Source organism: Pseudomonas sp. o96-267 (genome assembly GCF_003935465.1).
Classification (GTDB): domain Bacteria; phylum Pseudomonadota; class Gammaproteobacteria; order Pseudomonadales; family Pseudomonadaceae; genus Aquipseudomonas; species Aquipseudomonas sediminis.
In genome coordinates this window covers 1-88,786 of record NZ_RHQP01000022.1, presented here as the reverse complement: position 1 = coordinate 88,786, position 88,786 = coordinate 1, and the positions used below count along the sequence as shown (strand labels likewise).

The 88,786-nt window shown below is 62.2% G+C and carries 85 protein-coding genes, 1 tRNA gene and 2 pseudogenes; 59 read left to right on the top strand and 29 right to left on the bottom strand.

The genetic code is table 11. The features are described 5' to 3' along the window. The first annotated feature begins 77 nt into the window (after positions 1 to 77). From EGJ86_RS16015 to EGJ86_RS16005, 3 genes are all read left to right on the top strand, one after another. Complete coding sequence (locus EGJ86_RS16015; protein ID WP_125835795.1) at positions 78 to 716, top strand: LysR substrate-binding domain-containing protein; 639 nt, start codon at positions 78 to 80, stop codon at positions 714 to 716. Between the two features lie 62 nt (positions 717 to 778). Continuing rightward, complete coding sequence (locus tag EGJ86_RS16010) at positions 779 to 4,213, top strand: AAA family ATPase (RefSeq protein WP_125835794.1); 3,435 nt, start codon at positions 779 to 781, stop codon at positions 4,211 to 4,213. A 2-nt stretch (positions 4,214 to 4,215) separates the two neighbouring features. Beyond that, entirely contained in the window at positions 4,216 to 4,758 is a 543-nt protein-coding gene (locus tag EGJ86_RS16005; RefSeq protein WP_125835793.1) for an isochorismatase family protein, read from the top strand. Positions 4,759 to 4,863: 105 nt separating this feature from the next. On the opposite strand, the gene EGJ86_RS16000 is transcribed toward EGJ86_RS16005, so the two are convergent. Continuing rightward, positions 4,864 to 5,652 (bottom strand): ABC transporter substrate-binding protein, encoded by a 789-nt coding sequence (locus tag EGJ86_RS16000; protein WP_125835792.1) that lies wholly within the window; start codon positions 5,650 to 5,652, stop codon positions 4,864 to 4,866. Positions 5,653 to 5,908: 256 nt separating this feature from the next. Between EGJ86_RS16000 and EGJ86_RS25105 the strand changes: the two genes are divergently transcribed. The 3 genes from EGJ86_RS25105 (at position 5,909) to EGJ86_RS15990 (ending at position 8,022) form a co-directional block, all read left to right on the top strand. Next, positions 5,909 to 6,109, top strand: a complete 201-nt coding sequence (locus tag EGJ86_RS25105) for a hypothetical protein (RefSeq protein WP_177432860.1) — start codon at positions 5,909 to 5,911, stop codon at positions 6,107 to 6,109. An 18-nt stretch (positions 6,110 to 6,127) separates the two neighbouring features. Continuing rightward, entirely contained in the window at positions 6,128 to 6,682 is a 555-nt protein-coding gene (locus tag EGJ86_RS15995) for a hypothetical protein (protein WP_177432858.1), read from the top strand. Between the two features lie 95 nt (positions 6,683 to 6,777). Beyond that, a complete protein-coding gene (locus EGJ86_RS15990) occupies positions 6,778 to 8,022 on the top strand; it encodes an SLC13 family permease (RefSeq protein ID WP_125835791.1) in 1,245 nt (414 codons plus the stop codon). 146 nt (positions 8,023 to 8,168) lie between these two features. Here the strand turns inward: EGJ86_RS15990 and rlmF are convergent, their stop codons facing one another. From rlmF to EGJ86_RS15945, 9 genes are all read right to left on the bottom strand, one after another. Beyond that, positions 8,169 to 9,170, bottom strand: a complete 1,002-nt coding sequence (rlmF, locus tag EGJ86_RS15985) for a 23S rRNA (adenine(1618)-N(6))-methyltransferase RlmF (protein WP_125835790.1) — start codon at positions 9,168 to 9,170, stop codon at positions 8,169 to 8,171. A 159-nt stretch (positions 9,171 to 9,329) separates the two neighbouring features. Further along, positions 9,330 to 11,159 (bottom strand): SLC13 family permease, encoded by a 1,830-nt coding sequence (locus tag EGJ86_RS15980; RefSeq protein WP_125835789.1) that lies wholly within the window; start codon positions 11,157 to 11,159, stop codon positions 9,330 to 9,332. A 30-nt stretch (positions 11,160 to 11,189) separates the two neighbouring features. After that, on the bottom strand, positions 11,190 to 11,486 hold the full coding sequence (locus EGJ86_RS15975) for a helix-turn-helix domain-containing protein (protein ID WP_099526583.1): 297 nt from the start codon (positions 11,484 to 11,486) through the stop codon (positions 11,190 to 11,192). A 180-nt stretch (positions 11,487 to 11,666) separates the two neighbouring features. Beyond that, positions 11,667 to 13,043 (bottom strand): sodium:proton antiporter NhaD, encoded by a 1,377-nt coding sequence (gene nhaD, locus EGJ86_RS15970; RefSeq protein ID WP_125835788.1) that lies wholly within the window; start codon positions 13,041 to 13,043, stop codon positions 11,667 to 11,669. A 188-nt stretch (positions 13,044 to 13,231) separates the two neighbouring features. Further along, a complete protein-coding gene (nhaC, locus tag EGJ86_RS15965; RefSeq protein WP_125835787.1) occupies positions 13,232 to 14,662 on the bottom strand; it encodes a Na+/H+ antiporter NhaC in 1,431 nt (476 codons plus the stop codon). A 138-nt stretch (positions 14,663 to 14,800) separates the two neighbouring features. Next, complete coding sequence (locus EGJ86_RS15960; protein ID WP_125835786.1) at positions 14,801 to 17,632, bottom strand: valine--tRNA ligase; 2,832 nt, start codon at positions 17,630 to 17,632, stop codon at positions 14,801 to 14,803. A 177-nt stretch (positions 17,633 to 17,809) separates the two neighbouring features. Then, the gene (locus tag EGJ86_RS15955) at positions 17,810 to 18,238 is read right to left on the bottom strand and encodes a DNA polymerase III subunit chi (RefSeq protein WP_125835785.1); all 429 of its coding nucleotides are present in this window, start codon (positions 18,236 to 18,238) and stop codon (positions 17,810 to 17,812) included. Positions 18,239 to 18,298: 60 nt separating this feature from the next. Continuing rightward, a complete protein-coding gene (locus EGJ86_RS15950) occupies positions 18,299 to 18,718 on the bottom strand; it encodes a DNA polymerase III subunit chi (protein WP_003459656.1) in 420 nt (139 codons plus the stop codon). Between the two features lie 137 nt (positions 18,719 to 18,855). Further along, on the bottom strand, positions 18,856 to 20,343 hold the full coding sequence (locus EGJ86_RS15945) for a leucyl aminopeptidase (protein WP_125835784.1): 1,488 nt from the start codon (positions 20,341 to 20,343) through the stop codon (positions 18,856 to 18,858). 143 nt (positions 20,344 to 20,486) lie between these two features. On the opposite strand from EGJ86_RS15945, the gene lptF reads away from it, so the two are divergent. Together lptF and lptG are read left to right on the top strand one after the other, a co-directional pair. Next, complete coding sequence (gene lptF, locus EGJ86_RS15940) at positions 20,487 to 21,611, top strand: LPS export ABC transporter permease LptF (protein WP_125835783.1); 1,125 nt, start codon at positions 20,487 to 20,489, stop codon at positions 21,609 to 21,611. After that, positions 21,604 to 22,668 carry an LPS export ABC transporter permease LptG gene (lptG, locus tag EGJ86_RS15935; RefSeq protein ID WP_125835782.1) on the top strand — a complete coding sequence of 355 codons (1,065 nt, stop codon included), beginning with the start codon at positions 21,604 to 21,606 and terminating at the stop codon, positions 22,666 to 22,668. Before lptF ends, lptG begins: the two co-directional genes overlap by 8 nt. Before the next feature lie 60 nt (positions 22,669 to 22,728). Here lptG and EGJ86_RS15930 read toward each other — a convergent pair whose 3' ends face one another. From EGJ86_RS15930 to EGJ86_RS15920, 3 genes are all read right to left on the bottom strand, one after another. Further along, the gene (locus EGJ86_RS15930) at positions 22,729 to 23,226 is read right to left on the bottom strand and encodes an RDD family protein (protein ID WP_106734595.1); all 498 of its coding nucleotides are present in this window, start codon (positions 23,224 to 23,226) and stop codon (positions 22,729 to 22,731) included. Between the two features lie 179 nt (positions 23,227 to 23,405). Next, entirely contained in the window at positions 23,406 to 23,618 is a 213-nt protein-coding gene (locus EGJ86_RS15925) for a cold-shock protein (RefSeq protein ID WP_003459665.1), read from the bottom strand. Between the two features lie 335 nt (positions 23,619 to 23,953). After that, positions 23,954 to 24,038: transfer RNA gene (locus EGJ86_RS15920), tRNA-Leu, on the bottom strand. Positions 24,039 to 24,243: 205 nt separating this feature from the next. On the opposite strand from EGJ86_RS15920, the gene EGJ86_RS15915 reads away from it, so the two are divergent. The 7 genes from EGJ86_RS15915 to EGJ86_RS15885 all read left to right on the top strand — a co-directional run bounded on the left by EGJ86_RS15915 (position 24,244) and on the right by EGJ86_RS15885 (position 31,252). Then, positions 24,244 to 25,017 (top strand): ABC transporter substrate-binding protein, encoded by a 774-nt coding sequence (locus EGJ86_RS15915; RefSeq protein ID WP_256672458.1) that lies wholly within the window; start codon positions 24,244 to 24,246, stop codon positions 25,015 to 25,017. A gap of 34 nt (positions 25,018 to 25,051) precedes the next feature. Further along, positions 25,052 to 26,095 carry a tRNA preQ1(34) S-adenosylmethionine ribosyltransferase-isomerase QueA gene (queA, locus tag EGJ86_RS15910; protein WP_125835780.1) on the top strand — a complete coding sequence of 348 codons (1,044 nt, stop codon included), beginning with the start codon at positions 25,052 to 25,054 and terminating at the stop codon, positions 26,093 to 26,095. Between the two features lie 20 nt (positions 26,096 to 26,115). Beyond that, entirely contained in the window at positions 26,116 to 27,231 is a 1,116-nt protein-coding gene (tgt, locus tag EGJ86_RS15905) for a tRNA guanosine(34) transglycosylase Tgt (RefSeq protein ID WP_125835797.1), read from the top strand. 40 nt (positions 27,232 to 27,271) lie between these two features. Then, entirely contained in the window at positions 27,272 to 27,601 is a 330-nt protein-coding gene (gene yajC / locus EGJ86_RS15900; protein ID WP_037001935.1) for a preprotein translocase subunit YajC, read from the top strand. A gap of 194 nt (positions 27,602 to 27,795) precedes the next feature. Beyond that, positions 27,796 to 29,664 carry a protein translocase subunit SecD gene (gene secD, locus EGJ86_RS15895; protein WP_106734644.1) on the top strand — a complete coding sequence of 623 codons (1,869 nt, stop codon included), beginning with the start codon at positions 27,796 to 27,798 and terminating at the stop codon, positions 29,662 to 29,664. Between the two features lie 9 nt (positions 29,665 to 29,673). After that, a complete protein-coding gene (secF, locus tag EGJ86_RS15890; protein ID WP_125835779.1) occupies positions 29,674 to 30,591 on the top strand; it encodes a protein translocase subunit SecF in 918 nt (305 codons plus the stop codon). 118 nt (positions 30,592 to 30,709) lie between these two features. Beyond that, positions 30,710 to 31,252, top strand: coding sequence for a glycine zipper 2TM domain-containing protein (locus tag EGJ86_RS15885; RefSeq protein ID WP_037001940.1), 543 nt, complete (start codon positions 30,710 to 30,712; stop codon positions 31,250 to 31,252). A 58-nt stretch (positions 31,253 to 31,310) separates the two neighbouring features. Here the strand turns inward: EGJ86_RS15885 and suhB are convergent, their stop codons facing one another. Further along, positions 31,311 to 32,126 carry an inositol-phosphate phosphatase gene (suhB, locus tag EGJ86_RS15880; RefSeq protein ID WP_079782978.1) on the bottom strand — a complete coding sequence of 272 codons (816 nt, stop codon included), beginning with the start codon at positions 32,124 to 32,126 and terminating at the stop codon, positions 31,311 to 31,313. Positions 32,127 to 32,270: 144 nt separating this feature from the next. On the opposite strand from suhB, the gene trmJ reads away from it, so the two are divergent. The 22 genes from trmJ (at position 32,271) to EGJ86_RS15770 (ending at position 51,478) form a co-directional block, all read left to right on the top strand. Next, on the top strand, positions 32,271 to 33,050 hold the full coding sequence (gene trmJ / locus EGJ86_RS15875; protein ID WP_177429690.1) for a tRNA (cytosine(32)/uridine(32)-2'-O)-methyltransferase TrmJ: 780 nt from the start codon (positions 32,271 to 32,273) through the stop codon (positions 33,048 to 33,050). After that, positions 33,043 to 33,822 (top strand): serine O-acetyltransferase, encoded by a 780-nt coding sequence (gene cysE, locus EGJ86_RS15870; protein ID WP_125835778.1) that lies wholly within the window; start codon positions 33,043 to 33,045, stop codon positions 33,820 to 33,822. The genes trmJ and cysE overlap by 8 nt, the downstream gene beginning before the upstream one ends. Positions 33,823 to 33,958: 136 nt before the next feature. Next, a complete protein-coding gene (iscR, locus tag EGJ86_RS15865) occupies positions 33,959 to 34,450 on the top strand; it encodes a Fe-S cluster assembly transcriptional regulator IscR (protein WP_075749285.1) in 492 nt (163 codons plus the stop codon). 30 nt (positions 34,451 to 34,480) lie between these two features. Beyond that, the gene (locus EGJ86_RS15860) at positions 34,481 to 35,695 is read left to right on the top strand and encodes an IscS subfamily cysteine desulfurase (RefSeq protein ID WP_099526567.1); all 1,215 of its coding nucleotides are present in this window, start codon (positions 34,481 to 34,483) and stop codon (positions 35,693 to 35,695) included. A gap of 74 nt (positions 35,696 to 35,769) precedes the next feature. Further along, positions 35,770 to 36,156, top strand: coding sequence for a Fe-S cluster assembly scaffold IscU (iscU, locus tag EGJ86_RS15855; protein ID WP_017362576.1), 387 nt, complete (start codon positions 35,770 to 35,772; stop codon positions 36,154 to 36,156). Positions 36,157 to 36,169: 13 nt separating this feature from the next. Continuing rightward, positions 36,170 to 36,493 (top strand): iron-sulfur cluster assembly protein IscA, encoded by a 324-nt coding sequence (gene iscA, locus EGJ86_RS15850; protein WP_090336089.1) that lies wholly within the window; start codon positions 36,170 to 36,172, stop codon positions 36,491 to 36,493. Between the two features lie 9 nt (positions 36,494 to 36,502). Continuing rightward, positions 36,503 to 37,024 (top strand): co-chaperone HscB, encoded by a 522-nt coding sequence (gene hscB / locus EGJ86_RS15845; protein WP_106734649.1) that lies wholly within the window; start codon positions 36,503 to 36,505, stop codon positions 37,022 to 37,024. 45 nt (positions 37,025 to 37,069) lie between these two features. Next, on the top strand, positions 37,070 to 38,935 hold the full coding sequence (gene hscA, locus EGJ86_RS15840; RefSeq protein WP_125835777.1) for a Fe-S protein assembly chaperone HscA: 1,866 nt from the start codon (positions 37,070 to 37,072) through the stop codon (positions 38,933 to 38,935). Positions 38,936 to 38,938: 3 nt separating this feature from the next. Continuing rightward, positions 38,939 to 39,280: an ISC system 2Fe-2S type ferredoxin gene (gene fdx, locus EGJ86_RS15835; protein ID WP_090336096.1), complete on the top strand. Its 342-nt coding sequence runs from the start codon at positions 38,939 to 38,941 to the stop codon at positions 39,278 to 39,280. Between the two features lie 106 nt (positions 39,281 to 39,386). Further along, a complete protein-coding gene (gene iscX, locus EGJ86_RS15830) occupies positions 39,387 to 39,587 on the top strand; it encodes a Fe-S cluster assembly protein IscX (protein ID WP_037001993.1) in 201 nt (66 codons plus the stop codon). Positions 39,588 to 39,688: 101 nt separating this feature from the next. Then, a complete protein-coding gene (ndk, locus tag EGJ86_RS15825; protein ID WP_003459696.1) occupies positions 39,689 to 40,120 on the top strand; it encodes a nucleoside-diphosphate kinase in 432 nt (143 codons plus the stop codon). A 26-nt stretch (positions 40,121 to 40,146) separates the two neighbouring features. After that, positions 40,147 to 41,295, top strand: a complete 1,149-nt coding sequence (gene rlmN / locus EGJ86_RS15820) for a 23S rRNA (adenine(2503)-C(2))-methyltransferase RlmN (RefSeq protein ID WP_125835776.1) — start codon at positions 40,147 to 40,149, stop codon at positions 41,293 to 41,295. Positions 41,296 to 41,308: 13 nt separating this feature from the next. Continuing rightward, positions 41,309 to 42,070, top strand: coding sequence for a type IV pilus biogenesis/stability protein PilW (pilW, locus tag EGJ86_RS15815; protein WP_125835775.1), 762 nt, complete (start codon positions 41,309 to 41,311; stop codon positions 42,068 to 42,070). Continuing rightward, positions 42,067 to 43,050 carry a RodZ family helix-turn-helix domain-containing protein gene (locus EGJ86_RS15810; RefSeq protein WP_125835774.1) on the top strand — a complete coding sequence of 328 codons (984 nt, stop codon included), beginning with the start codon at positions 42,067 to 42,069 and terminating at the stop codon, positions 43,048 to 43,050. Before pilW ends, EGJ86_RS15810 begins: the two co-directional genes overlap by 4 nt. 3 nt (positions 43,051 to 43,053) lie before the next feature. Next, on the top strand, positions 43,054 to 44,166 hold the full coding sequence (ispG, locus tag EGJ86_RS15805) for a flavodoxin-dependent (E)-4-hydroxy-3-methylbut-2-enyl-diphosphate synthase (RefSeq protein WP_125835773.1): 1,113 nt from the start codon (positions 43,054 to 43,056) through the stop codon (positions 44,164 to 44,166). 20 nt (positions 44,167 to 44,186) lie between these two features. Then, positions 44,187 to 45,473 carry a histidine--tRNA ligase gene (hisS, locus tag EGJ86_RS15800; protein WP_125835772.1) on the top strand — a complete coding sequence of 429 codons (1,287 nt, stop codon included), beginning with the start codon at positions 44,187 to 44,189 and terminating at the stop codon, positions 45,471 to 45,473. 32 nt (positions 45,474 to 45,505) lie between these two features. Continuing rightward, positions 45,506 to 46,144: a tetratricopeptide repeat protein gene (locus EGJ86_RS15795; RefSeq protein ID WP_125835771.1), complete on the top strand. Its 639-nt coding sequence runs from the start codon at positions 45,506 to 45,508 to the stop codon at positions 46,142 to 46,144. Beyond that, positions 46,137 to 47,288 (top strand): outer membrane protein assembly factor BamB, encoded by a 1,152-nt coding sequence (gene bamB / locus EGJ86_RS15790; RefSeq protein ID WP_106734657.1) that lies wholly within the window; start codon positions 46,137 to 46,139, stop codon positions 47,286 to 47,288. Before EGJ86_RS15795 ends, bamB begins: the two co-directional genes overlap by 8 nt. A 97-nt stretch (positions 47,289 to 47,385) precedes the next feature. Beyond that, on the top strand, positions 47,386 to 48,858 hold the full coding sequence (gene der, locus EGJ86_RS15785) for a ribosome biogenesis GTPase Der (RefSeq protein ID WP_090336109.1): 1,473 nt from the start codon (positions 47,386 to 47,388) through the stop codon (positions 48,856 to 48,858). 141 nt (positions 48,859 to 48,999) lie between these two features. Beyond that, positions 49,000 to 50,148 (top strand): pyridoxal phosphate-dependent aminotransferase, encoded by a 1,149-nt coding sequence (locus EGJ86_RS15780; protein ID WP_125835770.1) that lies wholly within the window; start codon positions 49,000 to 49,002, stop codon positions 50,146 to 50,148. Positions 50,149 to 50,222: 74 nt separating this feature from the next. After that, positions 50,223 to 51,005 (top strand): amidohydrolase, encoded by a 783-nt coding sequence (locus EGJ86_RS15775; RefSeq protein ID WP_125835769.1) that lies wholly within the window; start codon positions 50,223 to 50,225, stop codon positions 51,003 to 51,005. Positions 51,006 to 51,022: 17 nt separating this feature from the next. Next, positions 51,023 to 51,478, top strand: coding sequence for a hypothetical protein (locus EGJ86_RS15770; protein WP_125835768.1), 456 nt, complete (start codon positions 51,023 to 51,025; stop codon positions 51,476 to 51,478). A gap of 84 nt (positions 51,479 to 51,562) precedes the next feature. Here EGJ86_RS15770 and leuA read toward each other — a convergent pair whose 3' ends face one another. The 6 genes from leuA to EGJ86_RS15740 all read right to left on the bottom strand — a co-directional run bounded on the left by leuA (position 51,563) and on the right by EGJ86_RS15740 (position 58,804). Next, positions 51,563 to 53,233: a 2-isopropylmalate synthase gene (gene leuA / locus EGJ86_RS15765; RefSeq protein WP_125835767.1), complete on the bottom strand. Its 1,671-nt coding sequence runs from the start codon at positions 53,231 to 53,233 to the stop codon at positions 51,563 to 51,565. 305 nt (positions 53,234 to 53,538) lie between these two features. After that, positions 53,539 to 54,204: a glutathione S-transferase family protein gene (locus tag EGJ86_RS15760; RefSeq protein ID WP_125835766.1), complete on the bottom strand. Its 666-nt coding sequence runs from the start codon at positions 54,202 to 54,204 to the stop codon at positions 53,539 to 53,541. 66 nt (positions 54,205 to 54,270) lie between these two features. Then, positions 54,271 to 55,533, bottom strand: a complete 1,263-nt coding sequence (locus EGJ86_RS15755; RefSeq protein WP_125835765.1) for a mechanosensitive ion channel family protein — start codon at positions 55,531 to 55,533, stop codon at positions 54,271 to 54,273. A 120-nt stretch (positions 55,534 to 55,653) separates the two neighbouring features. Continuing rightward, the gene (locus EGJ86_RS15750; protein WP_125835764.1) at positions 55,654 to 56,496 is read right to left on the bottom strand and encodes a peptidoglycan DD-metalloendopeptidase family protein; all 843 of its coding nucleotides are present in this window, start codon (positions 56,494 to 56,496) and stop codon (positions 55,654 to 55,656) included. 6 nt (positions 56,497 to 56,502) lie between these two features. Further along, on the bottom strand, positions 56,503 to 57,882 hold the full coding sequence (gene xseA / locus EGJ86_RS15745) for an exodeoxyribonuclease VII large subunit (protein ID WP_125835763.1): 1,380 nt from the start codon (positions 57,880 to 57,882) through the stop codon (positions 56,503 to 56,505). Positions 57,883 to 57,925: 43 nt separating this feature from the next. Further along, positions 57,926 to 58,804, bottom strand: a complete 879-nt coding sequence (locus EGJ86_RS15740) for a LysR family transcriptional regulator (protein ID WP_177432856.1) — start codon at positions 58,802 to 58,804, stop codon at positions 57,926 to 57,928. Between the two features lie 88 nt (positions 58,805 to 58,892). On the opposite strand from EGJ86_RS15740, the gene EGJ86_RS15735 reads away from it, so the two are divergent. Together EGJ86_RS15735 and EGJ86_RS15730 are read left to right on the top strand one after the other, a co-directional pair. Then, complete coding sequence (locus EGJ86_RS15735) at positions 58,893 to 59,360, top strand: multidrug/biocide efflux PACE transporter (RefSeq protein ID WP_125835761.1); 468 nt, start codon at positions 58,893 to 58,895, stop codon at positions 59,358 to 59,360. A gap of 56 nt (positions 59,361 to 59,416) precedes the next feature. Then, the gene (locus EGJ86_RS15730; RefSeq protein ID WP_090336124.1) at positions 59,417 to 59,971 is read left to right on the top strand and encodes a sugar ABC transporter ATPase; all 555 of its coding nucleotides are present in this window, start codon (positions 59,417 to 59,419) and stop codon (positions 59,969 to 59,971) included. Positions 59,972 to 60,056: 85 nt separating this feature from the next. Here EGJ86_RS15730 and EGJ86_RS15725 read toward each other — a convergent pair whose 3' ends face one another. Then, positions 60,057 to 62,159: a TonB-dependent siderophore receptor gene (locus EGJ86_RS15725; protein WP_125835760.1), complete on the bottom strand. Its 2,103-nt coding sequence runs from the start codon at positions 62,157 to 62,159 to the stop codon at positions 60,057 to 60,059. A gap of 144 nt (positions 62,160 to 62,303) precedes the next feature. Between EGJ86_RS15725 and guaB the strand changes: the two genes are divergently transcribed. From guaB to EGJ86_RS15700, 5 genes are all read left to right on the top strand, one after another. Next, positions 62,304 to 63,773 carry an IMP dehydrogenase gene (gene guaB, locus EGJ86_RS15720; RefSeq protein WP_106734671.1) on the top strand — a complete coding sequence of 490 codons (1,470 nt, stop codon included), beginning with the start codon at positions 62,304 to 62,306 and terminating at the stop codon, positions 63,771 to 63,773. Positions 63,774 to 63,981: 208 nt separating this feature from the next. Then, the gene (gene guaA / locus EGJ86_RS15715; RefSeq protein WP_125835759.1) at positions 63,982 to 65,559 is read left to right on the top strand and encodes a glutamine-hydrolyzing GMP synthase; all 1,578 of its coding nucleotides are present in this window, start codon (positions 63,982 to 63,984) and stop codon (positions 65,557 to 65,559) included. Between the two features lie 158 nt (positions 65,560 to 65,717). Further along, the gene (locus EGJ86_RS15710) at positions 65,718 to 67,088 is read left to right on the top strand and encodes a multicopper oxidase family protein (RefSeq protein WP_125835758.1); all 1,371 of its coding nucleotides are present in this window, start codon (positions 65,718 to 65,720) and stop codon (positions 67,086 to 67,088) included. Between the two features lie 41 nt (positions 67,089 to 67,129). Continuing rightward, a complete protein-coding gene (gene tadA / locus EGJ86_RS15705) occupies positions 67,130 to 67,606 on the top strand; it encodes a tRNA adenosine(34) deaminase TadA (RefSeq protein WP_125835757.1) in 477 nt (158 codons plus the stop codon). 21 nt (positions 67,607 to 67,627) lie between these two features. Next, positions 67,628 to 68,095, top strand: coding sequence for a hypothetical protein (locus EGJ86_RS15700; protein WP_256672457.1), 468 nt, complete (start codon positions 67,628 to 67,630; stop codon positions 68,093 to 68,095). 4 nt (positions 68,096 to 68,099) lie between these two features. Here EGJ86_RS15700 and mltF read toward each other — a convergent pair whose 3' ends face one another. Continuing rightward, positions 68,100 to 69,566, bottom strand: a complete 1,467-nt coding sequence (mltF, locus tag EGJ86_RS15695; RefSeq protein ID WP_125835756.1) for a membrane-bound lytic murein transglycosylase MltF — start codon at positions 69,564 to 69,566, stop codon at positions 68,100 to 68,102. A 167-nt stretch (positions 69,567 to 69,733) separates the two neighbouring features. Here mltF and purL point away from each other — a divergent pair, with 167 nt between their 5' ends. From purL to EGJ86_RS15680, 3 genes are all read left to right on the top strand, one after another. After that, positions 69,734 to 73,630 carry a phosphoribosylformylglycinamidine synthase gene (purL, locus tag EGJ86_RS15690; protein WP_125835755.1) on the top strand — a complete coding sequence of 1,299 codons (3,897 nt, stop codon included), beginning with the start codon at positions 69,734 to 69,736 and terminating at the stop codon, positions 73,628 to 73,630. Between the two features lie 73 nt (positions 73,631 to 73,703). Next, positions 73,704 to 74,039, top strand: a complete 336-nt coding sequence (locus tag EGJ86_RS25470; RefSeq protein WP_305965127.1) for a CDGSH iron-sulfur domain-containing protein — start codon at positions 73,704 to 73,706, stop codon at positions 74,037 to 74,039. Positions 74,040 to 74,195: 156 nt separating this feature from the next. Beyond that, positions 74,196 to 74,513, top strand: coding sequence for a YqfO family protein (locus EGJ86_RS15680; RefSeq protein WP_099526535.1), 318 nt, complete (start codon positions 74,196 to 74,198; stop codon positions 74,511 to 74,513). A 46-nt stretch (positions 74,514 to 74,559) separates the two neighbouring features. Here EGJ86_RS15680 and EGJ86_RS15675 read toward each other — a convergent pair whose 3' ends face one another. Next, entirely contained in the window at positions 74,560 to 75,063 is a 504-nt protein-coding gene (locus tag EGJ86_RS15675) for a murein L,D-transpeptidase family protein (RefSeq protein ID WP_090336169.1), read from the bottom strand. 18 nt (positions 75,064 to 75,081) lie between these two features. Beyond that, positions 75,082 to 75,636 carry an NUDIX hydrolase gene (locus EGJ86_RS15670; protein ID WP_125835753.1) on the bottom strand — a complete coding sequence of 185 codons (555 nt, stop codon included), beginning with the start codon at positions 75,634 to 75,636 and terminating at the stop codon, positions 75,082 to 75,084. 150 nt (positions 75,637 to 75,786) lie between these two features. Between EGJ86_RS15670 and EGJ86_RS15665 the strand changes: the two genes are divergently transcribed. The 5 genes from EGJ86_RS15665 to EGJ86_RS15645 are packed head-to-tail and all read left to right on the top strand — an operon-like array spanning position 75,787 to position 79,068. Beyond that, the gene (locus tag EGJ86_RS15665; RefSeq protein WP_039964927.1) at positions 75,787 to 76,392 is read left to right on the top strand and encodes a CoA pyrophosphatase; all 606 of its coding nucleotides are present in this window, start codon (positions 75,787 to 75,789) and stop codon (positions 76,390 to 76,392) included. A 21-nt stretch (positions 76,393 to 76,413) separates the two neighbouring features. Further along, positions 76,414 to 76,941 carry a gamma carbonic anhydrase family protein gene (locus EGJ86_RS15660; RefSeq protein WP_106734677.1) on the top strand — a complete coding sequence of 176 codons (528 nt, stop codon included), beginning with the start codon at positions 76,414 to 76,416 and terminating at the stop codon, positions 76,939 to 76,941. After that, positions 76,928 to 77,134, top strand: a complete 207-nt coding sequence (locus tag EGJ86_RS15655) for a DUF1289 domain-containing protein (RefSeq protein WP_106734678.1) — start codon at positions 76,928 to 76,930, stop codon at positions 77,132 to 77,134. Before EGJ86_RS15660 ends, EGJ86_RS15655 begins: the two co-directional genes overlap by 14 nt. 21 nt (positions 77,135 to 77,155) lie before the next feature. Further along, the gene (gene purT / locus EGJ86_RS15650) at positions 77,156 to 78,337 is read left to right on the top strand and encodes a formate-dependent phosphoribosylglycinamide formyltransferase (protein WP_125835752.1); all 1,182 of its coding nucleotides are present in this window, start codon (positions 77,156 to 77,158) and stop codon (positions 78,335 to 78,337) included. Continuing rightward, positions 78,334 to 79,068: an SGNH/GDSL hydrolase family protein gene (locus EGJ86_RS15645; protein WP_125835751.1), complete on the top strand. Its 735-nt coding sequence runs from the start codon at positions 78,334 to 78,336 to the stop codon at positions 79,066 to 79,068. The genes purT and EGJ86_RS15645 overlap by 4 nt, the downstream gene beginning before the upstream one ends. Here EGJ86_RS15645 and EGJ86_RS15640 read toward each other — a convergent pair. Both EGJ86_RS15640 and EGJ86_RS15635 read right to left on the bottom strand, forming a co-directional pair. Beyond that, positions 79,040 to 80,326 carry an HlyC/CorC family transporter gene (locus EGJ86_RS15640; protein WP_125835750.1) on the bottom strand — a complete coding sequence of 429 codons (1,287 nt, stop codon included), beginning with the start codon at positions 80,324 to 80,326 and terminating at the stop codon, positions 79,040 to 79,042. The two genes, EGJ86_RS15645 and EGJ86_RS15640, sit on opposite strands and share 29 nt — an antisense overlap. A 10-nt stretch (positions 80,327 to 80,336) precedes the next feature. Next, a complete protein-coding gene (locus EGJ86_RS15635; protein ID WP_125835749.1) occupies positions 80,337 to 81,137 on the bottom strand; it encodes an inner membrane protein YpjD in 801 nt (266 codons plus the stop codon). A 157-nt stretch (positions 81,138 to 81,294) separates the two neighbouring features. Here EGJ86_RS15635 and ffh point away from each other — a divergent pair, with 157 nt between their 5' ends. The 6 genes from ffh (at position 81,295) to EGJ86_RS15605 (ending at position 85,249) form a co-directional block, all read left to right on the top strand. Next, complete coding sequence (gene ffh, locus EGJ86_RS15630; protein WP_017675134.1) at positions 81,295 to 82,674, top strand: signal recognition particle protein; 1,380 nt, start codon at positions 81,295 to 81,297, stop codon at positions 82,672 to 82,674. A gap of 141 nt (positions 82,675 to 82,815) precedes the next feature. Then, on the top strand, positions 82,816 to 83,067 hold the full coding sequence (rpsP, locus tag EGJ86_RS15625; RefSeq protein WP_003246162.1) for a 30S ribosomal protein S16: 252 nt from the start codon (positions 82,816 to 82,818) through the stop codon (positions 83,065 to 83,067). Positions 83,068 to 83,075: 8 nt separating this feature from the next. Beyond that, the gene (rimM, locus tag EGJ86_RS15620) at positions 83,076 to 83,612 is read left to right on the top strand and encodes a ribosome maturation factor RimM (RefSeq protein WP_003462707.1); all 537 of its coding nucleotides are present in this window, start codon (positions 83,076 to 83,078) and stop codon (positions 83,610 to 83,612) included. A gap of 5 nt (positions 83,613 to 83,617) precedes the next feature. Beyond that, positions 83,618 to 84,361: a tRNA (guanosine(37)-N1)-methyltransferase TrmD gene (gene trmD / locus EGJ86_RS15615; protein ID WP_092377102.1), complete on the top strand. Its 744-nt coding sequence runs from the start codon at positions 83,618 to 83,620 to the stop codon at positions 84,359 to 84,361. A 42-nt stretch (positions 84,362 to 84,403) separates the two neighbouring features. Beyond that, positions 84,404 to 84,754 (top strand): 50S ribosomal protein L19, encoded by a 351-nt coding sequence (rplS, locus tag EGJ86_RS15610; protein WP_045734872.1) that lies wholly within the window; start codon positions 84,404 to 84,406, stop codon positions 84,752 to 84,754. A gap of 81 nt (positions 84,755 to 84,835) precedes the next feature. Next, on the top strand, positions 84,836 to 85,249 hold the full coding sequence (locus tag EGJ86_RS15605; RefSeq protein ID WP_125835748.1) for an acyl-CoA thioesterase: 414 nt from the start codon (positions 84,836 to 84,838) through the stop codon (positions 85,247 to 85,249). A 60-nt stretch (positions 85,250 to 85,309) separates the two neighbouring features. Here the strand turns inward: EGJ86_RS15605 and EGJ86_RS15600 are convergent. Together EGJ86_RS15600 and EGJ86_RS15595 are read right to left on the bottom strand one after the other, a co-directional pair. Continuing rightward, positions 85,310 to 85,659, bottom strand: a pseudogene (locus EGJ86_RS15600) (hypothetical protein); the annotation flags it as partial. A 73-nt stretch (positions 85,660 to 85,732) separates the two neighbouring features. Further along, positions 85,733 to 87,542, bottom strand: a pseudogene (locus EGJ86_RS15595) (cation:proton antiporter). 63 nt (positions 87,543 to 87,605) lie between these two features. On the opposite strand from EGJ86_RS15595, the gene xerD reads away from it, so the two are divergent. Beyond that, positions 87,606 to 88,502, top strand: coding sequence for a site-specific tyrosine recombinase XerD (xerD, locus tag EGJ86_RS15590; protein WP_125835747.1), 897 nt, complete (start codon positions 87,606 to 87,608; stop codon positions 88,500 to 88,502). Positions 88,503 to 88,586: 84 nt separating this feature from the next. On the opposite strand, the gene EGJ86_RS15585 is transcribed toward xerD, so the two are convergent. Beyond that, positions 88,587 to 88,786 (bottom strand): DUF2790 domain-containing protein (locus tag EGJ86_RS15585; protein ID WP_125835746.1); only part of this gene is annotated, 200 nt, incomplete at its 5' end.

Sequence of the window (88,786 nt, the reverse complement as noted above, 5' to 3'; positions counted from 1 at the left end):
GCTTTACGATCAGTTACGAAGACAGGCTGCCGCAGCAGTAACCCAAGCCCCGGTTACACAAAATTCTGCACACCCTCATGTCTGGTCGCTTCGTTCGCATCATGGCGAGTCATACCCTGTCGATCACTTTTCTGCCTGAGCTGCTCGATCGTTTTCAGCAGACTCATGCCGAACTCAATGCGCGTGTGCTGTCTGCCAACATCCACGATGCGGCAGTAGCGTTGACTGAAGGGCGATGCGATTTGATGCTCACCTACAGTCATCCCCAAGCCCCTATCCTGCTTGATCCTGATCGTTTTACTTACCTCTCTCTGGGGGGCGATCTGCTCTTGCCAGTGTGCGCGCCTGATGCACGCGGGCGGCCTTGCTTTGCTCTTCCGGGGCATCCGTCGTTTCCTTTACCCCAGCTCGGTTACTCGGCAGGAACCTTTCTCGGGCGTCTGGAGGAGGTCGCAGTCGAGAGCTTCGGGGAGCGTCTTCACCTCAAGCGCCGACATGAGGCCGACATGGCGATGCATTTGATGGAAATGGCCATTCGAGGGCTTGGGGTTGCCTGGCTGCCTCGTTCTGTCGTGGCGTCTGCCTTGGCCGATGGCAAGCTGGTATGTGCTGCCTCGAGCGAGCGTGGTGTCGCGTTGGATATCCATCTCTATCGATCGAAAGCTAACTTCAATCCAGCGCTGCAGGCTCTTTGGCAAGAACTCAAAAGTCTCTGATCGACTGTCGGAAACGGCTAACGATGCGACAATGACTGCCTTCAACGGCTTATGACCTGTGCATGAAAATCCTCAGCCTGCGCCTCAAGAACCTCAACTCCCTCAAGGGTGAATGGAAGATCGACTTCGCTGCCGAGCCTTTCGCCGGTAGCGGTCTGTTCGCCATCACCGGGCCGACCGGGGCGGGCAAGACCACCTTGCTCGACGCTATCTGCCTGGCGCTGTACCACCGCACGCCGCGTATGAGCACGCTGTCGGCCAGCGGTAATGAGCTGATGACGCGGCACACCGCCGACTGCCTGGCCGAGGTCGAGTTCGAGGTTAAAGGGCAGGGCTACCGCGCCTTCTGGAGCCAGCGCCGCGCGCGGGACAAGGTCGACGGTGCGCTGCAGGCGCCCAAGGTGGAGCTGGCGCGTATCGCCGATGGCGAAATCCTCACCGACAAGATTCGCGAGAAGGAAAGCCTGACTGCCGAGCTGACCGGCCTGGATTTCGAGCGTTTCACCAAGTCCATGCTGCTCGCTCAGGGCGGCTTCGCGGCGTTTCTCGAGGCCAATGCCAACCAGCGCGCCGAACTGCTGGAGGAGCTGACCGGCACCGAGGTCTATGGGCAGATATCCCAGCAGGTTTACGAACGCACCAAGGCCGCCGAACAGGCGCTGGGCCTGCTGAAGAGCCGTGCCCAGGGCATGGAGCTGCTGGACGAGGCGCAGCGTGCCGAATTGCAGGCCGAAGCCGAGCGCCTGGCGCAGGAACAGGCCCCGTTGCAGGCTGAGCAACAAACGCTGCTGGCTGGGCAGCGCTGGCGTGAGGCGCTGCAGCGAGCCGAGCAACAAGCCGGCGAGGCAGCGCGAGGGCTGGAGCAGGCCCAGCAACGTCAGGCTGCTGCGGCCGATGACTTACAGCGTCTGGCCGCCGGTGAGCCGGCAGCGCGTTTACAACCGCTGCACCAGGCCTGGCAGCAGGCGCAGCACGACAGTCAGCAGGCCGAGCGCGGTCTGTTCGCACTGCGTGAGCAGATGCAGATGTGCGCCGAGCGTGAACGGCAGGCGCTGTGGCAGGCCAGCCATCATGCGGGGCACTGGCGTGAGCAGCGGCACGTCGCGTTGACGCAGGCGCAGCACCAGCACGCCGAGGTGCAGGCCTGGCTGAGCGAGCGCAGTTCGCATGCGCGCCTGGGCGAGTTGCTCAGTGGCTGGGACGAGCGCTTCATGCAACGGGCCAAGGCTGAGCAGGCGCTGCAGACAGCGCAAACGCGCCAGAGCGAATCCGCCGTGCAACTGACGACGTTGCAGCGCCAGCGTGACGAGCAGGGTGTGCGTCTGACGACGTTGCAACAGCAGGTGCAGCAAACGCGTGACGCCGAGGGGCAGCAGCAGAGTGCCTTGCAGGCTCTGCTGGGTGATGCCGGTGAGGCAGGCCTACGCCGGGACTGGCAGCGCCTGCAAGCGCGCAGCCGGGTGTTCGACCGCCTGCAGCAATTGGCGCAGAGCCGCGAGGCCTTGGCCGTACAACTGGCCGAGCTGCCACCGCGCCTGGCTGAGCTGCAGCGCCGACAGGCGCACAAGAACACCGAGATCAACGCCCTGCGCGAGCGTTACAAGGCACTCAAGCAGCAGGTCGCTGACAAGGAAAAGCTGCTGGAGCAGGAAAAACGCATTCAGGATCTGGAGGCCTATCGCGCCCGCCTGCAACCGGGCGACGCTTGCCCGCTGTGCGGCTCGCACGAGCATCCGGCGATCAGCCAGTACCAGGCGCTGAACGTCTCCGCCACCGAGCAGGCGCTGGTGCAGTGCCGCAGTGAGTTGGCCGAGCTGGAGAGCCAGGGCGCCAACCTGCGTGATGAGCTGACCCGTCTCGCCGCGCAGATCGAGCAGGTGCAGCAACAACAGGCTCAGGCCGAGGCGCAATTGCTGCCGCTGGATCAGCAATGGCAGCAGCAACTGAGCGAACATGACATCCGCCTGCAGGACGTCGCCGAGCTGACAGGTGTACAACAGCAGCACGAGCAGGAATTGGCTGCGCTCCAGGCGCGCCTGGAAGCAGTGCAGGCACAGCAAACCGAGCTGCAGCGTTTGCGCGAGTTGCGCGAAAGCGCTGAGCGCGAGCAGGCCGATTCCGAGCGGCAGCAGGCAATTCTCAGTCGTGATCTGGACAACACCCAGGCGCGCGTTGCCGAGCAACAGGCGCATCTGAGCGCGCTGCAGACTGAGTTAGCGCAACAGGCCCAGGAACTGCTTGCCAGCCTGCAGGGCTTCGCCAGCGAGCTGCCGGCCGACGGCGCAGGCTGGTTGATGCAGCAGAAAGCCGCCTGGCACGCCTGGCAACAGACGCAGGCGCGTGAGCAGCAGTTGCTCGAACTCACGCGCGAGGCGCAACGACAACTGGACGAAGCTCAGACGCAGGCCGAGCACTGGCAGCAGCGTTGGCAGGACGCAGGTGCGCCGGGCCTGGCGACCCCGGAACCGCCAGCCGATCCGCAGCAGGCCCTGCGTGAATCCGCCGAGCGGTTGGCCGCGACCCTGCGTGAACGCGATGGCCTCGCTGGCAGTGAGCAAGCTCAAGAGGCCTTGCTGGCGCGTGAGCAGCAACGTCTGCAAAGCTGTCAGCAGGCTTGGCAACAGGCGCTGCTGAGCAGCCCCTTCGCCGATCAGGCGGCGTTCGAAGCGGCGCTGTTGAGTGAGGATGAACGCCAGCGTTTGGTGCAACTCAAGGCGGATCTCGAACGTGCGCACACCCAGGCCTCGACCCTGCTGGCGGCGGCTCAGGCCGAGGTGCAGCGCCTCACGGCCGAAGCGCAAACCGCCTTGAGCCTGGAACTGTTGGCCGAGCAGCTCCAGGCAGTGCAGGAACGCTTACGTGCCCTGAGCGAGCGTCAAGGTGAGCTGCGCGCGCAGTTGCAGGCCGACGAGGCGCGGCGCAGTAGCCAGCAGGCCCTGTTCGCCGAAATCAGTGCGCAGGAGAGCGAGCAGCGCCTGTGGCAACAGCTCAACGGCCTGATCGGCTCGGCCGACGGTGCCAAGTTCCGCAAGTTTGCCCAGGGCCTGACCCTCGATCACCTGATCCACCTGGCCAACCGCCAATTGACGCGCCTGCACGGCCGCTACCAACTGGCGCGCAAAGGCAGCGGCGAACTCGAGCTGGAAGTGCGCGACACCTGGCAGGCCGACGTGGCGCGCGATTGCCGCACGCTGTCCGGCGGCGAGAGTTTTCTGGTCAGCCTGGCGCTGGCGTTGGCGTTGTCCGATCTGGTCAGCCACAAGACCAGCATCGACTCGCTGTTCCTCGATGAAGGCTTCGGCACCCTGGACGGCGAGACGCTGGAGGTGGCGCTCGATGCCTTGGACAACCTCAATGCCAGCGGCAAGACCATCGGCGTGATCAGTCACGTCGAGGCGATGAAGGAGCGTATTCCCGTGCAGTTGCGGGTGCACAAGGGCGTCGGCCTCGGTTACAGTCGGCTCGATGCGCGTTTTGCGGTGAAGGAAGGAGCGTAGTGATGCTGATGCGAGCGAAGGATTCCACCCTGTTGGTGATCGATCTGCAGGAGCGGCTGCTGCCGGCCATCGACGGTGGCGCGGCAGTGGTCGAGCAAGCCCCCTGGCTGGTGCAAGTGGCGCAGCGCCTGCGCGTTCCGGTGATCGCCACCGAGCAGTATCCGAAGGGGCTGGGTTATACCGAGCCGGGCCTGCATGAGTTGCTGCCAGGCGATGGCCTGCGGGAGAAGATTCATTTTTCGGCAACCGCCGGGGCTGGGCTGTTCGACTTGCCCGGTGGCGAGCGCAGGCAGTTCGTCGTCTGCGGCACGGAAACCCATGTTTGCGTGCTGCAGACGGTAATGGGCCTGCTGGCGGCCGGGCGTGAGGTATTCGTGGGCGACGAGGCGGTGGGGGCGCGCCGGCCACGCGACAAGGCCTTGGGGCTGGCGCGCATGGAACGTGCCGGCGCGGTGATCGTCTCGCGCGAGATGGTTGCCTTCGAGTGGCTGGAGCAGGCCGGCACCGAGCTGTTCCGCGAGGTCAGCAAGGGCTTTATTCGCTGATCATTGACTGCCCATTTCTGGTTCCCCGCCTTCGCGGGGATGACGACTGTCTGGAGTCCTCGTCATTTCCGCGCAGGCGGGAATCCAGGCGCCACGTTTTTTCGGTTATGGCGCGGCATCTTCCGGCACGGGTTGGTAGTGGCCAGCCTGCAGGTCGTCGAAATACTTTTGGTAACGGCCGTCGTCGCGAAATTGTTGCAGGCGAGCGTTGAAGCGCTCGCGTAGCGCTTCGCTCTGCGCCAGGCGCTTGGGCAGCATCAGGTAACTGAGGTTCACCAGCAGCGGTTTGGGGTGGTGGGTGATGCGCTCGGCCTCGGCGCTGGAGAACTCGTTACGCAGCGCGGCGTAGCCGACGTTGAGCTCCTGCGGATAGAGCACCACGCGCTCCTTGAGCAGCTTCTCGAAGTTCTGCCGGTCGCTGGACACTCGTTCGATGCGCACCTTGCCTTCGGCGAGAAAGGCATCGAATGCCGGCCCGTAGCTGTATTCCAGGCCGCCGCCGAGGGTCATGCCGCTGAGGTCGTCGAAGCGCTGCCAGTCGAACGGTTGGGTTTTCAGGTGGAAGAACACGAACTGTTCGTTGAGCAGCGGGGCGCTGAAGAGAAAGTCGGCCTCACGCTCGGTCTTGTGCATCCATACCGCGGTGGCGTCGAACCGGCCTGCGGCGGCTTCGGCGTAGGCGCGAGGCCAGGGCAGGAAGGTGAATTCGACACGGTAGCCTTCCTCGGCCAGTAGGTCGCGCAGCAGGTGGGCCACTGGCCCCTGGTGTTCGAGTCTGGCTGACAGATAGGGCGGCCATTCGCCGGCGCTGATCCGTAGCAAAGTTGCCTCTGCAGCCCCAAGCGGGCTGCAGCAGAACAGACTAAACAGCACAATCAACAGGCCGTGACGCATCTGTAGTCCTCGACGGCTCGGGCAACAGGATGATGGCACTTTAAGGGTTTTGTCCTGTTGATCCCAGTCATGCCGCTGGCTGCCAGGCAGTGCAATGATCGAAGTCTGGCGTCTGACCTGGTGAGCGCAAACATGCACCAAATTGCTGCAGACGACTCAGGGCGAATATGCCTATGCTTGGAGCAGGACAATAAGTCGGTGACAAACCGCGGATCGAACGCCTGCTCTCAGGCGTTCCGGTGATGGAGTCTGGTTTTTGCACAAAGCGCTGCATTACTGCCTGCTCTGGCTATTGGCCGGCACCTGCTACGGTGCCCAGGCAACCTTGACGTTCTGTCATGAAGATCAGAACGCCTACCCTTGGGTGATGACCGATGGCACAGGCCTCAACCTGGAGCTGCTCAACCTGGTGCAGCAGGCGCTGGCATTGCAGGTGGTGTATGTAGCAGTGCCGTGAAAGCGCTGTCTGTCGGGCATGCAGCAGGGCCTCTATGACGGTGCTTTCGCTGCCAGCGTCAAATCCGAGCGGCTGCAGATGGGCCATTACCCCGCCAATGCCGATGGCCGCCCGGATGCCGCCAGGCGTTTGCACACCTCGCGTTATACCCTGTACCGCCGTATCGGCAGCGCGGTGTCCTGGGACGGCCAGCGTTTCAGCCAGGTGAATGGCCGGGTCGGCTCGCTCAGTGGCTTCTCCATTCGCGATCTGCTGCTGGCGCACGGGCTGGAGGTGGACGAATCGAGTCGTGACCCATTGGCGCTGTTGCAGATGTTGGTGCACGGTCGGGTCGAGGCCGTTGCCTTGCAGACCATGCGCGGCGATTTTGTCTTGCAGGCCAATCCGCAGTTGGCTCAGCGAGTGGAGAAACTGCCGGAGCTGCTCGAGGAAAAGCCCTATTACCTGATGCTGTCCAACGCGCTGTTGGCGCGTGACCCCGAGTTGGCCGAACGAATCTGGGCCGAGGTGCAGCGTCAGCGCGAGTCGCCGGCCTATCTGGGGCGGGTGGCGACTTACATGTCGCGGCCCTGAAACACGCAAAAAACCATGCCGTGGCTATTCCCGCGCGGCACTGGCATGGCTAGAGTCCGCTGCTTCCAACCTGCATCCGTTTGGGTGAATCGCGCATGACCTTCGCTGCCTGGCTGACCCTTGGCCTTTTCGTTCTCACCTACCTGGGCATGGCCGCTGGTGGCGTTCGCGGCCTGCGCATCGACCGCAGCTGGATTGCCTGCTGCGCGGCAGTGCTGTTGCTGGTCAGCGGTGCGCTGAGCATGGAGGATGCGGCCCATCATCTCGACCCCGGCGCGTTGTTGCTGCTGTTGGCGTTGATGCTGATCTCGGCGCAGTTCGATTTTTCCGGGGTGTATGCCTGGCTCAACCGCTACCTGACCGAGCATGCCGAGCGCCCGGCTGTGCTGCTGATGGGCGTGGTGCTACTGGGTGGCTTGCTCTCGGCGGTGCTGGTCAACGATATCGTCGCTTTCGCCCTGACGCCGCTGTTGTGTCGCAGCCTGCAGCTGCGCGGGCGGGAGCCGCGGCCGGTTCTGCTGGCGCTGGCGTTGTCGTGCAACGCCGGCTCGGCGGCGAGCCTGATCGGCAACCCGCAGAACATCCTCATCGGCCAGGCCGGTGGTCTGGATTTCTGGGGGTATGTGGCCGTGGCTGGGCCACCCGCGGTGATCGCGATGGCCATCGTTTATGCGGTGATCTGGTTGCAGTGGCGTCATCGCTGGGGCGAGGCCAGGCCGCTGACCGCGGACGATACGCCGGTCGAGCATATCTACGGCGCGCACAGCTATCTCAAACCGCTGCTGGCCAGCCTCGCGCTGCTGGCGCTGTTCGCCACGGCGCTGCCGCGCGAGCTATCGGCGTTGTTGATCGCTGTGTTGGTGATGGTGTCGCGGCGGGTGGACAGTCGCGACTACGTGAACAAGGTGGACTGGAACCTGCTGTTGCTGTTCGTGGGCTTGTTCCTGGTCAGCGGCGCCGCGCTGCAGTTGCCGCAAATGACGCAGGGAGCCACCTGGCTGGCCGAGCATGGTCTGTTGCCGCAGGGCATGGTGTCACTGGCTACCGCATCGCTGGTGGCGGGTAACCTGATTGGCAACGTGCCCTTCGTGGTGTTGCTGTTGGGCCTGATGCCGGAGTTATCGCATTCGGTGCTGATCGGTCTGGCGATCATGTCGACCCTGGCCGGCAACCTGCTGCTGATCGGCAGTGTGGTCAACCTGATCGTCGCCGAAGGGGCGAAGCGTCAGGGCGTCAGGCTTGGTTTCGTCGATTATACGCGCAGCGGCGTACCGGTGACGCTGCTGAGCATGACGGTGGCCGGGCTGTGGCTGGTGTTGGGTGGCTGGTTGCCCTGGTAACGGCGTGTAGCGGCGTAGAGCGGACTCAGAGCGTAGGGCGGACTCAGGAGCCTAAGCGAACAGTCCGCCATTGGTGATGGTTAGCGAATTGCGGCGGCGTACTGCTGCGCGAACGGACCGCCGCCCGGTATGCCCTACTTGGTAGCTCAGCGCCAACGGTTGTTGCGCCAAGCGCTGCGCTCTTCGGCATTCTTGAACGTCCAGGCCACCAGGCGGCTCTGCTTCTGCCCTTGGGACATACCGAGGATGCGCACCTCAAGCGCGCCTGCCTTGGCCAGCCAGCCCTGTAGCAATTCCACATGGCTGCCTTTGGAGACCAGGCTGCTGAACCACAGCACCTGCTCCGCCACTTGCGCGCTTTCGTTGGCCATGCGCTTGAGAAACGCGGCTTCGCCACCGGGGCACCATAGCTCGGCGGCCTGGCCGCCGAAGTTGAGCACCGGTAGCTTGCGCTTGGGGTCGAGCTTGCCCAGGTTGCGCCACTTGCGCGTGCTGCCACGGGTGGCTTCATCGGCGCTGGCGTGGAAGGGCGGGTTACACAAGGTCAGGTCGACTGGCTCGTTCGTCTGTAGCAGACCGAGAAATACGTGCTCGGTATTGGTCTGCTGGCGCAATTCGATGCCACCCGCCAACTGCGGATTGGCCCTGATGATGGCGCGCGCAGAGGCCAGTGCCGCGTCTGCGATATCTGCCCCGAGAAACTGCCAGCCGTACTCGCAATGGCCGATCAGTGGGTAGATGCAGTTGGCGCCGACGCCAATATCCAGGGCTTGTACCTTTGCGCCGCGGGGAATCTGCCCGTCGTTGTCAGTCGCCAGCAGGTCGGCCAGGTTGTGCAGGTAGTCGGCGCGACCGGGAATCGGCGGGCACAGGTAGCCATCGGGAATGTCCCAGTGGCGGATGCCGTAGTACTGCGTCAGCAGCGCGCGGTTGAACACCTTGACCGCTGCCGGGTTGGCGAAGTCGATGCTTGCATTGCCATAAGGGTTGGTGATGACGAAGTCGCCCAGCTCTGGGCTCGCCTTGATCAGCGCGGGGAAGTCGTAGCGCCCCTGGTGGCGGTTGCGTGGGTGCAGCTCACCCTTGGCCGGCGCAGTTTTCATAGCGGCGGGAGCGGGCTTGCGGGGGCGTTTCGGCGGCTGGGGCATGAACAGGCTTCGGCGATTCGGGGGCGGGATTTTCCCATAGTCGGGCAGGGCTTTGTAGGAGCGCGCTCTGCTCGCGAGTTCGTTGGTCTTCAGCGAACCTGGCTAGCGGCAAAAAGCTTCGCGAGCAGAGCTCGCTCCTACGCTTGGTGATCCCCCGCGTTACAGCGGAAAGAGCAGCGGCACCAGCGCCACGCTGACGATCATCACCAGCAGGGTGAAGGGCACACCGATGCGCACGAAGTCTCCGAAGCGGTATTGGCCAGGGCCGAGCACCAGAGTGTTCACCGGCGAGGAGATCGGCGTCATGAAGGCGGCCGAGGCAGCCAGGGCCACGGTCATGGCGAAGGGCAGCGGCGAAACGCCCAACGCCTGCGCGGTGGCGATGGCCACCGGCGCCATCAGCACCGCCGTGGCGGTGTTGGAGATGAACAGGCCGATCACCGCAGTGAGGGCGAACAGGCAGGCGAGGATCAGTCGTGGCCCGGCATCACCCAGACCGCCGACCAGCCCCTGCACAGCCAACTCGCCGCCGCCGGTCTGCTGCAGCGCCTGGGCGAAGGGCAGCATGCCGACGATGAGGATCAGCGTCGGCCAGTGGATGGCGCGGTAGGCGCTGTCCAGGTCGATGCAGCGAAACGCGCCCATCAGCAGGCAGGCGATCAGTGCGGCCTGTACGTTGGGCACCAGACCGCTGACCATCAGCAGCACCATTACCGCCAGGCTGAGCAATGCGTAGGGCGCCTTGCGCGCAGCCGGTGCCACCTCGGCCACTTCCGCCGGCAGGCTGAGCACCAGGAAATCGCGGCTCAGCCCCTGCAGGCGATGGATGTCACGCCAGGCGCCGGCCACCAGCAGGGTGTCGGAGGCCTTGAGTTTCTCGTCCACCAGCACGCCCTCCAGTGCCTGGCCCTGGCGGCGCAAGCCGACCACGTTGAGTTTGTGCCGCGAGCGAAAGCCCAGCTCCTGAATGGTCTTGCCCGGCAGTTGCGACTCCGGCGGCAACGCCACCTCTGCAAGGCCCAGCTCATGGGCGTGCAGGCTGAAATACGAATGCGGCAGCGGCATGGGTTCCAGCCCCAATGCCTGGTAGCTGCCGAGCAGGCCGATGGTAGGGCTGGCGATATCCACCAGCAGCACGTCGCCCGGCTCCAGCAGGGTATTGCCGCTGGCCATCAGCAACAGGGTGCGCAGGCGCTGGCGGCGCTCGATGGCGATGACGTTGATGCCATGATCACGGCGCAACTGCAGCTCGTTGAGCACCTGATTGGCCAGGGGCGAGTCGGTGCGTACCTGCAGGCGCCGCTCGCGCTCGCTCAGACGATAGCGCTCGGCAAGGTCGGCCAGGGTCAGGCGTGGTGGCTCGGCATTGCCACCTGCTTCGCTGCGTACCAGCCAGCGTCGGGCGATCAGCATGTAGCCGATGCCGAGCACCAGCACTGCCAGGCCGATGGGCGTGAGATCGAAAAAGCCAAAACCATCCAGCCCGGCGCGGCGCAGTTCGGCATGCACCACCAGGTTCGGCGGTGTAGCGACCAGCGTCAGCATTCCGCTGATCAGCCCGGCAAACGCCAGCGGCATCATCAGTCGCGCTGGGGCGATGCGCAGGCGTGCAGCCACCCCCAGCACCACGGGGATGAAGATCGCCACCACGCCGGTGGAACTCATCACCGAACCCAGGCCGGCCACGGCCAGCATCAGCAGAATCAGCAGACGCGTTTCGCTGCTGCCGGCCTTGGTCACCAGCCAGTCACCCAGGCGGTAGGCGATGCCGGTGCGCACCAGGCCGTCGCCGATGATGAACAGCGCGGCGATGAGGATGACGTTGGCGTCGCTGAAACCGGCCAGGGTCTGTTGCAGGTCGAGTACGCCAGTCAGCGGCAGGGCGACCAGCACCAGCAGGGCGACCACGTCCATGCGTGGCTTACCGATGACGAAAAGAGTGACGGCGCCGGCCAGCAGGCCGAGCACCCAGAACAGATCCGGATTCATCGCAGCTCCAAGAGGTGTGGAGCGATTATTTCAGGGATAGCCCAGCGTAGTCTTGATCTGCTGCAGGTTAGCGGCGATCCAACGCTTGTCGATCGGCCCCCAGTCGCGAATCTGGTAGTGACCGGCGTTGTTGCGTTCGCCCTCGTTCTGCTCGAACTGGCAGTCGATATCCAGCTCAGCAAGGGCTGTGAGGGTGTCCTGTGCGGTGCGCCGGGGCATGCCGGTGGCGTCCATCAGTGCCGGCACGCTGACGGCCTGGCCGCTGTCGATCAGCCAGGCCACGTAGAGGCGGCGGTAGAAGCTGGTGCGGGTCTTGCTCGTCTGCATGGTGACTTCCTGTTCGTATCCGAGCGCCTTCGCAGGCTGTTGAAAAACTACCTACGTTGCCATTGCTGCGTTAAAAACAGGCTCAAAATGCTCATTTACAGCTAGTAAACTGCGCTTTCTCGCCTGTTTTTGCCTTGCACTGGCTGCCTCGGCTACGTTTTTCAACGGCCTGCTAGCCAATCAGGCGGCGAACATCAGCATATAGGTGACGGCACCGGCCAGGTAGCCGATGAAGGCCAGGCCGCTGATCTTCTTCAGGTACCAGATGAAGTTGATCTTCTCCATGCCCATGGCGGCCACGCCAGCAGCCGAGCCGATGATCAGGCAGCTGCCGCCGGTACCGGCGCAGTAGGCGAGCATTTCCCAGAAGTTGCCGTTGACCACGAAGTTGCGCAGCCATGGCAGCTCGCTCGCTGCGGCTGCCGCCAGGTTTTCAGGGCTGACCAGTGGATACATCTTCATGGCGCCGGCAACCATCGGCACGTTGTCCACCACGGCCGAGAGCATGCCGATGGAAATGGCGATGCTGTAGATATTGCCCAGGCTGTCCTTGAGCAGGGTCGCCACCTGGATCAGGTGGCCGGCGCTGGACAGCGCGGAAACCGCCAGCAGGATGCCGAGGAAGAACAGCACGCTGGTGATGTCGATACGGCGCAATACGCCCACTACCGACAGCGGGTCCTTCTCTTCGCTGTTCTTGCTGCGGTGGATGATCTCGGTGGTGATCCACAGCAGGCTGAGGCCGAAGAGGATGCCCATGTATGGCGGCAGATGGGTGATGGTCTTGAACACCGGCACGAAGATCAGCGCACCGAGGCCCAGGCAGAACACCAGGTTACGTTCGAAGGGCGTGGTCGGGTCGCGACGGCTCTCGGCGCTTTCCTTGATACGCGGTTCAGCCACTTCACCCTTGAGGCGGAAGCTCATGATCAGCAGCGGCACCAGCAGGCAGATCAGGCTGGGCAGGAACAGCTTGGTGATGATGCCGGTGGCGGTGACCTGATTGCCAATCCACAGCATGGTGGTGGTCACGTCACCAATTGGCGACCAGGCGCCGCCGGCGTTGGCGGCAATGACCACGATGCCGGCGTAGAACCAGCGCTCGTGGCGGTCGGCGATCAGCTTGCGCAGCAGCGAGATCATCACGATGGTGGTGGCCAGGTTGTCCAGCGCAGCGGACAGGAAGAAGGTGATCAACCCCACCAGCCACAGAAGGTGCACGCGCTTGTGGGTGCGGATGCGATCGGTGATGACCTTGAAGCCCTCGTGGGCATCGATCAGCTCGACGATGGTCATGGCGCCCATGAGGAAGAACAGGATCTCGGAGATCTCGCCGAGGTGGTGGCGCAGTTCTTCGACCACGTGATGGGTGTTGGTGCTGGAGCCGGCGGTGCCGGTGCCGAGCATTGGCAGGATGCTATCTGCGCCAAGAACCAGCAGGGTCCAGGCGATCACGGCGGTGAGCAGGGCGGAGGCTGCCTTGTCGATCTTTAACGGGTGCTCAAGTGCAATGCACAGGTAGCCGAGGACGAAGACGAGTGCCATCAACGCATACATGTTCGGAGTTCCGCTCTGATTTTTATTAGTGGGGACGTGCCGGAGGGCTGCTGCCAGGCGGGTGAAGATGCCTGAAACAATTGGAAAAAGGGAAGGTTTTTATAGCGAAAGGAGCAAAAGAGATGAGCGCTTTGCTACTTAATGAGGCGTTCGGGCCGCTGCGCTGGCTGGCCCGAACGGCTGCGAAATCAACCGGCAGTCTGCTGTTTGGGCGGCAGCAGGTAGGCGAGGGCTATGGCCAGCACTGGCATGATCAGGTTGAAGAAGCAGTACGGCAGGTAGCTCAACGTCGCCACGCCCAGCGTCGCGGCCATGTAGGCGCCACAGGTATTCCAGGGCACCCGCACCGAGGTCAGGGTGCCGCCGTCTTCCAGCGCGCGTGACAGGTTGGTTGGCGCCAGGCCGCGTTTTTCGTATTCAGCGCGGTACATGCGCCCTGGCAGCACCAGGGCGATGTACTGATCGGCGGTGATGACGTTGGTGCCGATGGTGGTGGTAATGGTGCTGGCGACCAGGCCGCTGTTGCTGCGCACCAGGCGCAGGGCACTCTGCAGCAGGCGCTGCAGCAGGCCGAGGCGCTCAAGTACGCCGCCGAAGCACATGGCGCAGATGATCAGCCACACCGTGGTGAGCATGCTGGCCATGCCGCCCTTGGACAGCAGGCCATCAAGCTCGGCGTTGCCGCTGGCCGATTCATAACCGGCGAACAGCGCAGTCCATACCGTTTTCAGCGGCGCCAAGGCGCCAGCTTGTGGGACAGTCAGGCGCGCCATCACCTCCGGCTGGAACACCACTGCGAATACCGCACCGAGCAGGGCGGCGAGAAACACCGCTGGGAAAGCTGCCCACTGGCGTACCGCGAGCAGCAGCAGGAAGGCCACGGGCAACAGCAGGTGCCAGCCGAGATTGAACTGTGCCTCCAGCGCGCTGAGCACCTCGGCGATACGGCTGGTGTCATGTTCGGCGCTGGCCTGCTGGCCGAGGGTAAAGAAGATCGCCAGGGCGATCAGCAACGCCGGCACCGTGGTGCGCAACATGTTGCGGATATGTGCGAACAGGTCGGCGCCGGCAGCGGCTGGCGCCAGGTTGGTGGTGTCCGATAGTGGCGACAGCTTGTCGCCGAAGTAGGCGCCGGAAATGATCGCGCCGGCGGTGATCGCCGGGTCCAGCCCCAGGCCTGCTGCCACGCCCATCAGACCGATGCCGAGGGTGCCGGCTACCGTCCACGAGCTGCCGATGGACAGCGCGGTGAGCGCGCAGATCAGGCAACTGGTGAGATAGAAATACTCAGCGCTGATCAGCTTCAGACCCAGCCAGATCATGGTCGGCACCGTGCCGGCGAGAATCCAGGTGCCGATCAGCGCACCGACCGCCAGCAGAATCAGGTTGGCTTTCATCGCCATGTGGATGCCAGCGAGTATGCCTTCTTCGATCTCGGCCCAGCGCAGACCATTTTTCAGGCCGACCAGGCCGGCGACGAAGGCTGCGCTCATCAGCGCGATCTGGTTCGGGCCGCTGGAGGAGGCGTCACCGAACAGGTAAACGGAGAGGCTGAGCAGCACGACGAGCACGCCAATCGGCAGCAAGGCGTCGAGCAGGGAAGGGGAGCGGGCAGTCATGGGTGTTCCGGGAAATCAAACTAACCGTGGGAGGGGCTTCAGCCGCGACTTTGCGGTTAAAGCTCGCGGCTGAAGCCTCTCCCACAAAAAACAAACCCGCGCCGGTTGGGGCGCGGGTCTGTGGGTGTCGCGCGGTGATCAGAGTGCGGCGATCTTGCCGCGCTGCTCGACCATCTTGGCCAGGGCCTGTTCAGCCTCGGCCAGCTTGGCGCGCTCTTTATCGAGCACTTCGGCCGGCGCCTTGGCGACGAAGCCTTGGTTGCTCAGCTTGCCGCCGACGCGCTGCACTTCGCCTTCCAGACGACCGATTTCCTTGTCCAGGCGCGCCAGTTCGGCGTCCTTGTCGATCAGCCCGGCCATCGGTACCAGCACTTCCATCTCGCCGACCAGAGTGGTCGCGGACATCGGCGCTTCTTCACCGGCAGCCAGCACGCGCACTGACTCGAGCTTGGCCAGCTTGCTCAGCAGTGGTTCGAAGTCGGCCAGGCGGCGCAGGTCTTCGGCACTGGCGTTGGCAACGATGATGTCGATGCGTTTGGCCATGGAGATTTTCATTTCGCCACGGATCTGGCGTACGCCCAGCATCAGTTGCTTGACCCACTCGATGTCGCCTTCGGCGGCGGCGTCGATGCGGCTTTCATTGGCCACCGGCCAGGGTTGCAGCATCAGGGTTTCGCCCTGCACGCCGGCCTGGCCCTTGATGCGCTGCCAGATTTCTTCGGTGATGAAGGGCATGAACGGGTGCGCCAGGCGCAGGATCACTTCCAGCACGCGTACCAGGGTGCGGCGGGTGCCGCGCTGGCGCTCGATGGGCGCGTTCTCGTCCCACAGTACCGGCTTGACCAGCTCCAGGTACCAGGCGCAGTACTCGTCCCAGATGAACTCGTACAGGGTTTGCGCCGCCAGGTCGAAGCGGAAGGCGTCGAGGTGGCGGGTCACGTCAGCCTCGGTGCGCTGCAGGGCGGAGATGATCCAGCGATCGACCGGCGACAGTTCGACTGCCTCGCCATTGATGCCGGTGTCCTTGTCATCGGTGTTCTCGATGACGAAGTTGGCGGCGTTCCACAGCTTGTTGCAGAAGTTGCGGTAGCCCTCGACACGGCCCATGTCGAACTTGATGTCGCGACCGGTGGAGGCCAGCGCCAGGTTGGTGAAGCGCAGCGCGTCGGTGCCGTAGGCGGCGATGCCGTCGGGGAATTCGGCGCGGGTCTGCTTGGCGATCTTCTCGGCCAGCTTGGGCTGCATCATGCCGCTGGTGCGCTTGGCCACCAGGGATTCGAGGTCGATGCCGTCGACGATGTCCAGCGGGTCGAGCACGTTGCCCTTGGACTTGGACATCTTCTGACCCTGACCATCGCGCACCAGACCGTGCACATAGACGGTCTTGAACGGAATCTGCCCGGTCAGGTGGGTGGACAGCATGATCATCCGGGCAACCCAGAAGAAGATGATGTCGAAGCCGGTGACCAGCACGTCGGTGGGGTGGAAGGTCTTGAGGAAGTCGGTCTGCTGCGGCCAGCCGAGGGTGGAGAAAGTCCACAGGCCGGAGCTGAACCAGGTGTCGAGCACGTCTTCGTCCTGGCGCAGGTTGGCATCGCCGAGGTTGTGCTTGGCGCGCACTTCCGCCTCGTCGCGACCGACGTAGACGTTGCCGGCATCGTCGTACCAGGCCGGAATGCGGTGGCCCCACCACAGCTGACGGCTGATGCACCAGTCCTGGATGTCACGCATCCAGCTGAAGTACATGTTCTCGTACTGCTTGGGCACGAACTGGATCTCGCCACTCTCGACCACGGCGATGGCTTTTTCGGCCAGCGGCTTGGTGGAGACGTACCATTGGTCGGTCAGCCACGGCTCGATGACGGTGCCGGAACGGTCGCCTTTCGGCACTTTCAGGGCGTGGTCTTCGATCTTCTCCAACAGGCCGGCGGCGTCGAAGGCGGCGACGATCTGCTTGCGTGCGACGAAGCGGTCGAGGCCGGCGTACTCGGCTGGCAGGCTGCCATCGATCTCGGCGTTGACGCTACCGTCGATATTGAACACCTGGGCTTGAGCCAGCACGGCGGCGTTCTTGTCGAAGATGTTGATCAGCGGCAGGTTGTGGCGCTTGCCCACTTCGTAGTCGTTGAAGTCGTGCGCCGGGGTGATTTTCACGCAGCCAGTGCCGAACTCGGGGTCGCAGTAGTCATCGGCGATGATCGGGATGCGGCGGCCCAGCAGCGGCAGTTCGACGAAGCTGCCGATCAACGCCTTGTAGCGCTCGTCTTCCGGGTGCACGGCCACGGCGCTGTCGCCGAGCATGGTTTCCGGGCGGGTGGTGGCGACGATCAGGTAATCATTGCCTTCAGCGGTTTTCTTGCCATCGGCCAGCGGGTAGCGCAGGTTCCACAGCGAGCCTTTCTCGTCGTGGTTTTCCACTTCGAGGTCGGAGATGGCGGTGTGGAACTTGGTGTCCCAGTTGACCAGGCGCTTGCCGCGATAGATCAGGCCGTCTTCATGCAGGCGTACGAAGGCTTCTTTCACGGCCTCGGACAGGCCGTCGTCCATGGTGAAGCGCTCGCGCGACCAGTCCACCGAGCTGCCCAGGCGGCGAATCTGACGGGTGATGGTGCCGCCGGACTGCTCCTTCCATTCCCAGACCTTCTCCAGGAATTTCTCGCGGCCCAGATCGTGGCGGCCAATACCGTCGGCGGCCAGCTGACGCTCGACCACCATCTGCGTGGCGATGCCCGCGTGGTCGGTGCCCGGCTGCCACAGGGTGTTGCGGCCCTGCATGCGGCGGAAGCGGATCAGCGCATCCATGATCGAATTGTTGAAGCCGTGGCCCATGTGCAGGCTGCCGGTGACGTTCGGCGGCGGGATCATGATGGTGTACGGCTCGCCCGAGCCTTGCGGGGCGAAGTAGCCCTTGGCTTCCCAGTTCTGGTACAGGGCGGTTTCAATGGCGTGCGGCTGGTAGGTCTTGTCCATGCGCGGCGGGACCCTTTGACGGCTGATCGGAAAAGCCGACAAGTATACCGCTTCTGAGCACCAAGCCATAAGCCCTGCGCTGTAGGGCAGACCAGCGTTCAGTTTTGTAGGAGCCCCGCCTCGGGGCGAAGCTTTTGCTGTCGGGTGGCAAGCTCTTGCCCCGGGGCGGGGCAGGGATTACTTGCGTGGCGGCAGCAGGCGCGGCAGGCGGGCTTCGAGGCGGCGCTTGAGTTCGGCCTCGATCTGCGGCACGAAATCGTCGATCACGTCCTGCAGGATCAACTGGGCGGCGGCGCGCAACTCGCCATTCAAATGCTGCAGATCGCGGGCGCTGTCATGCAGGCGCGGTTCGATGCGCTCACGCTGGGGGCTTGGCGCCGGCGCTGGCTGCGAGGCTGGTGTCGGTTTGGGCGTCGGCGTTGCATGAAAGGATGGCGGCGGGCCGGGCGGCGCGCTGACGATGTCGGACAGTACCGGAATGCTGTCCGGGTCCAGCGAGTCGATCAGTAGTGGCGGTTCGCTGCCGTTATCGCCCAGCAGCTCGCGAATCGACTCCAGGTCGTGCAGCAACTGAGCAGGTTTCTGTGGGGGCTTGGGGGTGTCCATGGTTATCGGCGCAGCGAGAAAAAGGGCTGGAATGGCTTGTGTTGTGAGCGTGCACGGACACTAAAGTTCGACGCGTTGCGGATCATACCCGCGCTGGCGATAAGTACGGAAATTCTCGCGACAGGCGCTCAGCAACTCGGGCTGTTGATTGACGATCTCGATGATGCGGGAAAAGCGCTCGACATGCGGCGACAGACTGCTGCCTAAGTTGATCAGCACGCCCTGCTCGGTGCTCGGCACTTCGTCGATGCCCAGTACCACGGGTGACAGTGGCGCTTCATGGTGCAGGTCATGGGGTACGAAGCGTTCGGCTTTGAACGTCCACAGCAGTTCGTCGAGTTCACCACACTGCGCCTCGTCGCTGCCGCGAACGAACACCGGCAGGCCGGCACTCCAGGCCTTGAGCGCCAGTTGGCAGGCCGCACGCAAGCGGCCCGTGGCGTCATTGGAAGAGAGGACGTAGAACTCGATTCTGGGCATCTGAAGATTTTCGATGTTGAAGGGCGGCTGTAGGAGTGAGCTCTGCTCGCGAATCTTGGCAATACAAAAGCTTCGCGAGCAGAGCTCGCTCCTACGATATCCATCGTAGCCCGAACTGTGCCCGGGCTACAGGCGCATCAGACCTTGGCGCGATCCAGCAGGTACTGGGTCAGCATCGGCACCGGACGGCCAGTGCCGCCCTTGTCCTTTCCGCCGCTGATCCAGGCGGTGCCGGCGATATCCAGGTGCGCCCAATGGAAGTTCTTGGCAAAGCGCGACAGGAAGCAGCCTGCGGTGATGGTGCCGGCCTTCGGCCCGCCGATATTGGCGATGTCGGCGAAGGGGCTGTCCAGCTGCTCCTGATACTCGTCGTGCAGCGGCAGTTGCCAGGCGCGGTCGTCGGCGCTTTCGCCAGCCTTGAGGATCTGCTTGACCAGCGCGTCGTTGTTGCCCATCAGGCCGGAGACATTGCTGCCCAGGGCGACGATGCAGGCACCGGTGAGGGTAGCGATATCGATTACCGCCTGCGGCTTGAAGCGCTCGGCGTAGGTCAGGGTGTCGCACAGCACCAGACGGCCTTCGGCGTCGGTGTTGAGAATTTCAACGGTCTGCCCGCTCATGGTGGTGACGATGTCGCCAGGACGGGTCGCACGGCCGCTGGGCATGTTCTCGGCGCAGGCCAGCAGGCACACCAGGTTGATTGGCAGTTGTAACTCCAACACGGCCTTGAGGGTGCCGAAAACGCTGGCGGCGCCGCACATGTCGTACTTCATCTCGTCCATGCCGGCAGCCGGCTTGATGCTGATGCCGCCGGTATCGAAGGTGATGCCCTTGCCGACCAGGGCGAAGGGTTTGTCATCCTTCTTGCCGCCCTGGTAGTGCATGACGATCATCCGCGGCGGCTGTTCGCTGCCCTGGGCTACGGCGAGGAAGGCGCCGGCGCCGAGCTCCTTGAGTTTCTTCTCGTCGAGGATTTCGACCTTGAGGTTCTTGTGCGCCTTGCCCAAAGCCTTGGCTTCTTCAGCCAGGTAGCTGGGGTGGCAGAGGTTTGGCGGCAGGTTGCCCAGATCCTTGGTGAAGGCGACGCCGCTGGCGATGGCGCGGGCATGCTGCAGGCCGCGTTCGGCATCGGCCAGCTCGGCCTTGTCGACAACCAGGGTGATTTTCTTCAGTGCGCGTGGGTCAGCTTTCTGGCTCTTGAACTGCTCGAACAGATAGGTGCCATCGGCCAGGGTCTCGACGATCAGGCGGGTCTTGCCGTAGCTGTCGCGGCCCTTGACCTTGAGCTCACCCAGTGCGAGCAGGGCATCACTACCGCCCAGGCCTTTGAGTACGCCATGCACGCTTGCAACCAACTTGCGCAGTTGACGGTCGGATAGATCACCCTTGCCGCAGCCCACCAACAGCAAGCGATCGGCCTTGAGCCCCGGCAGGCTGTGCAGCAGCAGGGTCTGGCCCGGCTTGCCGGCGATGTCGCCGCGCTTGAGCACGGCGCTGAGCGCACCGTTGCTGGCCAGGTCGACGGCCTTCGCGGTGTCGCCGAGCTTGCGGCCTTCACCAATGGCGACGACCAGGGTCGCGGTTTTCAGGGTTTCTGCACGGGTGCTTTTGACGAGGAATTCCATAGTGAGCTGTCCCCAAGACAAAGAGTCGGGTTTGACGGATAATGACCGCCATTTTTCGAGGGTCCACCCTGCGGTGGGCCGGCAAGTAGGTGCAGCTAGTGTGAGCGCTCGCGCCTGAGCCTGACAACCCTGGAGCGTCCGGTTTGATCGTCTTCCGTTATCTGTCCCGTGAAGTGCTGGTGACCCTCAGTGCGGTGAGTGCCGTGCTGCTGGTGATCATCATGAGCGGTCGTTTCATCAAATATCTGGCCCAGGCCGCACAGGGTGTACTCGATCCTGGTGTGCTGTTTCTGATCATGGGTTACCGGATTCCCGGCTTCCTGCAACTGATCCTGCCGCTCGGCCTGTTCCTCGGTTTCCTGCTGGCCTACGGGCGCCTGTATCTCGATAGCGAGATGACCGTGCTGTCGGCCACTGGCGTCAGTCAGCAGCGCCTCACCGTCTACAGCATGGCGCCGGCGCTGATCGTCGCGCTGCTGGTGGGCTGGCTGAGCATGGGCCTGGCGCCACAAGGTGTGGCCAGTGTGGCGCGTATCCTCAACGAGCAGGACGCCCTGACCGAACTCGATACTCTGGTACCGGGGCGCTTCCAGTCGCTGCGCGATGGATCGCGAGTGACCTACTCGCAGGAGCTGTCGTCTGATCGCAGCGAGCTGCGTGGCGTGTTCATGTCGGAGAAGCGCTTCTCCACTGACGGCACCTCGGAGCGTGGCATTACCGTGCTGGTAGCCGAGAGTGGTCGTCAGGAAATTCAGGAAGATGGCAGCCGCTATCTGATTCTGGAAAACGGCTATCGCTATGACGGCGAGCCGGGCGAGGCCGATTATCGGGCCATCCAGTACGACACCTATGGCGTGTTGCTGCCCAAGCCGGAGGTCGCCATCGAGGCCAGTGAGCGCGAGGCGACGCCGACACGTGAGCTGTTCGGCAGCGACGACCCGCGCATGCAGGCCGAGTTGCAATGGCGCCTGTCACTGCCGTTGCTGGTGTTCATCGTCACCCTGCTGGCCGTGCCGCTGTCGAAGGTCAATCCGCGTCAGGGCCGCTTCCTCAAACTGTTGCCGGCTATCTTCCTCTATATGGCTTACCTCGGCCTGCTGATCGCCGCTCGTGGCGCGCTGGACAAGGGCCGTTTGCCGGCGGCGCTGGGGTTGTGGTGGGTGCATGGCATCTTCTTCGCCATCGGCATGCTGTTGTTGTATTGGGAGCGTCTGAGTCTGTGGTGGGCCAGTCGTCGTGCGCCGGTGTCGGAGGTGGCTCATGGCTAAGTTGGATCGCTACATTGGCACCCAGGTGTTCTTCGCCATTCTGGCGGTGCTGGGCATCATTCTCGGCCTGGCACTGCTGTTCGCTTTCATCGACGAGTTGGGCGACCTGAACAAGGGCGATTACGGTCTTGGTCAGGCGCTCTGGTACGTCTTGCTGACCGCGCCGCGTCGCGCCTACGAGATGCTGCCGATGGCGGCGCTGATCGGTTGCCTGATCGGTCTTGGCACGCTCGCCAGCAACAGCGAGCTGACCATCATGCGTGCGGCGGGTGTTTCCATCGGGCGCATCGTTTGGGCGGTAATGAAGCCCATGCTGGTGCTGATGCTGGCCGGCATTCTGATCGGCGAATACGTTGCGCCGCTGACCGAAAACCAGGCGCAGGCGGATCGCGCCCTGGCTCAGGGTGGCGGTGCGGCGCAGAGCTCCAAGCGCGGTATGTGGCACCGTCAGGGGCAGGAATACGTGCACATCAACGCCGTGCAGCCCAATGGCGTCCTGCTCGGGGTTACGCGTTACCGCTTCGATGACGAGCGTCGTCTGCTTTCCTCCAGTTTCGCCCGTCGCGCCGAATACCGTGACAACCACTGGATGCTGCGCAACGTGCAGACCACCGTGCTGCATGAGGACCGTTCCGAGGTGATCAACCAGCCGGAAGAACGCTGGGAGATCGAACTCAATCCGGAGCTGCTCGGTACCGTGGTGATGGAGCCTGAGGCGCTGTCAGTGACCGGGCTGTGGCAGTACATCCATTATCTCGGTGAGCAGGGTCTGAACAATGCGCGCTACTGGCTGGCGTTCTGGACCAAGGTGCTGCAGCCGCTGGTAACCGGCGCGCTGGTCTTGATGGCGATCTCCTTCATCTTCGGTCCGCTGCGCTCGGTGACACTGGGGCAGCGCGTATTTACTGGTGTGCTGGTAGGCTTCATCTTCCGTATCGCTCAGGACCTGCTGGGCCCATCGAGCTTGGTATTCGGTTTCTCGCCGCTGCTGGCGGTGCTGGTGCCGGCCGGTATCTGTGCGTTGGCCGGGGTTTGGCTGCTGCGCCGAGCTGGATGAGTCGATGAGGGGCATGAAAAAGCCGGTTCATTGAACCGGCTTTTTTGCATCTGCTCTGGGCTATTTTTTGTGAATGTTCTTCGGTAACTGCACCATGCGGCTGTCGGAGTAGATGTCGTGCCAGGTGCGGCCCTGCTTGTCCCACAGTAGCCAGAGGAATCCCAGGCCGGCGAACAGCCAGGAGCCAATGGCGACCACGAAGCGCAGCAGTGCCTGCCACAGGTCGATGGCGCTGCCATCGGCATTCTGGATGCGTAGCCCCCAGGCCTGCATGCCCAGTGTCTGGCCATTGTGCGTCCAGAACTTGGCGAAGAAGGCGAACAGCGACAGCAGCACCAGGCTGGCGAGAATCGGGTCATGATCCAGGGCGCCGGCCTCGGCCATGGCCATCAGTGCATCGCCGCCGTGAATCAGGCGCAGGATGCCCTGTTGATAGATCAGGGTGACCACCATGATCAGTGCCACGCAGAGTAGGAAGTCGTAGAAGAGGGCCGCCAGGCGACGAATCAGCCCGGCAGTGGGGAAGTCTCCCTGCGGACGTAATTGGTGTTTCGGCATGATGGGCTCGCTGAGACGAAAGTGCGCGCCATTCTAACAGCCTGCTAACCGCGACTTTGCGATCGATATAAAGATGTACGTGGGCTATCTGTAACCTGGCGCTGCGAAAGGTGAGTTACAGAAATGACAGGCAAAAAAAACCCCTGACTGATATCAGGGGTTCTTCAAAGCAGCGGCGATTAGCCCAGGACTTGAACCTGGTCAGCCTGCATGCCTTTTTGACCTTGCACAGCTACGAAGCTGACTTTCTGGCCTTCTTTCAGGCTCTTGAAGCCGTTACCTTCGATCGCGCGGAAGTGCACGAACAGATCCGGACCGCTTTCGGGAGTGATAAAACCAAAACCTTTCTCGTCGTTAAACCACTTGACGGTACCGTTCTGACGATTCGACATGTCTTTTTCCTTGAAACTAGAGTTGATGACAGCCTCCAAGTATAGAGGGCTGAGACTGGTTGCAAGGAGTAATAGAAGTCGAGCGGGATGTAGCGGATCTAGATGATCTGCTGCACCAGAGTCACGATTCACAGCGACCCATGCAAACAGTTGACTCACTCTACGCTAACTTTTGCGCAATTGCCAACCCCCGCCAGCAAGGTCGCCGGCCAGGTTTTGCGGGGCTTGTCGGGGTGTCGGAAAAGTTTTTCGGCAACATGCTTGCAACAATTGCCCAAGTTGTTCGCGCAGATACGAAAAAGCCCGCAAGACAATGTCTTGCGGGCTTCGAATCGTGGTGCCCCGGGGGAGACTCGAACTCCCACTCCTTTCGAAAACGGATTTTGAATCCGCCGCGTCTACCGATTCCGCCACCGGGGCACAATGGCGGCGCAGTATAGGGATGCGCCTGGCGTCGGTCAATCGGCGTTAGTGCAGTGATCGGTTGATCTACTAACGGCCAATGGCGCAGCTAGTGGCATCCGGCTTTGATTGCGTCGTTGCGGCTAGAATCGCCAGCTGTCATCAAGTGCGCTGGGTGTGGCGTATATAAAGGTGTCGGGGCAGTCCAATGTTGGGAGGGGGAGTGATCAACGTCTTGCGTGGTGCACTTGTTGCCGGTCTGCTACTTGCGCCTGTTGCGCAGGCCGGAACGCTGACCTATGCCGTGACCGATGAAAGCTGGATGCCGTACTGGATTGTCGAGGATCAGCGGGTCAGCGGCATCTTCCATGAGCTAATGCTCGCGCTGGATGAGCGTTTGCCTGAACAACTGCAAGCCAGTCATCCGCAGCCGCCTTTGCGTACGCAGAAGCTGTTCCGTGAGGGGTATCTGCAGATCGAGTGCTGTGTGAGCAAGAATTGGCGTAGCGACGCCGAGCGGGCCGAAGTCTCGCTGTGGACAGTGCCGGTTCTGCAGGCCGAGGAAATGCTGATCTTCGCGCCTGGCAGGCGCTTTGCCTATCAGCGTCTGCAGGACCTGCAGGGGCGTTCGATTGCCACGGTGCGTGGTTATGGTTACGCCGGCAGTGAGTACTTTCAGCGCAACGATGGGGCCGATGTGCGGGCGCTGATCTATCTGGTGGCGCAGGGGCGTAGTGAGGCCGGGATTCTGGATCGCTTGGAGTGGCGTTATCTTCAGCATGAAGACGCGCAACTGCAGGCGTCACGCTGGCAGGTCGAGGAGGGGCCGACGGTCAATCGCTCTCAGCTGCGCTTGCGTTTGCATCGAGACTTTGCGGGCCGGCTCGATGCATTCAATGCTGCCATCCTGTCCTTGCAGGCCGATGGCACGCTGGCTCGTATCGTCGCCAGGTATGCGCCGCAGGCTCACGTGGCCGGCCAAGTGGAAATCCGGTAAGCTCTGCCACCCTGCAAAATTACCCCTCCGAATCATGCGTGTTGCCGATTTCCACTTCGACCTTCCCGAGTCGCTGATCGCTCGTCATCCCCTGGCCGAGCGTCGTGCCAGCCGTCTACTGCAGCTCGATGGCCCTAGCGGCACGCTGCGCCACGGCCAGTTCACCGATGTGCTGGAGCAGCTTCGTCCGGGTGATCTCATGGTGTTCAACAACACCCGAGTGATTCCGGCGCGCCTGTTCGGTCAGAAGGCCTCTGGCGGCAAGCTCGAAGTGCTGGTGGAGCGCGTGCTGGATCAGTACCGCGTGCTGGCCCACGTGCGTTCGAGCAAATCGCCCAAGCCCGGTTCGCAGATTCTCATCGACGGCGGTGGTGAGGCCGAGATGGTCGCGCGTCACGACGCGCTGTTCGAGCTGCGTTTTGCCGAGCCGGTACTGCCGCTGCTGGAGCGTGTCGGCCATATGCCGCTGCCTCCTTATATAGATCGGCCGGATGACGAGGCGGATCGCGAGCGCTATCAGACCGTCTATGCGCAGAAGGCGGGGGCCGTGGCTGCGCCGACTGCGGGCCTGCACTTCGATGACGAACTGCTGGCGGCGATCCGCGCCAAGGGTGTGGACACCGCGTTCGTGACGCTTCACGTTGGCGCCGGTACCTTCCAGCCGGTTCGGGTTGAGCGGATTGAAGATCACCACATGCACAGTGAGTGGTTGGAGGTCGGCCAGGATGTGGTCGACGCCGTGGCAGCCTGTCGCGCCCGCGGCGGTCGCGTGGTCGCGGTGGGCACCACCAGCGTGCGCTCGCTGGAAACTGCCGCGCGAGACGGTGAGTTGAAGCCCTTCAGTGGCGATACCGACATCTTTATCTATCCAGGCCGCCCATTTCATGTGGTCGATGCCCTGGTGACCAATTTCCACCTGCCCGAGTCGACCCTGCTGATGCTGGTGTCGGCCTTTGCCGGTTACCCCGAGACCATGGCCGCTTACCGCGAGGCCGTGGCGCAGGGCTATCGCTTCTTCAGTTACGGTGATGCCATGTTCATCACCCGCAATCCCGCCGCGCGCGGGCCCGAGGTTTGAGTATGTCGCGCACCTGTCGCATGTCCTTCGAGTTGCTGGCTACCGACGGCAAGGCCCGTCGTGGTCGCCTGACCTTCCCGCGTGGCGTGGTGGAAACTCCGGCCTTCATGCCGGTGGGCACCTACGGCACGGTCAAGGGCATGCTGCCGCGCGACGTCGAGGATATCGGCGCGCAGATCATCCTCGGCAATACATTCCACCTGTGGCTGCGCCCGGGGATGGAGGTGATCAAGAAACATGGCGACCTGCACGACTTCATGCAGTGGCAGGGGCCGATCCTGACCGACTCTGGTGGCTTCCAGGTGTTCAGCCTCGGTGCGATGCGCAAGATCAAGGAAGAGGGCGTGTACTTCGCTTCGCCGGTCGATGGCGCCAAGGTCTTCATGGGGCCGGAAGAGTCGATGCAGGTGCAGCGTGACCTGGGCTCGGACATCGTGATGATCTTCGATGAATGCACGCCGTACCCGGCCGAGTTCGACGTGGCCAAGCGTTCCATGGAGCTGTCGCTGCGTTGGGCCAAGCGCTCCAAGACTGCACATGGCGAAAGTACCGCTGCGCTGTTCGGCATCGTCCAGGGTGGCATGCACGAAGAACTGCGCATGCGGTCGCTCGAAGGGCTTTGCGAGACCGGCTTCGACGGCCTGGCCATCGGCGGGCTGTCGGTCGGTGAGCCGAAGGAAGAGATGATCCGCGTGCTGGACTTCCTGCCGCCGCACATGCCGGCCGACAAGCCGCGCTACCTGATGGGTGTGGGCAAGCCGGAAGACCTGGTCGAGGGCGTGCGTCGTGGCGTGGACATGTTCGACTGCGTGATGCCCACCCGTAATGCGCGTAACGGCCACCTGTTCGTCGATACCGGCGTGGTGAAGATTCGCAACGCCGTACATAAACACGATGATTCGCCGCTGGACCCGACCTGCGACTGTTACACCTGCAAACATTTCTCGCGCGCTTATCTGCACCATCTGGACAAGTGCGGCGAAATGCTCGGTAGCATGCTCAATACCATCCATAACTTGCGGCATTATCAGCGGGTTATGGCTGGTTTGCGCGAGGCTATCCAACAGGGTACATTGGCCGCCTTCGTCGAAACCTTCTATGCCAAGCGTGGCCTGCCTGTGCCGCCGCTTGACTGATTCCTGAACGATTCAAGATCCTTTCCATTAGGAGTGTTACATGAGCTTTTTCATCCCCGCCGCTTACGCTGACACCGCCGCTGCTGGCCCTGCCGGCAGCGGTTTCGAGTGGGTTTTCCTGATTGGCTTTCTGGTCATCTTCTATCTGATGATCTGGCGTCCGCAGGCCAAGCGCGCCAAGGAACACAAGAACCTGCTCGGCGGCCTGCAGAAGGGCGACGAAGTGGTCACCAGCGGTGGTATCGCTGGCAAGGTATCCAAGGTTGCCGACGATTTCGTGGTTATCGAAGTGTCTGACACTGTCGAGCTGAAATTCCAGAAGCAGGCCATCGCTGCCACTCTGCCCAAGGGCACGCTGAAAGCCATCTGATTCAGTTCTTAGTTTCCATATCGACGGGGCGCTTTAGGGCACTTCTAAAAACGTAGGCGAGGCAGCCAGCGCAAGGCAAAAACAGGCGTGTTGTAAATGAGCATTTTGAGCCTGTTTTTAACGCAGCGATGGCAACGCAGGTAGTTTTTAGAGGTGCACTTTAGCGCCCTGCGTCATAAGCGGGCGGCTCGTTCATGCTCAATAAATACCCTCTGTGGAAATACCTGCTGATTGTGTCCGTTCTGGCAATCGGCCTGGTGTACTCCATTCCCAACCTTTATCCAGACGATCCTGCCGTGCAGATCAGTGGCGCCAGTTCGGCGCTGAGCATCGAGCAGATCGATGTCGACCGTGCCAGCAAAGCGCTGCAGGACGCCGGTATTGCCGTCAAAACTGCCAGCATCGACGAGCGTGGCCGCGGTGGCCTGATTCGTCTGACCAAGCAGGATGACCAGTTGCCGGCCAAGGACATCGTCCGTCGTGCACTGGGCGATGATTACGTTGTGGCGCTGAACCTGGCGCAAACCACCCCCGACTGGCTGCGTAACCTGGGTGCGAGCCCGATGAAGCTCGGCCTGGACCTGTCCGGCGGTGTGCACTTCCTGTTGGAAGTCGACATGGACAAGGCGCTGGATGTGCGCCGCAAGGTCTATGAAGGTGAGATCAAGAGCCTGTTGCGCAAGGAGCGTATTCGCTACCGCAGCATGCCGGAGAGCAATAGCCGGATTCAGCTCGGCTTCGCCGACAGCGATACGCTGGACAAGGCGCAGCGCCTGATTCGCAAGGATTACAGCGATTTCGAACTGACCACTGTCGAGCGTGGCGGCCAGCAGATTCTGCAGTTGGGTCTGACTCAAGCGAAAATCGCCGAGATTCGTGAATATTCCATTCGCCAGAACCTCACCACTGTACGTAACCGCGTCAATGAGCTGGGCGTAGCCGAGCCGCTGGTGCAGCGTCAGGGTGCCAACCGCATCGTGGTCGAGCTGCCGGGTGTGCAGGACACCGCAGAAGCCAAGCGTATTCTCGGCAAGACCGCCAACCTCGAGTTCCGCCTGCAGGCCGATCTCGATGCGCCGCGCGGCGCGACCGAGTCCTTCGGCTTCCGCGAGGAAGGTCGTCCGCCGGTGCAGCTCGAGCGTGAACTGATCATCACCGGTGATCAGGTGACCGACGCCCAGGCCAGTTTCGACGAGAATGGTCGCCCGCAGGTGAACATTCGCCTCGACGGTCATGGCGGTGATCTGATGAACCGCGCCACGCGTAACAACGTCGGTCGCAGCATGGCGGTGATCTTCATCGAGCAGAGGCCGGTCACTCGCTACGTGCGTCAGAGCGTCGACGGCGTCGAGCAGGAAGTGGCTATCTCCTCGTTCGTCGAAGAGAAGAAGATCATCAGCCTGGCGACTATCCAGTCGGCGCTGGGCAGCCAGTTCCGCATCACCGGCCTGAACGGTCAGGGCGAGTCTTCCGAGCTTGCGCTGCTGCTGCGTGCTGGTGGTCTGGCAGCGCCGATGTACTTCGCTGAAGAGCGCACCATTGGCCCGAGCCTGGGTGCCGAAAACATTGCCAAGGGTATCGCCTCCACCGAGTGGGCGATGATCTTCGTGGCTATCTTCATCATCGCCATCTATCGCTTCTTCGGTGTGCTGGCGACCGTTGCCCTGGCGTTCAACCTGGTGCTGCTGGTCGGTCTGATGTCGGCCATTGGTGCGACCCTGACCCTGCCCGGTATCGCCGGTATCGTCTTGACTCTGGGTATGGCGGTTGACGCCAACGTGCTGATTTTCTCGCGGATACGCGAGGAGTTGGCCAATGGACTGCCGGTGCAGCGTGCTCTGCACGAGGGCTTCGATCGTGCCTATTCGGCAATTCTCGACAGTAACCTGACCACCTTGTTGGTGGGCGGCATCCTGTTCGCGATGGGGACCGGTCCGGTGAAAGGCTTCGCGGTGACACTGTCGCTGGGCATCATTACGTCGATGTTCACCGCCATCATGTTCACCCGTGGCCTGGTCAACCTGATCTTCGGTGGCCGTAACTTCAAGAAGCTGTGGATCTGAGGTGCAGCCATGATCAAGTCAACCATTCGTTTCATGGCGATCCGCAATATCGCCTTCTCCATTACGGTCGTGCTGACGCTGATCGGTCTCGGCGCGCTGTTTGCCAAGGGGCTGAATTTCGGCCTGGATTTCACCGGCGGTACGCTGATTGAGCTGCAATATGAGCAGCCGGCCAATCTCGATCTGATCAAGACCGAGTTGGGTCAGGCAGGTTATGCCGATGCTGTGGTGCAGAGCTTCGGTGCCAGTACCGATGTGCTGGTGCGTCTGGCTGGCGATTCCCCTGACCTGGGTAATGAGGTCGCGGCTGCGCTGCGCAAGGTCGATGAGGCGGCACGCTTCGAGGTCAAGCGCGTTGAGTTCGTCGGCCCGCAGGTAGGTGAGGAGCTGCGCGACCAGGGCGGCATTGCCATGCTCCTGGCGCTGGGCGGGATCATGCTCTACCTGGCTTTCCGCTTTCAGTGGAAGTTTGGTGTCGGTGCGATCGCGTCGCTGGTGCACGACGTGGTGATCACCCTGGGTGTGCTGGCGTTCTTCCAGGTGCCGTTCGATTTGACGGTGCTGGCGGCGGTACTGGCGATGATCGGTTACTCGCTCAACGACACCATCATCATCTACGACCGAATTCGTGAGAACTTCCGTGTACTGCGCAAGACCTCGTTGATCGAGAACATCGACGTTTCGATCACCCAGACCCTTTTGCGTACGATCGCTACTTCGTTGTCCACTGCGCTGGCCTTGTTGGCGCTGCTGTTCTTCGGCGGTGACGTATTGGCGGCCTTCGCTCTGACCCTGTTGGTCGGTGTAGTGGTAGGCACCTACTCGTCGGTCTACATCGGCGCCACGGTGCTGGTGTGGCTGAAGCTCAGCGTGGAGGATTTGATTCCTCCTGTGGCCGAGGCTGAGGCTGACGACGGCCGTCCGTGATGTTGTGATGGGCTTCATGAAAGTCAGCGAAAGCCGCGACAAGTCGAACTTGTCGCGGCTTTTTGCTGTCCCAGGCAGGGAGAAGGGCGCGAGTCGCCGAGCCTAGGAGACACAAAAAATGAATAAATCACTGTTGGTAGGTGCCGTACTGGGTGCTGTGGGTGTGACCGCTGGTGGTGCTGTTGCCACGTACAGTCTGGTTGATCGTGGTCCGGACTACGCCGAGGTGCTGGCCGTAACCCCGATCAATGAAACCGTGAAAACGCCGCGCGAAGTGTGTAAGGACGTGGCAGTTACCCGTCAGCGTCCGGTGCAGGATCAGCACCAGATTGCCGGTACTGCCATCGGCGCCATCGCGGGTGGTCTGCTGGGTAACCAGATCGGCGGCGGCACTGGCAAGAAGATCGCTACAGTAGCCGGTGCAGTTGGCGGCGGTTATGCCGGCAACAAGGTGCAGGAGGGCATGCAGCAGCGTGACACCTACACCACCACTGAAACCCGCTGCAACACCGTGACCGATACCAGCGAGAAACTGGTGGGCTACGACGTGAAGTACCAGCTGGGTGAAAAGGTCGGCAACGTGCGCATGGATCGTGATCCAGGCAGTCGTATCCCGGTCAACAAGCAGGGTGAACTGGTACTGGTGCAGCAGGCCCAGTAAGAATCTGGAGCAATAAAAAAACGCCCCTCGGGGCGTTTTTTTATTGCTCGATGGAAGCTCAGCGCTTCATCGAGGGTGCCAGGTGTGGCTGGATCGCGGTCAGTACGGCCTTGAAGCATTTGGTGTTGCCGGCAACGATCTGGCCTTTCTCGAGGAATTCGTGGCCGCCGGTGAAATCGCTGACCAGGCCGCCTGCTTCCTGAATCAGCAGGGCGCCAGCTGCCATGTCCCACTCGGACAGGCCGAACTCCCAGAAGGCGTCGTAACGGCCGGCTGCGACATAAGCCAGATCCAGGCTGGCGGCGCCGGCACGGCGTACACCGGCGGTCTGGCCGACCAGGCTGCGGAACATGCCCAGGTAGTTCTCGAGGTTATCCAGCTGCTCGTTGCGGAACGGGAAGCCAGTGCCTAGCAGTGCGCCGTCCAGGCTCTTGCGGTTGCTCACGCGCAGACGGCGGCCATTGAGGGCGGCGCCACGGCCGCGGCTGGCGGTGAATTCTTCCTGGCGCACCGGGTCGAGGACGATGGCGTGCTCGAGGCGACCGCGGTATTTGCAGGCAATGCTGATGGCGAAGTGTGGAACGCCGCGGATGAAGTTGGTGGTGCCGTCCAGCGGGTCGATGATCCACTGATAGTCGGCGCCGTCGCCGCTGCCCTCAAGCACGCCACCTTCTTCGCCCAGGAAGCTGTGGGTCGGGTAGGCCTTGCGAATGGCTTGGACGATCATCAGCTCGGCGGCCTTGTCGACCTCGGTGACGTAATCCTTGGCATCCTTCTCGTCTACCGAGATGACATCCAGGCGCTCGATGGAGCGAAAGATCATTTCACCGGCGCTGCGAGCGGCGCGCAGGGCGATATTCAGCATGGGCTGCATGGGAGGTTCACCTGGGGCGTTAAAGAAAGCCGGCCATGTTAGCAGAAAACCGTTGCCGATGAAGCGCCGTCTGTACCCCGCATGGCAATCACACAAGGGCTTGGGTAAGATCGTTGCCCCTAATCGTTTCTGAGAGTGTCTGCGTTGCTGGACAATATTCGCGTCGTTTTGGTGGGCACCAGTCATCCGGGCAATATCGGCGGTGCTGCGCGGGCGATGAAAAACATGGGCCTGTCGCGCCTGGTGCTGGTCGAGCCGGAGGATTTTCCCAGTGCCGAGGCGGTGGCGCGCGCGTCCGGTGCGACCGACGTGCTGGATGCTGCGCAGGTCGTTGGTAGTCTTGAAGAGGCGCTGGTCGGTTGCACTCTGGTGATTGGTACCAGTGCGCGTGATCGGCGTATTCCCTGGCCGCTGCTGGATCCGCGCGAGTGCGGCGTGACCAGTTGTGAGCAGGCCGCTGCTGGTAGTGAAGTGGCGTTGGTATTCGGGCGTGAATACGCCGGTTTGACCAACGAGGAACTACAGCGATGTCAATACCACGTGCATATCCCGTCCAACCCTGAGTTCAGTTCGCTGAACCTGGCGGCGGCGGTGCAGGTGCTGGCCTATGAGGTGCGCATGGCCTGGTTGGCAGCTTCGAGTCTGCCGACCAAGGCGGAGAAGCTGGAGGCGACCACAACGCGCAATTCGCAGGCGGCGACGGCAGATGAGCTGGAGTCCTTCTACGGACATTTGCGTCGAGTTCTGGTGATGATCGGTTTTCTCGATCCCCAGAGGCCGCGGCACCTGATGACTCGCTTGCGTCGGCTTTATGGACGCAGTGCGGTGAGCAAGTTGGAGATGAATATCCTGCGCGGCATCCTTACCGAGACAGAGAAGGCCGTGCGTGGAGAGCCTCATAAACAGGGGAAGTCTGATGTTTGAACGCATTCGAGAGGATATACAGAGCGTTTTTCACCGTGACCCGGCGGCGCGCAATGCCTTCGAGGTGGTGACCTGCTATCCGGGATTGCATGCGGTATGGCTGCATCGTGTGGCGCATGCATTGTGGCGTTCGGGCTGGAAGTGGCTGGCGCGCGTGGTGTCGAGCTTCGGGCGCTGGATGACCGGTATCGAAATTCACCCGGGGGCGAAGATCGGGCGACGCTTCTTCATCGATCATGGCATGGGCATCGTCATCGGCGAGACTGCCGAGATCGGTAATGACGTCACGCTCTATCAGGGCGTGACTCTGGGTGGCACCAGTTGGAACAAGGGCAAGCGCCATCCCACTCTGGAAGATGGTGTTGTGGTTGGCGCTGGCGCCAAGGTGCTGGGGCCGTTCACGGTCGGTGCCGGGGCCAAGATCGGTTCCAATGCGGTGGTGACCAAGGCTGTGCCGGCGGGGGCGACTGCGGTCGGCATTCCCGGCAAGATAATCGTCAAGTCCGATGACGAGCAGGAAGCCAAGCGTCAGGCCATGGCCGAGAAGATCGGTTTCGATGCCTACGGCGTTGGTCAGGACATGCCCGACCCGGTAGCGCGCGCCATCGGCCAGTTGCTCGATCATCTGCATGCTGTCGACGGGCGGCTCGAGGATGTCAGCAAGGCGCTGGACTCGATGGATTGCGACTACCGCGCCAAGGCGCTGCCTGCATTGCGTGACGAGGACTTCGCCGAGGTGTGCAAGGGGCAGGGCGACAAGCCTGCTGCCTGATGCGCGCAGGGGCGGCATTTGCTATGATGCCGCCTCTTTTCGCGGTCAATCCTGAGTAAATCAATCGGTCTTATAGTTGACTTAAATACTCGGGAATCGCATACTTCGTCGCAATTCAGTGATTCGTGGTAGAGCCATGCGACTGACCACCAAAGGCCGTTACGCCGTTACCGCCATGCTAGATCTGGCGTTGCACGCACAGCACGGTCCCGTTTCCCTGGCCGATATATCCGAGCGGCAGGGCATCTCCCTGTCTTATCTCGAGCAACTGTTCGCCAAGCTGCGCCGTGGCAGTCTGGTTTCCAGTGTTCGCGGGCCGGGTGGCGGCTATCAGCTTTCGCGTGACATGCGCGGCATTCAGGTGGCTCAGGTGATCGATGCGGTCAACGAGTCGGTAGATGCCACGCGTTGCCAGGGGCAAGGTGATTGCCACTCTGGCGACACCTGCCTGACCCATCACCTGTGGTGCGATCTCAGTCAGCAGATTCATGAGTTCCTCAGTGGCATCAGCCTGGCTGATTTGGTTGCGCGCCGTGAGGTTCAAGAGGTCGCGTTGCGCCAGGATCAGCGCCGCTGCAATGGCAGGACGCCGCGCCTGGATAAGATTGAAGCGTCTGCCATCGACTGAGCAGGGCGTTTGCCTGATAGGAGAAACCCAATGAAATTGCCCATTTACCTCGATTATTCCGCCACCACGCCGGTAGATCCGCGCGTTGCGCAGAAGATGAGTGAATGCCTGCTGGTCGACGGTAACTTTGGCAACCCGGCTTCGCGCTCCCACGTGTTCGGCTGGAAGGCCGAAGAAGCGGTGGAAAATTCCCGTCGCCAGGTCGCCGAGCTGGTCAATGCTGATCCGCGTGAGATCGTCTGGACCAGCGGTGCTACCGAGTCCGACAACCTGGCGATCAAGGGCGTAGCGCACTTCTATGCCAGCAAGGGCAAGCACATCATCACCTCGAAGATCGAGCACAAGGCGGTACTGGATACCACTCGCCAACTCGAGCGTGAAGGTTTCGAAGTGACCTATCTGGAACCGGGCGAAGACGGCCTGATTACGCCAGCCATGGTCGAGGCGGTGCTGCGCGATGACACTACCCTGGTGTCCCTCATGCACGTCAACAACGAAATCGGCACCATCAACGACATCGCTGCCATCGGCGAGCTGACCCGCTCGCGCGGTGTGCTGCTGCACGTCGATGCTGCGCAGTCCACCGGCAAGGTCGAAATCGATCTGGAAAAGATGAAGGTCGATCTGATGTCCTTCTCCGCGCACAAGACCTACGGCCCCAAGGGCGTCGGTGCCCTTTACGTGCGCCGCAAGCCGCGTGTGCGTCTGGAAGCGCAGACTCACGGTGGCGGTCACGAGCGCGGTATGCGCTCGGGCACTCTGGCCACTCACCAGTGCGTCGGTATGGGTGAAGCATTCCGTATCGCCAAGGAAGAGATGGCGGCAGAGAACCAGCGTATCGCGGCTCTGCGTGATCGTTTCTACCGCCAGTTGGAAGATATGGAAGAGCTTTACGTGAATGGCAGCCTAACTGCTCGCGTGCCGCACAACCTCAACCTGAGTTTCAACTACGTCGAGGGTGAGTCGCTGATCATGGCGCTCAAGGATCTCGCTGTATCGTCCGGTTCTGCTTGCACCTCGGCTTCCCTGGAGCCGTCCTACGTGCTGCGCGCCCTGGGCCGCAATGATGAACTGGCACACAGCTCGATCCGCTTCACCTTCGGTCGTTTCACTACCGAAGAAGAGGTCGACTACGCCGCTGCCAAGGTCCGTGAGGCCGTGGACAAGCTGCGCGAACTGTCGCCCCTGTGGGATATGTTCAAAGAAGGTGTCGACATTTCTTCCGTGGAATGGGCAGCACACTAAAAGCTGCCGAGGCGAATCGTTTGGTTTCAAGCGGTTCGCCGGAGAGCGGCACCTGATGAGAGAGGAAGTACAACATGGCTTACAGTGACAAGGTCATCGACCACTACGAAAATCCGCGTAACGTCGGCAAGCTTAACGCCGAAGATCCTGACGTTGGTACCGGCATGGTCGGTGCGCCGGCCTGTGGCGACGTGATGCGCCTGCAGATCAAGGTCAGCGAAAGTGGCGTTATCGAAGACGCCAAGTTCAAGACCTACGGCTGCGGCTCGGCTATCGCCTCCAGCTCCCTCGCGACCGAGTGGATGAAGGGCAAGACCCTCGATGAGGCCGAGAGCATCAAGAACACCCAGCTCGCCGAAGAACTGGCCCTGCCGCCAGTGAAAATTCACTGCTCTGTACTCGCTGAAGATGCCATCAAGGCTGCTGTGCGCGACTACAAGCAGAAGAAAGGCTTGCTCTGATACGAGGTTTGTAATGGCCATCACCATGTCTGAAGCAGCTGCCCGCCACGTGCAACGCTCTCTTGATGGGCGCGGCAAGGGCGAGGGCATTCGCCTCGGGGTGCGCACTACCGGTTGCTCCGGCCTGGCCTACGTGCTCGAGTTCGTCGATGAGCTGGCGGCAGAGGATCAGGTATTCGAGAGTCATGGCGTCAAGGTGATCATCGATCCCAAGAGCCTGGTCTATCTCGATGGCACCGAGTTGGACTTCGTCAAGGAAGGCCTCAACGAGGGCTTCAAGTTCATCAACCCTAACGTGCGCGGCGAATGCGGTTGCGGCGAAAGCTTCAACGTTTGAGGCGCTCGCGTGGGTAATCCTTGTCATTTCGCCCTGTTCGACCTGCAGCCGAGCTTTCGTCTCGATATGGAGCAACTGGCCGCTCGCTACCGTGAGCTGGCGCGCCAGGTGCATCCGGATCGCTTTGCCGATGCCGGTGAGCGTGAGCAGCGTTTGGCGCTGGAGCGCTCGGCCTGCCTCAACGAGGCTTATCAGGTTCTGAAAACTCCGTCTCAGCGGGCACGCTACCTGCTGGCCATGCGTGGCCCCGAGTTGCCGCTGGAAGTGACGGTGCAGGATCCCGATTTCCTCCTGCAGCAAATGCAGCTGCGCGAAGAGCTGGAGGAACTGCAGGATGAGGCTGATCTGGCCGGTGTCGCGGCCTTCAAGCGTCGCCTGAAAGCGGCGCAGGAGCAGCTCAACGAGCACTTCGCTGCATGCTGGGATGACGAGGCCCGCCGTGAAGAAGCCGAGCGTCTGATGCGTCGCATGCAGTTCCTCGACAAGCTCTCCCATGAAGTGCGCCAGTTAGAAGAGCGCCTCGACGATTAACCTGTAGGTTGCGACGGCAGCCTGCCTGATGATTTCAAGAAGACCATGGCCTTATTGCAGATCGCCGAGCCCGGGCAGAGCCCGCAACCGCACCAGCGTCGTCTGGCAGTGGGTATTGACCTGGGTACCACCAACTCTCTGGTCGCTGCTGTGCGCAGTGGTCTGGCCGAGCCCCTGGCTGACGATGATGGCAAGGTCATCCTGCCGTCTGCCGTGCGTTACCATGCTGGAAGCATCGAGGTTGGCGAGTCAGCCAAACTTGCGGCCGCCAGCGATCCGCTCAATACCGTGTTGTCGGTCAAGCGCCTGATGGGGCGGGGTATCGCCGACGTGCATCAGCTCGGCGAGCAAATGCCTTACCGCTTCGCTGCAGGCGAGTCGCACATGCCCTTCATCGAGACGGTGCAGGGGGCGAAGAGTCCGGTTGAAGTCTCTGCAGAAATTCTCAAGACCCTGCGCTTGCGCGCTGAGCAGACCTTGGGTGGTGAGTTGGTCGGTGCGGTGATTACCGTCCCGGCTTATTTCGATGACGCTCAGCGTCAGGCCACCAAGGATGCTGCGCGTCTGGCCGGCCTGACCGTTCTGCGTCTGCTCAATGAGCCTACCGCCGCTGCAGTCGCCTATGGTCTGGATCAGAAAGCCGAGGGCGTGGTTGCTATCTATGACCTCGGTGGTGGCACTTTCGATATTTCTATCCTGCGCCTGACCGGTGGTGTGTTCGAGGTGCTGGCTACCGGCGGCGACAGTGCGTTGGGCGGTGACGACTTCGATCATGCCGTAGCCGACTGGATCATCCAGCAGGCCGGTATTTCCAGTGATCTTGATCCGTCGACCCAGCGTAGTCTGCTGCAGGCTGCCTGTGTGGCCAAAGAAGGGCTGACGGATGCTGATAGCGTCGAGCTGAGCCATGGTGAATGGCGAGGTTCGTTGTCGCGCACGCAGTTCGAGGCGCTGATTGAACCGATGGTGGCGCGCAGTCTCAAGGCTTGTCGTCGTGCTGTGCGTGATTCTGGCGTCGAGCTGGAAGAGGTTGGTGCGGTCGTAATGGTTGGTGGCTCTACCCGCGTGCCGCGTGTACGTGAGGCCGTCGGCGAACTGTTCGGTCGGGCGCCGCTGACCAATATCGATCCGGATCAGGTGGTGGCCATTGGTGCTGCGATCCAGGCCGACGCCCTGGCGGGCAATCAGCGTGATGACGGCGAGGAGTTGCTCCTGCTGGATGTGATCCCCCTGTCGCTCGGCCTGGAAACCATGGGCGGGCTGATGGAGAAGGTGATCCCGCGCAACACCACCATCCCGGTGGCGCGTGCGCAGGAGTTCACCACCTACAAGGATGGCCAGACGGCCATGATGATTCACGTGCTGCAGGGGGAGCGCGAACTGATTGCCGACTGCCGCTCCCTGGCGCGTTTCGAGTTGCGCGGTATTCCGCCTATGGTGGCCGGCGCGGCGAAGATTCGCGTGACCTTCCAGGTCGATGCCGACGGCCTGCTTAGTGTCGCAGCGCGTGAGCTGAGTTCTGGGATTGAGGCGAGTATTCAGGTCAAGCCGTCTTATGGCCTGACCGATGGCGAAATTGCACGCATGCTGCAGGACTCCTTCCAGAATGCTGGAGGCGACAAGGCTGCCCGCGTGCTGCGTGAGCAGCAGGTCGATGGTCAGCGCCTAGTCGAGGCGGTCGAGGCGGCGCTGCAGGCCGATGGCGAGCGTTTGCTGGATGCCGAGGAGCGCGAGGTCATCGAGCTGCAGGTGCAGGAATTACGCGATCTGCTGGCGGGCAATGATGGCCTGGCGATCGAGCGGCAGACCAAGCGGCTGTCGCAGGTCACTGATGCTTTCGCGGCTCGCCGCCTGGATTCGACGGTAAAAGCCGCGCTGGCAGGGCGCAATCTGAATGAGATCGAGGAATAATTGATGCCGCAGGTAATTTTTCTGCCTCACGAGCGATTCTGCCCGGATGGTCTGGTGGTAGAGGCTGAGCCTGGAGTTTCCATCCTCGAGCTGGCGCACGAGCACCATATCGAGATGGAAAGCGCTTGCGGCGGTGTGTGTGCCTGCACCACCTGTCACTGCATCGTGCGCGAAGGTTTCGATTCGCTGAACGAGGCGGATGAGTTGGAAGAGGATTATCTGGACAAGGCCTGGGGGCTCGAGGCTCAGTCGCGCCTGGCCTGTCAGGCTATCGTTGGTGAGGAAGATATCACCGTCGAGATTCCCAAATATTCGCTTAACCACGCAGCCGAAGCGCCGCACTGACAGGCAGCTCCCTCATCCGGCGCTTCGCGCCACCTTCTCCCAAAGGGAGAAGGGCCCAGAGGAAGTTGTCGCTACGCGACTTTCACGTTAAGCAGGAAGCATGATCATGAGTCTGAAATGGGCCGATGTACTGGACATTGCCATCGAGCTGAGCGAGCAGAAGCCGGATGTCGATCCGCGCTACGTGAACTTCGTCGATCTGCACCGTTGGGTCGTGTCCTTGCCGCAGTTCTCCGATGACCCGCAACGCGGGGGAGAGAAGGTGCTTGAGGCGATACAGGCGGCCTGGATCGAAGAACTCGATTGAAACAGGCGCTTACGGCGCCCGCCCTACGCTTTTAACCGGAACCCGCGTATAATTCGCGGGTTTAATTTTTCGCTTTAACCCTAAAGTTTCTGGAGCTTCACATGGCTGTTCAACGTACTTTCTCCATCATCAAGCCTGACGCCGTTGCCAAGAACGTCATCGGTGAGATCACCACCCGTTTCGAAAAAGCCGGCCTGCGCGTTGTTGCTTCGAAGATGGTGCAACTGTCCGAGCGCGAAGCCGCTGGTTTCTACGCTGAGCACAGCGAGCGTGGCTTCTTCAAGGATCTGGTTGCTTTCATGACTTCCGGTCCGGTCATCGTTCAGGTTCTGGAAGGCGAAAACGCCGTTGCCAAGAACCGTGAACTGATGGGTGCCACCAACCCGAAAGAAGCAGCTGCCGGCACCATCCGTGCTGACTTCGCCGTTTCCATCGACGAAAACGCTGTTCACGGTTCGGATTCCGAAGCCTCCGCTGCTCGCGAGATCGCTTACTTCTTCTCCGCTACCGAGCAGTGCGCGCGCATTCGCTGATTGGCGAATGATGCGAGGGTGAAGCCATGACCAATACCACCGGGAAGATCAACCTGCTGGGCCTGACCCAGCCGGAAATGGAACAGTTCTTCGAGTCCATCGGCGAGAAGCGCTTCCGTGCCGGCCAGGTAATGAAGTGGATTCACCACTTTGGCGTCGATGATTTCGCCGCCATGACCAATGTCGGCAAGGCCTTGCGCGAGAAGCTCGAGGCCTCTGCCGAGATTCGCGGCCCGGAAGTGGTCAGCGAAAATATTTCTGCCGATGGCACGCGCAAGTGGGTGGTGCGTGTGGCGTCGGGTAGCTGTGTGGAAACCGTTTATATCCCGCAGAACGGTCGCGGCACGCTTTGTGTTTCGTCCCAGGCCGGTTGTGCCCTGGATTGCAGCTTCTGCTCCACCGGCAAGCAAGGCTTCAATAGCGACCTGACCAGCGCCGAGATCATCGGCCAGGTATGGATCGCCAACAAATCCTTCGGCAGCGTTCCGGCGAAGATTGATCGTGCCATCACCAACGTGGTGATGATGGGCATGGGCGAGCCGCTGCTGAACTTCGACAACGTCGTCTCTGCCATGCAGATCATGATGGATGACCTCGGCTACGGCATCTCCAAGCGCAAGGTGACCCTGTCCACCTCCGGCGTGGTGCCGATGATCGACAAGCTGGCCGAAGTCATCGACGTGTCTCTGGCGCTGTCGTTGCACGCGCCCAACGACGAACTGCGTAATCAGCTGGTACCGATCAACAAGAAGTACCCGCTGGAGATGCTTCTGTCAGCGTGCAAGCGCTACGTCTCCAAACTAGGCGAGAAGCGCGTGCTGACCATCGAGTACACCCTGCTCAAAGGCGTCAACGATAAGCCTGAGCACGCTGAGCAGATGATCGCACTTCTGGCCGATGTACCTTGCAAGATCAACCTGATTCCGTTTAATCCCTTCCCCTTCTCGGGGTACGAGCGGCCGAGCAATAACGCCATTCGCCGCTTCCAGGACCTGTTGCACAAGGCTGGTCATAACGTCACGGTGCGCACGACGCGTGGTGACGATATCGATGCGGCCTGCGGCCAGTTGGTTGGCCAGGTCATGGACCGTACTCGGCGCAGTGAGCGTTACATCGCCGTGCGTCAGCTGGGCAACGAGGCGCAAGAGCCTCGCACTGCCGCCAATCGAAATTGAAGAGAGGATGCCTATGACCTTGCGCCCTACGCTGTTATTGCTCGTTGTCAGCCTGCTTGCCGGTTGTGTGACCACGGGTGATGTCGACCCTATGCGTACGGCTGAAGGACGTGAGAAGGCACGTGATGCATATGTACAACTGGGGATTGCCTATATCCAGCAGGGTGATACCCAGCGCGCCAAGGTGCCGCTGAAGAACGCGCTCGATCTGGACTCCTCCAATGCAGATGCACATGCTGCGCTGGCCATGGCGTTCCAGCTGGAAATGGAGCCGAAGCTGGCCGATGAGCATTTTCGCAAAGCGCTGTCCCAGCGTCCGAAAGACGCCCGTCTGCTAAACAACTATGGCGGTTTTCTGTTCGAGCAGAAGCGTTATCCAGACGCCATGAGCGCCTATCTCAAAGCTGCTGAGGACAATCTCTATCCAGAGCGCTCGTGGGTATTCGAGAATCTGGGCATGACTGCTCTGCAGCTAGGCCAGCGTGAGCAGGCCAAAGAGTATTTCCAACGTTCCCTGCGCCTCAGTAGCCGTCAGCCACGGGCATTGCTGGAAATGGCTCTGCTGTCCTACGGGGACAAGGAGTATGTGCCGGCGCGTCGTTACTACGACAGCTACAGCGAAATAGCGCCACAGAACGCGCGTAGCCTGTTGCTTGGTGCACGTCTAGCCGAAGTGTTTGAAGACCGTGACCGTGCTGCCAGTCTTGGCTTGCAGCTGCGTCGTCTGTATCCGGCCTCTCAGGAATATCAGCAATTTGTTTCGGGGCAACGATGAAAACGGCACATAGCGAAGTGGCCCAGCCGACGCCGACAAATCCAGGTGAAAGCCTGCGCCAGGCTAGGGAAATCAAGGGCTGGAGCTCTGCCGAAGTGGCAGCTCAGCTTAACCTGACGCCACAACGTCTGGCCCAGATCGAAGCCGGCGCTTTCGACAAGCTGCCGGGCACCACCTTTGCGCGTGGCTATATCCGTGCCTACGCCAAGCTGCTCGAAATGGACCAGAACCGACTGGTGATGGAGTTCGATCAGTTCACCGGTACCGATGCCACCGGCAGCAGTGTGCATGCCCTTGGTCGTATCGAAGAGCCTGTGCGTTATTCGCAGAGCATCCTGCGCCTGGTGAGTTTCCTGTTGTTGCTGGCGTTGATCGGCGGCGGTTTTGTCTGGTGGCAGGATCAGGGGCGCCCAGGTGCCAGCCTGGCTGACCTGGGCCTGGAACATGTAGAAGTCGAAGGGGCCGACGGTACCACCCAGGTGCATTCGCTTGCCGAGCCGGAAGACCAGGCGGTAGTCGATGCTCAGGGCAACGAGCAGGGCAGCCCTTTGCTGTTGCCGATCGAGCCGGGCGAGGCACCGGAAGAGTCCTCGGTCGCAGAACAGCCAGCAGCTTCAGATGTTGCGCCGGAAAGCGCGCCAGAAACTCCGGCAACCGCCGTGGCGAATGAGCCAGCAGCTGCTGCCAATACAACAGCGCCTGCCACGGAGCCTGCCGCCCCCGTTGCCGTTCCAGCCGGGCAGGGTGCGCTTAATGTGCAGTTCACTGCTGATTGCTGGACACAAGTGACCGATGCCGATGGCAAGGTCCTGCTCAGCGCGCTCAAACGCAGTGGAGAAAGCATCGAACTAACTGGCAAAGCACCGATGGAGCTGCGCCTGGGCTTTGCCCGTGGCGCCCAGGTGACCTACAACGGCCAAAGCGTGGAGGTTGCGCCGCATATGACCGGCGAAACCGCGCGTCTGAAACTGGGGTTGTAAAGCATGCATTGCGAATCGCCGATCAAGCGCCGACTGTCGCGCAAGATCTGGGTTGGCTCGGTACCGGTGGGCGGCGATGCGCCGATCGCCGTGCAGAGCATGACCAATACCGATACCAACGATGTGGCCGCTACCGTGGCGCAGATCCGTCGCCTGGAAGATGCCGGCGCTGACATCGTGCGCGTTTCCGTGCCAGACATGGATGCTGCCGAGGCCTTCGGTCGCATCAAGCAGCAGGTGCGTGTTCCGCTGGTGGCCGACATCCACTTCGATTACCAGATCGCCCTTCGCGTGGCCGAGTTGGGCGTCGATTGCCTACGGATCAACCCGGGTAACATCGGTCGCGAGGATCGCGTCAGGGCGGTGGTCGAGGCTGCCCGTGACAAGGGCATTCCGATTCGCATCGGCGTCAATGCCGGTTCACTGGAAAAGGATCTGCAGAAGAAATATGGCGAGCCGACCCCGGAAGCTCTGGTGGAGTCGGCGCTGCGTCATGTCGAACACCTAGATCGCCTGAACTTTCCCGACTTCAAGGTCAGTGTGAAGGCCTCCGACGTCTTCATGGCTGTAGAAGCCTATCGTCTGCTGGCCAAGCAGATCGAGCAGCCGCTGCACCTGGGTATCACCGAAGCGGGCGGCCTGCGCTCCGGCACGGTCAAGTCGGCAGTCGGCCTGGGCATGCTGCTGGCCGACGGCATTGGCGATACCATCCGTATCTCTCTGGCCGCCGATCCGGTGGAAGAGATCAAGGTCGGTTTCGACATCCTCAAATCCCTGCGTTTGCGTTCCCGCGGTATCAACTTCATCGCCTGTCCGAGCTGTTCGCGGCAGAACTTCGATGTGGTCAAGACCATGAACGAGCTGGAAACGCGTGTCGAGGACCTGCTGGTACCGCTGGACGTGGCCGTGATCGGCTGCGTGGTCAATGGCCCCGGCGAAGCCAAGGAGGCGCATATTGGCCTCACCGGTGGTAGCCCGAACAACCTGGTCTATATCGACGGCAAGCCCGCCTCGAAGCTGACCAACGAAAACCTGGTGGACGAGCTGGAAAAGCTCATCCGCAACAAGGCGGCCGAAAAGGTCGCCGCCGATGCAGCCGTGATCGTGCGCGGCTGATCCGTGCGTAAGGAATACACTTGAGCAAGTCCCTGCAAGCCATTCGTGGCATGAACGACATCCTGCCGGAGCAGACGCCTGCCTGGCGCTACCTGGAAAGTACCCTGGTTAGCCTGCTCGATGGCTACGGATACAAGGAAATCCGCCTGCCCATCGTCGAGTACACCGAGCTGTTCGCTCGCGGTATCGGTGAAGGCACCGACGTGGTCGACAAGGAGATGTACACCTTCCTTGATCGCAACGAAGAATCCCTGACCCTGCGTCCCGAAGGTACTGCCGGTTGCGTGCGTGCGGTTCTCGAGCATGGGATGTCTGGCGGCGGTCAGGTGCAGAAACTGTGGTACGCCGGCCCCATGTTCCGCTACGAGAAGCCGCAGAAAGGTCGCTATCGCCAGTTCCATCAGGTCGGCGTGGAAGCCTTCAACCTGCCGGGGCCGGACGTCGATGCCGAGCTGATCGTGCTTACCTGGCGTTTGTGGAAAAAGCTCGGTTTGTCTGATGCCGTGACCCTGCAGCTCAACAGCCTGGGCTCCAGTGAGGCGCGAGCGGCTTATCGCGACGCACTGGTAGCCTACTTGCAGGAGCGTTTCGATCAGCTCGATGAAGACAGCCAGCGTCGCCTGACTACCAATCCGCTGCGTATCCTCGACAGCAAGAACGAAGCGACTCAGGCCGCGCTGGTAGGCGCACCGACCTTGGGCGATTACCTCGATGAGGAGTCGCGCCTGCACTTCGAGGGCGTCAAGGCACGCCTGGATGCGGCCGGCATTCGCTACCAGATCAATCACAAACTGGTGCGCGGTCTGGATTACTACAATCGCACCGTGTTCGAGTGGGTCACCGACAAGCTCGGAGCCCAGGGCACCGTGTGCGCCGGTGGTCGTTATGACGGCCTGGTTTCCATGTTGGGTGGCAAGGCCACGCCAGGCGTCGGCTTTGCCATGGGTGTCGAGCGTCTGGTGCTGTTGCTGGAAACCCTGCAGTTGCTACCGGCCGATCTCAACCGCGCCGCCGATGTTTACGTCTGTGCCTTTGGCGAAGCGGCGGAGCTGGCTGCACTGACGCTGGCCGAGCGTCTGCGCGACGAATTGCCGGGTCTGCGCCTGTTGCTCAACTCAGGTGGTGGCAGTTTCAAGAGCCAGTTCAAGAAGGCCGACAAGAGCGGCGCACGCTATGCGCTGATTCTGGGGGACGACGAATTGGCTGGGCGCGTGGTAGGTTGCAAACCGCTGCGCGACGACAGTGAACAACAAAGTGTTGCCTGGGATGCTCTGGCTGAGCATCTGGCTGCCTGCCAGCAGGCCTGAGCAGGCTCTCGATTAGGAGTACGGGGTTAGACATGCAGACCGAAGACGAACAGATCGCACAAATGAAGGACTGGTGGGATCGTAACGGCAAGCCTTTGCTGGCCGGCGGCGTATTGGCGCTGGTAGCTGTATTCGGCTGGCAGGGCTGGCAGAAGTATCAGGACAATCAGGCGCAAGGCGCCTCCGTGCTCTATCAGCAATTGCTGGAGACCGCGTTGGACCCAGCCGGCAAACCCGATGCCGCGAAAGTTGCCGACCTGGCCGGTAAGCTCGACAGCGAATTTGGCGGTAGCCATTACGCCCAGTACGGCAACCTGTTCGTCGCCAAGGTCGCCGTCGAAGCCGACCGTCTCGACGATGCCGCTGCCGCGCTGCAGCGCGTGCTCGACAAGCCGGCCGACGCCACGCTCGGTGAGCTGGCGCGTCAGCGTCTGGCCCGTGTTCTGGCAGCCCAGGACAAGACTGACGATGCGCTGAAGCTGCTCGATGCCAAGGTCGAGGACGCTTTCCTCGCCAGCCGTGAAGAACTCAAGGGCGATCTGCTGGTACAGCTGGGTCGCAGCGATGACGCGCACGCCGCCTATCAGAAGGCCAAGGATGCGCTGGCCGAAGACGCCGCTGTTGGCGGTCTGCAGATGAAGCTGGACGACCTGGCAAAAGAGGATGCGTGACGTGATGCGTTGGAAGAATGCCGCACTGCTGGCTCTGGCCGTTCTGGCCGTGGGTTGCAGCAGCAATAGCAAGAAGGAACTGCCGCCCGCCGAACTGACCAAGTTCGACGCCGAAGTCGAGCTGCGTACCGAGTGGAGCCGCTCCGTTGGTGATGGTCAGGGCGATACCTTCAACATGCTGGTGCCGGCCATCGACGGTGATGTGATCTACGCCGCTGATGTCGAAGGTCTGGTCATGGCCATGGACCGCACCAGCGGCAAGGTCATCTGGCGCAAGAAGCTTGAAATCCCGGTATCCGGCGCCATCGGTGTCGGCTACGGCCAGGTACTGTTGGGTACCCTCAAGGGTGAAGTGATCGCGCTCGATTCCAGTGACGGTGAAGAGCAGTGGCGCTCGCGCGTGACCAGCGAAGTGCTGGCTGCGCCGGCTAGCAATGGCGATATCGTTGTCGTGCAGACGCAGGACGACCGTCTGATTGCCTTCGATGCCAGCACCGGCAGCCAGCGCTGGATCGTCGAGAACACCCCGGCCGTACTGACCCTGCGCGGCACTGGCGCACCGCTGGTGACCAACCGCCTGGTGGTCGCCGGTCTGTCCAGCGGCAAGGTAATTGCGGTCGACGCCCAGCGCGGTCTGCCGGTTTGGGAGCAGCGTATCGCCATCCCGCAGGGTCGTTCCGAACTGGAGCGTGTTGTCGACATCGACGGCGGACTGCTGCTTTCCGGCGGCACCGTCTACGCGGTGAGCTACCAGGGCCGTGTCGCGGCCATGGATCTGGAGTCCGGTCGCGTACTCTGGCAGCGCGAGGCATCCAGCTCGGTTGGCGTCGCTCAAGGTTTCGGTAACGTCTATGTCAGCATGGCCAACGGCACCGTCGAAGGTATCGACGAGCGCAGCGCTTCGGCCCTGTGGAGCAACGATTCGATGGCGCGTCGCCAGTTGTCGGGCCCCGCAGTATTCTCCAGCTATGTCGCCGTGGGTGACTTCGAAGGCTATCTGCACCTGCTGAGCCAGGTCGATGGTCGCTTCGTCGGCCGTACCCGCATCGACAGCGACGGCCTGCGTGCCCAGCCGTTGGTGGTGGGTGACTGGTTGTATGTCTACGGTAACAGCGGCAAGTTGGTGGCGCTGACCATCAAGTAACACGCTATGCTGCCGGTAACCCGACGGCATGAAACACCTTGGCCGCTGCCCCTGCAGCGGCCTTTGCATTTTCTGAATTAACCGAGTGGAGAGCCTGATGGTTCCCGTAATTGCCCTGGTGGGCCGGCCGAATGTCGGCAAGTCCACGCTCTTCAACCGCCTGACCCGCAGCCGCGACGCTATCGTCGGCGACCTGTCCGGTCTGACCCGCGACCGCCAGTATGGCGAGGCGAAGTGGCAGGGGCGCACCTATATCGTGATCGACACCGGTGGTATTTCCGGTGACGAGGAAGGCATCGACGCGAAGATGGCCGAGCAGTCGCTGCAGGCCATCGAAGAGGCCGATGCCGTGCTGTTCCTGGTGGACGCGCGCGCTGGCATGACTGCCTCCGACCAGATGATCGGCGAGCACCTGCGCCGTCGTAACAAACAGAGCTTCCTGGTGGTGAACAAGGTCGACAACCTCGATGTCGACCTGGCTCGCGCCGAGTTCAGCCCCATGGGCCTGGGCGAGCCACTGGCGATTGCCGGTGCTCACGGCCGCGGCATCACCCAGATGCTGGAAGTGGTGCTCGGCGCGTTCCCCAAGGACGCCGGCGAGCCGGAGGAGGGGGCCGAAGAGGAGGAAGTGCTGGAAGGCCAGGAGGCCAAGCGCATTCCCGGCCCGAGCGAGAAGGACGGCATCAAGCTGGCCATCATCGGTCGCCCCAACGTCGGCAAGTCCACCCTGGTCAACCGCATGCTCGGCGAAGAGCGGGTCATCGTCTATGACCAGGCGGGGACCACGCGTGACAGCATCTACATTCCGTTCGAGCGCGACGACGAGAAGTACACCCTGATCGATACCGCCGGTGTGCGTCGGCGCGGCAAGATCTTCGAGGCTGTGGAGAAATTCTCCGTGGTCAAGACGCTGCAGGCCATTCAGGACTCCAACGTCGTGGTGTTCGTCATGGACGCCCGCGAAGGCGTGGTCGATCACGACCTCAACCTGCTCGGCTTCGTGCTGGAAAGCGGCCGCGCCCTGGTCATCGCCCTGAACAAGTGGGACGGTATGGACCAGGGCCAGAAGGATTATGTGAAGACCGAGCTGGAGCGCCGGCTGTTCTTCGTCGACTTCGCCGATATCCACTTCATTTCCGCCCTGCACGGCACTGGCGTGGGCCATCTGTACAAGTCGGTTCAGGCCTCGTTCAAGTCGGCGATAACCCGCTGGCCGACCAGCCGCCTGACGCAGATTCTCGAAGATGCCGTCAGCGACCACGCGCCGCCTCTGGTCAACGGTCGCCGCATCAAGCTGCGCTATGCCCACCTGGGCGGTGCCAACCCGCCGCTGATCGTGATCCACGGTAACCAGGTCGACGCCGTACCGCGTGCCTACTCCCGTTATCTGGAAAACACCTTCCGCCGTGTGCTGAAACTGGTCGGTACGCCCATTCGCATCGAGTACAAGGGCGGCGAGAACCCCTACGAGGGCAACAAGAACAAGCTCACGGATCGCCAGGTGAACAAAAAGCGCCGGCTGATGAGCCACCACAAGAAGGCCGAGAAGAAGCGCAAGGACAAGCGCTAGTAAGCTTTGCGCCAGGGTGTGCGCCGGCGATCGTCCGGCGCGCACGGAAGCTTCCAACTGTTTTTCATAAGCACAGCAGGTGCCGCCTGCTGCGCCCTTCGGCTATCCTCGCGGCTTGCCTTGTTCTTCCAGGAAGTCGCGATGCTCGCCAGCAAACTGCCCAACGTCGGCACCACCATCTTCACGCGCATGTCCCAGCTCGCTGCCGACGTTGGCGCGATCAACCTGTCTCAGGGCTTTCCCGACTTCGATGGGCCGCAGGCACTGCGTGAGGCCGTGGCGCGTCACGTCATGGAAGGGCGCAATCAGTATTCGCCAATGACCGGCTTGCCCGCGCTACGCCAGCAGGTGGCGGCCAAGCTCGCCCGCAGCTACGGCGTGCAGCGCGATGCCGATAGCGAGATCACCATCACGCCGGGGGCCACGGAGGCGATCTTCTGCGCGGTGCAGGCGCTGATTCATCCAGGGGATGAAGCCATCGTGCTTGACCCTTGCTACGACAGTTACGAGCCGTCGGTGGAGTTGGCCGGTGGGCGTTGCGTGCATGTGCCGTTGGCATTGCCGGACTTCGCTGTCGATTGGCAGCGTCTGGCCGATGCGATCACGCCTCGCACTCGACTGATCTTCCTCAACTCCCCGCACAACCCGAGCGGTGCGCTGCTGACTGGTGCCGACCTGGACAAGCTGGCAGAGCTGATTCGTGGGCGCAATATTCATGTGATCAGCGACGAGGTATACGAGCATCTGATCTATGACGGCCGGCGGCATGCCAGCGTGCTGGCCCAAGACGAGCTGTATCAGCGCGCCTTCGTGGTCAGCTCCTTCGGCAAGACCTATCACGTCACCGGCTGGAAGACTGGCTATGTGGTGGCGCCGCCCGTGCTGACCGCCGAGCTGCGCAAGATCCACCAATACGTCAACTTTTGTGGCGTGACGCCGTTGCAGTTCGCTCTGGCTGACTTCATGGCCGCACACCCTGAACATGTCGAAGAACTGCCGGCCTTCTACCAGGCCAAGCGCGACCTGTTCTGCGACCTTCTGGCCGGCTCGCGTTTCACCTTCACCCGCGCGCCGGGCACCTATTTCCAACTGGCCGACTATTCGGCGATTCGCCCTGATTTGGACGACGTGGCCATGGCTGAATGGCTGACCCGCGAGCATGGTGTGGCGGCGATTCCGGTATCGGTGTTCTATCAGTCGGCGCCTCAGGGTATGCGCCTGGTGCGTTTCTGCTTCGCCAAGCGCGAGGAAACCCTGCGCCAGGCGGCGGAGAAGCTCAGCGCGGTATGAGGGGTAGGGCGGGTGTAACCCGCCTCTGAGGTGTTGGCGGGTTTCACCCGCCCTACGGTGAGCGAGGCCTACAAGTGAGCAACAAACCCGATCTCGAACTGGCGCTGATCCAGACCACCCTAATCTGGCACGATCCGGCCGCCAACCGTGAACATTTCCAGGCCTTGCTGGAGCAGGCGCGTGGCGCTGATCTGGTGATCCTGCCGGAGATGTTCACCACCGGTTTTTCCATGGAGTCGGCCGAATTGGCTGAGCCTGAGGATGGACCCAGCAGCATCTGGCTACGCGAGCAGGCGCAGCGTATCGGCGCGGTGATCTGCGGCAGTCTGATCATTCAGGCCGCTGACGGCAGCTACCGTAATCGCCTGCTTTGGGCGCGCCCGGATGGCTCTTTCGCGTATTACGACAAACGCCACCTGTTCCGCATGGCCGGTGAGCACAAGCATTACAGCGCTGGCGATCAGCAGGTGGTGTTCGACCTCAAGGGCTGGCGCGTGCGCCCGTTGATCTGCTACGACCTGCGCTTCCCCGTCTGGAGCCGTGACGCCGGCGGTACCGACCTGCTGCTGTATACCGCCAACTGGCCGGGCGCGCGTCGTCAGCACTGGAACCGCCTGCTGCCGGCGCGAGCCATCGAGAACCTGTGCTATGTCGCGGCTGTGAACCGCGTTGGCGAGGACGGCAAGGGCCACGGTTATACTGGCGATTCTCAGGTGCTGGATTTCCAGGGCGAGGCGCTGCTGATGGCAGGCGAGGGCGATGGTGTGTTCCGTACTCGGCTGTCGCAAGAGGCTCTGAGTACCTATCGCGAGCGCTTCCCGGCGCACCTGGACGCGGACGCTTTCACATTCAACTGAACAAGGAGCTACATGACATGGACGTGCAACAGAGCAATCCCTTCCAGACGCCGCAGGCCGATCTGCAGCAGAGCATCACCACTCAGTCACCGCTCTACAGCATCGCTGGCGTCGGTCTGGCGACCTTCATCGGCACGCCACTGGCAGGCGCGTGGCTGCTGGCGCATAACCTGCAATTACTAGGGAAAGCGGATCGAGTAGCGATGGTCTGGGGCATTTCCGTCGTGCTTCTGATCGTCACATTGGTCTTGGCTTTCGTGTTGCCCGAGGAGGTGCCCGCGCTGCCTTTCGCCATCGCGCAGCTGATGGCGATGATCATGCTGGCCAAGAATCTGCTCGAGGCCGATCTCAAGCAGCATACCGAGGCGGGTGGCGCGTACCTCTCCAACTGGCGGGCGGCAGGTATTGGCCTGATGTTCACCATTGGCCTGGCCGCACTGATGTTCGCGGTGCTGATGATTTTCGATATTTGAGTGTCAAGTTCCCGGATTTCATCCGGGTTACGCATACAAAAACGCCGGGCATTGCCCGGCGTTTTTGTGAGTGGCGCTGAAGGCTCAGGCCGCTTGCGACTCGGCCTGGCTCAGGGCGCGGTTCAGGGCGCTGAACAGGGCGCGGAAGCTGGCCGTGGTGAGGTTCTCGTCGATGCCGATGCCGTGCAGGGCACGACCGCCATTGACGCGCAGTTCGATGTAGGCAGCCGCCTTGGCGTTGGTGCCGGCACCGATGGCGTGCTCGCTGTAGTCCATGACTTCAACGGCGACCGGCAGCGCGGCAGCCAGCGCTTCCAGCGGGCCTTTACCGATGCCACGCCAATGGTGGTTCTCACTCCCTTCGATGACTTCCACATCCACCGCGCTGGTGCCGTTTTCTTCCTGCAGGCGATGGCCTTTCAGGGCGTAGGGGCTGCGCGCTTGCAGGTACTCGGTCTCGAGCAATTGGTAGATCTGTGCGGCAGTCATTTCCAGGCCGAGGCGGTCGGTTTCACGCTGCACCACCTGGCTGAACTCGATCTGCATGCGACGCGGCAGGCTGATGCCGTATTCCTGCTCGAGCAGGAAGGTGATGCCGCCTTTGCCGGACTGGCTGTTCACACGAATCACCGCCTCGTAGTCACGGCCGATGTCGGCCGGATCGATAGGCAGGTACGGCACTTCCCACAGGGCATCGTCCTTCTGCTGGGCGAAGCCCTTGCGGATGGCGTCCTGGTGCGAGCCGGAGAAGGCGGTGTGCACCAGGTCGCCGACGTACGGGTGGCGTGGGTGCACCGGAATCTGGTTGCAGTCCTCGACCACCTTGCGCACGGCGTCGATGTCGGAGAAGTCCAGTTCGGGGTTCACGCCCTGGGTGTAGAGGTTCAGCGCCAGGGTCACCAGGCAGACGTTGCCGGTGCGCTCGCCATTGCCGAAAAGGCAACCTTCGACGCGGTCGGCGCCGGCCATGACAGCCAGCTCCGAGGCCGCGACGCCGGTGCCACGGTCATTGTGGGTGTGTACGCTGATCAGCACGCTGTCGCGGCGGTCGACGTGACGACCGAACCACTCGATCTGGTCGGCGTAGTTGTTCGGTGTGGCGCACTCGATGGTGGCGGGCAGGTTGAGGATCAGCTTGTTCGCCGGGGTTGGCTGGAACACGCCGATCACCGCGTTGCACACCTCGACGGCGAAATCGATCTCGGTGCTGCTGAACACCTCCGGCGAATACTCGAAGCCCCACTGGGTTTCAGGCGCGGCATCGGCCAGGCGCTTGATGGTGGTGCCAGCAGCCACGGCGATGGCTTTGACGCCGGCCTTGTCCTGGTTGAAGACGATCTTGCGGAAGCTCGGTGCGCAGGCGTTGTAGTAGTGGACGATGGCCTTCTTGGCGCCTTTCAGCGACTCGAAGGTGCGCTCGATGAGGTCGTCACGGGCCTGGGTCAGCACCTGAATGGTCACGTCGTCCGGAATGTGGCCGCCTTCGATCAGCTCGCGGACGAAGTCGAAGTCGGTCTGCGAGGCGGACGGGAAGCCCACTTCGATTTCCTTCAAACCTACTGCCAGCAGACATTTGAAGAAGCGCATCTTCTTCTCGGCATCCATCGGCTCGATCAGCGACTGATTGCCGTCGCGCAGGTCGGTGGACAGCCAGATCGGCGCCTTGTCGATGATCTTGTCCGGCCAGGTGCGGTCCGGAATCTGGATCTGAGTAAACGGGCGGTACTTCTTCGACGGGTCTTTGAGCATGGTCATGAGAGGGTCCTGCGAAATGGAAATCGAACACGAGGCCGGGCGGCCATGAAACGGGGTTTCAGGCGGGGCTTCGCAGTCGCGGGCTGACCAGTCGCAGGCATGCGAGCTGGCGGACGAGAAAGATGTTTTTCATGTGGGCACCCTATCCATAGCAGGTGGATATGGCAATGCTTGCTTAAAAAACGCCGATTTATTGCTGGATAGCTTTTGTTGGCGGATTTTATTGCTTTGAAAGTGATGTTTTCGGCGAATCGTGTTTCCAGGGGGCGTGCACAGGCTCGCCCCCGTCCCTCGATGATCCGTCGTCAGTCGGCGTAGTCGTAGGCGCCGCCTTTTTCCAAAGCACGGCGATAGGCTGACCTGGCATGGATGCGTTGCAGGAAATCGCTCAGGCGCGGGTGGTTGTTGAGTACGCCACGGGCGGCAGCTGCTTCAAGCGGGAAACTGAGCTGAATATCGGCAGCGCTGAACGCATCGCCTGCGAACCAGTCGTGCTCGCTCAGTTGGCCCTCCAGGTAGTCGAAATGCAGCTTCAACTGCGGCGAGATGAACGCCTGACTGACCTTGTTCGCGATACCTCGGGCGATTGGCTTGATGAAGAACGGCATCGGCGAGCTGCGCAGCTTGTCGAACACCAGCTTGAGCAGCAGTGGCGGCATCGCCGAGCCTTCGGCGTAATGCAGCCAGTAGCGGCAGCGCAGGCGTTCCGCGCTGCCAGCGGCAGGCAGCAACCAATCGCCATAGCGCTCGGCCAGGTATTCGATGATGGCGCCGGATTCGGCAAGGGTCAGTTCGCCATCGGTGATCAACGGCGACTTGCCCAGAGGATGCACCTGGCGCAACTCGGCAGGGGCGAGCATGGTCTGCGGGTCGCGCTGGTAATGCTTGACCTGATAGTCGATACCTATCTCTTCGAGCATCCAAAGAATGCGTTGCGAGCGCGAGTTGTTCAGGTGATGCAGGGTGATCATGGCAAGCTCCGGCCGATTTGGGGCAGGGTTATGTAATACGTCGTTCTGGGACGCACCACTAGCGTTTTATTGCGCTGCCCTTGGCTGCTCGGCGATGGTGGGCCGCAATTCGCGCATGTCCGCACCGCTCGGGTGCTGGAACACGCGCAGGCCGAACTCGGGGAGGATCGCCAGCAGGTGGTCGAAGATGTCCGACTGGATGCCTTCGTAGGCATTCCAGGCGATGGTATTGGTGAAACAGTAGATTTCCAGCGGCAGGCCATCGGCAGTCGGGCTGAGCTGACGAACCAACAACGTCATGTTCTGGTGGATATTCGGGTTATGCCGCAGGTAGTGCTCGACGTAGGCGCGGAAGCTGCCGATGTTGGTGATACGGCGGGTGTTCACCGCCTCCTTGCCGTGTTCGGCCAGCCTGGTGTTCCAGTCCTGCAGCTCCTGATCCTTGCGGTCGAGGTATTCGTCGAGGAGCATGAAGCGGCGTAGCCGTGCGATTTCTTCGTCGCTGAGGAAGTGAACGCTGGTCTGATCCAGAAACAGCGCGCGCTTGATCCGACGTCCGCCGGATTCCTGCATGCCACGCCAGTTCTTGAACGGGTCTGTAATGAAGCGCTTGGTCGGGATGGTGGTGATGGTCTTGTCCCAGTTCTGCACCTTGACCGTGTGCAGGGCGATGTCGATCACATCGCCGTCGGCGTTGAGCTGCGGCATTTCCACCCAGTCGCCGACGCGTACGATGTCGCTGGAGGAGATCTGCACGCTGGCCACCAGCGATAGCAGAGTGTCCTGGAAGATCAACATCAGCACCGCAGCCATGGCCCCGAGACCGGACAGCAGAATCAGCGGAGAGCGGTCGATCAGGGCAGCCACCATCAGGATCGCGGCGATGGCGAAGATGGCAATCTTGATCACCTGCAGATAGCCCTTGATCGGCTTCAGGTGCGCATTCGGGCGGCGCTGGTAGAGGGTGTTGAGAATATCCAGCAGGGCGCCGATGGCCATGGCGATGGTCAGCACCACGAAGGCGCCACAGACGTTGCGTGTCACTTCCACCACAGCAGCGGGCATGCCGGGTACCAAGACCACGCCGCTGGACAGCACCAGTGCCGGCACGATGTTGGACAGGCGCTTGATGATACCGCTTTCCTTGATCTGGCCATGGCGGCCCAGGGCGGTCGCCCCGACCAGGCGGTAGATGGCGCGGACCAGAATACGTTTGACCACCCAGTTCGACAGCCAGGCGGCGACGATTAGGACGAGGGTCGCGGTGAGGGTGAGCAGTTCCGGCTGAGTGTTCAGCCAGTCCATCCAGGTAGTGAGCTCATTCGGCATTTCCGGCTCCGAAGCAGGCAGGAGGAAAGGCCGACGCTACACGGCCGGCCATCTGAGCCGCCGTACCCTAGCAAAAATGTGTCGTTAACCCAAACGGCAGGTGTTGCACGCTGCGTCGGTTCAGGGCTTGAACGCACCAATGAAGATCGCTGGATCAACCCGCGCATCGTTGAGGCTGACGTTCCAATGCAGATGCGGGCCGGTGGCGCGTCCGGTGGCGCCGACCTTACCCACATGGCCGCCTCGGGCGATTTCGTCGCCTAGCTTCACGTCGATCTCGGACAGGTGGCAGAACATGCTGATCAACCCCTGGCCGTGGTCGAGGAATACCGTTTTGCCATTGAAGAAATAATCGCCGATGAGGATCACCTTGCCGGCAGCCGGGGCCTTGATCGGCGTGCCGCGGTTGGCGGCGAAGTCCAGCCCCGAATGCGGGTTGCGCTCCTCGCCGTTGAAGAAGCGGCGCAGGCCGAACGGGCTGGACAGCGGGCCGTTGACCGGTTTGTCGAACATCAGGTTGCTCGGCTGGCGCGCGCTGAACTGCTGGTAGGCACGGGTCTGCTCGGCCAGCTCGCGCTCGATGCGTTTCAGGTTGGCGGCGTTGGGGGTGACCTGCTGCTGGTTCTTGATGGTGATGCGCTGCTCGGCGTAGTGCTTGGCGCCGACCTGGAACGTCAAGCGGCCACCGCCCTCGACCTCGACCTGTTGAGTCCCTGGCTTGACGCTGAGCGGGATGCCGACAACGGCGATCCAGCGTTGGCCATCTTCGTGAACGGTCAGCACCGGCTTACCCTGATAGCGCACTTTGGGTGCCTGCGCTGGGTTGCCCAGATCGACCACCGCCACACCGCCCGGCACCGGCTTGTTCAGCAGGCGAGTGATAAAACCCTCGGCGTGGGCGGGCAGGGTAAGGCACAGAGCCAGCAGGCCGGCGAACAATTGCGTGCGGGTAAGGCTGTACATCGGTTCTCAATCCAAGAGCGACAAGGTCGCCGGTTGTATGTGGTTGTCTTCGACGCGCACGTCCAGTTCGCCTTCGCTCAGGCGCGCCTTGAGGCGTTGGCCCGGGTGGGTTTGCGCGGCGCTGCGCACGGCATGACCGCGTTCGTCGAGGAGGATGCTGTAGCCACGACCGAGGGTAGCCAGGGGGCTGACGATCTGCAGTTGCGCGGCCAGTGCGCCCAGTTGCTGACGCTGGCTGCGTAGCTGGCCTTGCATCGCGCGTGGCAGGCGCGTGGCCAGGCCATCCAGGCGCTGGCGCAGCAGTGCCAGGTTGCGGCCTGGATGCTGGGCGGCGAGGCGCGCGTCGAGACGGGCCAGGCGTTCGCGCTGATTGGCCAGTTGCTGGTTGAAGGCACGGCGCAGGCGCATGTCCAGGTCATCCAGGCGCTGGGCTTGCTGGCGCAGGCGCTCGCCGGGGTGACGCAGGCGTCTGCTCACACCTTCCAGACGCAGACGTTCGCGGGCCAGACGGCCCTGCATATGCAGCACCAAGCGTCGTTGCAGATTGTGCAGGCGCTGCACCAGCTCACTGCTGTCCGGGGCCAGCAGTTCGGCGGCGGCCGACGGGGTTGGCGCGCGCACGTCAGCGACGAAGTCGGCGATGGAAACGTCCGTTTCGTGGCCCACGGCGCTGACGATGGGCGTAACGCACGCAGCCACGGCGCGGGCCACGGCTTCTTCGTTGAAGCACCAGAGGTCTTCCAGCGAGCCACCGCCGCGGGCCAGGATCAGCGCATCGAAACCCTGCGCATCGGCGCGTTGCAGGGCGCGCACGATCTGCGCGGTGGCTTCGCGGCCCTGCACGGCAGTGGGGATCAGGTTCAACTCCACCTGCGGCGCGCGGCGGCGAAACACGCTGATGATGTCGCGGATCACCGCGCCGGTCGGTGAGCTGCCGATGCCGATGCGCTTGGGGTGCGCGGGCAGGGCGATCTTGCGTTCGGTAGAGAACAGCCCTTCGGCGCCGAGCTTTTCCTTCAGCGCCTCGAAAGCTAAGCGCAGGGCGCCGTCACCGGCCGGCTCGACGGCGTCGAGAATCAGCTGGTAGTCGCCGCGCCCCTCGAACAGCGAGACCTTGCCGCGTACCTTCACCGCCAGTCCGTCGCGCAGCGCCTGGCGCACGCGCGCAGCGTTCTGTCGGAACAGCGCGCAACGCACCTGCGCCTGGCTGTCCTTCAGGGTGAAGTAGATGTGGCCGGAGGCCGGTCGGGCGAGGTTGGAGATTTCCCCCTCGACCCAGATGCCGGCGAACACGTCCTCCAGCAGCAGGCGGGCGCGATTGTTGAGCTGGCTGACGCTGAGCACCTCGCGGTCGAGGTTCAGGCGAGCAAAGGGATCATTGATCATGGGGCGGCATGATAAGCCGAGAGGCCCGCAGGTGCGACCTTCATCAGGGGTCCTGCAGCAGACGCTCGAGCAACCAGGCTGCGACCGGACCGAGCTCGCGCTGGCGCGGCCAGATGGCGTCCACTGTGACCCGCCGCGGCCAGCCGCTGCAGGGCAGTTCATGCAGGCCACCAAAGCCGTAGGCATCGACCAGTTGTCGTGGCAGTTCGGCCCAGCCGAAGCCCAGGCGCGCCATTTCCAGCAGCATCAGGTAGTCCGGCGCGGCCCAGCAACGTCCGCCGCTGCCGGGCAGGTCATCGGTATTGGCATCGTCATGGGCGACGCTGCTCAGGCGCAGCAAGCGCCAGCGCGACAAGTCGTCCTGGCGTACCTGGGCCAGTCTGCTCAGCGGATGATCCTTGGCCACGAACAGGCCGAACTCGCTGCTCATTTCCAGGCGGGCGTGGGCGATATGCGGCGGGTAGCTCGGTTGCGCGCCTAGCAGCCCCAATTGCGCACGGCCCTGGGTGACCAGGTCGAGCACATCGGCCTGTTCGGCGATCAGGCTCTCGAACTGCAAATCGGGGAAGCGCTGGTCCAGCTCCTGCAGGCGCACCTCGTACTGCTTTGGCTGGTATGCGTCGGACAACGCCAGGGTCAGGCGCGGTTCCTGGCCTCTGGCCAAACCGGCCGCGTGTCGCGCCAGGCGGTCGCTGGCACAGAGCACCTCTTCAGCGTGGGCCAGCAGGCTGGCCCCGGCTTCGGTCAGTTGCAATGTGCGTGGGCCGCGCTCGAATAGCGTCACGCCCAGGTCGATTTCCAGGCGTGCAACGGCCTCGCTGATAGTCGACTGGCTCTTGCCCAGGCGGCGCGCCGCAGCGCTGAGCGAGCCGCAGTTGGCGGCCTGAGCGAAGGCTTGCAGCGATTCAGGGGAAATATTCATATCGGTTTTGCCGATGGCAGCTGCCTTTGGGTTGGCTGATATTCCGATGATCATAGCGCTCGTCGTCACTTATCACGAGGTTCGCTTCATGACTCAGCCCCTGCCGCGCTCCCTGCGTGAGCGCATCGGTCACGCCCTGGCCTTCGAAGGTATTGCCGTGCTTATCTGCGCGCCGGCCATGGCCTGGTTCATGGATAAACCGCTGCTGCACCTGGGTGTGCTGACTCTGATGTTCTCCACTGTGGCGATGTTGTGGAATATGCTGTTCAACTACCTCTTCGACCGCGCACAGAATCGACTGGGCTTCGAGCGCGGTTTTCGAGCGCGGGTCAGCCATGCGCTGCTGTTCGAGGTGGGCTTGATCATCGTGCTGGTGCCGCTGGCCGCCTGGTGGCTGTCGATCGGTCTGCTCGAGGCGCTGCTCCTGGACATCGTGCTGATCCTGTTCTTCCTGCCGTACACCATGGCGTTCAACTGGATCTACGACGTGTTGCGTGCTCGCTGGGTGGCCCGTCGTGAAGCGCAGCAGGCTGCTGTGATCTGTCGCGGGGCTTGATTTGCCGGCGGTAGCGCCTAAGCTGCCGCCCTTTCCTTGCCAGCCGTTCGAACACCATGACCGCGCAACTGATCCTCGTCCCGCAGATATCCACGCTTCCCGCTCACGAGCAAAAGGCCCAGGCCATGCTGCGCTGGCTGGTCAAACGGGAAATCGTCGAGGCATTGCCTACCACCTGCGGCCAGGGTGGCAACGGTATGGCCTACGCCATCGGACCAGGCGCGCGGCGTATCGCCCAGCGTCCCGATTTGCTGCCTTATGGCCAGGCGCATAATGGTCTGGAGATCATTACCCACCGCTGCATCTATGTACCGACGCGCAGCTTTCTCGAAGAGGCGGGCTGCGCCGAATGCCGCAAGGAAGTGGGCGTGCCGCTGTTCGACAGCCTGGAGGTGTGGTGGCCAGGGGAGACCGACAACTTCACCTGCCCGGAATGCGGGCATGAAGATGACATCAACGGTTTCCTGTTCCTGCAGCCGTGCGGCTTTTCCAACCTGGGCTTCATCTTCAACGGCTGGGCTGAAGCCGGCCTGCGCCCGGCGTTCGTCGAAGAATTCGGCGAACGCCTGGGCTTTGCGGTGAGCCAGGTGCGAGTGGACGATCCGGCTTGAGCGGTTTTCAGCCGATTGTGGGAGGGGCTTTAGCCGCGATGTTCTCGAATCCCTTCGCGGCTGAAGCCGCTCCTACAAAGGCTTTTTAGAACTCGACACTGGCCGACAGGCGCAGCTCGCGCGGTTCGCCCACGGCAACGCGTAGATTGCCGCCGCTGGAGGGGTAGTAGCGCTCGTTGAACAGGTTACGTACGTTCAGTTGCAGGCGCGTCTTCTCTCCAAGCAATTGGCTGTCCCAAGTGACGAAGGCATCGGCCACGGTGTAGCTATCCAGCCAGAATGTGTTGGCGTTGTCGCCAGCACGCTCGCCGACGTAGCGGGCGCCACCACCCAGCTTCCACTGACCCAGCTCCTGAGGTAGATGCAGGTGATGGACGAGGTAGAGACTGCCGACATTGCGTGCGGCGTTGACCAGCTCGTTGCCTTCGTTGCTCGGGTCATCGAGGATTTCCGTATCGGTGTAGGCGTAGCTGCCGAGCAGCTCCCAGCGCTCGCTGAGGCGGCCGGTGATATCCAGTTCCACGCCGCGAGAACCGACCTTGCCTGCTGCTTCCGATACGGAGTTGTTGGTGACCACGACGTTTTCCTTCTCGATATCGAACAGCGCCAGGCTGGCGCCGATGCCTTGAGGCAGATCGAGTTTCACCCCCAGCTCGTAGCTGCGGCCTTCTTCGGGATCGAATGCTTGGCCAGTATTGGTATCCGAGGCATTGGGCACGAAGGAGCGGCTGTAGTTGCCATAGAACGCCATCTGGTCGTTCAGCTGGAATACCAGGCCACCGAAGGGTAGGAAGGTGGTATCGGTACGGTCGGTGGTGCGGGTATAGGTAGCGCCGCGGCCTTGTTCCACGAGTTGCTCGAAACGCTGGTAGCGACCACCTAGCACCACGATCCACTGGTCGTTCAGGTGCCAGTTGTCCTTCGCGTAGATCGAACGTGAGTGCAGCTCGTCGCTGCGATCACTTTGCGCCGGGTTAAGTAACGAAGGCGCCGCGAGATTGCCGTATATCGGGTTGTAGATGTTGAAGCCACCCACCGCTGGGCCGCGCCAGGTATCGCCACGGAAATTGTCGACGCGCTCTGTGTCGGCGCCTATCAGCAGATCATGCCGCTGGCTAAACAGGTTGGCGTTGCCGATCCAGTCCCAGGCCAGGTACTGGGTCTGGTTGTCATGCTCGCTACCGTCAGAGCGGCGGCTGAGCGCGCCTGTAGTGGCATTCAGCGCGTTGGGGCGAGCTTCGGCATAGTCGTAGCGCTCGTTGTTCCAGCCATAAGTGACGCGGGTTGACCAGTCGTCGCTCAGCTGATATTCGGCGGTGGCGGTGAGCAGTTCGTCGATGCCCTCGGCCTTCGACCAGCTTTCACCGAAGCGGTCGTTGTATGACACCTTGGCCGGCTTGCCGTTGATGATCACCGTGCCACGATCCACCGGAGTGCTGTATTCCTTGTATTCGTAGGCGATGTTCAGGCGCAGGCGTTCGCCTTCCCAGCTAAGTGAGGGGGCGATCAAACTGTGTTCTTCCTCGCCGAAATTGCGCCAGTAGTCTTCGTGCTGGCGCTCGGCAACAAGACGGAAGGCCAGGCCGCTGTCGGCAATGGGGCCGGTAACGTCGACTGTCAGGCTGCCACCGCCGAAGCTGGAGCTGTCTGCGTTCAGTCGCGTATTCCACTGATACTGTGGTTTCTTGCTGATGACGTTGATCAGGCCGCCCGGCTCCAGCGCGCCATATAGCAGCGAGGCCGGCCCTTTGAGCACTTCCACGCGCTCGGTGGTGGCGCTGAAATTGCGCGACAGGCTGGATCGAATGCCGTCGCGCAGGATGGAGCCATCGGCGTTACCACCAAAACCGCGTTTGACGAAGCCATCCTGCGTGCCAGCCAGGGTGTTGCTCTGGGTCATGCCACTGACAAACTTCATCGCATCATCCAGCGATCTGACCTGAAAGTCCTCGATGGTCTGTGGCGTTACCACCTGTACCGACTGGGCTTCATCCTTGAGTGCCACTGAAGATTTGCTCGCCGTACTGGCGCGCTTGGCCTGGTAGCCATTCTCGTCAGCCACGGGCGCCGCGATGACTTCCTGGCTGGGCAGCTCCAGCTCCTGGGCCAGCAGGTGGCCGGCTGGAAGCAGGCAAAAAGTGAGAAGGGCGGCGCCTTGGCCACTCAAGGAAAAGCGGTTGAATTTCATTTGGCACTCAAGTGCAAGGGTTTTTGAGAATCATTATTTTATGTGTTTCGAGGTATGGCTGCCTAGAGACACACTTTGCATTGAGTGAAATGAGCTCGCTGGGTATAATGCCGCGCTTCTTATTTTCCCGCTCGGGAGCCCTCCATGCTGCGCATCAGCCAAGAAGCACTCACTTTCGACGACGTCCTGCTCATCCCCGGTTATTCCGAGGTGCTGCCCAAGGACGTCAGCCTGAAGACCCGCCTGACCCGCGGCATCGAACTGAACATCCCGCTGCTGTCCGCTGCCATGGACACCGTCACCGAAGCGCGCCTGGCCATCGCCATGGCCCAGGAAGGCGGCATCGGCATCATCCACAAGAACATGACCATCGAGCAGCAGGCTGCCGAAGTGCGCAAGGTCAAGAAGTTCGAGGCTGGCGTGGTCAAGGACCCGATCACCATCGAGGCTGATGCCACCGTGCGTGACCTCTTCGAGCTGACCCGCCTGCACAACATCTCCGGTGTTCCTGTGCTGTCCAACGGCGATCTGGTGGGCATCGTCACCTCCCGTGACGTACGTTTCGAGAATCGTCTGGACGCTAAAGTGCGTGAAGTGATGACGCCGAAAGAGCGTCTGGTCACGGTCAAGGAAGGCGCCGCCAAGGAAACCGTGCGTGAGCTGTTGCACAAGCACCGCATCGAGAAGGTGCTGATCGTCGACGACGCCTTCACCCTCAAGGGCATGATGACCGTCAAGGACATCGAGAAGGCCAAGGCCTACCCGCTGGCGAGCAAGGACGATCAAGGTCGTCTGCGCGTTGGCGCTGCTGTCGGCACCGGCGCCGACACCGGTGACCGTGTGGCTGCTCTGGTCAATGCCGGCGTCGATGTGATCATCGTCGATACCGCGCACGGCCACTCCAAAGGCGTGATCGATCGCGTACGCTGGGTCAAGGAGAACTTCCCGGAAGTCCAGGTGATCGGTGGCAACATCGCCACGGGCGCCGCCGCCAAGGCGCTGGTCGAAGCTGGCGCTGATGGCGTCAAGGTCGGTATCGGCCCGGGCTCGATCTGCACCACGCGTATCGTTGCAGGCGTCGGTGTGCCGCAGATCAGCGCCGTGGCCAACGTTGCCGCCGCGCTGGCTGGCACCGGCGTGCCGCTGATCGCTGATGGCGGTATCCGCTTCTCCGGCGACCTGTCCAAGGCCATCGTCGCTGGCGCTTCCGCCGTGATGATCGGCTCCATGCTGGCCGGTACCGAAGAAGCCCCGGGCGAAGTCGAACTGTTCCAGGGCCGTTCCTACAAGGCTTACCGTGGTATGGGTTCGCTGGGCGCCATGGCGCAGGCGCAAGGGTCGAGCGACCGCTACTTCCAGGACTCCTCGGCCGGCGCCGAGAAGCTGGTGCCGGAAGGTATCGAAGGCCGCGTTCCCTACAAGGGCGCGATGAGTGCCATCGTTCACCAGCTGATGGGCGGCCTGCGTGCCTCCATGGGCTACACCGGTTGCGCGACCGTCGAGGAAATGCGCACCAAGCCCGAGTTCGTGCGCATCACCGGCGCCGGCATGGCTGAGTCGCACGTCCATGACGTGCAGATCACCAAAGAGGCGCCCAACTACCGGGTTGGCTAAAAAATCGATTTGACGCTGCTGCGCTTGCGCATGCGGCGTTGGAGAAAAACTCGAGATGCTCATTTGCTTCAGCAAACTCCGCTCTCTCATTTCTCTCCGCCTTGCCTGCTCGTCGCTCACGACGCGGCAAATCGATTTTTGCAATGTATGAATAACGGGGCTGTTCGATCAGCCCCGTGTCATTTGTGAACACCTACGAGAGACGGCCATGGCCCACGACATTCACGCCCACCGCATCCTCATTCTGGACTTCGGTTCCCAGTACACCCAGTTGATCGCCCGCCGCGTTCGCGAGATCGGCGTCTATTGCGAACTGCACCCCTGGGACATGAGCGACGAGGACATCCGTGCCTTCGCCCCGCGCGGCATCATCCTCGCCGGCGGCCCGGAGTCGGTGCACGAAGCCAATAGCCCGCGCGCGCCGAAAGCGGTGTTCGACCTGAATGTGCCGGTGCTGGGCATCTGCTACGGCATGCAGACCATGGCCGAGCAGCTCGGCGGCAAGGTGGAAGGTTCCGACCTGCGTGAATTCGGTTACGCCCGTGTCGACGTGGTCGGCAAGAGCCAGCTGCTGGCCGGCATCGAAGACCATGTCGACGCTGACGGTGTGCTGGGTCTCGACGTGTGGATGAGCCACGGCGACAAGGTCACCCGCCTGCCGGAAGGTTTCCATATCCTCGCCAGCACCCCGAGCTGCCCGATCGCCGCCATGTGCGACGACACTCGCCACTACTATGGCGTGCAGTTCCACCCGGAAGTGACCCATACCAAACAGGGCGGTCGCATCCTCTCGCGCTTCGTGCTGGAAATCAGCGGCTGTGAAGCCCTGTGGACCCCGGCCAATATCGTCGAAGACGCCATCGCTGCCGTGCGTTCCCAGGTTGGCGATGCCAGCGTGCTGCTTGGCCTGTCTGGCGGCGTGGATTCCTCGGTGGTCGCGGCGCTGCTGCACAAGGCCATCGGCGATCAGCTGACCTGCGTGTTCGTCGACAACGGTCTGCTGCGCCTGCACGAAGGTGATCAGGTCATGGCCATGTTCGCCGAGAACATGGGCGTGAAGGTCATCCGCGCCAACGCCGAAGAGCAGTTCCTCGGCAACCTGGCCGGCGAAGCCGACCCGGAGAAGAAGCGCAAGATCATCGGTCGCACCTTCATCGATGTGTTCGATGCCCAGGCCAGCCAGCTGGACAACATCCAGTTCCTCGCTCAGGGCACCATCTACCCGGACGTGATCGAGTCTGCTGGCGCCAAGAGCGGCAAGGCCCACGTGATCAAGTCGCACCATAACGTGGGCGGCCTGCCGGAGGAGATGAACCTCAAGCTGGTCGAGCCACTGCGCGAACTGTTCAAGGACGAAGTGCGCAAGATCGGCCTGGAGCTGGGCCTGCCCTACGACATGGTCTACCGCCACCCATTCCCGGGCCCGGGCCGGGGTGTGCGCATCCTCGGTGAAGTTAAGAAGGAATACGCCGATCTGCTGCGCCGCGCCGACCACATCTTTATCGAAGAACTGCGCAAGGCCGACTGGTACCACAAGACCAGCCAGGCATTTGTTGTATTCCAGCCGGTGAAATCGGTTGGCGTCGTTGGTGACGGCCGTCGCTACGCCTGGGTCGTCGCCCTGCGCGCCGTGGAAACCGTCGACTTCATGACCGCTCGCTGGGCGCACCTGCCTTACGAGCTGCTGGAGACTGTCAGCGGCCGCATCATCAACGAAATCGAAGGCATCTCCCGCGTCACCTACGACGTGTCGAGCAAGCCGCCAGCGACGATTGAGTGGGAGTGATCCCGCAGCGCTGCATGAAAAGACCGGCTTAGGCCGGTTTTTTCATGCCTGCAGGTTGGAGCTGCGGCAACCCGACTCTGCTAGTGGGGTCGTGTTCCATTCGTTGAAAATGAGAAGATACCGCAATTGAGTATGCGCGCAGATTGCCGAGGTTGAAGATGTCGTTTACCCGCAGACAAGTGCTTGCCGGCCTGGCTGGCCTGGGTGTGGCCGGCCTGGGCGCAGGTGGTGTGCGTTATTGGCTGGGGCGCCCAGAGAACGTGGCGAGTCATGACTACGAGCTGATCGCTGCGCCGCTTGATCTTGAGCTGGTGCCGGGGCACAAGACGCCGGCCTGGGGCTATGGCGGTCAGGCCCCGGGGTTGGAGTTGCGTTGCCGCCAGGGCGAGCGTTTGCGGGTGCGCTTCATCAACAAGCTCGATGTGCAGAGCACTATCCACTGGCATGGCATTCGTCTGCCGCTGGAGATGGACGGCGTGCCCTACGTTTCTCAGGCACCGGTGTTGCCGGGTGAATACTTCGACTATGACTTCATCTGCCACGACGCTGGCAGCTTCTGGTACCACCCGCACACCGCCAGTGCCGAGCAGCTCGGACGCGGCCTTGTCGGCCCGCTGATCGTCGATGAGCGCGAGCCGACGGGGTTCCGTCATGAACGTACGCTGAGCCTGAAGACCTGGCACATCGACGAGCAGGGCGCTTTCACCGAGTTTCTGGTGCCGCGCCAGGCCGCGCGCGAGGGCACGCGTGGGCGCCTGACCACTATCAACGGCGAGCCCACCCCGACACTGGAGTTGCCGGCGGGGCAGGTGGTGCGCCTGCGTCTGATCAACGTCGACAGCACCATCACCTATCGGCTTAATCTGCCGGGCGGCGAGGCGCGCATCTATGCGCTGGACGGCAACCCGGTGCAGCCGCGCCCGTTGGGCAAGGAATACTGGCTCGGCCCCGGCATGCGCCTTGACCTGGCGCTCAAGGTTCCGGCTGCTGGAGAGGCGTTATCCCTGCGTAACGGGCCGCTGCGCCTGGCGACCGTGAAGGGCATCGCCAGCTCCGAGGCTGCCGGAGATTGGCCGCCGCCACTGCCGGCCAACCCGATTGCCGAGCCGGATTTGGCGCGTGCCGAGACGCTGCGTTTCAACTTCGAGTGGGCGGCCATGCTGTCGGGGAATGTCGAGCGGGGCGGCAGCTACAAGTACTGGCAGATCAACGGCCAGGCCTGGGACATCAACGACAAGACCTGTGCGGACCGTCCGATCGCCACGCTGAAGAAGGACGGCCACTACGTTTTCGTACTGCGCAACATGGCTCAGTATCAGCACCCGATCCACCTGCACGGCATGACTTTCAAGGTGCTGGGCTCGGATCGACGCCAGATCATTCCGTATTTCACCGACACCTACCTACTGGGCAAGAACGAGACGGCGCGCATCGCCTTCGTCGCCGATAATCCCGGAGTGTGGATGTTCCACTGCCACGTCATCGACCATATGGAAACGGGGCTGATGGCGGCTATCGAAGTGGTGTAGGGTAGGCGCCGTTATTCGCCGGCGTCCTACGGATTGTTGCAATGAAAAGACCGCAGATCATCGACCGCTCGCGTGACGAGCACTTCATGCGCCTGGCGCTGGCGCAGGCGTGCCTGGGCGCGGAGCAAGGCGAGGTGCCGGTCGGCGCTGTGCTGGTGCAGGGCGGCGAAGTGGTGGGGCAGGGCTTCAATTGCCCGATCCTGCGTCACGACCCCAGTGCCCACGCCGAGATGGTGGCGATTCGCGCGGCAGCGGAAAGCGTGCAGAACTACCGGCTGCCAGGCAGCACCCTGTATGTCACGCTGGAGCCCTGCAGTATGTGCGCCGGCCTGATCGTGCATGCGCGCATCGCTCGGGTGGTGTTCGCCGCCAGCGAGCCGCGTGCTGGGGTAGCGATCAGCCAGGGGCAGTTCTTCGACCAGGGCTTTCTCAATCACCGCGTGTTGGTGGAGGGCGGGCTGTTGGCCGAGGAGAGCGGGGCGCTGCTGAAAGATTTCTTCAAGGCTCGGCGAGGCTGAGCTTTCTTACAGGGAATAGGCATGAACAAACGGATCTTGAGTCTGCTGGTGCTCCTGGCTGCGCCAGCGTTCGCGGAGCAGCCCGAGGTGTATCTGGTCGCTAGCGTGCAGTTGGGTGGCTCCAACCTGGCGCAAAGTATTTTCCTGCACGAGCCGCAGATCACCACGCTTGAAGAGTGTCAGGAGGCCGTACGCGTCGGCCAGCGTGATCGCGACTGGCAGCGCTATCACCACATCTTCATGCGTGATCGCTTTCAGGGTTTTACCGGCCACCAGGACTACCGCTGCGTGTTCAGCGCTCAGCAGTTCAGCGCCTGGAACGATCGCGCACGTTACAACCATCCCTACCTGATCAGCATCGATGCGCAGGCCAATCTGCAGGTTGAGCGGATATCGAGTCAGGCGCAGTGCGCCACGCGCCTCAAAGGCTTGCCACCGGCCAGGCAGGTAATCAGCCGCTGTGCGGTGGGCAATCAGGAGTTGCTCTGAGTGTTCAGAGCGGCGGGGTTTCTTCTTCGGGTTTGCGCTTGTCGATACCGGGCAGGTGGGTGCCGCTCTCGGCCACCTGCGAGCCTTCCAGCTGCGGCTGGGTGACCCAGGTAAGAATGTCGTAGTAGCGGCGGATGTTACGCACGAAATGCACCGGCTCACCGCCACGGGCATAGCCGTAACGGGTTTTGCTGTACCACTGTTTCTGCGCCAGGCGCGGCAGGATCTTCTGCACATCGGCCCACTTGTTCGGGTCCAGCCCCTCGGCTTCGGTCAGCTTGCGTGCATCTTCCAGGTGACCGCCACCAACGTTGTAGGCGGCCAGGGCGAACCAGGTGCGATCCGGCTCGACGATGCCTTCCGGCAGTTGTTGGTGAACCTGAATGAAATAGCGGGCACCGCCGTCGATGCTCTGTTTAGGGTCGAGGCGGTTGGACACGCCGACCGACTGGGCAGTGCGCTGAGTGAGCATCATCAGGCCGCGTACGCCGGTCTTGGACGTGGCGTTGGGCTGCCACAGCGACTCCTGGTAGCCCATGGCCGCCAGCAGGCGCCAGTCGATCTGATGGCCGTGTGCGGCCTGGCGGAACATTTTCTCGTAGCGTGGCAGGCGTTTCTGCAGGTGCTGGGCGAAGGTGTAGGCCCCGACATAGCCGAGCACGTCGACATGGCCGTAGTAACGTTCCTTCAGGCGCTGCAGGGTACCGTTGGCTTCGGCGCGCTTGAGGAAGGCGTCGATCTCCAGCAGCAGGCTGTCATCGTCGCCGGCAGCCACTGCCCAGCGCATGGTGTTGGTGTCGCCGAGGTCGAAGGCGACGCGCACGTTGGGGAAGTACACCTGGTTCATCGCCAGTTCGTTGGAGTCCACCAGGGTCAGGTCGATCTGGCCCTCGTCGACCATACGCAGCAGGTCGACCACCTCCACTGCGTCGGATACCTCGAACTCCAGCTCCGGCTGTTCCAGCTTGAGGGCCGCCAGCTGTTCGGCGTGACTGCTGCCGGCCAGCACCAGAATGCGTTTGCCGACCAGGTCTTCGGGCTTGGTCGGGCGACTCTCGCCCTGGCGATAGATGACCTGCGGCGTGACTTCCAGATAAGGGATGGAGAAGCGTGCCTGACGCTGGCGCTGCGGTGTGTCCACCAGGCCGGCGGCAGCCATGACCGGGCCGTTGGCGCGGTCCAGGCTGGCGAACAGGCTGTCGAGGTTGTCGGCGGTTTCGATCTTCAGTTCGAGGCCGAGGTCGGTGGCGAAGCGCTTGGCCAGCTCATATTCGAAACCGGTGGCGCCGTTGCGATCCTGGAAGTAGGTAGCGGGGCTGTTACGAGTGACCACGCGCAGCTCACCCTCCGCCTTTGCCTGCTCAAGTACGCTGGGCTTGGGTTCTTCGCCGCAGCCAGCAAGCATCAGGAGGGTTCCAATCGCCAACAGCCCTTTGGCGCAACGCATGCGTATCGCAGGTCGTGCAAACATCGGCGCAGTATACGCAAAGCGCAGGCGGCGCCATATATCGACAGCGCTTCGCTTCTCTGCTAATGCACGTTCGTCCTTTAAGCGCCTGGCTACAGGTGCCGCAGGCCAACGCTTTAGGGTAGAATGCCCGGCCTCCAGCACACCCCTTCCCAGAGGCTGTTCCGACGATGTTGATTCTGCGCGGCGCTCCCGCCCTTTCCGCTTTCCGCCATGGCAAATTGCTTGAGCAACTGACCAGCAAGGTGCCGGCCGTGACCGGGCTGTACGCCGAGTTCGCGCATTTCGCCGACGTCACCGGCGTGCTCAACGCCGATGAGGAACAAGTGCTGGCCCGGCTGCTCAAGTACGGCCCGAGCGTGCCGGTGCAGGAGCCCAGCGGCAAACTGTTCCTGACCATTCCGCGTTTCGGCACCATTTCGCCCTGGTCGAGCAAGGCCAGCGATATCGCCCGTAACTGCGGCCTGGCCAAGGTCCAGCGTCTGGAGCGTGGTATCGCCTATTACGTCAGCGGCGAGCTGAGCGAGGCCGACAGTGCTGCTGTCGCCGCGCTGTTGCACGACCGCATGACCCAGCTGGTGCTGGGTGCGCTGGAAGACGCCAGCGCGCTGTTCAGTCATGCCCAGCCCAAGCCGCTGACCGCCGTGGACGTACTCGGCGGTGGCCGCGCCGCGCTGGAGCAGGCCAACCAGGATCTGGGCCTGGCCCTGGCCGAGGACGAAATCGACTATCTGGTGAAGAGCTTCAATGACCTGGGGCGCAACCCGCACGACATCGAACTGATGATGTTCGCTCAGGCCAACTCCGAGCACTGCCGCCACAAGATTTTCAATGCCAGCTGGGACATCGACGGCGAGAGCCAGGACAAGTCGCTGTTCGGCATGATCAAGAACACCTACCAGATGCACAACGAAGGCGTACTGTCCGCCTACAAGGACAACGCCTCGGTCATCGTCGGCCACACCGCCGGGCGTTTCTTCCCCAATCCTGAGACCCGCCAGTACGGTGCGGTGCAGGAGCCGGTGCACATTCTGATGAAGGTGGAGACGCACAACCACCCGACCGCTATCGCCCCGTTCCCCGGCGCCTCTACCGGCTCCGGTGGCGAGATTCGTGACGAAGGCGCGACCGGCCGTGGCGCCAAGCCCAAGGCCGGCCTGACCGGTTTCTCGGTCTCCAACCTGAACATCCCCGATTTCCTTCAGCCTTGGGAAAAGCCCTACGGCAAGCCCGAGCGCATCGTCAGCGCGCTGGACATGATGATCGAAGGCCCGCTGGGCGGCGCCGCGTTCAACAACGAGTTCGGTCGCCCGGCGCTCAACGGCTACTTCCGCACCTTCGAGCAGGCGGTCAGCAGCCCGCGCGGTGAGGAAGTGCGTGGCTACCACAAGCCGATCATGCTCGCTGGCGGTCTCGGCAACATCCGCGAGAACCACGTACAGAAGGGCGAGATTTCCGTCGGCGCCAAGCTGATCGTGCTCGGCGGCCCGGCCATGCTCATCGGCCTGGGCGGCGGCGCTGCCTCGTCGATGGCCACCGGCGCCAGTTCGGCCGACCTGGACTTCGCCTCGGTACAGCGTGAGAACCCGGAAATGGAGCGCCGCTGCCAGGAGGTCATCGACCGCTGCTGGCAGCTGGGCGAGGCCAACCCGATCAAGTTCATCCACGACGTTGGCGCTGGCGGTATCTCCAACGCCCTGCCGGAGCTGATCAACGACGGTGGTCGCGGTGGTCGCTTCGAGCTGCGCAACGTGCCTAACGACGAGCCGGGCATGGCCCCGCACGAAATCTGGTGCAACGAGTCGCAAGAGCGTTACGTGCTGAGCGTGGACGCTGCCGACTTCGAGCGTTTCAAGGCCATCTGCGAGCGTGAGCGCTGCCCGTTCGCTGTAGTCGGCGAGGCCACTGCAGAGCCGCACCTGACCGTTACCGACAGCCACTTCAGCAACACCCCGGTGGACATGCCGCTGGAAGTGCTGCTGGGCAAGCCGCCGCGCATGCACCGTAGCGTCAGCCGCGAAGCCGAGCAGGGCGATGACTTCAGCGCTGCCAGCGTGAATATCGAAGAAGCGCTGGGTCGCGTGCTGCATCACCCGGCCGTGGCCAGCAAGAGCTTTTTGATCACCATCGGCGACCGCACCATTACCGGTCTGGTGGCGCGTGATCAGATGGTCGGTCCGTGGCAGGTACCGGTGGCCGATTGCGCCGTGACCGCCACCAGCTTCGACGTCTACACCGGCGAAGCCATGGCCATGGGTGAGCGCACGCCGCTGGCGCTGCTCGACGCGCCGGCCTCCGGGCGTATGGCGGTAGGCGAGACCGTTACCAACCTGGCGGCGGCACGCATCGAGAAAATGTCCGACATCAAACTGTCGGCCAACTGGATGGCCGCTGCCGGCCACCCCGGCGAAGATGCCCGTCTGTACGACACCGTCAAGGCAGTCGGCATGGAGCTGTGCCCGGCACTGGGCATCACCATTCCGGTGGGCAAGGACTCCATGTCCATGAAAACCCGCTGGCAGGATGAAGGCGTCGACAAGAGCGTGACTTCGCCGCTGTCGCTGGTGATCACCGGTTTCGCTCCGGTACAAGACATCCGCCAGACCCTGACTCCGCAACTGCGCATGGACAAGGGCGAAACCGACCTGATCCTGATCGACCTCGGTCGTGGCCAGAACCGCATGGGCGCCTCGATCCTGGCACAGGTCTATTCGCAGATCGGCCAGCAAGTGCCGGACCTCGACGACGCCGAAGACCTCAAGGCCTTCTTCGCCGTGATCCAGGGCCTGAACGCCGACGGTCACCTGCTGGCGTACCACGACCGCTCCGACGGCGGTCTGCTGACCACCGTGCTGGAAATGGCCTTCGCCGGTCATTGCGGTCTGTCGCTGAATCTCGATGCATTGGCTGATGACAGCTCCGAGCTGCCGGCCGTGCTGTTCAACGAAGAGCTGGGGGCGGTGATCCAGGTGCGCCAAGACGCCACGCCAGAAGTGCTGGCGCAGTTCAGCGCTGCCGGTCTGGACGATTGCGTGGCCGTGATCGGTCAGGCCGTGAACAACAGCGACGTCAGCATCAGCTTCAATGGCGAGCCGGTGTTCGCTGGTGATCGTCGTCTGCTGCAGCGTCAGTGGGCCGAGACCAGCTATCGCATCCAGCGTCTGCGCGACAACGCCCAGGGCGCCGATCAGGAATTCGACCTGCTGCTGGAAGAAGACAACCCCGGCCTGTCGGTCAAGCTCGGCTTCGACGTCAACCAGGACATTGCCGCGCCCTACATCAAGAAGGGCGTGCGTCCGCAGGTCGCGATCCTGCGCGAGCAGGGCGTCAACGGCCAGGTGGAAATGGCCGCCGCGTTCGACCGCGCCGGCTTCTCCGCTATCGACGTGCACATGAGCGATATCCTCGCCGGCCGCGTCAGCCTTGAAGAGTTCAAAGGTCTGGTGGCCTGCGGCGGTTTCTCCTACGGCGACGTACTCGGCGCTGGTGAGGGCTGGGCCAAGTCGGTGCTGTTCAACGCGCGTGCTCGCGATGCTTTCCAAGGCTTCTTCGAGCGTCGCGACAGCTTCACCCTTGGTGTGTGCAACGGCTGCCAGATGATGAGCAACCTGCACGAGCTGATCCCGGGTACCGAGTTCTGGCCGCACTTCGTGCGCAACCGCTCCGAGCAGTTCGAAGCGCGCGTGGCCATGGTGCAGATTCAGGAGTCGGCGGCGATCTTCCTGCAGGGCATGGCAGGTTCGCGCATGCCGATCGCCATCGCCCACGGCGAGGGTCATGCCGAGTTCGAAAGCGAGGAGGCGCTGCTGGAAGCTGATCTGTCCGGCACCGTGGCTCTGCGCTTCGTCGACAACCACGGCAAGGTCACCGAGACCTACCCGGCCAACCCCAACGGTTCGCCGCGTGGCATCACCGGCCTGACCAGCCGCGACGGCCGTGTGACCATCATGATGCCGCACCCGGAGCGGGTTTTCCGAGCCGTGCAGAACTCCTGGCGCCCGGACGAGTGGCAGGAAGACGCCGGCTGGATGCGCATGTTCCGTAACGCCCGAGTGTGGGTGGACTAAAAGCGGCCGCGTCGCGGCCTTCTGCTGACCCTCTCCCGCTCGCGGGAGAGGGGAGCAGGGCCCGGTAGCCCGGATGCTATCCGGGAAACCGTTGCCAAACCCTCTGCTCGGATTCCATCCGAACCTCACAGGCCCAACCATGGCCGATGATCCTCTGCCCATCCTTCCCGAAGTCCGCCTGGTCAAACCCGGCGAAACTCATCATCTATGCCGCTGCGGGCATTCGCCCGAGATGCCTGACTGCCCACCCGACTGCGCCCAATCCCTGATTCTGCAACCCGAGCGCGAACAGCGCCTGCTGTTGTGCCGCTGTAGCCGATCCGCAAACCTGCCCTACTGCGATGGTAGCCACAGCCCTCCGGCCAGCGGTCTGGCCGACAGATGGCGGCGCTTTTTCGGCGCTCGTTGAGAACGCCATGCCCGCCGCCTGAGTCGAAAGCAGCGAATCGTTTTAATGCTGCGTGTGGATTTGTGCGGGCGATCTCAAGACAACTCCATGGCGAAATGACATCATATTGGCGTCATGGCTTGTCTGTTGTTCGGTTGCCCATCTGCGGAGAACTTGATGTACAAACTGTGTTTCTACGTGCCGGAAACCCATCTGGAACCGGTAAAAAAGGCGGTGTTCGCAGCCGGCGGCGGGCGCATTGGTCTTTACGACAGCTGCTGCTGGCAGGTGCTGGGCCAAGGTCAGTTCCGCGCCCTGGACGGCAGCCAGCCGTTCATCGGTCAGGTCGGCAGCGTCGAGCAGGTTGCCGAGTGGAAAGTGGAAATGGTCGTTGCCGACGAGCTGATCCACGACGCCGTCAAGGCGTTGAAGAAGACCCATCCCTACGAAACGCCGGCCTTCGACGTCTGGCGCTTGTCCGACCTGCAGTTTTGAGTCGATATGAAAAAGGCGCCGATGGCGCCTTTTTCAATGCAGTGGCTCAAGGCCTGATTTCGATCAGCGTACCGTCCTTGACCAGGCTCCAGACCTCGCGCATGTCGTCGTTCTTCATGGCAATGCAGCCCTCGGTCCAGTCGAGGGTGTGGAAGAACCACTCCGGGTATTCCTCATCCAGCGGCGTGCCGTGGATCATGATCATGCTACCCGGCGGCACCCCGGCGTCATTGGCCTTGGCCAGGTCGCGAGCGTTGGGGTAGGAAATGTGCAGCGACAATTGGTACTTGTCGCTCGGCTTGCGCCAGTCGATCCAGTAGAAGCCTTCCGGCGTGCGCAGGTCGCCTTCGCGTTGCTTGGCGCCATTAGGCTGTTTGCCCAGGGAAATACGGTACGACTTGATGGTCTCGCCGCGCTGCTGCAGGTGCAGTTTGCGCTCGGATTTGAGTACCAGCACCTTGTCCACTGTGCGGCTGCTGGTCGCTGGCGTGGTGCTGGCCAGGACGTTGAAGCTGAGGGTCAGGCAAAGCAGGGGCAACAACCAGCGCATCGGGAACGTCCGCAAGGGTCAACGGGGTGTGTAGTGGGCACGCAGCGCTTCGAGTGGCTCATTGCGTACCGGAAAGAGATTCTGCCGACGGTCGGCGAAGAAGCATTCTAAGGTACGGCCTATGGTCGGGAAAGCCAGCTCTGACCAAGGGATTTCGCTCTCTGCAAACAATCGCACCTCCAGGCTTTCCTCGCCGACGGTAAAATCCAGGTCGACCAGTTCGGCGCGAAACAGCATGTACACCTGGCTGATGTGCGGCAGATCGAAGAGGGTATAGAGGCTCAGGTCGCGTACGCGGGCGCAGGCTTCTTCGAGGGTCTCACGGGCGGCGGCCTGTTCGGTTGTTTCGCCGTTTTCCATGAAGCCGGCCGGCAACGTCCAGTAGCCACGGCGCGGCTCGATGGCGCGGCGGCACAGCAGCACCTGGTCGCGCCACACAGGCAGGCAGCCGGCAACGATACGCGGGTTTTCGTAATGCACGGTGGCGCAGTGGCCGCAGACATGGCGCATGCGGTTGTCGCCCGCGGGGATCATGCGGGTGACCGGGTTGCCGCACTGGCTGCAGAATTTCATGCCCGCTCCTCTTTTTTCTGGCGCTATCTTGGCCGGCTGAGAGGTGGCCGGCAAGCCCGCTATTGCGGCCGGCCTGTCCTGTCGTCGGGGTTGGGCGGCCGCGTGCTTTCATGCCATGATGCCTGGCAAAACAAGACTCCGAGTATGCCCATGCTGGACGAGTTGCTCCATCGTGTGCGCGGTTACAGTCCGCGCCCTCTGGAGACCGAGCGCAGCTTCCCCGAGGCGGCGGTGCTGGTCCCGATTACCCGCAGTGATGAACCTGAGCTGGTGCTGACCCTGCGCGCCAGCGGTTTGTCGACCCACAGTGGCGAGGTCGCCTTTCCCGGTGGCCGGCGCGACCCGGAAGACCGCGATCTGGTGGACACCGCACTGCGCGAGGCCGAGGAGGAAATTGGCCTGCCACCTGGTTTGGTCGAGATGGTAGGGCCGCTCAGCAGCCTGGTGTCGCGTCACGGCATTCAGGTCACGCCCTACGTCGGGCTGGTGCCGGACTACGTCGAGTACAAGCCCAACGACGCCGAGATCGCCTCGGTATTCTCGGTGCCGCTGGAGTTCTTCCGCAGCGACCCGCGCGAAGTCACCCACCGTATCGACTACTTAGGGCAGAGCTGGTATGTGCCGTCCTACACCTATGGCGAGTACCGCATCTGGGGGCTGACCGCGATCATGGTGGTGGAGCTGGTCAACCTGATCTTCGACGATGCGCAGATCGCTCTGCACCAGCCCCCCGAACACTTCATACACCTGCGCTGATAGCGCCGAGGACTGACGAGCATGAAATACCGCCTGGGAAGCTCCCGTGTCGACGCCCATCCCGAGAGCTGGATCGCACCAAGCGCCGACCTGATCGGCAAGGTTCGCCTGGAAGCCGGTGCCAGTGTCTGGTTCGGCGCCGTGCTGCGCGGAGACAACGAACTGATCCATATCGGCGAGAACAGTAACGTGCAGGACGGTAGCGTCATGCACACCGACATGGGCTTTCCGCTGACGCTGGGCAAGGGCGTCACCGTCGGCCATAACGTGATGATGCATGGCTGCAGCGTGGATGATTACAGCCTGATCGGCATCAACTCGGTGATCCTCAACGGCGCGAAGATTGGCAAGTACTGCATCATCGGCGCCAATAGCCTGATTCCCGAAGGCAAGGTGATTCCCGACGGCAGCCTGGTCATGGGCAGCCCGGGCAAGGTGGTGCGCGAGCTCACCGAGCCGCAGAAGAAGATGCTGGAGGCCAGCGCTGCGCATTACGTTCATAATGCGCAGCGCTATTCCCGTGAGCTGGTGCCTGATGACGACGAGTGATGTTGAAAAACCGGTGCGTTCACCCTGTGTGCATGTCTGCGCGCTGGATGAGCAGGATATCTGCATCGGCTGTCAGCGTACCGCCGCCGAAATCACCCGCTGGGGCCGCATGGACAATGCCGAGCGCCGCGAGGTACTGCAACGCTGCCTGGAGCGCGCCCGCGCTTCCGGTCTTTTACTGACTCCGTCCTGATTTACTGTTCGAGGAACACTCATGCCCCTTATTGGAACCCCTCTGTCGTCTTCTGCGACCCGTGTACTGCTGTGTGGCTGCGGCGAACTCGGCAAGGAAGTGGTGATCGAGCTGCAGCGCCTGGGTTGTGAAGTCATCGGTGTCGATCGTTATGCCAATGCGCCGGCCATGCAGGTGGCGCACCGCAGCCACGTCATCGACATGCTCGATGGTGCAGCCCTGCGTGCAGTGATCGAAAAGGAACAGCCGCACTACATCGTGCCCGAGATCGAGGCGATCGCCACTGCCACGCTGGTCGAGCTGGAAACCGAAGGCTTCAACGTGGTGCCGACCGCGCGTGCCGCACAGCTGACCATGAACCGCGAGGGCATTCGTCGTCTGGCGGTCGAGGAGTTGGGCCTGCCGACCTCGCCGTATCATTTCTCCGACACCTTCGAGGACTACGCCGCAGCAGTGAAGTCCGTCGGCTACCCCTGCGTGGTCAAGCCGATCATGAGCTCTTCTGGCAAAGGCCAGAGCGTCCTGAAAAGCGACGCCGACCTGCAGCGCGCCTGGGACTACGCCCAGGAAGGCGGCCGTGCCGGCAAGGGGCGGGTGATCGTCGAGGGGTTCATCGACTTCGATTACGAAATCACCCTGCTTACCGTGCGTCATGTCGGTGGTACCAGCTTCTGCGCGCCGATTGGCCATCGCCAGGAGAACGGTGACTATCAGGAATCCTGGCAGCCGCAACCGATGAGCCCGAAGGCGCTGGCCGAATCCGAGCGCGTGGCGCTGGCAGTGACCGAGGCACTCGGTGGTCGCGGTCTGTTCGGTGTCGAACTGTTCGTCAAGGGCGATCAGGTGTGGTTCAGCGAAGTTTCGCCGCGCCCGCACGACACCGGCCTGGTGACGCTGATTTCCCAGGAATTGTCCGAGTTTGCTCTGCATGCCCGCGCCATTCTTGGCCTGCCGATTCCGACGATCCGTCAGATGGGGCCGTCTGCTTCTGCGGTGATTCTGGTTGAGGGCAATTCGCAGCAGGCCAGTTTCGCCAATCTTGGCGCTGCGCTGAGCGAGGAAGACACGGCGCTGCGTCTGTTCGGCAAGCCTGAAGTCAAAGGCCAGCGCCGCATGGGCGTGGCGCTGGCGCGTGACGAATCCATCGAGGCTGCACGTGCCAAGGCACTGCGCAGCGCGCAAGCGGTTCGCGTCCAGCTGTGAGTCGGCATGCGCTGTGGTGGCTGACAACTGTGCCATTGCTGCCACTGGCGCTGCCTCTGGCCCTGAACACCCGGCGCACGGCCTTGCGCTTGCCGGTTGCGCAGGGCGAACCGAGCGGTGTCGCCGCTGCGCATCTTCCGGGTGAGCCGCTGCGCCTGCTGTTGATCGGTGAGTCGACCGTGGCAGGCGTTGGGGTCACCCGCTTCGATCAATCGCTGGCAAGTTGCCTGGCCGCCGCCCTGGCTGAACGCCTGGGGCGACCGGTGAGCTGGCGCGCCTGTGGCGAAAATGGCATCACCGCGCCTGAGGCCCATGAACGCCTGTTACCGCAGGCATTGATGGAGCCCGCGGACCTGGCGCTGCTGGTGTTCGGCGTCAATGACACCACCCACCTGACACCGAGCAAGCGTTGGCTGCAGTCACTGGCCGGGATGGCCGCTGCGCTGGGCGAGCAGGGCTGTCACGTGGCATTCAGCGGCGTACCGCCGTTGCAGCACTTCAGCGCCTTGCCCTGGTTGCTGCGGCAGTTGATGGGCTGGCGGGCCCGCTTGCTGGATGCTGAGTTGCAGGGCCTGGCGCAACGCCTTAGCGCATTGCATTGCCGGCTGGACCTGCCGTTCGAGGCGCATTACCTGGCCGAGGATGGCTATCACCCATCGGCAATGGGCTACCGACGCTGGGCCGATGGCCTGGCCGAGCGTCTCACTCCGTCGTTGCAGCGTCCGGTTTGACCTTTTTCACCTGCCACACGCGGACGCTCTTCACCCGGTTGTCCGCCGCCTGCAGGATCTCCAGGCGATAGGGGCCTATCTTCAGGCAAACGCTGCTGTCAGGGATGGTCTCCAGGGCTTCGGTGATCAGGCCATTGAGGGTCTTGGGACCATCGCTGGGCAGATGCCAGCCGAGGGTCTTGTTCACTTCGCGAATGTAGGCGGCGCCGTCGATGACCAGCGTGCCGTCTTCTTGCGGGTGAATGTCGGGGCTGCGCAGGCTGTCCTGGTTGCTGAAGTCGCCGACGATCTCTTCGAGGATATCTTCCAGGGTGACGATGCCGATCACCTCGCCATACTCGTCGACGACGATGCCGATGCGCCGCTTCTGCTTCTGGAAATTGATCAGCTGGGTCGCCAGCGGCGTGTTTTCCGGGATGAAATAGGGCTCGTTGCAGGCTGCCAGCAAGCTGTCCTTGGTCAGCTGGTTGTGGCTGAGCAGGCGGGCTATCTGGCGCATGTGTACCACGCCTTCGACCTGGTTGATGTCGCCACGAAACACCGGCAGGCGCGTATGCGAGGTGCTGCGCAACTGGCCGATGATGACTTCCAGGTCGTCGTCGAGATCGATGCCGGTCACTTCGTTGCGCGGAATCATGATGTCATCCACCGTGACCCGTTCCAGGTCGAGGATGCCCAGCAGCATGCTCTGGCGATTCATTGGCAATTCCGAGCCGGACTCACGCACCACGCTGCGCAGCTCCTCGGTAGACAGGCTGTCGCTGGCGCGCTGTGACGGATCGACGCCGAACAGACGCAGCAGACCACTGCTGATCACGCTGGTCAGCCACACCACCGGGTAGAGCACGCGCAGCAGCAGGCTGAGCACGCGACTGGCAGGGAAGGCCACCAGTTCCGGGCGCAGGGCGGCCAGGGTCTTGGGCGTGATCTCGCCGAAGATCAGCACGATGATGGTCAGGCCTGCGGTAGCGATGGCGATACCGGCCTCACCCCACATGTCCACCGCCAGCACTGTGGCGATGGAGGCGGCGAGGATGTTGACCACGTTGTTACCGACCAGAATGGTGCCGAGCAGGCGATCCGGACGGTCAAGCAGGCGGGTGACGCGCTTGGCGCCGCTATGTCCTTCTTTGGCCAGGTGCTTGAGCCGATAGCGATTGAGGCTGAGCATGCCGGTCTCGGAGCTGGAGAAGAACGCCGAGCAGAGAATCAGGAAAATCAGCAGGCCGAGCAGGTAGCTCGAATGTATGTCGTCCACGACGTCTGCCTCAGATGTGCAGGATGAATTCGCGTACCAGCTTGCTGCCGAAGTAGGCCAGCATCAGCAGGCAGAACCCGGCGAGGGTCCAGCGAATGGCCTTGTGGCCGCGCCAGCCAAGCTGGTGGCGACCCCACAGCAGAACGGCGAAAACCACCCAGGCGAAGCAGGAAAGAATGGTCTTGTGCGCCAGGTGCTGAGCGAACAGATCATCGATGTACAGCGCGCCGGACAGCAGCGACAGCGACAGCAGCAGCCAGCCCGCGAAGAGAAAGCCGAACAGCAGGCTTTCCATGGTTTGCAGGGGTGGAAAGTTGCGGATCAGCCCGGACGGGTGTTTGTGCTTGAGCTGATGGTCCTGCAACAGCAGCAGGATCGACTGGAACACGGCGATGGTGAGCATGCCGTAAGCCATGATCGAGAACAGGATGTGGGCAAGGATGCCGGGGTGCTCGTCGATCGGGTTGATGGTGCCGCTGGGCATGAATTCGGCCGCCAGCACGGTCAGCGTGCCGAGCGGGAACAGCAATAGCAGCAGGTTTTCCACCGGAATACGCAGGCAGGCCAACAGAATCAGGCCGATGACCGCGCAGGCGATCAGGCTGGCCGCATTGAAAAAGTCCAGGTTGAGGCCGTGTACGTCATACAGCTGGAAGAACAGGCTGACGACATGCAGGCACAAGGCGAGCGCACCAAGCGACGCCAGCAGGCGTTTGTCGGGGATGCTGCGCTGCGTAAGGCGCAGTCCTTGGTAAGCGGCGGCGCCAGCGTAGAGGAGTGCGGCGGCGAGGCTGGGCAACAGAGGGTGCATAAATCCGTGTAAGGCGAGCCCGAAAGGCGCTGAGTGTGGCACAGAAGGGTGTCAGCACGAAAGACTGCCGGCGGTGTCGGCAGCTCGGCGACTTCGCTATAATCCGCCGCCTGTCGCACACCCGGCGCGCCGGGTCGCACCTATCAAAGGAACGCGCATGTTCGAAAATCTTACCGATCGCCTGTCCCAGACGCTGCGTAATGTCACGGGCAAGGCCAAGCTGACCGAAGACAACATCAAGGATACGCTGCGCGAAGTGCGCATGGCCCTGCTCGAGGCCGACGTGGCTCTGCCGGTGGTCAAGGACTTCGTCGGCAAGGTCAAGGATCGCGCCGTCGGCACCGAAGTCTCCAAGAGCCTGACGCCGGGCCAGGCTTTCGTGAAGATCGTCCGCGCCGAGCTGGAAGAGCTGATGGGCGCGGCCAACGAAGACCTGTCGCTCAATGCAGCTCCACCTGCCGTGGTGCTGATGGCCGGCCTGCAGGGTGCGGGCAAGACCACCACCGCCGGCAAGCTGGCCAAGTTCCTCAAGGAGCGCAAGAAGAAGTCGGTGCTGCTGGTGTCGGCTGACGTCTATCGCCCGGCGGCGATCAAGCAGTTGGAAACCCTGGCGGGCGATCTCGGGGTGACATTCTTCCCCTCCGATGCCAGCCAGAAGCCGGTGGATATCGCCAACGCAGCGATTCGTGAAGCCAAGCTGAAGTTCATCGATGTGGTCATCCTCGATACCGCCGGTCGCCTGGCCGTTGATGCCGAGATGATGGCCGAGATCCAGGCGCTGCACGCAGCCGTCAAACCGGTCGAAACGCTGTTCGTGGTCGACGCCATGACCGGCCAGGACGCCGCCAACACCGCCAAGGCGTTCGGCGAGGCGTTGCCGCTGACCGGTGTAGTGCTGACCAAGGTCGACGGTGATGCGCGTGGTGGCGCTGCCTTGTCCGTGCGCCACATCACCGGCAAGCCGATCAAGTTCATCGGTATGGGTGAGAAGAGCGACGCGCTCGAGCCCTTCCACCCGGACCGTATCGCCTCGCGCATTCTCGGCATGGGCGATGTGCTCAGCCTGATCGAGCAGGCCGAGCAGACCCTCGATCGCGAGAAGGCCGAGAAACTCACCAAGAAGCTGAAGAAGGGCAAGGGCTTCGATCTCGAAGACTTCCGTGATCAGTTGCAGCAGATGAAGAACATGGGCGGCCTCGGCGGCCTGATGGACAAGCTGCCGTCCATCGGTGGCGTCAACCTGTCGCAGATGGGCAGCGCCCAGGGCGCAGCCGAGAAGCAGTTCAAGCAGATGGAGGCGATCATCAACTCGATGACGCCGGCCGAGCGCCGCGACCCCGACATCATCAGCGGCTCGCGCAAGCGCCGCATCGCTATGGGCTCCGGTACCCAGGTGCAGGACATCGGTCGCTTGATCAAGCAGCACAAGCAGATGCAGAAGATGATGAAGAAATTCACCGCCAAGGGCGGTATGGCCAAGATGATGCGCGGCATGGGTGGCATGCTTCCAGGTGCCGGCGGAATGCCGAAATTCTGAGGCCTGTACCCCGGCCGATGGCCGTCCGGAAAAAGAGATTTGCAAACCGCCGCATAATCCTTAAAATATGCGGCCTTTCGGGCCTAGGCCCATTTTTAATGTGTGCCTCAAGTTAGCACCGACTATAGGAACGATGTTCACATGGTAACCATCCGTCTTGCTCGTGGCGGCTCCAAAAAGCGCCCCTTCTACCACCTGACCGTGACCAACAGCCGCAATGCGCGCGATGGTCGTTTCGTTGAGCGTATCGGTTTCTTCAACCCGATCGCTGCTGGTGGCGAAGTGCGTCTTTCCGTCGACCAAGAGCGTGCGACCTACTGGCTGGGCCAGGGCGCTCAGCCGTCTGAGCGTGTTGCTCAGCTGCTCAAGGAAGCTGCCAAGGCTGCTGCCTAAGCATCTTTATGAGTACGACGCCGGCCGTCGCCGAGGATTTGATCGTTCTCGGCAAGATTGTTTCGGTGCACGGCGTCAAGGGTGAAGTGAAGGTGTACTCCTTTACCGATCCCATCGATAACGTGCTCGATTACCGCAACTGGACGCTCAAGCGTGACGGTGAGGTAAAGAAAGTGGAACTGGCCAGCGGCCGCCTTCAGGGCAAGGTGCTGGTAGCCAAATTGAAAGGTCTGGATGATCGCGAAATTGCGCGTACCTACGCCGGTTTCGAGATCTGCGTGCCGCGTAGCGAGCTGCCAGAACTGGAAGATGGTGAGTTCTACTGGTACCAGTTACAGGGCTTGAAGGTCATTGATCAGGCAGAGCAACTGCTCGGTGTGGTCGACCACTTGTTCGAGACCGGTGCCAACGATGTGATGGTGGTCAAGCCCTGCGCGGGCAGTCTGGATGATCGCGAGCGTCTGTTGCCCTACACGGGGCAGTGCGTGCTTTCGATTGACCTGGCAGCTGGCGAGATGCGGGTCGACTGGGATGCGGATTTCTAAGGCTCATGCGCGTAGAAGTCATCACCCTGTTCCCGGAAATGTTTGCCGCCATCGGCGAGTACGGCATCACCAGTCGAGCGGTCAAGCAGGAGCTGCTCAAGCTCAATTGCTGGAACCCGCGAGACTACACGACTGATCGTCACCATACGGTGGATGACCGCCCTTTCGGCGGTGGTCCGGGAATGGTGATGAAAATCAAGCCTCTCGAGGATGCCTTGGCCAGTGCCAAGCAAGCCGCGGGAGAGACGGCGAAGGTGATCTACCTATCGCCGCAGGGCCGTAGCCTGAATCAGGCGGCGGTCCGCGAGCTGGCGCAGGAGGATGCACTGATCCTGATCGCCGGTCGTTATGAAGGCATCGACGAGCGTTTCATTGAGGCGCATGTCGATGAGGAATGGTCGATTGGTGATTACGTCCTGTCTGGCGGTGAGCTGCCGGCCATGGTGCTGATCGACGCGGTGACGCGCCTTTTGCCTGGTGCATTGGGTCATGCCGATTCGGCCGAGGAGGACTCCTTTACGGATGGCCTGCTCGACTGCCCGCACTACACCCGCCCGGAGGTGTATGCGGATAAACGTGTTCCCGAGGTGTTGCTTAGTGGCAACCACGAACACATCCGGCGCTGGCGTTTGCAGCAGTCCCTTGGTCGGACCTGGGAACGTCGCGCTGATCTTCTGGATAGCCGCTCGCTTTCTGGAGAAGAGAAGAAGCTGCTGGAGGAATACATCCGCCAGCGGGACGATAGTTAACGTATCGATGATGGGCCGGGAGGCTTGTCTTAGGAGCGCAGCATGACCAACAAGATTATCCAGATGCTCGAAGCTGAGCAGATGAACAAAGAAATCCCGACTTTCGCACCGGGCGACACCGTAGTCGTACAAGTGAAAGTAAAGGAAGGCGACCGTCAGCGTCTGCAGGCCTTCGAAGGCGTCGTTATCGCCAAGCGTAACCGCGGCCTGAACAGCGCTTTCACCGTGCGCAAGATCTCCAGCGGTGTTGGCGTTGAGCGTACCTTCCAGACCTACAGCCCGCTGGTTGACAGCCTGGCAGTCAAGCGTCGCGGTGACGTGCGCAAAGCCAAGCTGTACTACCTCCGCGATCTGTCCGGCAAAGCCGCACGCATCAAGGAAAAGCTGTCCTAAGTTCGGACGCTTCTCTGACAAAAGCAGCCTAAGGGCTGCTTTTGTCGTTTCTGGCTTGCAGTAATCATGAGTGGCAGTGAGATGACCCCGAGAGAGCAAGAGATCCAGCGACGCATCGCGCTGTCGGAAACCCGTGTGACCAAGGCGGTGTTTCCACCGACCACCAATCATCACAACACCCTCTTCGGAGGCACCGCGCTAGCCTGGATGGACGAGGTGTCGTTCATCGCTGCTACGCGATTCTGCCGCCTGCCGCTGGTCACCGTTTCCAGCGATCGCATCGATTTCAAGCACGCGATACCGGCGGGCTCCATCGTCGAGTTGGTTGGGCGGGTGATCAAGGTGGGCAATACCAGTCTCAAGGTGGAAGTCGAAGTATTCGTCGAGGGGCTGTATCAGGAGGGGCGCGAGCGGGCGATCAGCGGCAGCTTCAGCTTCGTCGCCGTCGATGATCAGCAGAAGCCGGTGCCGGTATTGCCGGGGTTCGCTCAGTAAGTGTTCAAGGAGGCAGGCTGGTTTCGGCATTCAGGTTGTCGAGACCCTGGGCGCTGCCGCGCTTATTTCACTGTCGCTCAACGACTGCATGCCGCGCGCTGTTTCGTCCTGACTGATGGCGCTTGGCGGTTGCAGCCTCTGGATATCGGCGCTGGCCATCTGGAATGGCGTCATCAGTGCCGCCACCAGTGTGTCAGCCAGACGCTGGTTGCTCTGCTTCTTCAGTGGCTTGCTCAGTTGTTTCTGGGTCAGCAGTCCTTGTTCCATCAGGACTTCGCCGAGACGCTTGTGGCTGATGAGCTGCGCATTGATGGCAGCATCCAGCTGCGTGGAAGTGATCAGTCCTTGTTGATCAGAATCTGGCCGAGTCGCGAGTTGACGTGTGGGACATAAAAGGCTGCCGGGAGGATGATGGTGTTGTGAGATCATCGTCCCGCCCGGTCGCCTGTCACCCAACCAAAAATAGGCTGGCTGCTCAGACCTTCATGTGGCTGCAGACTCTTCCTGAACAGTGGCCTCGGCCATTGTTACTTCTGTTTCGATTAGTGCCATCAAGGTCCAGCCGTTTGCGGGTGTGAAGGTCAGGGGTTGCGTGGCGACATGCAGCCAGCCATTCGGCGCACGTGCCAGCAGCAGTGTGGCGCGTTTGCCATAGCGGGCGTTGTAGGCGTTCCAGTCGAAGGCTAGGGTCAGGGTGGTGCTGCGCACTTCGTCGCCACGTTCCAGGCGGCTGGCGAACTGTGGATAGCTCAAGGACTGGCCGCCCAGCGGCAGTCCGCGCACCTCGTCGCTGCTACGGTGTTTGTCACTGCGTCGACCGTCGGCGCTGGTGGGCAAAGTAAAGCGCCGGTTGCCGGGGAAGTCGTGACGAAAATGCATGCAGGCCAACGCGTTGAGTTCTGCCGAGGGCGCCAGTGCCAGTAGGTGGCCCAGGCCGACCAGATCCAGGTGCGCCTCGGCATGTTGCGAGGTTGGGTTGCCGAAGTAGGTGAGTAGGCCGGACATGCGCGCCGCGCGAATGTTCTCCCAGCTGGAGTCGGTCAGCAGAACCTGGCTGCCCAGACCTTGGATGGCTTTGCCTACCGCTCGCGCGACCGGGTTCGCGCCGACGATCAGAAAGCCGCTGGGAGAGGGTTCGGCAACCTTGAGCAGGCGCGCCAATGGGCGCGCGGTTGCGCTCTGCAGGACCACGGTGCCAATGATGACCAGGAAGGTGAGCGGCACCAGCAACTGAGCCTGTTCATTGCCCTGTTGCTCCAGGCGCAAGGCGAAGATTGCCGAGACTGCGGCAGCGACGATACCGCGGGGTGCGATCCAGGCCAGAAGGGCGCGCTCACGCCAGTTGAGGCTGGAACCCAGAGTGCAGACGGCGATATTCAGTGGGCGTGCGATCAGCTGGATGACCGCGAGCAAGGCCAGCGTTGCCGGGCCTAGTGCCAGCAAAGCCTGCAGGTCGAGGCGGGCGGCGAGGATGATGAACAGTCCGGAGATCAGCAGTACGCTGAGGTTCTCCTTGAAGTGCAGGATCGGCCTGATATCCACGCCGCGCATGTTGGCCAGCCACATGCCCATCACCGTCACGGCGAGCAGGCCGGACTCATGCACCATCAGGTTGGCGGCGATGAATACGCCCAGTACCGCTGCGAGGGAGGCGAAATTGTGCAGGTACTCCGGCAACCAGCGCCGCCGCAGGACGATACCGAAGGCCCAGCCTGCGCCTGCGCCCAGCAGGCTGCCACAGGCGATCACCGCGGCGAAGGTGCTCAGGCTCTCGCTCAAAGCGTTGCCTTCTGCGTAGCTGACGATGAAGGCGAAGGTCACCACGGCCAGCAGGGCGCCGATGGGGTCGATGACGATGCCTTCCCAGCGCAGGATGTTCGCCACTGACGAAGTGGGGCGGACTACACGCAGCATGGAGGCGATCACGGTGGGGCCGGTGACTAGGGTGAGGGTGCCGAACAGCAGTGCCAGGTCCCAGGAGAAACCCAACAGATAATGACTGGCGATGGTGATGACTGCCCTGGTGAGCAATGCGCCGATGGTCACCAGGCGCTGCACCACCTTGCCGATTTCGCGCCATTCCGACAGGTGCAGGGTCAGGCTGCCTTCGAACAGAATCAGCGCCACGGCCAGGGAAATGAACGGAAACAGCAGTGGGCCGAACAGTTCCTGCGGATCGAGCATGCCCAGTAGCGGGCCGGCAAGAATGCCGCCGAACAGCAGAAACAGGATGGCTGGCCAGGGCCAGCAGACCGATGCCGCCCAGGCTTAGCAGGATATGTGTTTCGCTCATTGGATCTCCCTATCGCGGTGGGGCTGTGGAACACTGGCGTGCATATTTCGTCATGGACCTTCGATGGCAACGTTAACTCATCCTCTGATCGAGCGCTTTCTCGAAGCGTTATGGTTGGAAAAAGGGCTTTCCGCCCATACTCAGGCCGCCTATCGCAGTGATCTTGAGCATTTCAATGGCTGGCTCGATGGGCGTGGCCTGGCGCTGCAGCATATCGGTCGCGACGCCATTCTCGATCACCTGGCCTGGCGTCTCGAACAGGGCTATCAGGCGCGCTCCACGGCGCGCTTTCTCTCCGGTGTGCGCGGCTTCTACCGTTTTTTGCTGCGTGAAACGCTGATCAGTGAAGACCCGACGCTGCAGATCGAGTTGCCGCAGATCGGCCGGCCGCTGCCCAAGTCATTGTCCGAAGCTGATGTTGAAGCGCTGCTGCAGGCGCCGGACCTGGATGACCCCATCGGTCTGCGTGATCGCGCCATGCTCGAGGTGCTCTACGCCTGCGGTTTGCGTGTCAGCGAACTGGTCGGTCTGACGCTGGAGCAGGTCAATCTGCGCCAGGGGGTACTGCGGGTGTTCGGTAAGGGCAGCAAGGAGCGCCTGGTGCCGCTGGGTGAAGAGGCCATCGCCTGGATCGAGCGCTACATGCGCGAAGCACGCCCGCTGTTGTTGGGTGGTAAACCCAGCGATGTGCTGTTTCCCAGTCTGCGCGGCGAGCAGATGACCCGGCAGACCTTCTGGCATCGCATCAAGCACCAGGCCCAAGTCGCAAGCATCAGCAAGGCGTTGTCGCCACACACATTGCGCCACGCCTTCGCCACGCACTTGCTCAATCACGGTGCCGATCTACGGGTGGTGCAGATGTTGCTGGGGCATAGCGACCTGTCTACCACGCAGATCTATACCCATATCGCGCGCGCACGCCTGCAGGAGCTGCATGCGCAGCATCATCCGCGCGGTTGAGTGCTCATGAACGAAACCCCGTCACCGTTGCCGGTGGCGGGGCTGTTTTTTCAGTTGTCTCGCCTGGCGAGCAGGTCGTGATCATCAGCTCTGGCTGGTGCAGGCGCTGGAGAGCTGTTCGTAGTCGAGCACTTCCACGTCACCCGCGCTGTTGCGGTAGGTCATCGTTGCCGTGACCACTTCGCACAGCGAGCTGTTAGGCACGTTGATGGAAATCACTTTGGCGATATCCAGGTTCTGGCCGTAGCGGTAGGACGTGGCCTCGGCGCTGTGGGCGAGGGTGG

What these genes read in the sequence shown, in the direction of transcription:
- EGJ86_RS16015 (WP_125835795.1), top strand. Translation starts at nt 78, where the DNA reads ATGTCTGGTCGCTTCGTTCGCATCATGGCGAGTCATACCCTGTCGATC.
- EGJ86_RS16010 (WP_125835794.1), top strand. Translation starts at nt 779, where the DNA reads ATGAAAATCCTCAGCCTGCGCCTCAAGAACCTCAACTCCCTCAAGGGT.
- EGJ86_RS16005 (WP_125835793.1), top strand. Translation starts at nt 4,216, where the DNA reads ATGCTGATGCGAGCGAAGGATTCCACCCTGTTGGTGATCGATCTGCAG.
- EGJ86_RS16000 (WP_125835792.1), bottom strand. Translation starts at nt 5,652, where the DNA reads ATGCGTCACGGCCTGTTGATTGTGCTGTTTAGTCTGTTCTGCTGCAGC.
- EGJ86_RS15995 (WP_177432858.1), top strand. Translation starts at nt 6,128, where the DNA reads ATGCAGCAGGGCCTCTATGACGGTGCTTTCGCTGCCAGCGTCAAATCC.
- EGJ86_RS15990 (WP_125835791.1), top strand. Translation starts at nt 6,778, where the DNA reads ATGACCTTCGCTGCCTGGCTGACCCTTGGCCTTTTCGTTCTCACCTAC.
- rlmF (WP_125835790.1), bottom strand. Translation starts at nt 9,170, where the DNA reads ATGCCCCAGCCGCCGAAACGCCCCCGCAAGCCCGCTCCCGCCGCTATG.
- EGJ86_RS15980 (WP_125835789.1), bottom strand. Translation starts at nt 11,159, where the DNA reads ATGAATCCGGATCTGTTCTGGGTGCTCGGCCTGCTGGCCGGCGCCGTC.
- EGJ86_RS15975 (WP_099526583.1), bottom strand. Translation starts at nt 11,486, where the DNA reads ATGCAGACGAGCAAGACCCGCACCAGCTTCTACCGCCGCCTCTACGTG.
- nhaD (WP_125835788.1), bottom strand. Translation starts at nt 13,043, where the DNA reads ATGTATGCGTTGATGGCACTCGTCTTCGTCCTCGGCTACCTGTGCATT.
- nhaC (WP_125835787.1), bottom strand. Translation starts at nt 14,662, where the DNA reads ATGACTGCCCGCTCCCCTTCCCTGCTCGACGCCTTGCTGCCGATTGGC.
- EGJ86_RS15960 (WP_125835786.1), bottom strand. Translation starts at nt 17,632, where the DNA reads ATGGACAAGACCTACCAGCCGCACGCCATTGAAACCGCCCTGTACCAG.
- EGJ86_RS15955 (WP_125835785.1), bottom strand. Translation starts at nt 18,238, where the DNA reads ATGGACACCCCCAAGCCCCCACAGAAACCTGCTCAGTTGCTGCACGAC.
- EGJ86_RS15950 (WP_003459656.1), bottom strand. Translation starts at nt 18,718, where the DNA reads ATGCCCAGAATCGAGTTCTACGTCCTCTCTTCCAATGACGCCACGGGC.
- EGJ86_RS15945 (WP_125835784.1), bottom strand. Translation starts at nt 20,343, where the DNA reads ATGGAATTCCTCGTCAAAAGCACCCGTGCAGAAACCCTGAAAACCGCG.
- lptG (WP_125835782.1), top strand. Translation starts at nt 21,604, where the DNA reads ATGGCTAAGTTGGATCGCTACATTGGCACCCAGGTGTTCTTCGCCATT.
- EGJ86_RS15930 (WP_106734595.1), bottom strand. Translation starts at nt 23,226, where the DNA reads ATGCCGAAACACCAATTACGTCCGCAGGGAGACTTCCCCACTGCCGGG.
- EGJ86_RS15925 (WP_003459665.1), bottom strand. Translation starts at nt 23,618, where the DNA reads ATGTCGAATCGTCAGAACGGTACCGTCAAGTGGTTTAACGACGAGAAA.
- queA (WP_125835780.1), top strand. Translation starts at nt 25,052, where the DNA reads ATGCGTGTTGCCGATTTCCACTTCGACCTTCCCGAGTCGCTGATCGCT.
- tgt (WP_125835797.1), top strand. Translation starts at nt 26,116, where the DNA reads ATGTCCTTCGAGTTGCTGGCTACCGACGGCAAGGCCCGTCGTGGTCGC.
- yajC (WP_037001935.1), top strand. Translation starts at nt 27,272, where the DNA reads ATGAGCTTTTTCATCCCCGCCGCTTACGCTGACACCGCCGCTGCTGGC.
- secD (WP_106734644.1), top strand. Translation starts at nt 27,796, where the DNA reads ATGCTCAATAAATACCCTCTGTGGAAATACCTGCTGATTGTGTCCGTT.
- secF (WP_125835779.1), top strand. Translation starts at nt 29,674, where the DNA reads ATGATCAAGTCAACCATTCGTTTCATGGCGATCCGCAATATCGCCTTC.
- EGJ86_RS15885 (WP_037001940.1), top strand. Translation starts at nt 30,710, where the DNA reads ATGAATAAATCACTGTTGGTAGGTGCCGTACTGGGTGCTGTGGGTGTG.
- suhB (WP_079782978.1), bottom strand. Translation starts at nt 32,126, where the DNA reads ATGCAGCCCATGCTGAATATCGCCCTGCGCGCCGCTCGCAGCGCCGGT.
- cysE (WP_125835778.1), top strand. Translation starts at nt 33,043, where the DNA reads ATGTTTGAACGCATTCGAGAGGATATACAGAGCGTTTTTCACCGTGAC.
- iscR (WP_075749285.1), top strand. Translation starts at nt 33,959, where the DNA reads ATGCGACTGACCACCAAAGGCCGTTACGCCGTTACCGCCATGCTAGAT.
- EGJ86_RS15860 (WP_099526567.1), top strand. Translation starts at nt 34,481, where the DNA reads ATGAAATTGCCCATTTACCTCGATTATTCCGCCACCACGCCGGTAGAT.
- iscU (WP_017362576.1), top strand. Translation starts at nt 35,770, where the DNA reads ATGGCTTACAGTGACAAGGTCATCGACCACTACGAAAATCCGCGTAAC.
- iscA (WP_090336089.1), top strand. Translation starts at nt 36,170, where the DNA reads ATGGCCATCACCATGTCTGAAGCAGCTGCCCGCCACGTGCAACGCTCT.
- hscA (WP_125835777.1), top strand. Translation starts at nt 37,070, where the DNA reads ATGGCCTTATTGCAGATCGCCGAGCCCGGGCAGAGCCCGCAACCGCAC.
- fdx (WP_090336096.1), top strand. Translation starts at nt 38,939, where the DNA reads ATGCCGCAGGTAATTTTTCTGCCTCACGAGCGATTCTGCCCGGATGGT.
- iscX (WP_037001993.1), top strand. Translation starts at nt 39,387, where the DNA reads ATGAGTCTGAAATGGGCCGATGTACTGGACATTGCCATCGAGCTGAGC.
- ndk (WP_003459696.1), top strand. Translation starts at nt 39,689, where the DNA reads ATGGCTGTTCAACGTACTTTCTCCATCATCAAGCCTGACGCCGTTGCC.
- rlmN (WP_125835776.1), top strand. Translation starts at nt 40,147, where the DNA reads ATGACCAATACCACCGGGAAGATCAACCTGCTGGGCCTGACCCAGCCG.
- pilW (WP_125835775.1), top strand. Translation starts at nt 41,309, where the DNA reads ATGACCTTGCGCCCTACGCTGTTATTGCTCGTTGTCAGCCTGCTTGCC.
- EGJ86_RS15810 (WP_125835774.1), top strand. Translation starts at nt 42,067, where the DNA reads ATGAAAACGGCACATAGCGAAGTGGCCCAGCCGACGCCGACAAATCCA.
- ispG (WP_125835773.1), top strand. Translation starts at nt 43,054, where the DNA reads ATGCATTGCGAATCGCCGATCAAGCGCCGACTGTCGCGCAAGATCTGG.
- EGJ86_RS15795 (WP_125835771.1), top strand. Translation starts at nt 45,506, where the DNA reads ATGCAGACCGAAGACGAACAGATCGCACAAATGAAGGACTGGTGGGAT.
- bamB (WP_106734657.1), top strand. Translation starts at nt 46,137, where the DNA reads ATGCGTGACGTGATGCGTTGGAAGAATGCCGCACTGCTGGCTCTGGCC.
- der (WP_090336109.1), top strand. Translation starts at nt 47,386, where the DNA reads ATGGTTCCCGTAATTGCCCTGGTGGGCCGGCCGAATGTCGGCAAGTCC.
- EGJ86_RS15780 (WP_125835770.1), top strand. Translation starts at nt 49,000, where the DNA reads ATGCTCGCCAGCAAACTGCCCAACGTCGGCACCACCATCTTCACGCGC.
- EGJ86_RS15770 (WP_125835768.1), top strand. Translation starts at nt 51,023, where the DNA reads ATGGACGTGCAACAGAGCAATCCCTTCCAGACGCCGCAGGCCGATCTG.
- leuA (WP_125835767.1), bottom strand. Translation starts at nt 53,233, where the DNA reads ATGACCATGCTCAAAGACCCGTCGAAGAAGTACCGCCCGTTTACTCAG.
- EGJ86_RS15760 (WP_125835766.1), bottom strand. Translation starts at nt 54,204, where the DNA reads ATGATCACCCTGCATCACCTGAACAACTCGCGCTCGCAACGCATTCTT.
- EGJ86_RS15755 (WP_125835765.1), bottom strand. Translation starts at nt 55,533, where the DNA reads ATGCCGAATGAGCTCACTACCTGGATGGACTGGCTGAACACTCAGCCG.
- EGJ86_RS15750 (WP_125835764.1), bottom strand. Translation starts at nt 56,496, where the DNA reads ATGTACAGCCTTACCCGCACGCAATTGTTCGCCGGCCTGCTGGCTCTG.
- xseA (WP_125835763.1), bottom strand. Translation starts at nt 57,882, where the DNA reads ATGATCAATGATCCCTTTGCTCGCCTGAACCTCGACCGCGAGGTGCTC.
- EGJ86_RS15740 (WP_177432856.1), bottom strand. Translation starts at nt 58,804, where the DNA reads ATGAATATTTCCCCTGAATCGCTGCAAGCCTTCGCTCAGGCCGCCAAC.
- EGJ86_RS15735 (WP_125835761.1), top strand. Translation starts at nt 58,893, where the DNA reads ATGACTCAGCCCCTGCCGCGCTCCCTGCGTGAGCGCATCGGTCACGCC.
- EGJ86_RS15730 (WP_090336124.1), top strand. Translation starts at nt 59,417, where the DNA reads ATGACCGCGCAACTGATCCTCGTCCCGCAGATATCCACGCTTCCCGCT.
- EGJ86_RS15725 (WP_125835760.1), bottom strand. Translation starts at nt 62,159, where the DNA reads ATGAAATTCAACCGCTTTTCCTTGAGTGGCCAAGGCGCCGCCCTTCTC.
- guaB (WP_106734671.1), top strand. Translation starts at nt 62,304, where the DNA reads ATGCTGCGCATCAGCCAAGAAGCACTCACTTTCGACGACGTCCTGCTC.
- guaA (WP_125835759.1), top strand. Translation starts at nt 63,982, where the DNA reads ATGGCCCACGACATTCACGCCCACCGCATCCTCATTCTGGACTTCGGT.
- EGJ86_RS15710 (WP_125835758.1), top strand. Translation starts at nt 65,718, where the DNA reads ATGTCGTTTACCCGCAGACAAGTGCTTGCCGGCCTGGCTGGCCTGGGT.
- tadA (WP_125835757.1), top strand. Translation starts at nt 67,130, where the DNA reads ATGAAAAGACCGCAGATCATCGACCGCTCGCGTGACGAGCACTTCATG.
- EGJ86_RS15700 (WP_256672457.1), top strand. Translation starts at nt 67,628, where the DNA reads ATGAACAAACGGATCTTGAGTCTGCTGGTGCTCCTGGCTGCGCCAGCG.
- mltF (WP_125835756.1), bottom strand. Translation starts at nt 69,566, where the DNA reads ATGTTTGCACGACCTGCGATACGCATGCGTTGCGCCAAAGGGCTGTTG.
- purL (WP_125835755.1), top strand. Translation starts at nt 69,734, where the DNA reads ATGTTGATTCTGCGCGGCGCTCCCGCCCTTTCCGCTTTCCGCCATGGC.
- EGJ86_RS25470 (WP_305965127.1), top strand. Translation starts at nt 73,704, where the DNA reads ATGCTATCCGGGAAACCGTTGCCAAACCCTCTGCTCGGATTCCATCCG.
- EGJ86_RS15680 (WP_099526535.1), top strand. Translation starts at nt 74,196, where the DNA reads ATGTACAAACTGTGTTTCTACGTGCCGGAAACCCATCTGGAACCGGTA.
- EGJ86_RS15675 (WP_090336169.1), bottom strand. Translation starts at nt 75,063, where the DNA reads ATGCGCTGGTTGTTGCCCCTGCTTTGCCTGACCCTCAGCTTCAACGTC.
- EGJ86_RS15670 (WP_125835753.1), bottom strand. Translation starts at nt 75,636, where the DNA reads ATGAAATTCTGCAGCCAGTGCGGCAACCCGGTCACCCGCATGATCCCC.
- EGJ86_RS15665 (WP_039964927.1), top strand. Translation starts at nt 75,787, where the DNA reads ATGCTGGACGAGTTGCTCCATCGTGTGCGCGGTTACAGTCCGCGCCCT.
- EGJ86_RS15660 (WP_106734677.1), top strand. Translation starts at nt 76,414, where the DNA reads ATGAAATACCGCCTGGGAAGCTCCCGTGTCGACGCCCATCCCGAGAGC.
- EGJ86_RS15655 (WP_106734678.1), top strand. Translation starts at nt 76,928, where the DNA reads ATGACGACGAGTGATGTTGAAAAACCGGTGCGTTCACCCTGTGTGCAT.
- purT (WP_125835752.1), top strand. Translation starts at nt 77,156, where the DNA reads ATGCCCCTTATTGGAACCCCTCTGTCGTCTTCTGCGACCCGTGTACTG.
- EGJ86_RS15635 (WP_125835749.1), bottom strand. Translation starts at nt 81,137, where the DNA reads ATGCACCCTCTGTTGCCCAGCCTCGCCGCCGCACTCCTCTACGCTGGC.
- ffh (WP_017675134.1), top strand. Translation starts at nt 81,295, where the DNA reads ATGTTCGAAAATCTTACCGATCGCCTGTCCCAGACGCTGCGTAATGTC.
- rpsP (WP_003246162.1), top strand. Translation starts at nt 82,816, where the DNA reads ATGGTAACCATCCGTCTTGCTCGTGGCGGCTCCAAAAAGCGCCCCTTC.
- rimM (WP_003462707.1), top strand. Translation starts at nt 83,076, where the DNA reads ATGAGTACGACGCCGGCCGTCGCCGAGGATTTGATCGTTCTCGGCAAG.
- trmD (WP_092377102.1), top strand. Translation starts at nt 83,618, where the DNA reads ATGCGCGTAGAAGTCATCACCCTGTTCCCGGAAATGTTTGCCGCCATC.
- rplS (WP_045734872.1), top strand. Translation starts at nt 84,404, where the DNA reads ATGACCAACAAGATTATCCAGATGCTCGAAGCTGAGCAGATGAACAAA.
- EGJ86_RS15605 (WP_125835748.1), top strand. Translation starts at nt 84,836, where the DNA reads ATGACCCCGAGAGAGCAAGAGATCCAGCGACGCATCGCGCTGTCGGAA.
- xerD (WP_125835747.1), top strand. Translation starts at nt 87,606, where the DNA reads ATGGCAACGTTAACTCATCCTCTGATCGAGCGCTTTCTCGAAGCGTTA.